Annotated in this window: 108 protein-coding genes, 4 tRNA genes and 1 pseudogene; 87 read left to right on the top strand and 26 right to left on the bottom strand. The window is 63.4% G+C overall.

Going from position 1 to position 112,330, the window contains the following annotated elements; genetic code table 11:
* Positions 1-205: 205 nt before the first annotated feature.
* From A9974_RS02185 to A9974_RS02165, 5 genes are all read left to right on the top strand, one after another.
* Positions 206-883 (top strand): response regulator, encoded by a 678-nt coding sequence (locus A9974_RS02185; protein ID WP_183002512.1) that lies wholly within the window; start codon positions 206-208, stop codon positions 881-883.
* 97 nt (positions 884-980) lie between these two features.
* Positions 981-2,357: a sensor histidine kinase gene (locus A9974_RS02180; protein WP_183002567.1), complete on the top strand. Its 1,377-nt coding sequence runs from the start codon at positions 981-983 to the stop codon at positions 2,355-2,357.
* Between the two features lie 111 nt (positions 2,358-2,468).
* Positions 2,469-3,467, top strand: coding sequence for a tripartite tricarboxylate transporter substrate binding protein (locus A9974_RS02175; RefSeq protein ID WP_183002511.1), 999 nt, complete (start codon positions 2,469-2,471; stop codon positions 3,465-3,467).
* 116 nt (positions 3,468-3,583) lie between these two features.
* Positions 3,584-4,021 (top strand): tripartite tricarboxylate transporter TctB family protein, encoded by a 438-nt coding sequence (locus A9974_RS02170; RefSeq protein ID WP_183002510.1) that lies wholly within the window; start codon positions 3,584-3,586, stop codon positions 4,019-4,021.
* Entirely contained in the window at positions 4,018-5,544 is a 1,527-nt protein-coding gene (locus A9974_RS02165) for a tripartite tricarboxylate transporter permease (RefSeq protein WP_183002509.1), read from the top strand. The genes A9974_RS02170 and A9974_RS02165 overlap by 4 nt, the downstream gene beginning before the upstream one ends.
* A gap of 171 nt (positions 5,545-5,715) precedes the next feature.
* Here the strand turns inward: A9974_RS02165 and A9974_RS02160 are convergent, their stop codons facing one another.
* Positions 5,716-6,882: a pyridoxal phosphate-dependent aminotransferase gene (locus A9974_RS02160; protein ID WP_183002508.1), complete on the bottom strand. Its 1,167-nt coding sequence runs from the start codon at positions 6,880-6,882 to the stop codon at positions 5,716-5,718.
* 114 nt (positions 6,883-6,996) lie between these two features.
* On the opposite strand from A9974_RS02160, the gene A9974_RS02155 reads away from it, so the two are divergent.
* The 8 genes from A9974_RS02155 (at position 6,997) to A9974_RS02120 (ending at position 17,144) form a co-directional block, all read left to right on the top strand.
* Entirely contained in the window at positions 6,997-8,031 is a 1,035-nt protein-coding gene (locus A9974_RS02155; protein WP_183002507.1) for an AbrB family transcriptional regulator, read from the top strand.
* Between the two features lie 234 nt (positions 8,032-8,265).
* On the top strand, positions 8,266-8,472 hold the full coding sequence (locus A9974_RS02150; protein WP_025140381.1) for a cold-shock protein: 207 nt from the start codon (positions 8,266-8,268) through the stop codon (positions 8,470-8,472).
* A 2,477-nt stretch (positions 8,473-10,949) separates the two neighbouring features.
* The gene (mnmG, locus tag A9974_RS02145) at positions 10,950-12,869 is read left to right on the top strand and encodes a tRNA uridine-5-carboxymethylaminomethyl(34) synthesis enzyme MnmG (protein ID WP_183002506.1); all 1,920 of its coding nucleotides are present in this window, start codon (positions 10,950-10,952) and stop codon (positions 12,867-12,869) included.
* Positions 12,866-13,555 carry a 16S rRNA (guanine(527)-N(7))-methyltransferase RsmG gene (rsmG, locus tag A9974_RS02140; protein ID WP_183002505.1) on the top strand — a complete coding sequence of 230 codons (690 nt, stop codon included), beginning with the start codon at positions 12,866-12,868 and terminating at the stop codon, positions 13,553-13,555. The genes mnmG and rsmG overlap by 4 nt, the downstream gene beginning before the upstream one ends.
* Positions 13,552-14,352: a ParA family protein gene (locus A9974_RS02135; RefSeq protein ID WP_183002504.1), complete on the top strand. Its 801-nt coding sequence runs from the start codon at positions 13,552-13,554 to the stop codon at positions 14,350-14,352. The genes rsmG and A9974_RS02135 overlap by 4 nt, the downstream gene beginning before the upstream one ends.
* 9 nt (positions 14,353-14,361) lie before the next feature.
* Positions 14,362-15,186, top strand: a complete 825-nt coding sequence (locus tag A9974_RS02130) for a GNAT family N-acetyltransferase (RefSeq protein WP_183002503.1) — start codon at positions 14,362-14,364, stop codon at positions 15,184-15,186.
* Positions 15,187-15,229: 43 nt separating this feature from the next.
* Positions 15,230-16,147: a ParB/RepB/Spo0J family partition protein gene (locus A9974_RS02125; protein WP_183002502.1), complete on the top strand. Its 918-nt coding sequence runs from the start codon at positions 15,230-15,232 to the stop codon at positions 16,145-16,147.
* Entirely contained in the window at positions 16,140-17,144 is a 1,005-nt protein-coding gene (locus A9974_RS02120; RefSeq protein ID WP_183002501.1) for an asparaginase, read from the top strand. The genes A9974_RS02125 and A9974_RS02120 overlap by 8 nt, the downstream gene beginning before the upstream one ends.
* On the opposite strand, the gene A9974_RS02115 is transcribed toward A9974_RS02120, so the two are convergent.
* A complete protein-coding gene (locus tag A9974_RS02115) occupies positions 17,138-18,031 on the bottom strand; it encodes a LysR substrate-binding domain-containing protein (protein WP_183002500.1) in 894 nt (297 codons plus the stop codon). The genes A9974_RS02120 and A9974_RS02115 overlap by 7 nt on opposite strands.
* A gap of 122 nt (positions 18,032-18,153) precedes the next feature.
* On the opposite strand from A9974_RS02115, the gene A9974_RS02110 reads away from it, so the two are divergent.
* The 4 genes from A9974_RS02110 (at position 18,154) to A9974_RS02095 (ending at position 22,704) form a co-directional block, all read left to right on the top strand.
* A complete protein-coding gene (locus A9974_RS02110) occupies positions 18,154-18,741 on the top strand; it encodes a hypothetical protein (RefSeq protein ID WP_183002499.1) in 588 nt (195 codons plus the stop codon).
* Between the two features lie 2 nt (positions 18,742-18,743).
* The gene (gene metC / locus A9974_RS02105; protein ID WP_183002498.1) at positions 18,744-19,919 is read left to right on the top strand and encodes a cystathionine beta-lyase; all 1,176 of its coding nucleotides are present in this window, start codon (positions 18,744-18,746) and stop codon (positions 19,917-19,919) included.
* Between the two features lie 40 nt (positions 19,920-19,959).
* The gene (locus A9974_RS02100; RefSeq protein ID WP_183002497.1) at positions 19,960-21,552 is read left to right on the top strand and encodes a rhodanese-like domain-containing protein; all 1,593 of its coding nucleotides are present in this window, start codon (positions 19,960-19,962) and stop codon (positions 21,550-21,552) included.
* 150 nt (positions 21,553-21,702) lie between these two features.
* Complete coding sequence (locus A9974_RS02095) at positions 21,703-22,704, top strand: tripartite tricarboxylate transporter substrate binding protein (RefSeq protein WP_183002496.1); 1,002 nt, start codon at positions 21,703-21,705, stop codon at positions 22,702-22,704.
* Positions 22,705-22,711: 7 nt separating this feature from the next.
* Here the strand turns inward: A9974_RS02095 and A9974_RS02090 are convergent, their stop codons facing one another.
* From A9974_RS02090 to A9974_RS02075, 4 genes and pseudogenes are all read right to left on the bottom strand, one after another.
* Positions 22,712-23,473 carry a DeoR/GlpR family DNA-binding transcription regulator gene (locus A9974_RS02090; protein ID WP_183002495.1) on the bottom strand — a complete coding sequence of 254 codons (762 nt, stop codon included), beginning with the start codon at positions 23,471-23,473 and terminating at the stop codon, positions 22,712-22,714.
* A gap of 17 nt (positions 23,474-23,490) precedes the next feature.
* Complete coding sequence (locus A9974_RS02085) at positions 23,491-25,158, bottom strand: ABC transporter permease subunit (RefSeq protein WP_183002494.1); 1,668 nt, start codon at positions 25,156-25,158, stop codon at positions 23,491-23,493.
* A gap of 52 nt (positions 25,159-25,210) precedes the next feature.
* Entirely contained in the window at positions 25,211-26,218 is a 1,008-nt protein-coding gene (locus A9974_RS02080) for an ABC transporter ATP-binding protein (RefSeq protein ID WP_183002493.1), read from the bottom strand.
* Positions 26,219-26,265: 47 nt separating this feature from the next.
* Positions 26,266-27,115, bottom strand: a pseudogene (locus A9974_RS02075) (ABC transporter substrate-binding protein).
* 329 nt (positions 27,116-27,444) lie between these two features.
* On the opposite strand from A9974_RS02075, the gene hisN reads away from it, so the two are divergent.
* From hisN to rpoC, 17 genes are all read left to right on the top strand, one after another.
* Complete coding sequence (gene hisN / locus A9974_RS02070; protein ID WP_183002492.1) at positions 27,445-28,251, top strand: histidinol-phosphatase; 807 nt, start codon at positions 27,445-27,447, stop codon at positions 28,249-28,251.
* A 64-nt stretch (positions 28,252-28,315) separates the two neighbouring features.
* A complete protein-coding gene (locus tag A9974_RS02065; RefSeq protein WP_183002491.1) occupies positions 28,316-29,701 on the top strand; it encodes a glutamine synthetase family protein in 1,386 nt (461 codons plus the stop codon).
* A gap of 45 nt (positions 29,702-29,746) precedes the next feature.
* Positions 29,747-31,138 (top strand): aldehyde dehydrogenase family protein, encoded by a 1,392-nt coding sequence (locus A9974_RS02060; protein ID WP_183002490.1) that lies wholly within the window; start codon positions 29,747-29,749, stop codon positions 31,136-31,138.
* Positions 31,139-31,160: 22 nt separating this feature from the next.
* Entirely contained in the window at positions 31,161-32,324 is a 1,164-nt protein-coding gene (locus A9974_RS02055) for an iron-containing alcohol dehydrogenase (RefSeq protein WP_183002489.1), read from the top strand.
* A 115-nt stretch (positions 32,325-32,439) separates the two neighbouring features.
* A tRNA-Tyr gene (locus A9974_RS02050) sits at positions 32,440-32,526 on the top strand.
* A gap of 154 nt (positions 32,527-32,680) precedes the next feature.
* A tRNA-Gly gene (locus A9974_RS02045) sits at positions 32,681-32,754 on the top strand.
* A gap of 10 nt (positions 32,755-32,764) precedes the next feature.
* Positions 32,765-32,839 (top strand) — tRNA-Thr (locus tag A9974_RS02040).
* A 57-nt stretch (positions 32,840-32,896) separates the two neighbouring features.
* On the top strand, positions 32,897-34,087 hold the full coding sequence (gene tuf, locus A9974_RS02035) for an elongation factor Tu (protein WP_183002480.1): 1,191 nt from the start codon (positions 32,897-32,899) through the stop codon (positions 34,085-34,087).
* Positions 34,088-34,230: 143 nt separating this feature from the next.
* Positions 34,231-34,306: transfer RNA gene (locus A9974_RS02030), tRNA-Trp, on the top strand.
* A gap of 64 nt (positions 34,307-34,370) precedes the next feature.
* Positions 34,371-34,751, top strand: coding sequence for a preprotein translocase subunit SecE (gene secE, locus A9974_RS02025; protein ID WP_175192347.1), 381 nt, complete (start codon positions 34,371-34,373; stop codon positions 34,749-34,751).
* A 9-nt stretch (positions 34,752-34,760) separates the two neighbouring features.
* On the top strand, positions 34,761-35,294 hold the full coding sequence (gene nusG / locus A9974_RS02020) for a transcription termination/antitermination protein NusG (RefSeq protein WP_025141329.1): 534 nt from the start codon (positions 34,761-34,763) through the stop codon (positions 35,292-35,294).
* A gap of 62 nt (positions 35,295-35,356) precedes the next feature.
* Positions 35,357-35,788: a 50S ribosomal protein L11 gene (gene rplK / locus A9974_RS02015; protein WP_006389587.1), complete on the top strand. Its 432-nt coding sequence runs from the start codon at positions 35,357-35,359 to the stop codon at positions 35,786-35,788.
* Positions 35,789-35,790: 2 nt separating this feature from the next.
* A complete protein-coding gene (rplA, locus tag A9974_RS02010; RefSeq protein ID WP_025141328.1) occupies positions 35,791-36,492 on the top strand; it encodes a 50S ribosomal protein L1 in 702 nt (233 codons plus the stop codon).
* A 270-nt stretch (positions 36,493-36,762) separates the two neighbouring features.
* Positions 36,763-37,287, top strand: coding sequence for a 50S ribosomal protein L10 (gene rplJ / locus A9974_RS02005; RefSeq protein WP_006392087.1), 525 nt, complete (start codon positions 36,763-36,765; stop codon positions 37,285-37,287).
* An 81-nt stretch (positions 37,288-37,368) separates the two neighbouring features.
* The gene (gene rplL / locus A9974_RS02000) at positions 37,369-37,749 is read left to right on the top strand and encodes a 50S ribosomal protein L7/L12 (RefSeq protein WP_013397031.1); all 381 of its coding nucleotides are present in this window, start codon (positions 37,369-37,371) and stop codon (positions 37,747-37,749) included.
* A 162-nt stretch (positions 37,750-37,911) separates the two neighbouring features.
* Positions 37,912-42,024: a DNA-directed RNA polymerase subunit beta gene (gene rpoB, locus A9974_RS01995; RefSeq protein ID WP_025141326.1), complete on the top strand. Its 4,113-nt coding sequence runs from the start codon at positions 37,912-37,914 to the stop codon at positions 42,022-42,024.
* Positions 42,024-46,268, top strand: a complete 4,245-nt coding sequence (gene rpoC / locus A9974_RS01990; RefSeq protein WP_183002488.1) for a DNA-directed RNA polymerase subunit beta' — start codon at positions 42,024-42,026, stop codon at positions 46,266-46,268. Before rpoB ends, rpoC begins: the two co-directional genes overlap by 1 nt.
* 111 nt (positions 46,269-46,379) lie before the next feature.
* Here rpoC and A9974_RS01985 read toward each other — a convergent pair whose 3' ends face one another.
* Positions 46,380-46,775, bottom strand: coding sequence for a TssQ family T6SS-associated lipoprotein (locus tag A9974_RS01985; RefSeq protein ID WP_183002487.1), 396 nt, complete (start codon positions 46,773-46,775; stop codon positions 46,380-46,382).
* A 157-nt stretch (positions 46,776-46,932) separates the two neighbouring features.
* Between A9974_RS01985 and A9974_RS01980 the strand changes: the two genes are divergently transcribed.
* The gene (locus tag A9974_RS01980) at positions 46,933-48,294 is read left to right on the top strand and encodes a serine/threonine protein kinase (protein WP_183002486.1); all 1,362 of its coding nucleotides are present in this window, start codon (positions 46,933-46,935) and stop codon (positions 48,292-48,294) included.
* A 24-nt stretch (positions 48,295-48,318) separates the two neighbouring features.
* On the opposite strand, the gene A9974_RS01975 is transcribed toward A9974_RS01980, so the two are convergent.
* Genes A9974_RS01975 through A9974_RS01965 form a run of 3 tightly spaced genes read right to left on the bottom strand, consistent with a single transcriptional unit; the run spans position 48,319 to position 52,516 of the window.
* Positions 48,319-50,646, bottom strand: a complete 2,328-nt coding sequence (locus A9974_RS01975; RefSeq protein WP_183002485.1) for a CHASE2 domain-containing protein — start codon at positions 50,644-50,646, stop codon at positions 48,319-48,321.
* 10 nt (positions 50,647-50,656) lie between these two features.
* Entirely contained in the window at positions 50,657-51,766 is a 1,110-nt protein-coding gene (locus A9974_RS01970) for a FecR domain-containing protein (protein ID WP_183002484.1), read from the bottom strand.
* 33 nt (positions 51,767-51,799) lie between these two features.
* Positions 51,800-52,516 carry a response regulator transcription factor gene (locus tag A9974_RS01965; RefSeq protein ID WP_183002483.1) on the bottom strand — a complete coding sequence of 239 codons (717 nt, stop codon included), beginning with the start codon at positions 52,514-52,516 and terminating at the stop codon, positions 51,800-51,802.
* A gap of 260 nt (positions 52,517-52,776) precedes the next feature.
* On the opposite strand from A9974_RS01965, the gene A9974_RS01960 reads away from it, so the two are divergent.
* The 18 genes from A9974_RS01960 to A9974_RS01875 all read left to right on the top strand — a co-directional run bounded on the left by A9974_RS01960 (position 52,777) and on the right by A9974_RS01875 (position 65,378).
* Positions 52,777-53,478, top strand: a complete 702-nt coding sequence (locus A9974_RS01960; protein ID WP_183002482.1) for a response regulator transcription factor — start codon at positions 52,777-52,779, stop codon at positions 53,476-53,478.
* 627 nt (positions 53,479-54,105) lie between these two features.
* Positions 54,106-54,483 carry a 30S ribosomal protein S12 gene (gene rpsL / locus A9974_RS01955; RefSeq protein ID WP_005017264.1) on the top strand — a complete coding sequence of 126 codons (378 nt, stop codon included), beginning with the start codon at positions 54,106-54,108 and terminating at the stop codon, positions 54,481-54,483.
* 165 nt (positions 54,484-54,648) lie between these two features.
* A complete protein-coding gene (gene rpsG / locus A9974_RS01950) occupies positions 54,649-55,119 on the top strand; it encodes a 30S ribosomal protein S7 (RefSeq protein ID WP_006216561.1) in 471 nt (156 codons plus the stop codon).
* An 18-nt stretch (positions 55,120-55,137) separates the two neighbouring features.
* A complete protein-coding gene (fusA, locus tag A9974_RS01945) occupies positions 55,138-57,240 on the top strand; it encodes an elongation factor G (protein WP_183002481.1) in 2,103 nt (700 codons plus the stop codon).
* A 77-nt stretch (positions 57,241-57,317) separates the two neighbouring features.
* Entirely contained in the window at positions 57,318-58,508 is a 1,191-nt protein-coding gene (gene tuf, locus A9974_RS01940) for an elongation factor Tu (RefSeq protein ID WP_183002480.1), read from the top strand.
* A gap of 72 nt (positions 58,509-58,580) precedes the next feature.
* Positions 58,581-58,892: a 30S ribosomal protein S10 gene (rpsJ, locus tag A9974_RS01935; protein ID WP_003806903.1), complete on the top strand. Its 312-nt coding sequence runs from the start codon at positions 58,581-58,583 to the stop codon at positions 58,890-58,892.
* A gap of 356 nt (positions 58,893-59,248) precedes the next feature.
* The gene (gene rplC, locus A9974_RS01930) at positions 59,249-59,938 is read left to right on the top strand and encodes a 50S ribosomal protein L3 (RefSeq protein ID WP_183002479.1); all 690 of its coding nucleotides are present in this window, start codon (positions 59,249-59,251) and stop codon (positions 59,936-59,938) included.
* A 4-nt stretch (positions 59,939-59,942) separates the two neighbouring features.
* On the top strand, positions 59,943-60,563 hold the full coding sequence (gene rplD / locus A9974_RS01925; protein ID WP_025136345.1) for a 50S ribosomal protein L4: 621 nt from the start codon (positions 59,943-59,945) through the stop codon (positions 60,561-60,563).
* Complete coding sequence (gene rplW / locus A9974_RS01920; RefSeq protein WP_006216557.1) at positions 60,560-60,856, top strand: 50S ribosomal protein L23; 297 nt, start codon at positions 60,560-60,562, stop codon at positions 60,854-60,856. The genes rplD and rplW overlap by 4 nt, the downstream gene beginning before the upstream one ends.
* Positions 60,857-61,684, top strand: a complete 828-nt coding sequence (rplB, locus tag A9974_RS01915; protein ID WP_025136344.1) for a 50S ribosomal protein L2 — start codon at positions 60,857-60,859, stop codon at positions 61,682-61,684.
* A gap of 12 nt (positions 61,685-61,696) precedes the next feature.
* On the top strand, positions 61,697-61,972 hold the full coding sequence (gene rpsS, locus A9974_RS01910; protein ID WP_006216555.1) for a 30S ribosomal protein S19: 276 nt from the start codon (positions 61,697-61,699) through the stop codon (positions 61,970-61,972).
* A gap of 3 nt (positions 61,973-61,975) precedes the next feature.
* Complete coding sequence (gene rplV / locus A9974_RS01905) at positions 61,976-62,305, top strand: 50S ribosomal protein L22 (protein ID WP_006227021.1); 330 nt, start codon at positions 61,976-61,978, stop codon at positions 62,303-62,305.
* Positions 62,306-62,314: 9 nt separating this feature from the next.
* A complete protein-coding gene (gene rpsC / locus A9974_RS01900) occupies positions 62,315-63,106 on the top strand; it encodes a 30S ribosomal protein S3 (RefSeq protein ID WP_129242252.1) in 792 nt (263 codons plus the stop codon).
* A gap of 2 nt (positions 63,107-63,108) precedes the next feature.
* Positions 63,109-63,525: a 50S ribosomal protein L16 gene (gene rplP / locus A9974_RS01895; RefSeq protein WP_006216552.1), complete on the top strand. Its 417-nt coding sequence runs from the start codon at positions 63,109-63,111 to the stop codon at positions 63,523-63,525.
* 11 nt (positions 63,526-63,536) lie between these two features.
* Complete coding sequence (rpmC, locus tag A9974_RS01890; RefSeq protein WP_003806912.1) at positions 63,537-63,728, top strand: 50S ribosomal protein L29; 192 nt, start codon at positions 63,537-63,539, stop codon at positions 63,726-63,728.
* A gap of 2 nt (positions 63,729-63,730) precedes the next feature.
* Positions 63,731-64,012 carry a 30S ribosomal protein S17 gene (gene rpsQ, locus A9974_RS01885; RefSeq protein WP_006216549.1) on the top strand — a complete coding sequence of 94 codons (282 nt, stop codon included), beginning with the start codon at positions 63,731-63,733 and terminating at the stop codon, positions 64,010-64,012.
* A 60-nt stretch (positions 64,013-64,072) separates the two neighbouring features.
* Positions 64,073-64,669 carry a hypothetical protein gene (locus A9974_RS01880; RefSeq protein ID WP_255467970.1) on the top strand — a complete coding sequence of 199 codons (597 nt, stop codon included), beginning with the start codon at positions 64,073-64,075 and terminating at the stop codon, positions 64,667-64,669.
* Between the two features lie 175 nt (positions 64,670-64,844).
* Positions 64,845-65,378: a hypothetical protein gene (locus A9974_RS01875; protein WP_183002478.1), complete on the top strand. Its 534-nt coding sequence runs from the start codon at positions 64,845-64,847 to the stop codon at positions 65,376-65,378.
* A 249-nt stretch (positions 65,379-65,627) separates the two neighbouring features.
* On the opposite strand, the gene A9974_RS01870 is transcribed toward A9974_RS01875, so the two are convergent.
* The 6 genes from A9974_RS01870 to A9974_RS01845 are packed head-to-tail and all read right to left on the bottom strand — an operon-like array spanning position 65,628 to position 71,343.
* Positions 65,628-66,695: a branched-chain amino acid ABC transporter permease gene (locus tag A9974_RS01870; RefSeq protein WP_183002477.1), complete on the bottom strand. Its 1,068-nt coding sequence runs from the start codon at positions 66,693-66,695 to the stop codon at positions 65,628-65,630.
* A gap of 11 nt (positions 66,696-66,706) precedes the next feature.
* Positions 66,707-67,717 carry a branched-chain amino acid ABC transporter permease gene (locus A9974_RS01865; RefSeq protein WP_183002476.1) on the bottom strand — a complete coding sequence of 337 codons (1,011 nt, stop codon included), beginning with the start codon at positions 67,715-67,717 and terminating at the stop codon, positions 66,707-66,709.
* On the bottom strand, positions 67,714-68,466 hold the full coding sequence (locus A9974_RS01860; protein WP_183002475.1) for an ABC transporter ATP-binding protein: 753 nt from the start codon (positions 68,464-68,466) through the stop codon (positions 67,714-67,716). Before A9974_RS01860 ends, A9974_RS01865 begins: the two co-directional genes overlap by 4 nt.
* Positions 68,463-69,245, bottom strand: coding sequence for an ABC transporter ATP-binding protein (locus A9974_RS01855; protein WP_183002474.1), 783 nt, complete (start codon positions 69,243-69,245; stop codon positions 68,463-68,465). The genes A9974_RS01860 and A9974_RS01855 overlap by 4 nt, the downstream gene beginning before the upstream one ends.
* A gap of 12 nt (positions 69,246-69,257) precedes the next feature.
* Complete coding sequence (locus A9974_RS01850; protein ID WP_183002473.1) at positions 69,258-70,430, bottom strand: substrate-binding domain-containing protein; 1,173 nt, start codon at positions 70,428-70,430, stop codon at positions 69,258-69,260.
* Positions 70,431-70,446: 16 nt separating this feature from the next.
* Positions 70,447-71,343 carry an alpha/beta fold hydrolase gene (locus A9974_RS01845; protein ID WP_183002472.1) on the bottom strand — a complete coding sequence of 299 codons (897 nt, stop codon included), beginning with the start codon at positions 71,341-71,343 and terminating at the stop codon, positions 70,447-70,449.
* A 169-nt stretch (positions 71,344-71,512) separates the two neighbouring features.
* On the opposite strand from A9974_RS01845, the gene A9974_RS01840 reads away from it, so the two are divergent.
* The gene (locus A9974_RS01840; protein ID WP_183002471.1) at positions 71,513-72,472 is read left to right on the top strand and encodes a helix-turn-helix domain-containing protein; all 960 of its coding nucleotides are present in this window, start codon (positions 71,513-71,515) and stop codon (positions 72,470-72,472) included.
* 83 nt (positions 72,473-72,555) lie between these two features.
* On the opposite strand, the gene A9974_RS01835 is transcribed toward A9974_RS01840, so the two are convergent.
* Together A9974_RS01835 and A9974_RS01830 are read right to left on the bottom strand one after the other, a co-directional pair.
* Positions 72,556-74,709, bottom strand: a complete 2,154-nt coding sequence (locus A9974_RS01835; protein ID WP_183002470.1) for a metallophosphoesterase — start codon at positions 74,707-74,709, stop codon at positions 72,556-72,558.
* Positions 74,710-74,916: 207 nt separating this feature from the next.
* On the bottom strand, positions 74,917-76,344 hold the full coding sequence (locus A9974_RS01830; RefSeq protein ID WP_183002469.1) for an NAD-dependent succinate-semialdehyde dehydrogenase: 1,428 nt from the start codon (positions 76,342-76,344) through the stop codon (positions 74,917-74,919).
* Positions 76,345-76,530: 186 nt separating this feature from the next.
* On the opposite strand from A9974_RS01830, the gene A9974_RS01825 reads away from it, so the two are divergent.
* The 19 genes from A9974_RS01825 (at position 76,531) to rplQ (ending at position 86,692) form a co-directional block, all read left to right on the top strand.
* On the top strand, positions 76,531-77,295 hold the full coding sequence (locus tag A9974_RS01825; protein WP_183002468.1) for an aspartyl/asparaginyl beta-hydroxylase domain-containing protein: 765 nt from the start codon (positions 76,531-76,533) through the stop codon (positions 77,293-77,295).
* A 351-nt stretch (positions 77,296-77,646) separates the two neighbouring features.
* Entirely contained in the window at positions 77,647-78,015 is a 369-nt protein-coding gene (rplN, locus tag A9974_RS01820) for a 50S ribosomal protein L14 (RefSeq protein ID WP_006216531.1), read from the top strand.
* Positions 78,016-78,026: 11 nt separating this feature from the next.
* Positions 78,027-78,347 (top strand): 50S ribosomal protein L24, encoded by a 321-nt coding sequence (rplX, locus tag A9974_RS01815; RefSeq protein WP_006389623.1) that lies wholly within the window; start codon positions 78,027-78,029, stop codon positions 78,345-78,347.
* A gap of 12 nt (positions 78,348-78,359) precedes the next feature.
* A complete protein-coding gene (gene rplE, locus A9974_RS01810) occupies positions 78,360-78,899 on the top strand; it encodes a 50S ribosomal protein L5 (protein ID WP_183002467.1) in 540 nt (179 codons plus the stop codon).
* A gap of 12 nt (positions 78,900-78,911) precedes the next feature.
* Positions 78,912-79,217, top strand: a complete 306-nt coding sequence (gene rpsN, locus A9974_RS01805; protein WP_006216527.1) for a 30S ribosomal protein S14 — start codon at positions 78,912-78,914, stop codon at positions 79,215-79,217.
* A 10-nt stretch (positions 79,218-79,227) separates the two neighbouring features.
* Entirely contained in the window at positions 79,228-79,623 is a 396-nt protein-coding gene (rpsH, locus tag A9974_RS01800; protein WP_006216525.1) for a 30S ribosomal protein S8, read from the top strand.
* 12 nt (positions 79,624-79,635) lie between these two features.
* Positions 79,636-80,169: a 50S ribosomal protein L6 gene (gene rplF / locus A9974_RS01795; protein WP_183002466.1), complete on the top strand. Its 534-nt coding sequence runs from the start codon at positions 79,636-79,638 to the stop codon at positions 80,167-80,169.
* Between the two features lie 21 nt (positions 80,170-80,190).
* Positions 80,191-80,556, top strand: coding sequence for a 50S ribosomal protein L18 (gene rplR / locus A9974_RS01790; RefSeq protein ID WP_013397004.1), 366 nt, complete (start codon positions 80,191-80,193; stop codon positions 80,554-80,556).
* Positions 80,557-80,571: 15 nt separating this feature from the next.
* Positions 80,572-81,093, top strand: coding sequence for a 30S ribosomal protein S5 (gene rpsE, locus A9974_RS01785; RefSeq protein WP_006389628.1), 522 nt, complete (start codon positions 80,572-80,574; stop codon positions 81,091-81,093).
* Positions 81,094-81,096: 3 nt separating this feature from the next.
* Complete coding sequence (rpmD, locus tag A9974_RS01780) at positions 81,097-81,282, top strand: 50S ribosomal protein L30 (RefSeq protein ID WP_006216520.1); 186 nt, start codon at positions 81,097-81,099, stop codon at positions 81,280-81,282.
* Positions 81,283-81,291: 9 nt separating this feature from the next.
* Complete coding sequence (rplO, locus tag A9974_RS01775; protein ID WP_043541568.1) at positions 81,292-81,732, top strand: 50S ribosomal protein L15; 441 nt, start codon at positions 81,292-81,294, stop codon at positions 81,730-81,732.
* 14 nt (positions 81,733-81,746) lie between these two features.
* Positions 81,747-83,072, top strand: a complete 1,326-nt coding sequence (gene secY / locus A9974_RS01770) for a preprotein translocase subunit SecY (RefSeq protein ID WP_025136326.1) — start codon at positions 81,747-81,749, stop codon at positions 83,070-83,072.
* A gap of 8 nt (positions 83,073-83,080) precedes the next feature.
* Positions 83,081-83,299: a translation initiation factor IF-1 gene (gene infA / locus A9974_RS01765; RefSeq protein ID WP_003806927.1), complete on the top strand. Its 219-nt coding sequence runs from the start codon at positions 83,081-83,083 to the stop codon at positions 83,297-83,299.
* Between the two features lie 34 nt (positions 83,300-83,333).
* The gene (gene rpmJ / locus A9974_RS01760; RefSeq protein ID WP_003806928.1) at positions 83,334-83,447 is read left to right on the top strand and encodes a 50S ribosomal protein L36; all 114 of its coding nucleotides are present in this window, start codon (positions 83,334-83,336) and stop codon (positions 83,445-83,447) included.
* Positions 83,448-83,490: 43 nt separating this feature from the next.
* Entirely contained in the window at positions 83,491-83,856 is a 366-nt protein-coding gene (gene rpsM / locus A9974_RS01755; protein WP_006216517.1) for a 30S ribosomal protein S13, read from the top strand.
* A gap of 15 nt (positions 83,857-83,871) precedes the next feature.
* On the top strand, positions 83,872-84,273 hold the full coding sequence (rpsK, locus tag A9974_RS01750) for a 30S ribosomal protein S11 (RefSeq protein WP_006216516.1): 402 nt from the start codon (positions 83,872-83,874) through the stop codon (positions 84,271-84,273).
* 11 nt (positions 84,274-84,284) lie between these two features.
* A complete protein-coding gene (gene rpsD, locus A9974_RS01745) occupies positions 84,285-84,908 on the top strand; it encodes a 30S ribosomal protein S4 (protein ID WP_006389633.1) in 624 nt (207 codons plus the stop codon).
* Positions 84,909-85,123: 215 nt separating this feature from the next.
* On the top strand, positions 85,124-86,110 hold the full coding sequence (gene rpoA / locus A9974_RS01740) for a DNA-directed RNA polymerase subunit alpha (RefSeq protein WP_006216514.1): 987 nt from the start codon (positions 85,124-85,126) through the stop codon (positions 86,108-86,110).
* Between the two features lie 186 nt (positions 86,111-86,296).
* Positions 86,297-86,692: a 50S ribosomal protein L17 gene (rplQ, locus tag A9974_RS01735; RefSeq protein WP_025136324.1), complete on the top strand. Its 396-nt coding sequence runs from the start codon at positions 86,297-86,299 to the stop codon at positions 86,690-86,692.
* A gap of 98 nt (positions 86,693-86,790) precedes the next feature.
* Here the strand turns inward: rplQ and A9974_RS01730 are convergent, their stop codons facing one another.
* Entirely contained in the window at positions 86,791-87,228 is a 438-nt protein-coding gene (locus tag A9974_RS01730; RefSeq protein WP_183002465.1) for an HIT family protein, read from the bottom strand.
* Between the two features lie 128 nt (positions 87,229-87,356).
* On the opposite strand from A9974_RS01730, the gene cutA reads away from it, so the two are divergent.
* The 3 genes from cutA (at position 87,357) to A9974_RS01715 (ending at position 90,577) form a co-directional block, all read left to right on the top strand.
* Positions 87,357-87,704, top strand: coding sequence for a divalent-cation tolerance protein CutA (gene cutA, locus A9974_RS01725; RefSeq protein ID WP_183002464.1), 348 nt, complete (start codon positions 87,357-87,359; stop codon positions 87,702-87,704).
* Between the two features lie 32 nt (positions 87,705-87,736).
* A complete protein-coding gene (gene dsbD, locus A9974_RS01720; RefSeq protein ID WP_255467975.1) occupies positions 87,737-89,593 on the top strand; it encodes a protein-disulfide reductase DsbD in 1,857 nt (618 codons plus the stop codon).
* A 132-nt stretch (positions 89,594-89,725) separates the two neighbouring features.
* Entirely contained in the window at positions 89,726-90,577 is an 852-nt protein-coding gene (locus tag A9974_RS01715; protein ID WP_183002565.1) for a DMT family transporter, read from the top strand.
* Here A9974_RS01715 and hemB read toward each other — a convergent pair.
* Positions 90,574-91,590, bottom strand: a complete 1,017-nt coding sequence (gene hemB / locus A9974_RS01710; RefSeq protein WP_183002462.1) for a porphobilinogen synthase — start codon at positions 91,588-91,590, stop codon at positions 90,574-90,576. The genes A9974_RS01715 and hemB overlap by 4 nt on opposite strands.
* On the bottom strand, positions 91,587-92,210 hold the full coding sequence (yihA, locus tag A9974_RS01705) for a ribosome biogenesis GTP-binding protein YihA/YsxC (protein ID WP_183002461.1): 624 nt from the start codon (positions 92,208-92,210) through the stop codon (positions 91,587-91,589). The genes hemB and yihA overlap by 4 nt, the downstream gene beginning before the upstream one ends.
* A 232-nt stretch (positions 92,211-92,442) precedes the next feature.
* On the opposite strand from yihA, the gene A9974_RS01700 reads away from it, so the two are divergent.
* The 3 genes from A9974_RS01700 (at position 92,443) to ccsB (ending at position 96,723) form a co-directional block, all read left to right on the top strand.
* Positions 92,443-93,144 (top strand): cytochrome c, encoded by a 702-nt coding sequence (locus tag A9974_RS01700; RefSeq protein ID WP_183002460.1) that lies wholly within the window; start codon positions 92,443-92,445, stop codon positions 93,142-93,144.
* A 118-nt stretch (positions 93,145-93,262) separates the two neighbouring features.
* Positions 93,263-95,341: a cytochrome c biogenesis protein ResB gene (locus A9974_RS01695; RefSeq protein ID WP_183002459.1), complete on the top strand. Its 2,079-nt coding sequence runs from the start codon at positions 93,263-93,265 to the stop codon at positions 95,339-95,341.
* Positions 95,342-95,388: 47 nt separating this feature from the next.
* The gene (ccsB, locus tag A9974_RS01690; RefSeq protein ID WP_183002564.1) at positions 95,389-96,723 is read left to right on the top strand and encodes a c-type cytochrome biogenesis protein CcsB; all 1,335 of its coding nucleotides are present in this window, start codon (positions 95,389-95,391) and stop codon (positions 96,721-96,723) included.
* 74 nt (positions 96,724-96,797) lie between these two features.
* Here the strand turns inward: ccsB and lysA are convergent, their stop codons facing one another.
* Complete coding sequence (lysA, locus tag A9974_RS01685; protein ID WP_183002458.1) at positions 96,798-98,090, bottom strand: diaminopimelate decarboxylase; 1,293 nt, start codon at positions 98,088-98,090, stop codon at positions 96,798-96,800.
* On the bottom strand, positions 98,087-98,254 hold the full coding sequence (locus A9974_RS29365) for a lipoprotein (protein WP_255467974.1): 168 nt from the start codon (positions 98,252-98,254) through the stop codon (positions 98,087-98,089). Before A9974_RS29365 ends, lysA begins: the two co-directional genes overlap by 4 nt.
* A 55-nt stretch (positions 98,255-98,309) precedes the next feature.
* Between A9974_RS29365 and cyaY the strand changes: the two genes are divergently transcribed.
* Positions 98,310-98,639 (top strand): iron donor protein CyaY, encoded by a 330-nt coding sequence (cyaY, locus tag A9974_RS01675; protein ID WP_025136314.1) that lies wholly within the window; start codon positions 98,310-98,312, stop codon positions 98,637-98,639.
* A 47-nt stretch (positions 98,640-98,686) separates the two neighbouring features.
* On the opposite strand, the gene A9974_RS01670 is transcribed toward cyaY, so the two are convergent.
* Positions 98,687-101,134 (bottom strand): penicillin-binding protein 1A, encoded by a 2,448-nt coding sequence (locus A9974_RS01670; RefSeq protein WP_183002455.1) that lies wholly within the window; start codon positions 101,132-101,134, stop codon positions 98,687-98,689.
* A gap of 115 nt (positions 101,135-101,249) precedes the next feature.
* Here A9974_RS01670 and A9974_RS01665 point away from each other — a divergent pair, with 115 nt between their 5' ends.
* The 3 genes from A9974_RS01665 to A9974_RS01655 are packed head-to-tail and all read left to right on the top strand — an operon-like array spanning position 101,250 to position 104,115.
* A complete protein-coding gene (locus A9974_RS01665; protein ID WP_183002563.1) occupies positions 101,250-101,891 on the top strand; it encodes a shikimate kinase in 642 nt (213 codons plus the stop codon).
* Positions 101,888-102,964, top strand: a complete 1,077-nt coding sequence (gene aroB, locus A9974_RS01660) for a 3-dehydroquinate synthase (RefSeq protein ID WP_183002454.1) — start codon at positions 101,888-101,890, stop codon at positions 102,962-102,964. Before A9974_RS01665 ends, aroB begins: the two co-directional genes overlap by 4 nt.
* Before the next feature lie 23 nt (positions 102,965-102,987).
* On the top strand, positions 102,988-104,115 hold the full coding sequence (locus tag A9974_RS01655; RefSeq protein WP_183002562.1) for a deoxyguanosinetriphosphate triphosphohydrolase: 1,128 nt from the start codon (positions 102,988-102,990) through the stop codon (positions 104,113-104,115).
* 41 nt (positions 104,116-104,156) lie between these two features.
* On the opposite strand, the gene A9974_RS01650 is transcribed toward A9974_RS01655, so the two are convergent.
* Both A9974_RS01650 and uvrA read right to left on the bottom strand, forming a co-directional pair.
* Complete coding sequence (locus A9974_RS01650) at positions 104,157-104,819, bottom strand: glutathione S-transferase family protein (protein WP_183002453.1); 663 nt, start codon at positions 104,817-104,819, stop codon at positions 104,157-104,159.
* A 29-nt stretch (positions 104,820-104,848) separates the two neighbouring features.
* A complete protein-coding gene (gene uvrA, locus A9974_RS01645) occupies positions 104,849-107,704 on the bottom strand; it encodes an excinuclease ABC subunit UvrA (RefSeq protein ID WP_370539560.1) in 2,856 nt (951 codons plus the stop codon).
* A 179-nt stretch (positions 107,705-107,883) separates the two neighbouring features.
* Here uvrA and A9974_RS01640 point away from each other — a divergent pair, with 179 nt between their 5' ends.
* From A9974_RS01640 to A9974_RS01625, 4 genes are all read left to right on the top strand, one after another.
* A complete protein-coding gene (locus tag A9974_RS01640; RefSeq protein WP_183002452.1) occupies positions 107,884-109,068 on the top strand; it encodes an MFS transporter in 1,185 nt (394 codons plus the stop codon).
* A 290-nt stretch (positions 109,069-109,358) separates the two neighbouring features.
* On the top strand, positions 109,359-109,883 hold the full coding sequence (gene ssb, locus A9974_RS01635; protein ID WP_183002451.1) for a single-stranded DNA-binding protein: 525 nt from the start codon (positions 109,359-109,361) through the stop codon (positions 109,881-109,883).
* Between the two features lie 782 nt (positions 109,884-110,665).
* Positions 110,666-110,971 carry a DUF4148 domain-containing protein gene (locus A9974_RS01630; protein ID WP_183002450.1) on the top strand — a complete coding sequence of 102 codons (306 nt, stop codon included), beginning with the start codon at positions 110,666-110,668 and terminating at the stop codon, positions 110,969-110,971.
* Between the two features lie 125 nt (positions 110,972-111,096).
* On the top strand, positions 111,097-111,687 hold the full coding sequence (locus tag A9974_RS01625; RefSeq protein WP_183002449.1) for a TetR/AcrR family transcriptional regulator: 591 nt from the start codon (positions 111,097-111,099) through the stop codon (positions 111,685-111,687).
* Positions 111,688-112,330 lie beyond the last annotated feature (643 nt).

The following is a 112,330-nucleotide window of genomic DNA, read 5'->3' as shown; positions in this document are numbered from 1 at the left end:
TCTTGTCCAACTTCGGCTTTTTTCCCACACAGAGTTCTTGCACAGCCAAAAACGCTCGCAAGCTCATGAAAAAGAACAGGTTTCCAAGGTTAAGGTAGTTATCCACAGGCCTTATTAATCATTAGTCTTTATATAAAGAGAAATACAGGGAAAAGACAAACATGCTTTCTCCTAGCTCCCAGCCACGCCCCCCCGGACTCCGTCCATGCGCATCCTCCTGATAGAAGACGAAGCTGAACTTGCTCGCTGGTTGGCCAGAAGCCTGGCCCGACATGCGGGCTTCGTGGTGGAGTGGGCGGATGACGGACTGGTTGCCGAAAGAAGACTGGCCGTCGAAGAATTCGATGCCGTCGTGCTCGACTTGGGACTGCCGGGCATGGATGGCCATACTTTGCTGGCGAAGATTCGCGCGCGGGACGACCGTACGCCGGTGCTGGTCTTGACCGCGCGCGATTCACTGGCCGAAAAAATCGGGACGCTTCACCAAGGGGCGGACGATTTCCTGCCGAAACCCTTTGTTGTGGAAGAGTTGGAAGCGCGTTTGATCGCGCTCGTGCGACGCAGCCGTGGCCGCGAACATCCGCGGCTGACCCTGGGAAACCTGGTTTTCGAAACTTCCGCGCAAAAATTCACGGTCTCCGGACAGCCTTTGCAGTTATCCCCACGTGAACATTCGGTCTTGCGAGTACTGATCCAGAAAAGCGGCGAACCCATCAACAAGCAGCAGATCCTCGATCGCATCGTGACCGACGATGCCGACATCAACCTCGAAGCCATCGAAGTACTTGTGCACAGGTTGCGCAAAAAATTGACGGAAACAGGCGTGCAGATCACGACCATGCGAGGCATGGGCTACTGCCTGGAGAACGCTGTTGACAACTAGTTTTCCAAAAAAAAGGGCGATTTCCGGGAAAAAAAACCGCACCCGCACCCTGAAAACCCAGCTGCTGTGGTGGCTGATTCCGACTTTGGTCCTGGTGATGATGGGCGCGTTGTGGCTGTCGAACCACCAGTTGCGCAACCAGGTCGACATTGCCTATGACCGGTCGCTCGCCGGCGCGCTGCGCGCGATCGACCACAACATATCCACAGCCAGCGGTGGATTAGCCATGGAGCAGCCGTACCTGATGCTGGAATTTTTCGAGCTGACGGCCAATGGCAGCGTGTTCTACCGGGTAGCGACCGAAGACGGGCTGGCCGAAATCGGCCATCCCGGGCTACCCATGCCGACCCAGCCCCTGGTTTCTGGCGAACCGCAGTTTTTCTACGCGACCTACCTGGGTGCCCCGGTAAGGGTCGCCGCCCTGGCGCGGACGATGGACCCGCCGCTGTACGCGAATAAAGGGGGACGGGTTATAGTTCAAGTCGCCGAAGGGCTGGAAAGCCGCCAGGCGTTCCTGCACCAGGTCCTGGTGCGTTCGGTCGAGCGCGACCTGGCCGTGATTCTCATCAGCGTTTTGGTGATCGTCCTGGGCGTTTTCATGGCCCTGCGTCCCCTGGCCCGGTTGCGGCAGGACCTGGAAAGGCGTCCTGCAGACGATTTAAGCCCCGTCAGCGCGTCCGACCTGCCAGGTGAGGTCCTACCCCTGGTCGGCGCCGTAAACCTCCACATGGCCCGCTACGCGGCCCAGGCGAGGGTCCAGAGCCAGTTCCTGGACGATGCCTCGCACCAATTGCGCACGCCGTTGTCGGTCTTGCGGACGCAAACCGCCTATGCCTTGCGCGAAACATGCCCCCAGGAGGTCCGTACAGCCCTTCTGGCGATGCAGGAGGGCCTGGACAGGGCGGTACGCACCACCAACCAGATGCTGGCGCTGGCGCGCGCCAAGGACGCTTCCGTGGCCGAAGGCGGTTTCGTCCCGGAACCGGTCGACCTGGCCGAACTGGCGGACGGGGTGATCCGCAACCTGTTGCCCACCGCCCGGGCCCGTCAGCTGGACATCGGCCTGGAGGCCGAGCAAGGGCCGGTCACGGTCGACGGCGCCGACTGGCTGCTACGCGAGGCGGTCGGCAATCTGGTCGACAACGCCATCCGCTACACCTCGCCCGGCGGCGTGGTCACCGTGTCGGTCACCCGGCAAGGCAACCAGGCCCGCCTGGCCGTGGAAGACAGCGGCCCTGGCATGTCAGCCGAGGACATTGCCCGCGCCGGCGTGCGCTTTCGACGCGGCGCCGCGGGCAAGAACAAGCCGGGCGCCGGCCTGGGGCTGGCTATCGTCGGCACCATCGCCGAGGTCCTGGGGGCCCGCCTGGTGCTGGAGAACCGCGCTCCGTTGCCCGGCTTGCGCGCATCCCTGGTGTTTTCCCTGGAATCGGCCGCCAATGTTGCGGCGCATCAGGAAAATGGCAATTTTTGAAAGGTGTTAGAAAGCTTCGGTTTTGTACGGTTGCATCCGCTGGACCCGCCTTGCTGCATGCCACCGGGGTAGCCAGCCATACCTAGACCTATAAATCTCGGAGACACAAGAATGCAGACCAGCTTGAAGCTGCGCCTGGCCGCCGTCGCGGCGCTGGGCGCGATCACCCTGTCCCTGGGCGCTGCCCACGCCGCCGACGAACCGCGCCGCCCGGAATGCATCGCACCGGCCCAGCCCGGCGGCGGCTTCGACCTGACCTGCCGCCTGGCCACCGAAGGCTTGAAGCAAAGCGGCGCGCTTAAAAGCGCCATGCGCATCGTCTACATGCCTGGCGGCATCGGCGCGGTGGCCTACAACAATATCGTGGCGCAGCACCCCAACGAGCCCGGCACCATCGTGGCCTTCTCGGGCGGTTCGCTGCTGAACCTGGCGCAGGGCAAGTTCGGCAAGTACAACGTCAACGACGTGCGCTGGCTGGCTGCCATCGGCACCGACTACGGCGTGGCGGTGGTGCGCAACGACTCGCCCTACACCGATCTGAAGGGCCTGATGGAAGCCTTCAAGCAGGATCCGACCAAGATCGTGCTGGGCGCTGGCGGCACCGTGGGCAGCCAGGACTGGATGAAGGCCGCGCTGACCGCCAAGGCGGCCGGCGTGGATTTCAAGAAGATGCGGTTCGTGGCCTTTGAAGGTGGCGGCGAGGCTGTCACGGCGCTGCGCGGCGGCCATATCCAGGCCTACATGGGCGACGCCGCCGAAGCCTTCACCATGCTGGAAGGCGGTGCGCCGATTCGCGTGCTGGCGGTGTTCAACGACCAGCGCCTGCCGGGCAAGCTGGGCACCGTGCCCACCGCCAAGGAACAGGGCTACGACATCGTCTGGCCCATCATCCGCGGCTTCTATGTGGGGCCGAAGGTATCCGACGCCGACTACCAGTTCTGGGTCACGGCGTTCAAGCGCGTTACCGACGCGCCCGAGTTCGCCAAGCTGCGCGAACAGCAGGGGCTGTTTCCCTTTAACAAGATGGGCGCCGAGCTGGACGAGTACGTGAAGCTGCAGGTCAAGCAATACGCCGAACTGGCCGACACCTTCGGCCTGGTCAAGAAATAAGCCGATAGGTCTTCCATTCGACCACGCGCGGCATGCGCGCCCCCATTGCCGCCGGCCATGCCCGCGGCCGGGGACGGCCTGCGCCGCGCGGTCCCTCTACCAACGGAAAGCTGATCATGAACGATCGAATCCTGGGCATCGCTGCGCTTGCGCTGGCGGCCTTCATGACCTGGGCAGGGTGGGGCATCGAAGCGCCCTTTGCCTATGAACCGGTGGGCCCGCGCGCCTTCCCGTTGCTGCTGGCCCTGATCATCGGCCTGTGCGGCTTGCGGCTGGCGTACAAGGGCGGCAACCACGTCGAGCCCAATCCCGCCGGCGCCAACGTGCGCATCGTGATGATGGTGCTGTTCGCCGCAGCCTACGCCTTCCTGTTCCAGTGGCTGGGCTTCATCCTTGCCACCGCGTTGATGACGGTGTTTGTCGGCCGCCTGTTCGGCGGCGGCTGGGTCAAGTGCGCGATAGGCGGCGTCGTCATGAGCGCTTTCTTCTACGTGCTGTTCGACAAGGTGCTGGACGTGGTCCTGCCCGGCGGACTGCTGGAGAACCTGATATGAGCGGAATTCTTGATCATCTGGCGATCGGCTTTGGCGTTGCGTTCTCGTGGACCAACATCCTGGTGGCGGCGATCGGCTCGTTTTTCGGCACCATGGTGGGCGTGCTGCCCGGACTGGGGCCGATCAACGGCGTCGCAATGCTGATCCCGATCGCGTTCGCGATGAACCTGCCGCCCGAGACCGCGCTGATCCTGTTGGCGGCGGTGTACGTGGGCGCGGAATATGGCGGCCGCATCACGTCGATCCTGCTCAACGTGCCGGGCGAAGCCAGCGCCATCATGACCACGCTGGACGGCTATCCGCTGGCTCGCCAGGGGCTGGCGAACGTGGCGTTGTCGCTATCGGCGTGGTCGGCGTTCTTCGGCGCGCTGGTGTCGGTGGTCGGCATCATCCTGCTGGCGCCGATGTTGGCGAGATGGGCATTGGCATTCGGTCCCGCCGAATACTTCGTGCTGATGATCTTCGCGTTCTGCTGCTTGACCAGCCTGCTTGGAAAGCAGCCGGTCAAGGGCGTGCTGGCGGCGATGATCGGCCTGTCGATTTCGGTGATCGGCGTGGATGCGAACTCAGGGGTATACCGCTATACCTTCGAGTCCGTGCACCTGGCCGACGGCATCGATTTCGTGGTGGTGGTGATCGCGTTGTTCGCCGTCAGCGAGATGCTGGAAATGCTGGAAAAAGTGATGGCCGGGCATAGCCTTGAGGTCAAGCCCAGCGGTCGCAAGCTCTTCAATCTGAAAGAGCTTGCGTTCACCTGGTGGAGCGTGGTGCGCAGCGCCTTCGTCGGTTTCGGCGTGGGCGTGTTGCCGGGCGCCGGCGCCAGCGTGGCCGCCGCGGTGGCGTACTCGCAGGAAAAGCGCATCATCGAAGCCAAGGACCCGGACGCCAAGTTCGGCCGCGGCGACATGCGCGGCCTGGTCGCGCCGGAAGCGGCCGCCACGGCCTCGGCCATCGGCTCGTTCGTGCCGATGCTGACGTTGGGCGTGCCGGGCTCGGGCACCACCGCGGTGATGATGGGCGCGCTTACGCTCTACAACATCACGCCGGGCCCGGTACTGTTCGAATCGAAGCCGGAACTGGTATGGGGGCTGATCGCATCGCTGTTCGTGGCCAACGTGCTGCTGTTCATCATGAACGTGCCGATGGTGCGCGTGTTCTCGAAGGTGCTGTCGGTGCCTGCCTGGTTGATGGTGCCGGGCATCCTGTGCATCAGCTATATCGGCGTGTACGCCATCAACTCGGGCACATTCGACCTGCTGCTGGTCGTGGGCATCGGCACGCTGGGTTATCTGCTGCGCAAGTTCGGCGTACCGATGGCGCCGTTGGTGCTGGGGGTGGTGCTGGGCAACATGATGGAGCAGAACCTGCGTCGTGCCTTGTCGATCACGGACGGCAACGTGTCGGTGCTGTTCGGCAGCCCCGTTGCGATCACGCTGTGGACCGCCGCCGCTCCCGTGGTGATCGTGCCGCAGGTTCTTCGCCGGATGCGCCGGGCCAAGCAAGTTGCCGCCGAGCCGGTGTGATGTTTTTCGCGGACAGGTTTGCGGGTTGACGCCCGTAAGCCTGCCGCGCAATCCCGCACCGGCTATTGCATGGGAGCGCTACGGCGCTCCTTTTTTTACGGTCAGTCGGGATTGTCTAGGCTGGACGAAAAAAAGCCCCTTGCGGGGCTTTTCCGTGCCGTGCCGGCGCCGTCAGACTTGCGCCAGACGTTCGAGTGCCGCGTCCAGCGTGGCGTCTTTCTTGGCGAAGCAGAAACGCACGATGCGATGGTTCGATTCGGCGGCATCGGGCCGCTGGTAGAACGCGGAAACCGGAATCACCGTCACGCCATGGCGCACCGTCAGGTCACGCGCGAAGTCGGCTTCGCTCTGCTTGGAAATTTCGCTGTAGTCGGCCAGCAGAAAGAACGTGCCGGGGCTGGGCAGCGGCTTGAAGCGCGTCTTGGCCAGGCCTTGCGACAGACGGTCGCGCTTGGCCTGGTAGAACGCGGGCAGGTCCAGGTAAGGCTTGGGATCGCGCATGAATTCGGCCAGCGCGAACTGCATCGGCGAGGGCACCGTGAACACCATGAATTGGTGCACCTTGCGCAGTTCGGCGCTCAGTTGTCGCGGCGCGCAGCAGTAGCCGATCTTCCAGCCAGTGGTGTGATAAGTCTTGCCGAACGAGGAAATGACAAAGGCGTGCTCGGCCAGAAGCGGGCGGCGCGCCACGCTGGCGTGCGGCTTGCCATCGAACACGATGTGTTCGTAGACCTCGTCGGATACCAGCAGCACGCCGGTATCGTGAACGATGGCTTCCAGCGCATCCAGATCGCTGTCGTCCAGCACGGCGCCGGTCGGATTGTGGGGGAAGTTCAGCATCAACAGGCGTGTCTTGGACGTGATGGCGTCGCGCACGCGTTGCCAGTCGATGCGGTAGTAGGGATCATCGGTGGTGGGCGCGCGCAGGGGCACGGGCACGGCCGTGCCGCCGGCCAGGCGGATGGCGGGCAAGTACGAGTCGTAGCAGGGCTCGATGACCACGACTTCATCGCCACTGTTGACGGCGGCCAGCACGGTTGCCATCAGCGCCTCGGTGGCGCCGCTGGTGACGGTGATCTCGGTTTCGGGGTCGTAGGCGCGGCCGTACAGCGCCTGGGTCTTGGCGGCGATGGCCTCGCGCAGCGGGGCCACGCCGGGCATGTAGGGATACTGGTTATGGCCGTCGGCCATGGCCTTGCTGACCAGCGCGCAGAGCGCCGGATCCGGATCGAAATCCGGAAAGCCCTGGCCCAGGTTGATGGCCTTGTGCTCGATGGCCAGGCGGCTCATCACGGTGAAGATGGTGGTGCCGACGTCGGGAAGTTTTGATCGGATCATGGTGGACGCGAAGGTGAACACTAGGTATGCACGAGAGTTTTCGTAAGTATCCCACTAACTCATAATTCCGGTTTCTCATGAGCTTATGGCGTGGACGGTGTCGTGGTGCAGAACATGTTGTTGAGGGTCTTCGGCGGTTTGCTGATCGCGTTGGCGGGAGCATTGCTGGCGGTATGGGCGCATATCCCGCTGCCCTGGATGCTGGGGGCGCTACTGCTGACGGCGGCGGTGCGGATTGGCGGCCTGCGTACGGTATGTCCCAGGCCCGCACGCAACGCGGGGCAATGGGTCATCGGCACGTCGCTGGGCCTGTACTTCACGCCGCAGGTGATCGGGCACATCGGCTCCAACGCCGGGCCGATCATCGTTGGCATGCTTTTCGCGTTGGGGCTGGCGTTCATCGGCACCGCCATCCTGCGGCGTTGCACCGATGCCGATTTCAAGACCGCATGGTTCTCGAGCGCCATGGGTGGCGCCAGCGAGATGGCCAGCCTGGCGGAGCGCCATGGCGCGCGCATCGACCGCGTCGCCACCGCGCACAGCGTGCGCGTGCTGATGGTGGTATTGACGGTACCTTTCATTTTCCAATGGTGGGGCGTGGCGGGTATCGATCCAACCGTGCCGGGGCCTCGCACCGTGCATGGCGCAGGCCTCGCGGCGTTGGTGGGCTTGACCTGTATCGGTGGCTTGTTCTTCATGAAGCTGCGGCTGCCCAATCCGTGGGTGTTGGGGCCGATGCTGGTGGCCATGCTCCTGACCAGCAACAGTATCGAGCTATCGGCGTTGCCGGACTTCGTGCCGAAGATAGGCCAGTTGTTTATAGGGTGGTCGCTGGGCGACCGCTACCGGCCGGATTTCTTCCGTGCGGCGCCGCGATTCATCGCTGCCGTGGCGGTGTTCACGGTGATTGCACTGGCTCTGGCATTCGGCCTGGGCGCGCTGTTGTCGCTATGGTCGGCGGCGCCTATTCCGACGCTGATCCTGGGCACGACGCCGGGCGGCATCGCAGAGATGGCGATCACGGCAAAGGTGCTGCAGCTGGGCGTTCCGGTGGTCACGGCCTTTCATGTGACGCGCATGGTTTTCGTGGTGATCGTGACCGGGCCGATGTACACATTTCTGGCGCGGAGGCAGGCTAATTCCGCATGACGGTATTGAGCTTCCAGTCAGAAAAATACGACATTGGGGTAAACAACTATATGAGTCTGTAATGTCGGATGAGTATGCTGATTCCGCAGTTGATTCAAGCAGCGCGCGGACTCGTTCTGCTGCTTTTGCGGCATGCGAGAACGCAGCAGCAACGCAGGTATCCCTACCGGTCGTTCAGTTCTCACGGCGTCCTTGATTCATTGCATTTCGAGTTAATTACAGGACGCTAGGAAAATGGCTCAGAAGGGCAAAGTTAAGTGGTTCAACGCTGACAAGGGTTACGGTTTCATTACGCCGGACACCGGCGGTACCGATGTTTTCGCACACTTTTCCGCCATCCAGGGCCGCGGCTATCGCAGCCTGAACGAAGGGCAGGAAGTCGAATTCGAAGTCAAGGATGGTCCGAAAGGACCTCAAGCGGCCGAAATTCGCCCGCTCTAAATCGGGAAATCCCAATTTCCCGTCCGCCAGGTTGAACCTGGCTACAACGCCCCAGAACCTCACGGTCTGGGGCGTTGTTTCATTCCGGCCAGGCGACGATTTTCTTCCACCGATTACCCAAAGTTAGTGATTACTAACATATCCTCTAACCTTGGATAAGTTTGTGGATAATTATTTTTGGGCATGTGTATCTGGTTGCTCAGTAATGAAGCAACCTTGGTTTTGAAATCCCGGTTTTGCACATTTTTCGATGCGTTCGGAATCGAATTCACGGCGTTTGGCTTGCCGTCGCTGGCGGCAGGCTGACGACCTGGTGTTTCATGAAAAACATGGCTTTTCCCTAGGGAAACCATGTGGTTACGTCATTTCGGCTGGCCAGTTTTCTTGCCGTCGCTGGAGATTCTTATGCGATTTTCTCCAGACGCTGAGTACTTTTCAGCGCGTCGGGGACGCGGTTGTTCACAAAGATATCCCCATCCCGGTTATGCACAGAATTACGCCTTGAATGTTCGAATGGAGGGTGCTCAACCTGTGGATAGAAATGGGGAAAGCCATCCGGGATGGCTCTGGTTGCGCTTTCAAACGTCTTCCATTCCCGGCCGCTGAGGCCATGATGCGGCCATTGTCGATTTCACGTGAAAGCGAGATTCTCGCAAGATTTGGACTCCGCGACTTTTCCACAACCTTTGTACGCGTCGACTCCGCCAAAAGGATGATGGCGTTGGCTTTGTGGGGCAGGCAAGATGATTGTTGGATCAAACGGTTCGCGGCGACTTGTGCACAAGGGGCGGACGTGATCTCGACCTGGATAACCTTGGGGATAAGTGCCGCGTCCACTTGAGCTGGCAATTAAGCCGCGATTGGACTTTTTGATCACATCGAAGTTCCCAGGGGTGGGCGTTGCATCCGTGATTTCTAGAGATATGCGCCGGAGGCGCGGGCGGATGATTTCAGTGACGGCCGAATCCAGCTTTAAGAAAGCTTATTGAATCGATAGCGGCGACTTATCCACACTTTTTTCCACCGATGTTCGACTGCTGGAGTTCGTTCGGTTGCGGTCGCGACGCCGGGCCGACGGCGCGCATCCCAGGACTGGCATGTCACGCCGTCCGATCCTGATTTCTCTATGTAGACGTTGCCAATTTGGGCATTTTCCTGAATCTGGGTAATTGGCTTCACCCGCTCTTGAACGTGCGGAAGCAAAGGTGTTTTCGCCAGCGTCTGGCTTGCTGTCCTTCAAGTTATCCCCAAAGTTGTTCCACGTGAAACGGACTCTCCACGCGCCCCGGGGTTGCGGCTGAGGTTGTTGATAAATCGATGTGTTCGGATCCGAGGTGTTCGGCGGTGCGGCGCGATGGGATGCAGTTACTGCTGGCAGAATGCCGGGATTTTGGTGCCCGTTGGAATGCTCTCGCGTTAGGGGTAGCCGGCGAATTGCGGGGACGCATTGAAATGGCACTCTCTCCATGCGCGCGTCTCGCCATATTCCTGATGGATGGAGCGGGTCTAGGAGGCTGGGTGTCGCGGGCTATATGTTTCAACCGAATGACCGGAGACATTCAATCCGACGGCTCGCTCGCTGCAAACTTCCGTGAGGATCGTGATTTTTTCGTGAATTGGACGAGATGGTTCGAATTGGCAGCACCGACGTTTCACGTGAAACCAACAAATTTCGTTTTTTTTGGGTAAGGGGTAGGGTAGGGTGCTGAAAAGTTGTTTTTATGTTGGTTGTGGAAGAACCATCCGCCGCTCGCAGCACCGCTATGTCGTGCTTAGATCAAGGCAAGTAGGGAATCAGAATGCCGTTCGGTCTGTCATGTCGGGGTACGCTCGATCGATATGTTCCACGTGAAACATGAGTTCGGCATCGATCGAAGAGGTATTTGAGACCGTGATAGCTGTCTCCACAGAGATGTTCCACGTGAAACATCAGATGCCGTGAGACAAGCCACAAATCCAGAGGGGTGGTGTCGTACCGAAAGCAGGGCGCCTATTGCCAGCATTCGCATAGGCATATGTTTCACGTGGACATTCACATATCCGCAGGTCTCCAGACCGATGTTTCACGTGAAACATTGCAGTCCCCTACACGCCGAGGAGTCCGCCGAGCCTCCAGTAAGTGATGTCGTCACAGATCGGCTATGTCTGCCGGTAGTCTGTGAACGGTATTGGACAGAAACGGGATAAGAGAGGGGTATGGACGTTCTCTCGGATACACCAATCTCACAGTTCGTTTGCATGTTTCACGTGAAACATGCAAATGCCAAGAAGGGATGGTCGCGCATGTTCCACGTGAAACATCCACTCGACAGCGGCAAATGCCGACATATTCATCGGGGTAGGGCCACCGTCCCGTTGCCTTTTGCATACGGACCTGGAGCTTGCGGAACGTCATTGCTGCACCGAACCATGTTTCACGTGAAACATGCCCCCCCTGCCTCTATAATGAGCACCGAACGCTCTCTTACCTCCCCATCATGGATTATCCCCGCGAATTCGATGTCATCGTCGTTGGTGGCGGCCACGCCGGCACCGAGGCGGCGCTGGCTGCAGCACGGGCTGGCGCCCAGACGCTGCTGCTGACCCACAACATCGAAACCCTAGGTCAAATGTCTTGCAATCCCTCCATCGGCGGGATCGGCAAGGGCCATCTCGTCAAGGAAGTGGACGCCCTGGGCGGCGCCATGGCCTTGGCGACGGACGAGGCGGGAATTCAATTCCGCATCTTGAACGGCTCCAAGGGTCCGGCCGTGCGCGCGACTCGCGCCCAGGCAGACCGGGTGTTGTACCGCCAGGCCATCCGTGGCCGCCTGGAAAACCAGCCCAACCTGTGGCTGTTCCAGCAGGCGGTGGAAGATCTGATGGTGGAAGGTGATCGTGTGGTCGGCGCCGTGACCCAGGTCGGGTTGAAGTTCCGTGCCAAGACCGTGGTCCTGACGGCCGGCACGTTCCTCAACGGCCTGATTCACGTGGGACTACAGAACTACTCGGGCGGCCGCGCAGGGGATCCTCCGGCGATTTCCCTGGGCCAGCGCCTGAAGGAACTGCAACTGCCCCAAGGTCGGCTGAAAACCGGCACGCCGCCTCGCATTGACGGCCGCAGCATCAACTACAGCATCCTGGAAGAACAACCGGGTGATCTGGATCCGATCCCGGTCTTCTCGTACATGGGCAATGTGGCCATGCACCCGCGGCAGTTGCCGTGCTGGATCACGCACACCAATGCGCGAACCCACGACATCATCCGCGGCGGGCTGGACCGCTCGCCGATGTATAGCGGTGTGATCGAAGGGGTGGGGCCGCGTTACTGCCCGTCCATTGAAGACAAGATCCACCGCTTTGCCGACAAGACGTCGCACCAGGTTTTTCTTGAACCCGAAGGCCTGGACACGCACGAGGTCTATCCCAACGGCGTATCGACCAGCCTGCCGTTCGACGTGCAGCTGGACCTGATTCATTCCTTGCCCGGCCTGGAAAACGCGCACATCCTGCGCCCCGGCTACGCGATTGAATACGACTACTTCGATCCACGTGGATTGAAGAGCACGCTTGAGACCAAGGCCATTTCCGGCTTGTTCTTCGCGGGGCAGATCAATGGCACGACCGGCTACGAAGAAGCCGCTGCCCAAGGTCTGCTGGCCGGCGTGAACGCCGCGCTGCAATCGCTGGGTCGTGAGCCGTGGACGCCGCGTCGCGACGAAGCCTACCTGGGCGTGTTGGTGGACGACCTGGTAACGCGCGGCGTGACCGAGCCCTATCGCATGTTCACCTCGCGCGCCGAATACCGGCTGAGCCTGCGCGAAGACAACGCGGATCTGCGCTTGACCGAAATCGGCCGCCAGCTGGGCATCGTCGATGACCTGCGTTGGGATGCATTCAATCGCAAGCGCGACGCGGTCGCCACGGAAGTCGAGCGCCTGAAATCGTCGTGGGTGAATCCGCGGTTGCTGCCGCTCGAAGTGGCCGAGCCATTGCTGGGCAAGTCGATTGAACGTGAGTACTCACTAGCAGATCTGCTGAAGCGTCCGAATGTTTCCTATGAAGCCCTGATGGCTGCCCGCAATGTCGACGGCACGCTGCTGGCGGGTCCGGGCGTGGTGGCGGACGAGGTGCTGGCAGAGCAGGTGGAGATCCAGGTGAAATACGCCGGCTACATCGCTCGCCAGCAGGACGAAGTTCAGAAGCAGATCGCGCATGAACAGCAGCCGATTCCGGCGGACGTCGATTACGACGCCGTGACGAGCCTGTCGTTTGAAGTGCGCCAGAAACTCAAGACGCATCGGCCCGAGACCGTTGGCCAGGCCGCCCGTATCTCGGGCGTGACGCCGGCGGCGATCTCGCTGCTGCTCATTCACCTCAAGCGCCTGCATTACGGCTCGCGCAAGCAAGCCGCATGAGCGCCCATTCCAACCCGGCCGGCGTAGACATGGCCGGCCGTCTCTCCCGTGCATTCGAGCAGCTGGGGCTGCAGGCCGACGCCGACGCGGCCGCCAAGCTGCTGGATTACCTGGCGCAGATGCAGCGCTGGAACCGGACCTATAACCTGACCGCCATCCGCGATCCGCAACAGATGCTGGTGCAGCATCTGTTCGACAGCCTGGCCGCCGTGGGCCCTTTCAGCGACGCGCTGGGTCAGCCCGGGGCGCAGGCCAAGGTCTACGACGTCGGATCCGGCGGCGGCCTGCCTGGCGTCGTCCTGGCGGTCATGCGCCCCGAGTGGTCCGTGACCTGCATCGACGCCGTTGAAAAGAAAACCGCATTCGTGCGGCAGATGAGCGGCGCGCTGGCCTTGCCCAACCTGCAGGCCCGCCACGCACGCATCGAAACGCTGGACCCCGCCGACTGCAATATTGTGACGTCGCGCGCCTTCGCATCCTTAGATGATTTTGCGATGCTCGCGGGCAGGCACGTGCGCAACGATGGTACCCTCGTCGCCATGAAGGGCAAGGTCCCCGAGGATGAAATCACAGCGTTGCATGCGCGCGGGGAATGGCAAGTCGACCATATTCAGCAGCTCCGGGTGCCGGAACTGCAAGCAGAACGCTGCCTGATCTGGATGCGCCGCAGTCAAGGAACCCTATGAAGAACTTACCCCCCAGCTCGTCCGCCCGCGTTTTCTGCATCGCCAACCAGAAAGGCGGTGTGGGCAAGACGACCACCGCCATCAATCTGGCGGCCGGCCTTGCGACGCACAAGCAACGCGTGCTGCTGGTGGACCTTGACCCTCAAGGCAACGCTACGATGGGCAGTGGCATCGATAAGAACTCGCTCGAGTCGAACCTGTACCAGGTGCTGATTGGCGAGTCCACGATCGAGCAGGCGCGCGTGCGTTCGGAATCGGGCGGCTACGATGTGCTGCCCGCCAACCGCGAGCTGTCCGGCGCCGAGATCGACCTGGTGCAGATGGACGAGCGCGAGCGTCAGCTCAAGGTCGCCATTGACACCGTCGCGACCCAATACGACTTCGTCCTGATCGACTGCCCGCCGACCTTGTCGCTGCTGACGCTGAACGGCCTGGCCGCGGCGCACGGTGTCATCATCCCGATGCAGTGTGAATACTTCGCGCTGGAAGGGTTGTCGGACCTGGTCAACACGATCAAGCGCGTCCATCGCAATATCAATGACGACCTGCGCGTCATCGGTCTGCTGCGCGTCATGTTCGATCCGCGCATGACCCTGCAGCAGCAGGTGTCCGCGCAGCTCGAGGCGCACTTCGGCGACAAGGTTTTCAAGACCGTCGTGCCGCGCAATGTGCGCCTGGCCGAGGCGCCCAGCTATGGCATGCCTGGCGTGGTCTACGACCGCGCGTCGCGCGGCGCGCAGGCCTATATCGCCTTCGGCGCCGAAATGATCGAGCGCGTTCGCGAGCTCGACAAGTAAAGCCCGGGCATGTCCGCCGTAATGCATCTTTCTTCGACCCACGACGCTTTGCCCCGCACGCCGCCCGCCGACGTGCGCGATGCGCTGCGTGTGCGGTTGGAAGAGGCCGCGCTCAACGCCACGGCGGTGCGTGCGCAGGTGCTTTACGACGGTTGGCTGGTGCGTTTTGCGCAGTCGTCCGCCAAACGGGTACGCAGCATCAATGTGCTGGGGTTATCCACACGTCCCTTGGACGAGCGGCTGGCGTATTGTTCAACGTTGTATGCGCGCCATGGTTTGCCCATGGTGCTGCGCATCACCTCCATCGGTCCCGATTTCGCCCTGGATGCCGATCTGGAGTCCCGTGGTTACATCCTCACCGGCGAGACCCGAGTCATGAGCATGCCGCTCGCCCCCAGGCCTGGCGCCCGGGGCGATCTGCTTTTCAAGACAGTGGACGCTGCCCGATTCGCGGCGGCGGTCGGGCGCATGCGTGATTCGCGGGCAGAGCATGTCGCCGAGCATCAAGCGCGCCTGGAAGGTCTGGCTGTGGATATCTTGCCGGTGCTCGCCACGGACGGCGACGGACATTGCGTGGCCGCCGGCATGGCCGTGCGCGATGGCGACGTCGTTGGGATATTCGATGTGGTGACAGACCCCGGGCAGCGGCGCAAAGGCCACGCAGCCAAACTGGTTGAACATCTGTTGGTCTGCGGCGCCGATGGCGGCGCCACCACGGCCTATTTGCAAGTCGAGCCGGAAAACACCGCGGCGCGCGCTTTGTACGGCCGCTACGGTTTCAAAGACTGTTACGCGTATTGGTACCGCCTGCCCGCCGAGCAGGCGGACGCCTGAGCCTGGCTCGGGATACAAAAACAGAAGGAAAGAGGATTTAACTATGGCCACCAAGAAACCCAAGGGTTTGGGTCGCGGACTTGACGCCTTGCTGGGCGCCGATGCGCCCGCCATCGACAACATCGGCAAGGCTGCGGCCAAGCCCGAGGGTCTGCCGTCCACCTTGCCTGTTTCGAAGATGCGAGCCGGCAAGTATCAGCCGCGCACCCGCATGGACGAGGGCGCGCTGGGCGAGCTGGCCGAATCGATACGCACACAAGGCATCATGCAACCCATTCTTGTGCGCGCGCTGGGCGATGCGCCCGGCCACTACGAGATCATCGCGGGCGAGCGCCGTTTCCGCGCGGCGCAGCTCGCCGGGCTGAAAGAAGTGCCGGTGCTGGTGCGTGAAGTCGCCGATGAAAACGCGGCTGTCATGGCGCTGATCGAAAACATCCAACGCGAAGACCTGAATCCGCTGGAAGAAGCGCACGGCGTGCGCCGCCTGCTGGATGAGTTCGGCCTGACGCACGAGCAGGCCGCCCAGGCCATCGGCCGCTCGCGCTCGGCCACCAGCAACCTGCTGCGTCTGTTGAACCTGGCCGCCGCGGTGCAGACCATGCTGTTGGCCGGCGACGTCGACATGGGCCATGCCCGTGCGTTGCTGGCCGTGGATGCCGCCACGCAGATCCAGCTGGCCAACCAGATCATTGCGCGCCGCCTGTCGGTGCGCGAAGCCGAAAAACTCGTGGCCAAGACCGCGAAGGAAGCCGAGACATCGGCGTCGCCCCGAAAAAAAGCCAATGGTGCATCGCGCGACCTGACCCGTCTGGAAGAGGCGCTGTCAGACCATCTGGGCACGCGCGTGGCGCTCAAAGTCGGGGCCAAGGAAAAGGGCCAGATCGTCATCGATTTCCACGGCTGGGAACACCTGAATTCGCTGCTCGAGCGCCAAGGCCTGTCCGGAGTGGTCGATGCCTGATCAGGCGCTGCCGGTTATCGCGGTGTTGGCCACGGGCGGCACCATTGCCGGTGCCCAAGCGGACGCGACGTCGGCCGGCTACAAGGCCGGCTCGTTCTCGGTAGGCGACTTGCTGGCGGCGGTGCCGCAGCTGGCGGGTTTGGCGGACATCCGCGCCGAGCAGGTTGCCAACGTGGGCAGCCAGAACATGACGCACGACGTCTGGCGCGCGCTGGCGCAACGCGTGGACGCGCTATGCGCGGACGCTTCGGTGGCGGGCATCGTCATCACCCATGGCACGGATACGCTTGAAGAGACAGCGTATTTCCTCAGCCTGGTCATTCGCCACGACAAGCCGGTGGTGCTGGTGGGCGCGATGCGTCCCGCCACCGCGTTGGGCGCCGAAGGCCCCGCCAACCTGTACAACGCCGTGGCGTTGGCCCGACATCCTGATGCGCGCGGCCGTGGTCCGCTGGTCGTGATGAACGAAGACGTGCACTACGCGCGCGAGATCCAGAAGATCGCCAGCGCGGGCATCAACGCCTTTGCATCGCCCAATCGCGGGCGCGCCGGGGTGATGCACGGTGGCGCGCCATACTTCTATTCGCGCAATACCACCACGCATACGGCACAAAGCGAGTTTTCACTCGCATTATTGGAAAAGTCCGGTTGGCCGCGCGTGGATATCGTCTACGCGCATGCCAATCTACAGGCCGACGTGATTGCGTTCATCGCCGATAAGGCCGATGGCATCGTGCTGGCCGGCGTGGGCGATGGCAATGCCACCGACCTGGCCGTTGATGCCTTGGCCCGCGCTGCGGCCGATGGCGTTGCCGTGGTGCGATCGAGCCGCACGGGTAGCGGCTTCGTGGCGCGCGATGTCGAACTGAACGACGCGGCGCTCGGTTTTGCCGCCGCCCGCGACCTGAACCCGCAGAAGGCGCGCATCCTGCTGATGCTGGCGCTGTGCGTGACACGCGAGCCGGCCGCCTTGCAACGCTACTTCGATCTTTACTGAAGGCTTGCCGGATTGGGCGCGGCATCCGCATGCCGCGCCAGTCCCAGGCTGGCCTTGAGCATGTCATAGACCTGCCGCGTCAGCGGATTGATCAGGTCACGCCTTATCCACAGGAAGTACGTGACGTCCGGCAAGGGCGGTAGGCCCTCCTTTTCCCCCAGCACCCGCATTTCCGGCCCCAGCAGCTCGACGCTGCGCGCGGTTACGCCCAGGCCTGCCCGCAGCGCGGCCTTGATGCCCACCAGGTTCGGCGCCACGTAATTGGTATGCCACCGCACCTGTGCCTGTTCCAACGCGGTCAGCGCCAGGCGGCGAAAGATGCTGGGTTCGTCGGCCAGCACCAGCGGCACGGGTGCATTCATGTCGTGCACATAGTCGGCCGATGCCAGCCAGACGGTGGGCGAGGTGCGCAAGGCCACGCCTTCGAAATCGTGGTCGAAGCGGGTGGAGATCGTCAGGTCCAGTTCGCCGGCGCGTAAGGCGTCCATCAGGAATGGGCTGCGGTCGGCGCGGATCTCGAGTTTCACGCGGGGCGCCGAACGCGCGATGTGCGTCAGCAGCGTGGGCAGGATGGTGTCGGCAACGTCCAGCGGCGCACCCAAGCGCAAATCGCCTTCCAGGGGCCCGTCCTGCAGTGCGCGCAGTGCCTCGTCGTTGATGGCCAGCATGTGGCGTGCGTATTCCACCAAGCGGCGGCCGTGGGTGGACAAGACCTTGTTGCGCCCCTGCTTTTCGAACAGTGGCAGGCCGATAGTGGCTTCCAGTCGCTGCATTTGCTGCGTGACCGCCGATTGTGTCTTGTGCAGCCGATTGGCCGCCTCGGAGAACGTGTCGTAGCGCGCGATCGCCGTCAGCGTACGCAGCAGGTCCAGATCCAGATTACGCATGTCGCTTGAAATCTAAAAGTATTAGCAATACTTATGGAATCTTAAGGCAATTTAAATTGTTCCACCCCGTGCGTGGCGATACAGTGACCAAAATAACTCGTGAAACAAGAGGGAAAGTCACTGTGGGCAACGCGCATCCTCACCAGCAGGGCATCGACAGCACCGTTGGAAATATTAAAAATACTTTAGGAAATAAGGGCCTGAACCGCGACAGCCTGAAGGTGGTGCTGGACGAGCTGATCCAGCTGGCCGGCCACACCGACTGGTGGGCCCAGGACCGCTATCCGGCGCCGGAAGAAGGCGAGCGCCAAGCGCGCTACCTGATCAGCGAAGACGCCGACAAGCAGTACGCGCTGTACCTGAACGTGATGCGCCCGGGTAAGCAGATCGTGCCGCACAACCACACCACCTGGGCCTGTATCGCCGCGGTGGAAGGGGTGGAATACAACTACGTGTACGACCGTACCGACGACGGTTCGGTAGCCGGCGTGGGGCGCCTTGAAAAGACCGGCACCGTGGTGGTCGGTCCGGGCGCGGGCATCGCGCTGATGCCCGACGACATCCATGCGGTCGAGATCCAGGGCGACAGCGTCATCCGCCATCTGCACATGTACGGCCGCGCGCTGGAAACGCTGACCGAGCGCCTGGCGTTCGACCTGGCCGCAGGCACGTGCAAAGTCATGCCCATTGGCGTGCAGACGCGCCGCTGATCATGGACAAACCCTATCGGTCCGCGACGCGCCTGTTGCGCGCCGGGCGCCCTCACAGCGGCTGGGTCAATACGCCGGTCACGCGCGCCAGCACTTACGTGTTCGATAGCGTCGCGGCCTGGCGCGATACGCGGGCCCGCCGTGAGCAGGAACGCCTGCCGTCCTACGGCGCGCGAGGCACCGACAGCACCCATGCGCTGGAAGACGCGCTGGTCGAGCTGGAGCAGGGCTTTCGCGCCAAGCTGTTCCCCACCGGGCAGGCCGCCATTGCTACCGTGCTGCTGGCCTATCTGCGCGCCGGAGACCATGTGCTGGTGACCGACGCGGTTTATGAACCCGTGCGTCGCTTCTGCGCCGAGCATCTGTCTCGTCTGGGGATCGAATGCTCGTATTACTCGCCGGACGGCTCCGGCGTTGAGCGGTTGGTGCGTCCGAATACCCGCATGATTTACGCCGAATCACCGGGTTCGCTGACCTACGAAATGCCGGACCTGAGTCGCCTGGCGGCGTTGGCGCGCGCGCATGATTGCTGGTTGGCTGTGGATAACACCTGGGCTTCCGGATTGCTGTGCCAACCCCTGTCGCTGGGCGCCGATATTTCCATCCTCGCGGCCACCAAGTACCTGGGCGGCCATGCCGACGTGATGATGGGCGCGGTCGTGACCAACCCGCGCGCTTGGCGGCCCCTGGATCGGGCCAGCATCGACTTCGGCCAGACCGTCGGCGCCGATGACGCCTTCCTGGTGCTGCGCGGCATGCGTTCGCTGCCATTGCGTATGGCCCAGCATGCCCGTAGCGCGCTGCGCGTGGCCGAGTGGCTGCAGGGCAGGGCGGAGGTTGCACACGTGCTGTGCCCGGTGCTGTCTGACGATCCTTTCCACGCCGTCTGGCTGCGTGAATGCTCGGGTACCAACGGCTTGTTGACCTTGGCGTTCGCGGCGCCTATTACCGACGCCGATATGGAACGCGCCATCGATGCGCTGCGCCTGTTCGGCATCGGCGCGTCCTGGGGCGGTTTTGAAAGCCTGGTGATTCCGATGCAGCTGCGCAATGCGCGTTCGCTACCGGCTTCGCAGGCACACGGCCCGATGTTGCGCCTGCATATCGGGCTGGAAGATCCGGACGACCTGATCGCCGATCTCGACCAAGCCTTCACGCTGCTGCGACCCGAGCGCTGATATTCGCCATTCCCCCTTTCTGATTGCAGAGAATTCACTGATGCATCCCCATTCCGACCTGAACCTGGCCGACGTCGATTCCCACACGCTCAAGGGCTGGCTGCACGACGGCAACGAGATCGCGCTGTTGGACGTGCGCGAGCATGGCCAGTACGGCGAGTCTCACTTGTTCTATGCCGCGCCAGTTCCCTATAGCCGACTGGAAGCCGACATCGTGCGGTTGGCGCCACGTCGTGGCGTACGGGTGGTGGTTTATGACGAAGGCGGCGTGGACGAGACGGCGGCCCGTGCCGCGAGCGCATTGCGTGGACTGGGTTACACGCAGGTGCACCGGCTGGCGGGTGGCATTGAACAATGGCGACGCGACGGTTATGCCGCATTTGCCGGCGTCAATGTGCCCAGCAAGACCTTTGGTGAACTCGCCGAAGAAGTTTTCCACACCCCCCGTATCGGCGCGCGCGAACTGGCCGAGCGTCAGCGCCGCGGCGACGACCTGATCGTGCTGGACGGCAGGCCCTACGCCGAATACCAGAAGATGAGCATTCCGGGCGGCATCTGCTGCCCCAACGGCGAACTGGCGTTGCGCGCACACACCCTGGTTCGCAATCCCAGCACCACTATTGTGGTCAATTGTGCAGGACGCACGCGCAGCATCATCGGCGCGCAGACGCTGATCAACCTGGGCTTGCCCAACCCGGTATTTGCGCTGGAAAACGGCACCCAAGGCTGGTACCTGGAAGACTTCAAACTGGACCATGGCGCGCAGCGCCGCTACGACGATACCGTGGCGCCTGAAGACCTGCCGGCGCTGGTACGGCGTTCGGCCGATCTGGCCGAGCGCCACAACGTGCCGCGCGTCAACGTAAGCCAGGTACAGGCCTGGCTGGACGACGCGGGTCGCAGCACCTTCCTGTGCGATGTACGCAGCGCCGAAGAGTTTGCGCAAGGGTCCTTGCCCGGCGCACAGCACACCCCCGGCGGCCAGCTGATCCAGGCCACCGACCAATACCTGGCCGTGCGTGGCGCACGCATCGTAGTGTTCGATGCCGAAGGGGTGCGCGCGCCGGTCGTGGCCAGTTGGCTGCGCCAGATGGGGTGGGATGCAAGCGTGCTGCAAGAAGGCGTGGCCGCAGCGCTGAAAGCCACCGTGGTGCCGGCCGATGCGCCGTCCGTGACGGTCTTGGACGACGCGGCCCTGGCCGCAGCATCGGCGCGGGGCGCGCAGCTGGTCGACCTCCGCGCCAGCATGCGCTATCGCGCAACACATATCGCGGGGGCGCAATGGTCGATTCGCCCGCGCTTTGCCGATCTGGCGCTGGACGCCGCGCAACCGGTGGTGTTGCTGGCCGACGAACTGGCCGTGGCCGCCTGGGCGGCCGCCGATCTGCGGGCGCGAGGCATCAGCGACGTCAAGGTGAACCTCGGCTCGCCGGCCGGCTGGTCGGCAGTGGGGCTGGCGCTGCAATCCACGCCGGACGAGCCCGCTGACCGCGACTGCATCGACTACCTGTTTTTTGTGCACGACCGCCACGACGGTAACAAGGCCGCGGCGCGTCAGTACCTGGCCTGGGAAACCAATCTGGTCAAGCAGATCGACGAGCGCGAACGCGCCGCGTATCGCTTTCCGGCTTAGTCGCCCATGGGCCGCGTGAGCGGCCGCACGACCTGTTTTATCCGATCAGCACGCCCCGGCGATCCGCCGCCGGGGCGGGGACGGTTCCTGGCGAACCGAAATGCAACGGACGGCCGAGTATCCGGCTGCCGACAACAAGGGGAAATACCGATGACAAAGCAACACGTGCTGCAAGCCTGCAGAACCGCGGCGGCCCTGGCCTGCCTGGCATGGGGAGCCAACGCGCACGCCCAGGCGCTCGCGCCGCTGGCCGACTATCCCAAACAGGCCATCACGGTCGTGTCGCCGTTCCCGCCCGGGGGTGGCAACGACGGCGTGGCTCGTCTGATCGCGCAGGAGCTCGGCGCGATCACGGGCCAAAGCGTGGTGGTGGAAAACCGCTCCGGCGCTGGCGGCAATGTGGGTACCTCGCAGGTCTCGCGCGCCAAACCTGATGGCTATACGCTGGTGATGTCGCAGACCAGCGTGATGGCCGTCAATCCACGCCTGTACAAGAACGTGGGCTTCGACCCGCTCAAGGACTTCGTCCCCATCTCGCAGATCACGTCCGCGCCCCTGGTGCTCGTGTCGCGCAGCGAAAGCGCCTACCGATCGCTGGGCGACTATCTCGACGCCGCTCGCAAGCAGCCCGGCGTCATCACCTATGCCACGCCGGGCAATGGCACCATGAGCCACCTGATGGGCGCACTGCTGTCGCAAAAGGCCGGCGTGAAACTTGTTCACGTCCCCTACCGCGGCGCCGCGCCTGCGATCACTGACCTGATGGGCGGCACGGTGGACATGTTGATCACCTCGCCCGCATCGGCCGAACCGATGGTCGCCGCCGGCAAGCTGCGCATCCTGGCGCTCAGCCACGACAACGGCATCGGCATCTTCAAGGCCGCGCCCACGCTCCAGCAATCCGGCATGGACGGTATCACCGCCGACGATTGGTACGGCCTGTTCGCGCCAGCCGGCACGCCGCCCGACCGCATCGCCTATCTGGCCCAGGCCGTGGCCCAGGCGATGAAATCGCCCAACGTGATCGCCAAGATCCAGGCCGGCGGCAGCCAACCGGTCGGTAGCGCGCCCGCTGCTTTCGAGAAGCGGCTGCAGCAAGACACCATCTATTGGGCAGATATGGTGAAGGTGGCGGGCGTGTCGGTGGACTGACGCGCGGCTACACCGTCAACGTCTTGCCCACGGCGGCCTTCAGCGGTGCGAAGGCCGGCATCTTTTCGGCATTGGCGTTGGTGACCAGGTGATCGATGCGGCCGACCTCGCAGTACGACACGCGGCTGCACAGGCCGATCTTGCTGAAGTCGGCCAGCAGCACGCGTTGCTTGGCGTTGGCGGCCATGGCGCGCGCCACTTCGGCTTCGCGCAAGTCGTAGCTGGTGGCGCCGCATTCGGCATCCACGCCCACCGGCGATAGCAGCGCCAGGTCGGCGCGGTAACGATGAATCTCGGCGATGGTGATGTCGCCCGCGGTGGCGCAGACCGGGCCGCCCACCGATCCGCCCAGCATGATCAGTTCGTTGGCGCCGTTGCCGGCGGCGCCGACCTTGAGCGCCACGTCGAATGAATTGGTGATGATGGTCAGTCCGCTGAGCTTGGCCAGTTCATCGGCCAATACGCTGGTGGTGCTGCCCGCATCCAGGAATAGCGTCTGGCCGCTGCTCACCAGGCCGGCGGCGGCGCGTGCGATGGCGCGCTTGTACTTGACGCGCGTATGCACGCGCTCGGTGATGGGCGGTTCGCTGTGCACCGGCACGGCGCCGCCGTGCACGCGGCGCAGTTCGCCCATGGATTCCAGTTCCAGCAGGTCGCGCCTGACTGTCTCCCGCGATACCCCCAGCTCGCCGACGATACGGTCGGTCGATACCTGCTGCAGTGAAGACAGCAGGGCGCGGATTCTTTGATACCGCTCTTCTTGCCACATATTGGATGCTTCCTAATCTATTTGCGGCGCCGCGCGGCCAGCGCGATCAATGCGCGCATCGCCAGCAGGGAGCCTCCCACGACCAGCATGATAAGCGTCGAATAGGCTGCCGCCTGCGAGACGAAACCTGCCTCGTCCAGCCGCAAGACAGATACCGGCGCCACGCTGACCGACGGCGTCACCAGGAAAATCACGGCGGACAACGTGACCATGGACCGCATGAACAGGAAAAAGAACACGCCCAGCACCGTGGGGGCGATCTGCGGCAACACCGCATCGCGCAGCACTTGCCAGGTGCCCCCGCCCAGGCAGCTCACCGCTTCTTCGAGCGCTTGCGGCACGGCGCGCATGCCGGTCATCATCGTCAGGAAACCCTGCGTGTGATAGTGGTAGAAATTGCACAGCGCGATCAGCGCGGCGCTGCCGTACAGCGCATACAGTGGCGTCGAAGGCGAATTGAACGCGAAGATGTACGACAGGCCCAGCACCAGCCCCGGCACGCCCACCGGTAGTACGGATACCAGGTAGACCAGCTTGGCCCAGGCCCGGGGGATGCGGCAGACGCCGAACGTCAGGAAGAAAAGCAGCAGCACGCCGCCGGATGCCGCCGCCAGTGACAGGTACAGCGACGTCCACAACGGCGCGTAGCCGCCGCTGACCGTGATGTCGTAGTGCTTGAGCGTCCATTCCATGCGGTACGGCCACAGCCGCATGAAGCTGGCGAACACGACGGTGGCGACCGTGGCCACGATGGTGCTGGTACACAGCAACACGCCCACCGTGAAGGCGCGGTCGCGGCCGCGGGCTGGCTGGGGCGTCACCCGCAGGCCGCTGGGCGACGCGGCGCCGAACTGGCGTTGCGAAGCCACCCGTTCGATCTGCACCGAGATCAGCGACGGCAGCAGCAGCAGGATGCCCACCACCGAGCCCATGCCGAAATTCATCTGGCCGGACACCTGGCTGTAGATTTCCGTGGCCAGCACCTTGTAGTTGCCGCCGATGACGGCGGCGTTGCCGAAATCGGTGATCGTGATCACGAAGACCACGAACGCCGCGCTCAGCAGGCCGAACTTGCAATTGGGCAACGTGATGTCGAAGAACTGCCGCGCGCTGGACGCGCCCATGACTTCGGCGGCGTCGTAGTAGCGGGCGTCGGTATTGCGCAGCGCGGCCTGCAGGATCAGCACGGCCTGGGGCAGGGCGTAGAAAACGTTCGAGATCAGCAGGCCCCAGAAGCCATAGATGTCGAACTCCCAGCCTGTCCAGCGGTGCACCAGGCCGTTGCGTCCCAGGATGAATATCAGCCCCAGTCCTTGCACCAATGACGGGGCGAGCAGCGGCAGCACCAGCGCCAGTTTGACGAAGGCCTTGCCGCGCATGCGGCTGCGGTCCAGCCCGTAGGCGATAGCAAAGCCGAGCAGCAGGCTGATCGCGGTGGTGGCCGCGCTCATGGTCAGGCTGTTGGCGGTGGCGGTCAGGATGCCGCGCGTGGCGAAGACCTCGGCGTAGTTGCCCAGGCCGATCCCGCCGTCTTTTTCCACCAGGCTGCGCCAGGCAACCGTCGCCAGCGGATACAGGAAGAACAGCGCCAGCCCGATCATCGGGATGCCGACGCAGGTCCACAGCAGCACCCGGTCCAGCGACCAGGGTGCGCGAGTGGCGGTGGCGGATGCGGTGGCGTTCATGCGGGCCGTATTCACGCCGTGGCTCCCGGCGGGTGTTTCAGCGCGGTCGATGTCATACGCGAACCCAGGCGCATTGCCCCGGTTCCATGTCCAGGCGCACCGGCGCGCCTTGCGACAGCCCGGCTGCGCCGTGCTGCTCCACCAGCAGTTCGCGGCCTTGCCAGTCGATCCGCAGGCGCGTCAGATTGCCCATGAAGGTCATTTCGCGCACGCGTCCCGGGCCCTGCGCGTCGGCGGCGATGCGCAGGCTCTCGGGCCGCAAGCAGGCTTCGAACCGGTCGCTGGCGCCATCCGGCCGCGTGGCCAGCAGCGCCGGCATGGCCTGGCGCACCCAATCGGTCGGCAGCAGATTGCTCAGGCCCACGAAGTTGGCGACAAAGCGCGTCTGCGGACGCAGGTACAGGTCGGACGGCGAGCCCACCTGTTCGACGCGGCCGTCGTTCATGCAGACGATCTTGTCCGCCAGTGTCAGCGCTTCTTCCTGATCGTGGGTCACCATGATCGTGGGAATCCGCAGCCGGCGCTGCACCTCGTGGATCTCGGCGCGCATGTCCGTGCGTACCCGCGCATCCAACGCGGACAGGGGCTCGTCCAGCAGGATCAGCGCGGGGTCCACCGCTAGCGCCCGTGCTAACGCCACGCGTTGTTGCTGGCCGCCCGACAGTTGGTGCGGATAGCGCTGCGCGTAGTCGGGCAGCTTGATCAGCGCCAGCAACTCCGTGACCCGCGCGGCGATGCGGTCGCGGCTTTCGCCGCGTATGCGCAGGCCATAGCCGACGTTTTCGGCCACGGTCATGTTGGGAAAGAGCGAATACGACTGGAACACGATGCCGAAACCCCGCTTGCGGGCCGGCAGCGCGGACAAGTCGCGGCCGCCGAGCGTGATGCTGCCGCCGTCGAATGGCAGCAGCCCCGCGACGATGCGCAGCAGCGTGGTCTTGCCGCAGCCGCTGGGGCCCAGCAGGCAGACAAACTCATGTTCGCCCACGGACAGGTCGATGCCTTCCAGCGCGACCGCGCCGTCGAAGGTCTTGCGTATCCCGCGCAATTCCAGGTACATGGCTGCTCCAGCAGGGCGCGGCGGCCGGCGGCGCCGGCCGCGGGCCTTCAGCGTTTGATGGTGTCCTGCCAGGTCTTGATGGTGGCGTCGCGTTCGGCCGCCGATTTCTGGAAGTCCACCGGGTACAGCACGGCCGTCAGATCCTTGGGCAGACCGGCTGCCTCGGCCGCCTTATTGGGGGCGGATCCGGGAATCGTGACCAGCTCCTTGTACTTGCTGTACAGGCCGCCAGCTTCGGGCGATAGCGTCCAGTCCAGGAAGCGCTTGGCGTCGGTCGGATTCTTCGCCGTCTTCATCAGGCCGGACGCCTCCAGCTCGTAACCCACCCACTTGGACGGGATCACCATCTTGACGGGAAAGCCCTCTTCGATCGATTGCATGGCAGGAAACGCGAACGACACGCCGATCGCGTATTCGCCAGCGCGGGCCATCTTGCAAGGGCGCGAACCGGACGGCGTGTACTGGGCCACGTTCTTGTCCAGGTCCTTGAGCAGCGCCCAGCCCTTGCAGCAGCGCCACGATCTGCAGGTAGCCGGTGCCGGATGCCGCCGGACTGGGAATCACGATTTCGCCCTTGTAGACCGGCTTGGTCAGGTCTTCCCACGAGGTGGGCATGGGCAGGTTCTTGGACTTGAGCCGGTCGGTGTTCACACAGAACGCGGCGACATAGCCGGTGGCCGCGAACCACTTGTTGTCGGCCCCCTTGTATTGGGCGGGCAGGGCGTCGATGCCTTTCGCGGCATAGGGTTCCAGCAGCTTCTGCAGCCGCGGGTCCAGCATGTTGCTGACGGCGAAGCCCCAGATCACGTCCTGCTGTGGATTGGCCGCCTCGGCGATCAGGCGCGCGCCCAGGTCGCCGGTGGACAGCCGCAACACGTTCACCTTCACATCCGGCATGGCGGCGTTGGCGGCCTTCAGGTAGGCAGCGATCTCGTCTTCTTCCAGGGCGGAATAGACGGTGATGGCGCCCGCGTGGGCGGCCTGTGCACAACCTAGGGAAATTACTGCAACCACAAGGCTAAGCTTCTTCTTACATTGCATGATGGAACTCCGGAAAGGAATACACGGCAACGGCGGTGAGCTGCGGTTTGCGGACGACGACCTGCTGGAAGACGGTGAGGTTGCGTTTTTAGGTATATTTGCAAATTTGTGGCAACGTGTCTAGACTGGAAAAACCTTAATCGCATGGGTTTTTTTGGCGCCGCGCCACGCCTGGGAGCTCGTCAATGCAAACATCGCCGCCGCCTACCGCGCAGCAATTGGCCGCCTTTTCCTCGTTCGCCCAAACGTTGGCGGACCGAGTCCGGCCGTTGTCGCGCCAGTGGTTCCGCCACCCGCTGTCGGTGGATACCAAAGCGGATGAAAGTCCCGTCACGCAAGCCGACCGCGAGGTCGAAGCCGCGTTGCGGGAAGCGATCGCCAGCCAGTATCCCGATCACGGCATCTTCGGCGAGGAATTCGGCGCCAGCCATGCCGAGGCCGAATGGGTGTGGTCGCTCGATCCCATCGACGGCACCCGCGCGTTCATTTCAGGCAATCCGCTATGGGGCACCCTGTTGGCGTTGCTGCACCGCGGCCGTCCGGTGCTGGGCCTGATCGACATCCCGATGCTGGCCGAACGCTGGCTGGGCGTGGCCGGTTCGCCCGCTCGTCTGAACGGCGAGCCCTGCCGCGTCAGCGCCTGCACCGACTTGCAGCACGCGACGCTCTACGCCACCTCGCCCGACATCTTCGAAGGCGCCGACCTGGCCGCGTTCGAGTCGCTGACGCGCTCGGTGCGCATGCGCCGCTATGGCGGCGATTGCTACAGCTACGGCCTGCTGGCCAGCGGCCATGTCGACCTGGTGGTCGAGGCCGGCCTGCAGCCTTATGACTATCTGGCGCTGATGCCCGTGATTGAAGGCGCGGGCGGCGTCATTACCGATTGGTCGGGGCAGCCGTTAGGCCTCGAGTCGCAGGGCCGCGTGATCGCGGCCGCCACACCGCAGCTGCATCGCGAGGCGATGCGGGTGCTGGGGGCGGCCACGACCTGAAACGCCACGCCCCGCGACCCCGCAAGTCAACGCAACGCTTCAGCCACGGACAAGGTGAACAAGCATGCATGCACTAGGGGTAGCAACGGTGGAGGACGCAGAGCGGCTGGTGCAAGCCAGTCCGCTCTCGCATATCAAGGTCGGCTTGTCCGACGTTGACGGCGTCATGCTGGGCAAGTACATCCGGCGCGACAAATTCCTGTCCGCGCTGCGCGGCGGCCTGGCCTTTTGCGATGTGGTGTTCGGCTGGGATCTGGACGATCAGCTTTACGACAACACCAAGTACACGGGCTGGCACACGGCCTATCCTGACGCCAAGCTGCGCATCGTGCCGTCCACGGGACGGCGGCTGCCGCTGGAACAAGGGCCCGGCGGCGAAGACATGCTGCTATTCCTGGCCGAGTTCGAAGGCCCCGCGGCCGAGATCTGCCCGCGCCGCCTGTTGCATCGCACGCTGGACCGGGCCGCGGGCATGGGCTTCGAGGTCTACGCTGCGCTGGAATACGAGTTCTTCATGTTCCGCGAGACGCCGCACTCCGTGCGCGCCAAGCATTACCGCGACATGGAAAACTGGACCCCCGGCAACTTCGGTTATTCCATGTTGCGCAGCACGGTGCAGGGCGACTTCTATCGCAAGCTGCTCGACATGTGCGAGCGCATGGACATGCCGATCGAAGGTCTGCATACCGAAACCGGGCCAGGCGTGCTGGAAGCGGCCATCGCGGTGGACCAGGCCGCGGCCGCGGGCGACAAGGCCTTTCTCTTCAAGACTTTCACGAAGGCGCTGGCACAGCAGAACGGATTGATGGCCACCTTCATGGCCAAGTGGTCGCACGATCATCCCGGGCAGAGCGGCCACATCCATCTATCGCTGCGTGATCGCAAGAGCGGACGCTCGGCCTTCTACGACGAATCGCAGCCGCATGGCATGAGCGCAACGCAGTCCGCGTTCATGGCCGGCGTGCAGCGCTACCTGCCCGAATTCATGGCGCTGTACGCGCAGACCATCAACAGCTATTCGCGGCTGGTGCCGGGGTACTGGGCACCGCTGGATGCCACCTGGGGCATGGAGAACCGCACCACCGCGTTGCGGCTCATTCCCGGCAGCGACAAGTCGCAGCGGGTGGAAGTGCGCATTGGTTCGGCCGATGCCAATCCCTACCTGGCCCTGTCCGCGGCCCTGGCCTCGGGCTTGTACGGCATCGAGCAAGGCCTGAAGCCCGAGCCCATGGTGCAAGGCAACGCCTATACGCAGCAGTTCCCCCCGCAGCTGCGCCTGCCCACCACTTTGTGGGAAGCGGCTCAGCGGCTGCGCGAATCCGAAGCGGCGCGGCACTTGTTCGGCGATGCCTTTGTCGAACATTACGCCGCCACGCGCGAATGGGAAGAGCGCCAGTTCAGGCGCCACGTCACCGATTGGGAATTGGCACGCTATTTCGAGATCATCTGACCGCCGTTTACTTCCGCCTATCCACCATGCACGCATAGGGCCGCCATGACGCAGGAACTCATCACCATCAGTCCCATCGACGGCCGCGAAGTCGTGCGCCGTCCGTACGCCAGCGAAGCGCAGATCGCGCAGGCGCTGGCCGATGCCCAGGCCGCGCTAGGGGCCTGGCACGCGCTGGGTGTCCAGGAGCGGGGGCGCATCCTGTCGGACGCCGTCTCGCGCTTTGTCGCCGCGAAGGCCGAGGCGGCGCGTGCGATCACCATCCAGATGGGGCGGCCGCTGCGCTACACGCCGGGCGAGGTGGATGGCTTCCAAGCGCGGGCGCGCCACATGATCAGCATTGCGGCCGCCGCGCTGGCGCCGATACGCGTGCCCGAACTGGCCGGCTTCACGCGCTTCATCAGCCGCGAACCGATCGGCGTGGCGCTGACCATCGCGCCATGGAACTACCCGCTGCTTACCGCCGTCAACAGCATCGTGCCGGCCTTGATGGCGGGCAACACCGTCATCCTCAAGCACTCCGATCAGACGCCGTTGTGCGCCGAACTGATCGGACGCGCGTTCAGCGAAGCGGGCGTGCCGCCAGGCGTGTTCCAGTATCTGCACGCCAGCCACGATATCGCGCAGCGGCTGATCCGAGCGCCCGAGATCGGCTACGTGTCGTTCACAGGATCGGTGCGTGGCGGGCGCAGCGTGGAAGAAGCCGCGGCAGGACGCTTCATCGGCGTGGGCCTGGAGCTGGGCGGCAACGACCCGGCATATGTGCGCGCGGACGCCAAGCTGGACCATGCGGTCGAAACCCTGGTGGACGGCGCCTTCTTCAATTCGGGCCAGTCTTGCTGCGGCATCCAGCGCATCTACGTGGCGCGGCCGCGCTACCAGGAGTTCATCGACCGAGCCGTCGCCCTGACCAACGAATACGTGCTGGGCGACCCGCTGCGCGCGGAAACCACATTGGGGCCGGTGGTGCGCACGCGCGCGGCCGACGAGGTGCGCGAAGTGATCGCCGAGGCCGTGTCGCGCGGCGCCCGCAATCTGGTCGACCCCGCGCGCTTCGAAGCGGCGCGCGCCGGCACGCCCTACGTGGCGCCGGCTTTGCTCACGCAGGTCGACCATCACATGCGCGTCATGAGCGACGAATGCTTCGGACCGGTGGTTGGCGTCATGCCAGTGGACAGCGATGAAGAGGCCGTCGCGTTGATGAACGACAGCCCCTATGGCCTGACCGCCGCGGTGTTCACGCAGGACGAAGACGCCGCGCTGCATCTGGGCCGCCAGGTGCGCACCGGCACCTTTTTCATGAACCGCTGCGACTACCTCGATCCCGCGCTGGCCTGGACCGGTGTCAAGCACACCGGCCGCGGCGTTTCCTTGTCGCAGGTCGGCTACGAACAACTCACGCAAGCCAAATCCTTTCATCTGCGCAGCGTGGCCTGAAGCCGCGCGACCAGGAGCCGACATGAACGTCCCCAGCGTCAACTGGAACTATCCCACTGCCATCAAGGCGGGCCCGGGCCGCATTAAGGAACTGCCGCAATGGTGCCGCGAACTCGGCATGACGCGGCCGCTGCTGGTCACCGATCCGGGCCTGGCTGCGTTGCCCATGATCGGTGAGGCCGTGCGTGCTTGCCGCCAGGCTGGCCTGGAATGTGGCCTGTTCCATGAAGTGAAGGGCAACCCGACGGGCCGCAACGTCGTCGACGGCGTCGCACGCTATCGCGAAGGGCGGCACGATGGCGTAATTGCCTTTGGCGGCGGCTCGGCGCTGGACGCGGCCAAGGCGATTGCGCTGATGGCGGGCCAGAATCGTCCGCTGTGGGATTTCGAAGACGTGGGCGACAACTACCTGCGCGTCAACGTGGCCGGCATGGCGCCGGTGGTGGCAGTGCCGACCACCGCGGGCACCGGCTCTGAAGTCGGACGCGCATCCGTCATCACCGACGAAGCCGCGCACGTCAAGCGCATCATCTTTCACGCGCGCATGCTGCCGGCCATTGTCATCCTGGACCCTGAACTGACGGTCGGCTTGCCGCCCAGGATCACCGCGGCCACCGGCATGGATGCGCTGTCGCACAACCTGGAAGCCTACTGTTCGCCGTTTTTCCATCCCATGGCTTCCGGCATCGCGCTCGAAGGCATGCGCATGATCAAGGAATACCTGCCGCAGGCCGTGGCGGACGGCACCGACCTGCAGGCGCGCCAGCAGATGCTGGTGGCGTCCAGCATGGGCGCCACGGCATTCCAGCGCGGACTCGGCGCGATGCACGCGCTGGCGCATCCGCTGGGCGCGCTGTACGACGCGCACCACGGCATGCTCAATGCGATTCTCATGCCCTATGTGCTCAAGGCCAACGAACACGCGGTGGCGCCCCGGTTGCAGGCGCTGGCGCGCTATCTGTCGCTGCCCGGTGACAGCCCCGGCGCGGTGCTGGACTGGGTGCTGGCCCTGCGCGAAACCGTAGGCATTCCGCATACCCTGGCCGACATCGGCATCAATGATGCACAAGCCGAGCGGGTGGGGCGCATGGCCAGCGAGGATCCGTCGGGCGGAACCAACCCCGTCGCGTACACGCCAGACCAGTACGCCGAACTTTTCCGTGCAGCCGTTCGCGGAATCTTGTAAGCTTCGCCCCCTCTGCGCGGAAACGCGGCGGAGGTAGGACAAAAGATTTGAATATTTTTCGCCCCTGGCGTTTGACAGCGGATTTGAAAGTGTTCATAATCTCAAGTTCTCCGCTGGAGGGGTGCCCGAGTGGTTAAAGGGGGCAGACTGTAAATCTGTTGACCTTGCGTCTACGTTGGTTCGAATCCAACCTCCTCCACCAGAGACCCATACCTGAATCCAGGCGATGTTTGCCTGGATTTTAAAATGTAGGCCTAGGGAACTGGGCGGCCTTCGCAACGAAGGTTGTAAGGTTCCCCGGGCCTTGATTTTGAAAGTCTGGGAAAGCAGTACAAGACGTGGTGAATGGATAGCCCGCGGGTGTAGCTCAATGGTAGAGCAGAAGCCTTCCAAGCTTACGACGAGGGTTCGATTCCCTTCACCCGCTCCAAGATTTACATGCCCATGTGGCTCAGTGGTAGAGCACTCCCTTGGTAAGGGAGAGGTCGCGCGTTCGATCCGCGCCATGGGCACCACTAATTTCCAAAGTTCTTTTCTTCAGTCAGAAGCGCAATCCAGGTCAGGAGTCAGCCATGGCAAAAGGCAAGTTTGAACGTACCAAGCCGCACGTGAACGTGGGTACGATTGGTCACGTTGACCACGGCAAAACGACGTTGACGGCGGCGATCACGACCGTTCTGTCGAGCAAGTTTGGCGGCGAAGCCAAGGGCTACGACCAGATCGATGCAGCTCCTGAAGAAAAGGCACGCGGTATCACGATCAACACGGCTCACGTCGAGTACGAAACGGAATCGCGTCACTACGCGCACGTTGACTGCCCGGGCCACGCCGACTACGTCAAGAACATGATCACGGGCGCGGCCCAGATGGACGGCGCGATCCTGGTCGTGTCGGCCGCTGACGGTCCGATGCCGCAAACGCGTGAACACATCCTGCTGAGCCGCCAGGTTGGCGTGCCGTACATCATCGTCTTCCTGAACAAGGCTGACATGGTTGACGACGCCGAGCTGCTCGAGCTGGTGGAAATGGAAGTTCGCGAGCTGCTGTCCAAGTACGACTTCCCGGGTGATGACACCCCGATCGTCAAGGGTTCGGCCAAGCTGGCGCTGGAAGGCGACAAGGGCGAACTGGGCGAGCAAGCGATTCTGTCGCTGGCGCAAGCGCTGGACACCTACATCCCGACGCCTGAGCGTGCCGTTGACGGCGCGTTCCTGATGCCGGTTGAAGACGTGTTCTCGATCTCGGGTCGCGGCACCGTGGTGACCGGCCGTATCGAACGTGGCGTGGTCAAGGTCGGCGAAGAAATCGAAATCGTCGGTATCGTTCCGACGGTCAAGACGACTTGCACCGGCGTGGAAATGTTCCGCAAGCTGCTGGACCAAGGTCAAGCCGGCGACAACGTGGGCATCCTGCTGCGCGGCACCAAGCGTGAAGACGTCCAGCGCGGCCAAGTGCTGGCCAAGCCGGGCTCGATCACCCCGCACACGGACTTCACGTCCGAGGTGTACATCCTGTCCAAGGAAGAAGGCGGCCGTCACACTCCGTTCTTCAACGGCTATCGTCCCCAGTTCTACTTCCGCACGACGGACGTGACGGGCACGATCGACCTGCCGGCCGACAAGGAAATGGTTCTGCCGGGCGACAACGTGACGATGACCGTCAAGCTGCTGGCCCCGATCGCCATGGAAGAAGGTCTGCGTTTCGCCATCCGTGAAGGCGGTCGTACCGTCGGCGCCGGCGTCGTCGCCAAGATCCTGAAGTAAGCAATACCCAGATGGGTAGAGTGGGCTCTCAAGCCCCTCTATCCATCTTTGCTGTAAAAGTAGTACTATGTATGGTTCCGCAAGCTGCCACGCAGGTGACAGGTGCGGAAAGTGGTTGAAATGTAGTGCACGTGTAGTGTTTTAGGGGCATAGCTCAATTGGCAGAGCGTCGGTCTCCAAAACCGAAGGTTGTAGGTTCGATTCCTACTGCCCCTGCCACCGCCAGGATAAACCCGCGGGAGATCATCGCGAGTTACGCATTCACGGCGGCTCGCGTCGCAATATGTCTAATACCAGCGTAGAAACCGTAACCAGTACCGCCGACCGGGTGAAGCTCGGGCTGGCGGTTCTCGTCGTTATTGCTGGCATCGTCGGGTTTTCCGTGCTTAGCGCGCAGCCGATGCCTGCACGTGTCGGCGTGTTCGTCGGCGGCCTCGTGATCGCAGCTGTGATCGCCTGGTTCAGCGAACCCGGCCGCCGCACCTTGAGCTTCGCCAGCGAGTCCTACAACGAAGTCAAGCGTGTCTCGTGGCCCACCCGCAAGGAAACGACCCAGATGACGGGTATCGTTTTCGCGTTCGTGGCGATCATGGGCATTTTCATGTGGGTGCTCGACAAGGGCATCGAATGGATTCTCTACGGCCTGCTGTTGGGCTGGAAATAAGGACGGCAAATGAGTAAGCGTTGGTATGTCGTCCATGTGTACTCCGGCATGGAGAAAAGCGTACATAAGGCCCTGATCGAGCGCATTGAGCGCGCGGGCCTGCAAACGTCTTTTGGCCAGATCCTTGTGCCCTCCGAAGAAGTCGTCGAGGTCAAGGGTGGTCAGAAGTCGATCACCGAACGCCGCATTTTCCCCGGTTACGTCCTGGTTGAAATGGACCTGACCGACGAAACGTGGCATTTGGTCAAGAACACCAACCGCGTCACCGGTTTTTTGGGTGGCTCGGGCAATCGTCCGACCCCGATTTCCGAAAAGGAAGTCGCGAAGATCCTCTCCCAGATGGAAGAGGGTGTCGAGAAACCCCGCCCCAAGATCCTGTTCGAAGTGGGCGAGATGGTTCGGGTCAAGGAAGGTCCGTTTGCGGACTTCAACGGCAACGTCGAAGAAGTCAACTACGAAAAGAGCAAGGTTCGCGTGTCGGTCACGATTTTTGGTCGTGCCACGCCCGTCGAACTCGATTTCAGCCAGGTCGAAAAGACCTGATTTCAACCCCCGGGGAGCCCTGGCCTTTGTGCTAGGGCGATATAACCCGCAAGGAGCAAAGCATGGCGAAGAAGATCGTCGGCTTTATCAAGCTGCAAGTGCCGGCTGGTAAGGCTAACCCCTCCCCCCCGATTGGCCCGGCCCTGGGTCAGCGTGGCCTGAACATCATGGAATTCTGCAAGGCGTTCAACGCCAAGACCCAAGGCATGGAGCCTGGTCTGCCGATTCCGGTGGTGATCACCGCCTTCGCCGACAAGAGCTTCACCTTCATCATGAAGACCCCGCCCGCGACGGTCCTCATCAAGAAGGCCGCCGGTGTGCAAAAGGGTTCGTCCAAGCCGCATACCGACAAGGTCGGCACGCTGACCCGCGCCCAGGCTGAAGAAATCGCCAAGGCCAAGGGCCCCGATCTGACCGCCGCTGATCTGGACGCCGCTGTGCGTACGATCGCTGGCAGCGCCCGCAGCATGGGCATCACGGTTGAGGGGATCTAATCATGGCAAAACTGTCCAAGCGCGCCGCCGCCATTGCGCAAAAGATCGACCGCACCAAGCTGTACCCGGTCGCCGAAGCCCTGACCCTGGTCAAGGAAACCGCTGTCGCCAAGTTCAATGAATCCATTGACGTGGCCGTGCAACTCGGCATCGACCCGAAGAAGTCGGACCAACTGGTCCGTGGTTCGGTCGTGCTGCCCGCCGGCACCGGCAAGTCGGTCCGCGTGGCCGTGTTCGCCCAAGGCGACAAGGCTGAAGCCGCCAAGGCCGCCGGCGCCGACATCGTCGGTCTGGACGACCTGGCTGACGCGATCAAGGCCGGTCAAATGGACTTCGACGTCGTCATCGCCTCGCCCGACACGATGCGTGTCGTGGGTGCCCTGGGCCAGATCCTGGGTCCCCGTGGCCTGATGCCGAACCCGAAGGTCGGCACCGTGACGCCCGACGTCGCCACCGCTGTCAAGAACGCCAAGGCTGGTCAGGTTCAGTACCGTACCGACAAGGCCGGCATCATCCACGCAACGATCGGCCGTGCGTCGTTCGGCGTGGAACAGCTGCAAACCAACCTGGCCGCACTGGTCGACGCCCTGCAAAAGGCTCGTCCCGCCGCGTCCAAGGGCATCTACCTGCGCAAGCTGGCTGTCTCGTCCACGATGGGCGGCGGTGCGCGCGTGGAAATTGCCTCGCTGTCGGCTTCCAACTAAGCCAGCAGCAGTAAACGTACTTTGGGCTGCATCCGGATCCCTCCGGATGTTGCTGTCAAAGACCGCTGGAGCAGGGCAGTGCGAAGGTTCTCCTTCCACTGGAAGCAGTCCCCCCGCTGCCCCGCTTAATCCCGAAGCTCGCATAGTTCGGATCCAGCGTAGACGGCGTCCCCAGGAAGAATTCTTTATCTGAAGAACTCGACCAGGCGCCGCATTCGGTTGACGCGCAAGGCTTAGGCCCCAAGCGTCTTTTGATGGAGTGTTCAAACCGTGAGTCTCAATCGTCAAGAGAAAGCGGTGGTAATCGAGGAAGTCTCGGCCGAAGTGGCCAAGGCGCAATCGATTGTTATCGCCGAGTACCGTGGTCTGGACGTCGCCTCTGTCACCGTACTGCGCAAAACTGCGCGTGAATCGGGCGTGTATCTGCGTGTTCTGAAGAACTCGCTGGCCCGTCGTGCTGTTGCCGGCACGGCTTTCGAGCCGTTGGCTGAGCAACTGACCGGTCCGCTGATCTATGGCATCAGCACTGATCCGGTTTCGGCGGCCAAGGTCCTCGCAGGTTTCGCGAAAAGCAACGACAAGCTGGTCATCAAGGCGGGCGCATTGCCCAACAGCCTGCTGAACCAAGATGGTGTGAAGGCCCTGGCCACCATGCCCTCGCGCGAAGAGTTGCTGTCGAAACTGCTGGGCACCATGCAAGCCCCCATCGCGCAATTCGTGCGTACGCTCAACGAAGTTCCGACCAAGTTCGCCCGTGGCCTCGCCGCCGTGCGCGACCAGAAGGCAGCGGCTTAATCGCCCTCCTTCACGGAATTCGCTGAACGACCGAGCGACACCCAAACCCTGGCATTACCAAAATTTTTGGAGTTCTGAAAAATGGCACTTAACAAAGCTGAAATCCTTGACGCCATCGCTGGCATGACCGTGCTCGAGCTGTCCGAGCTGATCAAGGAAATGGAAGAGAAGTTCGGCGTGTCGGCTGCTGCCGCCGCTGTCGCTGTCGCTGCTCCCGCCGCTGGTGGCGCTGCCGCCGCTGCTGAAGAGCAAACCGAGTTCACCGTCGTTCTGACCGAAGCTGGCGCCAACAAGGTTAGCGTCATCAAGGCCGTGCGCGAGCTGACCGGTCTGGGTCTGAAGGAAGCCAAGGACCTGGTTGACGGCGCTCCGAAGCCCGTCAAGGAAGCTGTGGCCAAGGCTGACGCCGAAGCCGCCAAGAAGAAGCTGGAAGAAGCTGGCGCCAAGGTCGAAGTCAAGTAAGACCTGCGTCAATTTGCCCGGGGACAGCACAGTTTGCAGTCCCCGGGCTTTTGCGTTTCCAGGAAACCCCTACTGGGGTCATGACCTTTCAGAGGGGTTTCCTGGAGTCGTATCACCTGGGGCCGTGGTTGACGGCCCATGCAACCTCGAGTCGGAGTGCTCATGCCTTACTCGTACACCGAAAAAAAGCGCATCCGCAAAAGCTTCGCCAAGCGTGAAGACGTTCAAAACGTTCCTTTCCTTTTGGCGACACAGCTTCAATCCTACCTAACTTTCCTGCAGGCGGATACCGCCCCGTCCGATCGCGTAGCCGACGGTTTGCAGGCGGCGTTTTCGTCGATTTTCCCGATCGTTAGTCACAACGGTATGGCGCGCTTGGAGTTCGTGAGCTATGTGCTCGGCGAACCGGTGTTCGATGTCAAGGAATGTCAGCAACGTGGCCTGACCTATGCCTCGCCCCTGCGAGCCAAGGTCCGCCTGGTGCTGCTTGACCGCGAAGTCAGCAAGCCCACCGTCAAGGAAGTGAAGGAACAGGAAGTCTACATGGGCGAAATTCCGCTCATGACGGGCACTGGTTCGTTCGTTATCAATGGCACCGAGCGTGTCATCGTGTCCCAGCTGCACCGTTCGCCGGGCGTGTTCTTCGAGCACGACCGCGGCAAGACGCACAGCTCCGGCAAGCTCCTGTTCTCGGCCCGCGTGATTCCTTACCGCGGCTCGTGGCTGGACTTCGAATTCGACCCGAAGGACGTCCTGTTCTTCCGCGTCGACCGTCGTCGCAAGATGCCTGTCACGATCCTGTGCAAGGCCATCGGCATGACGCCGGAATCCATCCTGGCCAACTTCTTCGATTTCGATAACTTCGAATTGAAGAGCGAAGGCGCCATGATGGAATTCGTGGCCGAGCGTTGGAAGGGCGAAATGGCCCGTTTCGACATCGCGGACCGCTCGGGCAAGGTGATTGTCGAAAAAGACAAGCGCATCAACGCCAAGCATCTGCGCGATCTGGCTGCCGGCGGCATCCAGCGCATCTCCGTGCCGGAAGACTTCCTGTACGGCCGCGTGCTGGCCAAGAACATCGTTGACGCGGACACCGGCGAAGTCATCGCCAACGCCAACGACGAGATCACGGAAAGCGTGTTGGCCGCCCTGCGCGCCGCCAACGTGCACGACATCCAGACGCTCTACACGAACGACCTGGACCGCGGCCCGTACATCTCGCAAACGCTGCGTACCGATGAAACCGCCGACCAGATGGCCGCGCGCGTTGCCATCTACCGCATGATGCGTCCTGGCGAACCGCCCACCGAAGAAGCCGTGGAAGCGCTGTTCCAGCGCCTGTTCTACAGCGAAGAAACGTACGACCTGTCGCGCGTTGGCCGCATGAAGGTCAACAGCCGTCTGGGCCGTGGTGAAGACATCACCGGCCCGATGACGCTGACCAACGAAGACATCCTTGAAACCATCAAGGTGCTGGTTGAGCTGCGTAACGGTCGTGGCCAGATCGATGACATTGATCACTTGGGCAACCGTCGCGTGCGTTGCGTTGGCGAACTGGCCGAAAACCAGTTCCGCGCCGGCCTCGTGCGTGTCGAACGCGCCGTCAAGGAACGTCTGGGCCAGGCCGAGACCGAAAACCTGATGCCGCACGACCTGATCAACTCCAAGCCGATCTCGGCTGCCATCAAGGAGTTCTTCGGTTCGAGCCAGCTGTCGCAGTTCATGGACCAGACCAACCCGCTGTCGGAAATCACGCACAAGCGTCGTGTTTCCGCACTGGGCCCGGGCGGCCTGACGCGCGAACGCGCCGGCTTCGAAGTCCGCGACGTGCACCCGACCCACTACGGCCGCGTCTGCCCGATCGAAACGCCGGAAGGCCCGAACATCGGCCTGATCAACTCCATGGCGCTGTACGCTCGCTTGAACGAGTACGGCTTCCTGGAAACGCCTTACCGCAAGATTATCGATGGCCGCGTCAGCGAGCAGATCGATTACCTGTCGGCCATCGAAGAAAGCCACTACGTCATCGCCCAGGCTAACGCCGCGCTCGACGAAGACGGCAAGTTCGTGGACGACCTGGTGGCTTGCCGTGAAGCTGGCGAAACCATGTTGACCGCGCCGGCCAACGTGCACTACATGGACGTTGCCCCGTCGCAGATCGTGTCGGTTGCTGCCTCGCTGATTCCGTTCCTGGAGCACGACGACGCGAACCGCGCACTGATGGGCGCCAACATGCAACGCCAGGCCGTGCCTTGCCTGCGTCCGGAAAAGCCGGTCGTGGGTACGGGTATCGAGCGCACCGTGGCCGTTGACTCGGGCACCACCGTGCAAGCGCTGCGTGGCGGCCTGGTCGACCACGTCGACGCCGAACGCGTGGTTATCCGCGTGAACGACGAAGAAAACGTCGCCGGCGAAGTCGGTGTCGATATCTACAACCTGATCAAGTACACGCGTTCCAACCAGAACACGAACATCAACCAGCGTCCCATCGTCAAGCGTGGCGACAAGGTCGCCAAGGGCGACGTGCTGGCCGACGGCGCATCGACCGACCTGGGCGAACTCGCCCTGGGTCAGAACATGCTGATCGCGTTCATGCCCTGGAACGGCTACAACTTCGAAGACTCGATCCTGATCTCCGAAAAGGTTGTGGCTGACGATCGCTACACCTCGGTGCACATCGAGGAACTGACGGTCGTGGCTCGCGACACGAAGCTCGGTCCGGAAGAAATCACGCGCGACATCAGCAACCTGGCTGAGACGCAACTGAACCGCCTGGACGATTCGGGCATCACGTACATCGGCGCCGAAGTCAGCGCCGACGACGTGCTGGTCGGCAAGGTCACGCCCAAGGGCGAAACTCAGCTGACGCCGGAAGAAAAGCTGCTGCGCGCCATCTTCGGTGAAAAGGCGTCCGACGTTAAGGACACCTCGCTGCGCGTGCCCTCGGGCATGACCGGCACCGTGATCGACGTGCAAGTGTTCACGCGTGAAGGCATCGTGCGCGACAAGCGCGCCCAGTCCATCATCGACGATGAGCTGCGCCGCTATCGTCAAGACCTGAACGACCAGCTGCGCATCGTTGAAAACGACCAGTTCGACCGTATCGAAAAGATGCTGGTCAACAAGACCGTCAACGGCGGCCCGCGCAAGCTGGCCAAGGGCGCCACGATCACCAAGGCTTACCTGGCAGATCTGGACCGCTGGCAGTGGTTCGACATCCGTCTGGCCGATGAGCCGCACGCTGTCGTGCTGGAACAGGCCAAGGAATCGCTCGAGCAGAAGCGTCACCAGTTCGATCTGGCGTTCGAAGAAAAGCGCAAGAAGCTGACGCAAGGCGACGAGCTGCCCCCGGGCGTGCTGAAGATGATCAAGGTCTACCTGGCCGTGAAGCGTCGTCTGCAGCCTGGCGACAAGATGGCCGGCCGTCACGGCAACAAGGGTGTGGTCTCGCGCATCACGCCGGTGGAAGACATGCCTCACATGGCTGACGGTACGCCGGCCGACATCGTTCTGAACCCGCTGGGCGTGCCCTCGCGGATGAACGTCGGTCAGGTGCTGGAAGTGCACTTGGGCTGGGCTGCCAAGGGCGTGGGTCATCGCATCGCCGATCTGCTGCGCGACGAGCGCACTGCGCAGGTCAAGAACGTCCGCGCCTACCTGGACAAGGTCTACAACACGACCGGTACCGGTGCGCGCATTGACGAGCTGACCGACGAAGAAGTCATGGAAATGGCCCAGAACCTCAAGAACGGCGTGCCGTTCGCGACGCCCGTCTTCGACGGCGCGACCGAAGAGGAAATCACCACGATGCTGGAACTGGCCTATCCGGACGACGTCGCCAAGCGCATGGCGCTGACGCCTTCGCGTACCCAGGCGTGGCTGTACGACGGCCGCACGGGCGAGAAGTTCGAGCGCCCCGTGACCGTCGGCTACATGCACTACCTGAAGCTGCACCACTTGGTCGACGACAAGATGCACGCGCGTTCCACTGGTCCGTACTCGCTCGTTACCCAGCAACCGCTGGGCGGCAAGGCGCAGTTCGGCGGCCAGCGTTTCGGGGAAATGGAAGTGTGGGCGCTGGAAGCATACGGCGCCGCCTACACCCTGCAAGAAATGCTGACGGTGAAGTCGGACGACATCAACGGCCGTACCAAGGTTTACGAAAACATCGTCAAGGGCGACCACGTCATCGACGCCGGCATGCCGGAATCGTTCAACGTGCTGGTCAAGGAAATCCGCTCGTTGGCCCTGGACATGGATTTGGAGCGTAACTAATGAAAGCGCTACTCGACCTCTTTAAGCAAGTCTCGCAAGACGAGCAGTTCGATGCCATCAAGATCGGCATCGCCTCGCCCGAGAAGATCCGTTCGTGGTCTTACGGCGAAGTTCGCAAGCCCGAGACCATCAACTACCGCACGTTCAAGCCCGAGCGCGACGGCCTGTTCTGCTCCAAGATCTTTGGCCCGATCAAAGACTACGAGTGCTTGTGCGGCAAGTACAAGCGCCTGAAGCATCGTGGCGTGATCTGCGAAAAGTGCGGCGTTGAAGTTACCGTTGCCAAGGTTCGCCGTGAACGCATGGGCCACATCGAGCTGGCCAGCCCCGTCGCGCACATCTGGTTCCTGAAGAGCCTGCCGTCGCGTCTGGGCATGGTGCTCGACATGACCCTGCGCGACATCGAACGCGTGCTGTACTTCGAAGCCTGGTGCGTGATCGAACCTGGCATGACGCCGCTCAAGCGCGGCCAGATCATGTCGGATGACGATTTCCTCGCCAAGACCGAAGAATACGGCGACGACTTCCGTGCCCTGATGGGCGCTGAAGCCGTGCGCGAACTGCTGCGTACCATCGACATCGACCGCGAAGTGGAAACGCTGCGCGGCGAACTGAAGGCCACCAGCTCGGAAGCCAAGATCAAGAAGATCTCCAAGCGCCTGAAGGTGCTGGAAGGCTTCCAGAAGTCGGGCATCAAGGCCGAGTGGATGGTCATGGAAGTGCTGCCCGTGCTGCCGCCGGACCTGCGTCCGCTGGTGCCGCTGGACGGCGGCCGCTTCGCGACCTCCGACCTGAACGACCTGTACCGCCGCGTCATCAACCGCAACAACCGCTTGAAGCGCCTTCTGGAGCTCAAGGCGCCGGAAATCATCCTGCGCAACGAAAAGCGGATGCTGCAGGAAGCCGTCGACTCGCTGCTGGACAACGGCCGCCGTGGCAAAGCCATGACGGGCGCCAACAAGCGCCAGCTCAAGTCGCTGGCCGACATGATCAAGGGCAAGAGCGGTCGTTTCCGTCAGAACCTGCTGGGCAAGCGCGTCGACTACTCGGGCCGTTCGGTCATCGTGGTGGGTCCGCAGCTCAAGCTGCATCAGTGCGGCCTGCCCAAGCTGATGGCCCTGGAACTGTTCAAGCCGTTCATCTTCAATCGTCTGGAGATGATGGGCCTGGCCACGACCATCAAGGCTGCCAAGAAGCTGGTGGAAAGCCAGGAACCGGTGGTCTGGGACATCCTGGAAGAAGTCATCCGCGAACACCCGGTCATGCTGAACCGTGCGCCCACGCTGCACCGTTTGGGCATCCAGGCGTTCGAGCCGGTCCTGATCGAAGGCAAGGCCATCCAGCTGCACCCGCTGGTTTGCGCGGCGTTCAACGCCGACTTCGACGGTGACCAGATGGCCGTCCACGTGCCGCTGTCGCTGGAAGCCCAGCTCGAAGCGCGCACGCTGATGCTGGCGTCGAACAACGTGCTGTTCCCGGCTAACGGCGAACCGTCGATCGTGCCGTCCCAGGATATCGTGCTGGGTCTGTACTACACGACGCGCGAGCGCATCAACGGCAAGGGCGAAGGCATCTTCTTCACCGACGTCGCTGAAGTGCAGCGTGCCTACGACAACGGCGAAGTCGAACTGCAAACCCGCATTACCGTGCGTCTGAAAGAGCACGAGCGCGACGAAGCAGGCGAATGGCAGCCGGTGATCCGCCGTCACGAAACGACGGTCGGCCGCGCGCTGCTGTCCGAAATCCTGCCCAAGGGCCTGCCCTTCACCGTCTTGAACAAGGCGCTGAAGAAGAAGGAAATCTCGCGCCTGATCAACCAGTCGTTCCGCCGTTGCGGCCTGCGCGACACGGTGATCTTTGCCGACAAGCTGATGCAGTCCGGCTTCAAGCTGGCCACGCGCGGCGGTATCTCGATCGCCATGGGCGACATGCTGATCCCGACCGCCAAGGAAGGCATCCTGGCCGAAGCCAGCCGCGAAGTGAAGGAAATCGACAAGCAGTACTCGTCGGGTCTGGTCACGTCCCAAGAACGCTACAACAACGTGGTGGACATCTGGGGCAAGGCCGGCGACAAGGTCGGCAAGGCGATGATGGAACAACTGGCCACCGAGCCCGTGATCAACCGTCACGGCGAAGAAGTGCGCCAGGAATCGTTCAACTCCATCTACATGATGGCTGACTCGGGCGCCCGCGGTTCGGCCGCCCAGATCCGCCAGCTGGCCGGTATGCGCGGCCTGATGGCCAAGCCGGACGGTTCCATTATCGAAACGCCCATTACCGCGAACTTCCGTGAAGGCCTGAACGTACTCCAGTACTTCATCTCGACTCACGGCGCGCGTAAGGGTCTGGCCGATACGGCACTGAAGACCGCGAACTCGGGCTACCTGACCCGTCGTCTGGTCGACGTGACGCAAGACTTGGTGATCACCGAGGACGATTGCGGCACGTCGCAGGGCTACAACATGAAGGCCCTGGTGGAAGGCGGTGAAGTCATCGAACCGCTGCGCGACCGCATCCTGGGCCGCGTGGCTGCCATCGACATCATCAACCCGGACACGCAGGAAACGGCCATCACCGCCGGCTCCTTGCTGGACGAAGACATGGTCGACATGATCGACCGTATCGGTGTGGACGAAGTCAAGGTCCGCACGCCGCTGACGTGCGAAACGCGTCACGGTCTGTGCGCGCACTGCTACGGCCGTGACCTCGGCCGCGGCTCGCCGGTCAACCAGGGCGAAGCGGTTGGCGTTATCGCCGCCCAGTCCATCGGTGAACCGGGCACGCAGCTGACGATGCGTACGTTCCACATCGGTGGCGCGGCGTCGCGTTCGGCCCTGGCCAGCGCGGTGGAAACCAAGTCTAGCGGCGCGGTTGGCTTTGCCAGCACGATGCGGTATGTCACCAACGCCAAGGGCGAACGCATCGCGATTTCGCGTTCGGGCGAACTGGCGATCTTCGACGACAACGGCCGCGAACGCGAACGCCACAAGATCCCGTACGGCGCGACCGTGCTGGTGGGCGATGGCGAAGCCGTGAAGGCTGGCGCGCGTCTGGCGACGTGGGACCCGCTGACCCGTCCGATCGTGTCGGAATACGGCGGCGCCGTCCGCTTCGAGAACATCGAAGAAGGCGTGACCGTTGCCAAGCAGGTGGACGAAGTCACCGGCCTGTCGACGCTCGTCGTCATCACGCCCAAGACCCGTGGCGGCAAGATCGTCATGCGTCCGCAGATCAAGCTGGCCAACGAGAACGGCGACGACGTCAAGATCGCCGGCACCGATCACTCGGTGAACATCACGTTCCCGGTGGGCGCGCTGATTACCGTGCGTGACGGCCAGCAGGTTGCCGTGGGTGAAGTTCTGGCGCGTATTCCGCAAGAATCGCAAAAGACCCGCGACATTACCGGCGGTCTGCCGCGTGTGGCCGAACTGTTCGAAGCCCGTTCGCCGAAGGATGCCGGCATGCTCGCCGACGTCACCGGTACGGTTTCGTTCGGTAAGGACACCAAGGGCAAGCAGCGTCTGGTCATCACCGACCTGGAAGGCGTGAGCCACGAGTTCCTGATTCCGAAGGAAAAGCAGGTTCTGGTGCACGACGGTCAAGTGGTGAACAAGGGCGAAATGATCGTGGACGGCCCGGCCGATCCCCACGACATCCTGCGCCTGCAAGGCATCGAGAAGCTGGCGACCTACATCGTCGACGAAGTGCAGGACGTGTACCGTCTGCAGGGCGTGAAGATCAACGACAAGCACATTGAAGTGATTGTTCGTCAGATGCTGCGCCGCGTGAACATCGTTGATGCTGGCGATACCGAGTTCATCCCGGGCGAGCAGGTCGAGCGTTCCGAGCTGTTGAACGCGAACGACCGTTGCATCGCGGAAGACCGCATCCCCGCGACGTACGACAACGTGCTGCTGGGTATCACGAAGGCCTCGCTGTCGACCGACTCGTTCATCTCGGCTGCCTCGTTCCAGGAAACCACGCGTGTCCTGACCGAAGCCGCCATCATGGGCAAGCGCGACGACCTGCGTGGCCTGAAGGAAAACGTCATCGTCGGCCGCCTGATTCCGGCGGGTACCGGCCTGGCGTACCACCACGCCCGCCGCGACAAGGAAGAGCTGGAGGCCGCGGAACGCGAAGCCGCCCGCCAGCTGGCCAACCCGTTCGAAGACTCGCCGGTCACGGTGGGCTCGGACGCCGATGCCCCGTCGGCCGACGTGGGTACCGAGGACGCCGCCGAATAAGCGGATTGTCCGGCGAATCCCCCGCGCGGTACCGGCGGGGGAGGCCAGAAGCAAAAAGGCCGCTGATGCGAATCAGCGGCCTTTTTTTATCTGGGCGCAGGTGTTTTCGTCTTATTTTGAGGCTTGGCCTTTGGCGCGCTGGAACACCGGGCCCCAGACGGGATGGCCGGCCTCATTGGTAGCCAGCTCGAAAGCCGGGTCCAGCTGCAGGATACGGGCGAAGCTGTCCTCGCAAAGTTGGGCGTAACGGCTGACGCAGTAGCTGAACGCCTGCAGCTTGTAGGCCTCGATGCGTACGGCCTTGCTAGACGATGCCAGTTCATCGGACTTGGCGACCTGGCGGATGACTTCGCCGTACCGGCCGGCGCTGTACTGGTCGCGCACCTGCTGCAGCTGGGCCAGCGCCTCGGGCGTGGGTGGTTTTTCCGGCGGGGAGGAGGGCAGGCCGACGCAGCCGGCCAGCAAGGCCGATAATCCAAGCAAACTGCCAACTAAGCGAATTTTCATAGGCGTTCAACGAATTGAGGGATTTTGGCGATACGCTATCGTGCCACAGCCTGATGCGCTCGGACATTTTCGGCAATGTCCTTGCGTAACGGATTGGATAATATTCCGCTTATCAGCCGTCAACCAAAATTTTTGCGTTCATCGCGCAGTATTGAATATGTCCTCATCCGCCGGCCTGCATACGCCGCGCAGCCCATTTTCAGGGGCTGCGCCGCTAGCCTTGCGCCCCTTGAGCGCCATCGCCGCCAGCGCGGCGGGCGGCGTGCCGGAAGCACGCATCAAGCGGCTGCTGTCGGATTTGCTGCCATCGCTGATGGGCCTGCACGCGCAGGGCGAAATATGTGGCGACATTTCCCTGGATACGGTCGGCATGGACGAAGGCGCGCGTGCGCATTTGCTGCCCGAATTGTCGGTGCCGCGGTCGCGCCGGGCGGGCGTGACGCCCGCGCCGGGATTTGCCCCGTTCGAGCTGTACACCGACTCGGCGGATTGGCCGCGAGGCCCCTGGACGGACGTCTACGCGCTATGCGCGGTCATGCACGCCCTGGTCATCGGCCACCGCCCGCCGCCCGCGCCCGAACGCCGGGCCACCGACAGCTATGAACCCCTGGCCTCGCTGGGCCTGGCAAAATACACACCGGCATTTCTCAGCGTGATCGACCGGGGCCTGGCGATGTTGCCCGTCGACCGTCCCCAGACCCTGGCGGAACTGGCCACGATGCTGAGCATATCCGCGTACGCCGAGGCCGCGCCGGTCGCTAATGATCCGGCCGTCGCCGAAGTCGCCGCCGCACCAGTGGCGCCCGTGGAGGCCGTGGGCAAGCCCCGCGGGGCAGGACGGCCGCTGCTGGCGCTGTTGCTGGTAGTGGCTCTGGTTGGCGTAGGCGTCTACGCCTGGCTCCACGTCGGGCCTGGCGCGAGCAACGCCTTGATTACCCGGTCCGAGGTGGTGCAGCCCAATCCACCCGCTGTCCAGCCGGCGCCGCCGGCCACCGCGCTGGCGCAGCCGCCTCAGCCGGCGGCGGTCCTGCCGCAGGCCGCCGAGTCTGGCTCAGGCTCGGCGGGATCGGCTTCTGCAACGGCTCCGGCGCCGACTGGGGTGCCTGCGCCTGGAACGGCTGCACCATCGCCTGGAGCGGCTTCGCCAGCGCCCGGCATTCCGGCCTCACCGGACGGTGGTGCCGCAACGCCCGCGCCCGATGCCAATCCATCAGTGCTGGTGGATCCGAGCCAGGGGGGAGAGCCATCCGCGCACGACCTGCAACCGCCCGCCGCGGCTGCCCAGGAAGACGCGCCCAAGCCGAAACCCGTGCCTGTCCTGGTGCGCCTGGATATCCGCCCGTGGGGCGAGGTCTGGATCAACGGCATCGCGCGCGGCATCAGTCCGCCGGTGAAGGAGTTGCGGCTCATCCCCGGCAAGTACAAGGTGGTGCTGCGCAACGCCGATCTGCCGCCTTATCGCGCAACGCTCGAAATCAAGCCGGGCAAGCCTGCCGTCATTTCGCACGTCTTCCAATAACGCACAGCGGGCCTGCGCCGGGCATCAAGTGGCCGGCATATCGTCGGGTGCGGCCGGCAGCTGCAGCGTAAAGACCGAGCCCACGCCTACTTCGCTGCTGACCTCGACCTCGCCGCCATGGCGCTGCGCGACGGTGCGCACGAACGCCAGCCCCAGACCCGCCCCGCCCACATCGGTTTTGGTATCGACGCCGACGCGGGAAAACGGCTCGAACAGCCGCGCCAGGTCTTGCTGGGCGATGCCTTGCCCCTGGTCGCGGATGGTGGCGCGCCAATAGCCTGGCCTCGCATCGATGCTGCATTCGATGCGGGTTTGCACGGGGCTGTACTTGATGGCGTTGTCGATCAGATTGCATAGCGCCCGCATCAGCAGCGTCTGGTCGCCGCGCACATAGGCCGCCGGCAGCGGCGCGCGCACTTCCAGCTGGATGCCGCGCTTGTGCGCGGAGGCCCAGAACTCGTCCACGCTATCTTGAAGCAGGCCGCCCAGGTCCAGGTCGACCGCATGAAGGGTCATCGATTCCGCCCGCGTAAGGTGGACGAAATCGTCGACCAGATGCAGCGTGCGGTTGGCCAGCGCGGCGATGCGCGTGAGCGTGTCATCCTTGCCCGACGGCGCGCCACCGCCTTCCTGCGTCATCTCGACCAGCGCCAGGATCGAGCTTTGCGGCGCCCGCATGTCGTGCGAAATGAAGCGCAGGGTTTCTTCGCGCTGACGTTCCGCCTGGCGGATGCCGGAGATGTCGGTCAATGTGGCCACCGTACCGGCGAAGTTGCCTTCGGCCGTGTGGATCGGCGCGCACTTCAGGATCAGATCGCGGCCGGCGCGGTCGCGCACTTCCAGGTCGGCCGTCCAGGGCGATTGGTCGGACACCGGCCCCTGGCCGCTCAGCACCTGGGCCACGCGTTGCCGCGTCGATTCATCGCTGATGGTCTTCTCGAGCAGATGCGTGGCGGGATGCCCGACACGGGGCGGGCGCATGCCCAGGCGCTGGAAGTACATCACGGCGGCCTGGTTGCGAAATTGCATGCGGCCTTCCTGGTCGAACACCAGCGTCGCGTCGGGCATGCCGTCCAGGCCGTCGGCCAGGAATCGTCGCAGGTTCCGTACGCGGGCCAGGGCGCGCCGCAATTCACCGACCCGGCTTTCGAGTGACGCGCTGGGCCCGCTGGATTGCGCCCGGGCCTCGTTCAGCACCGGTGGATATTCGCGCTGCAGCCGTCGGAGCTCGTTGTCCATGTAGCGTAGCGCGGCCTCCTGGCTGCGCCAGCTCCAGAGAGGGTAGCAAAGCGCCACGCCCATCAGCGCGGCGGTCGGCGCGAACCAGAGATAACTGTGGCCCAGCAGCAGCAGGCTGGCCGTCAACACCACGATCAGCAAGCCGATATTGACCAGCAGCGCCTGGTTCGGGGACAGGCGCCACAATGCCAGGCAGGCCAGCAGCACGGGCAAGGCGGAGAACAGTGCATTGAGCCAGGGGGCGGGCGGCTGGAAGGCGATGTCATCTTTGGCCGCCTGCAGCAGATTGGCGATGATCTCCACGCCGGGCATGCCGCTGACCTCATGGGAAACCGGCGTCGTGTACGCATCGCCCAGGCCGGTCGCCCAGGCGCCCACCAGCACGTATTTGCCGCGGATCTGCTCAGGCGGCACGTCGCCGCGCAGGACCGACAGATAGGACACGGCGCGAGTATGCGCGGCGGGGCCGGCATAGGGGATCAGGATGCTGCCGTCCGGGGAGGCGCGCCCCAGCAGCCTTTCGCCCAACGCGGCCTGTCCGCCCACGTCCAGCATGCTCAGCGCGAAGTGCTGCCAGCGTTCGCCGGCGAACCGGGCGGTCAGCGCCGCAGAGCGCAATACGCCGTCGGCGTCGATGCTGGCGTTGATGAAGCCGCTGCCGGCCGCGGCCTGCGCCAAGAGCGGGATGGGTGCGCTGATGGAAGACGGATAGGTGAGGCGGTCCAGCACGACAGGCAGGATAGTGCGGCCATTGCGCCGCAGGCTGTCGGCCAGGATCGTGTCGTCGTTGGGGTGGACGGTATCGGGCTCGGCGAAGATCAGGTCCAGTCCGACCGCGCGGGCGCCTTGCAGGCGGTCCAGCAAGGCCGCATGCACGGCGCGGCGCCAAGGCCAGCGGCCCAGCGCGTCGATGCTGGTGTCGTCGATCGCGACGATGAGAATGTCGGGCGACATGTCGCGTCCGGTCAGCGCGACGGCGCGGTCATAGAGGATCTGGTCGATTCGCCCCAAGCCGTTGAAAGAGCCCAGCAGCGCGGCTAGCAGCGCCAGCGTCACCGTCAACCACAGGCCTGATCGCGAGGTCCGGTCGATGGAATCGGTGGCGTCTGCCATGGCCGTCTGTTCAATACTCGGTCAAGGTCACGAATCCGCCGGAGCCGGTCGCCACGCCCAGGCCGCTGCTGGTCATGAGTTGGTTCACGCCAGTGAACGTGGCTATGGCGTCTTGGCCGCCCAAGCCCAGCTCGTCAATTGCCCGCACCGACACGTAGAACGTGCCGGGGCCCGGCGCGCTGAAGCGAATGTCCGCGCTGGCGAAAGAGGTCGAGGACACCGGCTGCGTGCCATCGGCGTCGCGCGAGACGCGCACCAGGTAGCTGTGCGCGCCGGGCACGGGGGCGAAGGCGCTGGTCCACGCGCCGCCGCCCGCGCGTTCGGGTTGACCGAGCTGCGGGGCCGCCAGCAGCGGCCGCAAGCCCGACACCTGTCCATCCGCGCCGATAGCCGCGCCGTAGCCTTTCGCCACGGCAACCGGCTGCGCGGGCGTCGCGCCCGGCGCATGGGGCTGCAATCGCACGCTGCCTTCCAGCACTTCGCTATGCACGCCCTGGCTGCCGCTTTGCACGCGGAAGCGCGTCCCGCGTACGCCGGTGACCGCCACGGGCGTGCGGATTTCGAAGCGGCCCACGCCTTGTCCGGCCGGCGCGACGGTGGATTCCACGCTGCCGCGCTCGACATGGATGACGGAATCCGTCAGGTCGGTGCCCTCGAATTGCCGCAGGCGGGTCAGCTCGACGGCGCCGTCGGCCGGCAGCGTCAGCTTGGAACCGTCGGCCAGTTCCAGCGTGACGAAACCGTTGGGCGCAGTAACGACCTTGCTGCCTTCGGCGACGTTGGCCCCCGGCTTGAGTGCCTGTCCATTCAGGTTTGCCTGGCCGCTGACGTGGACCACGCGCGCGTCGGCGGAGCGTTCGGGAATCATCGACAGCGGGATGCGCAATTCCAGGCCGATGGGCAGCCGTTCCGGCGTGGTGACGCTGTTGAGCGTCTGCAGCGGGCTCCAGTTGGCCTGGTTGCGCGTGTACGTTGCGGCGATGTTGATCAACGTGTCGCCTTGGCGCACGCGATAGATGAAGTTCTCTCCCAGGGCACCGGCGGGTTGGCTATGAGAGGAAGTAGCGAGCAGCAGGCCGGAAAGCAAGGCAAGCAAAGAAAGCGCGCGGCAGCGGCTCATGACTTTCAAATCTCCAGGTAATGCCGCCAGGCGCTAGGGCCCGGGGGGCGGACTGTCGTCGGCCGGGCTGATCAGCTCCAGCCGGTAGCCAAGCGCATAGGACGAACTCAGGCGCACGCCGTGTTCCGGGCGCAGCTGAAGCTTTTGCCGGATGTTGGACAGATGAGTGTCCAGCGTGCGAGAGGTGGCGGGAATCTCGCGATTCCAGACACATTCGGCCAGTACGTCACGCGACATGAGCCGACCCAGGTTGCGGAAAAAGAGCAGCGCGAGCTCGAATTCCTTGGGTGCCAGTGCGACCGGGGCGCCGTTGAGCGAGATCGTGCGCGGCGCGGGATCGATGCGGTAATTGGCGACATCGAATGCTTCATTGGCCGGCTCCGCGATCTGGCTGCGCCGCAGCAGGGCCGCGACGCGCGCCAACAATTCGAGCGGCCGCAAGGGTTTGACGATGTAGTCGTCGGCGCCGGCGCGCAGGCCTTCGACCAGGTCGTCTTCGCTGGAGCGGTTGGTCAGAAAGATGACTGGAACGCGCGGGCCGATGTTGGCGCGCAGCCAGCGCACGACATCATCGCCATCGATATCGGGCAGGTGCCAGTCCAGCAGCACCAGATCGAATGTCTCGGTGCGCAACGCGGCAAGCAGGTCGCGGCTCTGTTGATAGCTGGTGCAGGTATACCCTGCGGCAGTCAGGACTTGCTGGATGCGTTTGGCCTGGTCCAGGTCGTCTTCCAGCGACGCGATTTTCATCAGACGTGGTCTCGCGAAGGTTGGCTGCGCAAGTGCGCCCTATGGCGCCCTACTGCAAGAAGGGAAAGGATTTGTGTAATGGAATGATAACTCGGGCGGCGTCACTGTTGGCTACGTTGTGCCAAGAACTGTCAAACATTGCAAAGTTAACGAATCTTGACTGGGGTTGTTGCACAACAACAGGCCAAACTGTCCCGAACCGTCCAGTCAACCGGCGCAGTCTGCCGGAAGCTGGAGGGGCGAAGGGATGGAAAGAACATATGAATCAATTGCGCGTACTGATGATGTCGCCGGACGAGGCTGCACGTAACACCGCTGTGTCCGCACTGCTTCAAGCTGGGATTTCGGCCCGTGGCTGCTCGACGTCCCTGGAATTGTTTGGCCTGCTCAGCAACGGCAGCTACGACGCCGTGGTGCTGAATGTGGGCACCCTGGGCGAGGTAGGCTATGCCCTGGTGGCCCGCTTGCATGGATCGTCGTCGTTGGGGATCGTGGTGATGGGCAGCAATCTGTCCCTGGATACCCGCCTACGTTGCCTGCAGAGCGGCGCCGACGCCTGCCTGCCGCCGCCGCAGGATCCCCGCGAACTCGCCTGCATCCTGCTGGCGTTGGCCCGGCGCCTGCCGGCCGGCCAGGACAACGCGACGATGGAAGAGCCCGCCCAGGGGCAATGGGAATTGCGCGACCAGGGCTGGACGCTGGCCGCGCCGTCCGGCGCCACTATTTCGCTGTCGGCCAACGAGCGGCTGATCGTGCGGTCGCTGCTGGAAGTGGCGGGCAGGGCGGTCGGGCGCAGTGAACTGGGCGACGAGCTGCGGGTGGAAGGGGGCGGCGCACGCTCCAGCGGCTCGCGCAGCATCGATGTGATCGTCAGCCGTCTGCGCCGCAAGGCCGAGATGGCGGGCGTGATGTTGCCGATCCGCACGGTTTACGGCAGCGGTTACCTGTTCGCCGATCAATAGTCGCCCGTGCCGCCTGGCGCGGGAGTAAACTGCCCTCCGGACCGCCGGTTCCCCAGGATCCGGCCCAACTTCCACGCGCCCCTCGCGGCTTTTTCAGCCGCCCGGCACCTGCGGACGGTATCGCCGCTCCGATATCGCGGGAATTTGGCCCCATTTTTGCCGACCTAGGTCCGAGCTGCGCCTAACTCGCCGTCTTTTGCCGGCAACGCGCTCGCGCGTGGCGCTTACAAAACTTTTTGACAGTGCGCCCAGTTCTAAGCTATGCTAAAGGGCTTACTGCTTTATTCGCGCGCAAAGTTTGATACCACCAGCTGGCGTATCAAGGCGCCAGGAAGACAGGTTCGGCCACACCCAAGCAACGCTTTGCCCTGCATGCATCTACTGCACGGCTAGTGAAACTTGGCGGCCCAAGACCAAAGGGGTGCGTCACGAGCCCCCGTCAACCGACGCTGCCATTTGACGGTATCAGGTTTGTGCGTTTGTCATGGTTTGTTGGCAAGCCCGCTCTTTTACGTATACGAACGTTTGAGGCGGTTTTGCGCGAACTGCCTTCTCTGAAAGCTCACTGCTTGAGGAGACGAGTACGTAAGTACTTACCAGTGGTACGTAAAAGGGATTTCAAAGGTCATGCCTACCATTAGCCAACTCGTGCGCAAGCCGCGCGAAGTCAGCATTATCAAAAGCAAGAGCCCCGCGCTCGAAAACTGCCCGCAACGCCGCGGCGTGTGCACTCGCGTGTACACCACCACCCCCAAGAAGCCGAACTCCGCTCTGCGTAAGGTTGCCAAAGTGCGTCTGACCAACGGTTACGAAGTCATTTCGTACATCGGCGGTGAAGGCCACAACCTGCAAGAGCACTCGGTGGTTCTGGTGCGTGGCGGTCGTGTCAAGGACTTGCCCGGTGTGCGTTATCACATCGTGCGCGGTTCCCTCGACCTGCAAGGCGTCAAGGATCGTAAGCAAGCCCGCTCGAAGTACGGCGCCAAGCGCCCGAAGAAGGCCTGATAACGAGTCAGCAGTACCCCGCGTGGCGGTCATCCGCCATCAGGGAAGTGCAACCGCGCCGTCCGGAATATGGGAAGGTGCGCGGCACGTAAGGGGTCGTCCTATTGGGCGGCCATGGCCGTGTAATGAAACACGGTTCAACTGAACAGACACAAGGAAGCAACAATGCCCCGTCGTCGCGAAGTACCCAAGCGCGAGATCCTGCCCGATCCCAAGTTCGGCAGCGTCGAGCTCGCCAAGTTCATGAACGTCGTCATGCTGGACGGCAAGAAGGCCGTCGCCGAGCGCATCGTTTACGGTGCCCTCGAGCAAGTGCAAACCAAGACCGGCAAAGAGCCGATCGAAGTTTTCAGCCTGGCGATCAACAACATCAAGCCGATCGTCGAAGTGAAGAGCCGCCGCGTTGGCGGTGCCAACTACCAAGTGCCGGTTGAAGTGCGCCCCGTGCGCCGCCTGGCCCTGGCTATGCGTTGGCTCCGTGAAGCCGCCAAGAAGCGTGGCGAGAAGTCGATGGATCTGCGTCTTGCTGGCGAACTGATCGACGCCTCCGAAGGTCGTGGCGCCGCAATGAAGAAGCGCGAAGACACGCACAAGATGGCAGAGGCCAACAAGGCCTTCAGCCATTTCCGCTGGTAATTTAAGGACTAATCCACCATGGCCCGCAAAACCCCGATCGAGCGCTATCGCAACATTGGCATCTCTGCGCACATCGATGCAGGGAAAACCACCACGACCGAACGTATCCTGTTCTACACCGGCGTCAATCACAAGATTGGCGAAGTGCATGATGGCGCAGCCACCATGGACTGGATGGAGCAAGAGCAAGAGCGTGGCATCACCATTACGTCGGCAGCTACGACGGCGTTTTGGCGTGGCATGGCCGGCAACTACCCCGAACACCGCATCAACATCATCGACACCCCGGGGCACGTGGACTTCACCATCGAGGTGGAACGTTCCATGCGCGTCCTGGACGGTGCTTGCATGGTCTACTGCGCGGTGGGCGGTGTTCAGCCTCAGTCCGAAACCGTGTGGCGTCAAGCCAACAAGTACGGCGTGCCGCGTCTGGCGTTCGTCAACAAGATGGACCGCACCGGCGCCAATTTCTTCAAGGTCTATGACCAACTGAAGACGCGTCTGCGCGCGAACCCCGTGCCCATCGTGATCCCCATCGGCGCCGAAGACACGTTCCAAGGCGTGGTCGATCTGGTCAAGATGAAAGCCATCATCTGGGACGAAGCCAGCCAAGGTACCAAGTTCGACTACAAGGACATTCCGGCCGAGCTGGAAGGTGCTGCGAACGAATGGCGCGAAAAGCTGGTTGAAGCCGCCGCCGAATCGTCGGAAGAGCTGATGAACAAGTACCTGGAAACGGGTACGCTGGACGAAGCCGAAATCAACCTGGCTATCCGTCAACGCACCATCGCTGGCGAAATCCAGCCGATGCTGTGCGGCACCGCCTTCAAGAACAAGGGCGTGCAGCGCATGCTGGACGCGGTCATCGACTACCTGCCTTCGCCCGTGGATATTCCCCCGGTCGACGGCATGGACGACGATGGCAACCCGGTTCAGCGTACGGCTGACGACGGCGAGAAGTTCTCGGCCCTGGCGTTCAAGCTGATGAGCGATCCGTTCGTCGGCCAGCTGACCTTCGTGCGCGTTTACTCGGGCGTCCTGAAGTCGGGCGATACGGTCTACAACCCCATCAAGGGCAAGAAGGAACGTATCGGCCGCATTCTGCAGATGCACGCGAACAACCGCGAAGAAATCAAGGAAGTGTTGGCAGGCGACATCGCCGCCGTGGTGGGTCTGAAAGACGTGACCACCGGCGAAACGCTGTGCGACATCGACTCCCACATCCTGCTCGAACGCATGGTGTTCCCGGAGCCCGTGATTTCGCAGGCTGTTGAACCCAAGTCGAAGGCTGACCAGGAAAAGATGGGTCTGGCGCTGTCGCGTCTGGCCCAGGAAGATCCGTCGTTCCGCGTGCGTAGCGACGAAGAATCCGGCCAAACCATCATTTCCGGCATGGGCGAGCTGCACCTGGAAATTCTGGTCGACCGCATGAAGCGCGAATTCGGCGTGGAAGCAAACGTCGGCAAGCCCCAGGTTGCCTACCGCGAAACCATCCGCAAGACCTGCGAAGAAGTCGAAGGCAAGTTCGTCAAGCAGTCGGGCGGCCGTGGTCAGTACGGTCACGTGGTCCTGAAGGTCGAACCGCTTGCTCCTGGCGGCGGTTACGAATTCGTGGACGCCATCAAGGGCGGTGTGGTTCCTCGCGAATACATCCCCGCGGTGGACAAGGGCATCCAGGAAACGCTGCCTTCGGGCGTGCTGGCTGGCTACCCGATCGTCGACGTCAAGGTCACGCTGTTCTTCGGTTCGTACCACGATGTGGACTCGAACGAAAACGCGTTCAAGATGGCCGGCTCCATGGCATTCAAGGAAGGTCTGCGCAAGGCCAGCCCCGTGCTGCTGGAACCGATGATGGCCGTTGAAGTCGAAACGCCCGAAGACTACGCTGGTACCGTGATGGGCGATCTGTCCTCGCGTCGCGGCATGGTCCAAGGCATGGACGACATGGTTGGCGGCGGCAAGACCATCAAGGCTGAAGTTCCCCTGGCCGAGATGTTCGGTTACGCCACGAACCTGCGTTCGCTGACGCAAGGTCGTGCCACGTACACGATGGAATTCAAGCATTACTCCGAGGCCCCCAAGAACGTCGCTGACGAAGTCATCGCCGCTCGGGCCAAGTAAATAACCCTTGTCGGGCCGCCCATCCGGGCGGTCCCGGCAGAAATCCAAGTTTCCTTGAAAGTTAAAGGATAGAGATCATGGCAAAAGGCAAGTTTGAACGTACCAAGCCGCACGTGAACGTGGGTACGATTGGTCACGTTGACCACGGCAAAACGACGTTGACGGCGGCGATCACGACCGTTCTGTCGAGCAAGTTTGGCGGCGAAGCCAAGGGCTACGACCAGATCGATGCAGCTCCTGAAGAAAAGGCACGCGGTATCACGATCAACACGGCTCACGTCGAGTACGAAACGGAATCGCGTCACTACGCGCACGTTGACTGCCCGGGCCACGCCGACTACGTCAAGAACATGATCACGGGCGCGGCCCAGATGGACGGCGCGATCCTGGTCGTGTCGGCCGCTGACGGTCCGATGCCGCAAACGCGTGAACACATCCTGCTGAGCCGCCAGGTTGGCGTGCCGTACATCATCGTCTTCCTGAACAAGGCTGACATGGTTGACGACGCCGAGCTGCTCGAGCTGGTGGAAATGGAAGTTCGCGAGCTGCTGTCCAAGTACGACTTCCCGGGTGATGACACCCCGATCGTCAAGGGTTCGGCCAAGCTGGCGCTGGAAGGCGACAAGGGCGAACTGGGCGAGCAAGCGATTCTGTCGCTGGCGCAAGCGCTGGACACCTACATCCCGACGCCTGAGCGTGCCGTTGACGGCGCGTTCCTGATGCCGGTTGAAGACGTGTTCTCGATCTCGGGTCGCGGCACCGTGGTGACCGGCCGTATCGAACGTGGCGTGGTCAAGGTCGGCGAAGAAATCGAAATCGTCGGTATCGTTCCGACGGTCAAGACGACTTGCACCGGCGTGGAAATGTTCCGCAAGCTGCTGGACCAAGGTCAAGCCGGCGACAACGTGGGCATCCTGCTGCGCGGCACCAAGCGTGAAGACGTCCAGCGCGGCCAAGTGCTGGCCAAGCCGGGCTCGATCACCCCGCACACGGACTTCACGTCCGAGGTGTACATCCTGTCCAAGGAAGAAGGCGGCCGTCACACTCCGTTCTTCAACGGCTATCGTCCCCAGTTCTACTTCCGCACGACGGACGTGACGGGCACGATCGACCTGCCGGCCGACAAGGAAATGGTTCTGCCGGGCGACAACGTGACGATGACCGTCAAGCTGCTGGCCCCGATCGCCATGGAAGAAGGTCTGCGTTTCGCCATCCGTGAAGGCGGTCGTACCGTCGGCGCCGGCGTCGTCGCCAAGATCCTGAAGTAAGCCGGATCACTAAGCAGCACACAACCAGCGAGGGCGATCAAAGCCCTCGCCTCTCGTTCTTTAGGAAACGCCATGAAAAACCAAAAGATCCGTATCCGCTTGAAAGCCTTCGATTACAAGCTGATCGATCAATCGGCCGCTGAAATCGTCGACACCGCCAAGCGCACGGGCGCCGTTGTCCGCGGCCCGGTGCCGCTGCCCACGCGTATCCGCCGTTACGACGTGCTGCGTTCGCCGCACGTCAACAAGACGTCGCGTGACCAGTTCGAAATCCGTACCCATCAGCGCCTGATGGACATCGTTGATCCTACCGACAAGACCGTTGACGCTCTGATGCGTCTGGACCTGCCGGCCGGCGTCGACGTCGAAATCGCGCTGCAGTAAGGCGTATCGGGTCCGCTACCTTCGCCAGTGGACTCGCAAGAATGGCCGCAATCCTCCGGGACTGCGGCCATTTGTTTTTGCGCCACAGCGTGATGCCGAGATGGCGGGGCAGGGCGTGTTTTACGCTAAGTACTTGTGCTGCCTGAAAAAATCATGCTAATATGCGAAGCTTGCCATTTTGTGGCGAGTCTAACTATGGCAAAAGCCTAAGTTACCCCAGCGTATCGGGAAACCAATCGGGAAACCAATACGCCAGGAAACGAGGGCTACGCCAGGTTGAACATAGTCGTAGGGCAAAGGCCGTTACCTTTTGCCTGATTAGCCCCGACCAATCGCAGTCGGGAATGGAGAATACGATGTCGAATTCGACACCCACGCCCGCCGCTCACCGGCTGGGGCTGGTGGGTCGCAAGGTCGGCATGACCCGCATTTTTACCGAGGAAGGTGAATCCATCCCGGTAACCGTGCTGGACGTGTCGAACAACCGCGTGACCCAAGTTAAGTCGCTGGAAACCGACGGCTATGCCGCGATCCAAGTGGCTTATGGCACCCGTCGTGCCTCGCGTGTGGCTCAGCCGCAAACGGGCCACTACGCCAAAGCCGGCGTTGAAGCCGGTAGCATCCTCAAAGAATTCCGCCTGGATCCCGCTCGCGCCGCTGAATTTGCGGCCGGTTCGGTGATCGCCGTGGAATCGGTGTTCGAGGCCGGCCAACAGGTCGACGTCACGGGCACCACCATTGGTAAAGGCTTCGCCGGTACCATCAAGCGTCACCACTTCGGTTCGCAACGCGCGTCGCACGGTAACTCCCGTTCGCACCGCGTGCCGGGCTCGATTGGTCAAGCACAAGATCCGGGCCGTATTTTCCCGGGTAAGCGCATGGCCGGTCACCTGGGTGACGTCACCCGCACCGTTCAAAACCTCGACGTCGTTCGCGTTGACGTGGAACGCGGCCTGCTGCTGGTCAAGGGCGCTGTCCCCGGCCACGCTGGCGCCGACATCGTCGTGCGCCCGGCCATCAAGGCCCCGGCCAAGAAGGGAGCGTAAGTAAATGGATCTCAAGCTCCTGAACGACCAAGGTCAGGCCGCTGCAACGTTCAGCGCGCCCGACACGATCTTCGGCCGTGACTTCAACGAAGCGCTGATTCACCAGATCGTGGTGGCTTTCCAAGCCAATGCCCGTGCCGGCAACCGCGCTCAGAAGGATCGCTCGGAAGTCAAGCACTCGACCAAGAAGCCCTGGCGCCAGAAGGGTACCGGCCGCGCTCGCGCCGGTATGACTTCGTCGCCGCTGTGGCGTGGCGGTGGCCGGATTTTCCCGAACTCGCCGGAAGAGAACTTCAGCCAGAAGGTCAACAAGAAGATGTACCGCGCCGGGATTCGCTCGATCCTGTCGCAACTGGCTCGCGAAGACCGCATCGCCGTCGTCGAATCGTTTGATCTGGAATCGCCCAAGACCAAGGCTGCCGCTGCAAAGCTGAAGAGCCTGGGCCTGGACTCGGTCCTGATCATCACCGACAGCGTTGATGAGAATGTTTACCTCGCCACCCGCAACCTGCCGCACGTTGCCGTTGTCGAGCCCCGTTATGCCGATCCGTTGTCGCTGGTCCACTACAAGAAAGTGCTGATCACCAAGCCGGCCATCGCTCAACTCGAGGAGATGCTGGGATGAACGCTGAACGCTTGATGCAAGTCATTCTGGCTCCGATCGTGACCGAAAAGGCCACGTTCGTCGCTGAGAAGAATCAGCAAGTCGCTTTCCGTGTCGTGGCTGACGCTACCAAGCCGGAAATCAAGGCTGCCGTCGAACTGCTCTTCAAGGTGCAGGTCGAGTCCGTGCAGGTCCTCAACCGTAAGGGCAAAGTCAAGCGCTTTGGCCGATTCGTTGGCCGTCGCCGTAATGAGCGCAAGGCTTACGTTTCGCTCAAGGACGGCCAGGAAATCGACTTTGCGGAGGTGAAGTAAATGGCCCTCGTAAAAGTTAAGCCGACTTCGGCCGGCCGCCGTGGCATGGTGAAGGTTGTCAGTCCCAACCTGCACAAGGGTGAGCCCTACGCGCCGCTGCTGGAAAAGAAGACCCGTGGTTCTGGCCGTAACAACAACGGTCACATCACGATCCGCCACCGTGGCGGCGGTCACAAGCAACACTACCGTGTCGTCGACTTCCGTCGTGACAAGGACGGCATCCCCGCAAAGGTTGAGCGTCTGGAATACGACCCCAACCGTACGGCGCACATCGCTCTGCTGTGCTACGCCGACGGCGAACGTCGCTACATCATCGCTCCGCGCGGTCTGGAAGTGGGTGCCACGCTGCTGTCGGGTGTCGAAGCCCCGATCCGCGCCGGTAACACGCTGCCGATCCGCAACATCCCGGTGGGTACGACGATTCACTGCGTGGAAATGCTGCCCGGCAAGGGTGCCCAGATGGTCCGTTCGGCCGGCGCTTCCGCCGTCCTGCTGGCTCGCGAAGGCATCTACGCTCAGGTGCGTCTGCGCTCGGGTGAAGTCCGCCGTGTGCACATCGAATGCCGCGCCACCATTGGTGAAGTCGGTAACGAAGAACACAGCCTGCGCCAAATCGGCAAGGCCGGTGCAATGCGTTGGCGCGGTGTCCGCCCGACGGTTCGTGGCGTGGCCATGAACCCGGTCGATCACCCGCACGGTGGCGGCGAAGGCCGTACCGGTGAAGCACGCGAACCGGTCAGCCCGTGGGGCACTCCGGCGAAGGGTTTCAAGACCCGTCGCAACAAGCGGACGAACAATATGATCGTCCAACGGCGCAAGCGCAAGTAAGAGGCGAACACTATGTCACGTTCGATCAAGAAAGGCCCGTTTGTCGATGCTCACCTGATCAAAAAGGTGGACACGGCCGTCGCGGGCAAAGACAAGAAGCCGATCAAGACCTGGTCGCGTCGCTCGACGATCCTGCCCGAGTTCATCGGTCTGACGATCGCTGTGCACAACGGCAAGCAGCATGTTCCCGTGTACATCAACGAGAACATGGTCGGTCACAAGCTGGGCGAGTTCGCGCTGACCCGTACGTTCAAGGGTCACGCCGCGGACAAGAAGGCGAAGAGGTAAGCGATGGAAACTACTGCCATTATCCGTGGGGTTCACATCTCCGCTCAAAAGACGCGTCTGGTTGCGGATCTGATCCGTGGTCAGAAGGTCGGCCGTGCGCTCGAGATCCTCACCTTCTCGCCGAAGAAGGCTGCCGTCATCCTGAAGAAGGCTGTCGAGTCCGCCATCGCCAACGCCGAGCACAACGACGGCGCCGATATCGACGAACTGAAAGTCACCACGATCTTCGTGGACAAGGCTCAGTCGATGAAGCGCTTCTCCGCTCGCGCCAAGGGCCGCGGCAACCGTATCGAGAAGCAGACCTGCCATATCACGGTTAAGGTCGGAGCTTAAGGAGTCACGATGGGTCAGAAAATTCACCCCACTGGGTTCCGTCTCGCGGTCACCCGTAATTGGTCCTCGCGTTGGTTCGCCGACGACAAGGCCTTCGGCACGATGTTGGCCGAAGACATTCGCGTTCGCGAGTACCTGAAGAAGAAGCTCAAGAGCGCCTCCGTTGGTCGCGTGATCATCGAGCGTCCCGCCAAGAATGCCCGCATCACCGTCTACTCGGCTCGTCCGGGCGTGGTGATCGGCAAGCGCGGCGAAGACATCGAAAGCCTGAAGGCTGATCTGCAGCGTCTGATGGGCGTGCCTGTGCACGTCAACATCGAAGAAATCCGCAAGCCGGAAACCGATGCTCAACTGATCGCCGACTCGATCTCGCAACAGCTCGAGAAGCGCATCATGTTCCGCCGCGCCATGAAGCGCGCGATGCAGAACGCCATGCGTCTGGGTGCCCAAGGCATCAAGATCATGAGCTCGGGCCGTCTGAACGGTATCGAAATTGCCCGCACCGAGTGGTATCGCGAAGGCCGTGTGCCGCTGCACACCCTCAAGGCCAACATCGACTACGGCACCTCCGAAGCCCACACCACGTACGGCGTGATCGGCATCAAGGTCTGGGTCTACAAGGGCGACATGCTGGCCAACGGCGAATTGCCGCCGGAAACCGCAGCCCCGCGTGAAGAAGAACGTCGTCCGCGCCGCGCTCCGCGTGGTGATCGTCCGGACGGTGCTCGCACCGGTCGTCCGGGTGGTCGTGGCCGTGGTCCCCGCAAGGCGGACGCTGCTCCGGCGCCTGAAGGAGAATAACCATGCTGCAACCCTCTCGCAGAAAGTATCGCAAAGAGCAGAAGGGCCGCAACACCGGTCTGGCGACCCGTGGTACCCACGTGTCGTTCGGCGAATTCGGTCTGAAGGCCACCGGCCGTGGCCGTCTGACCGCTCGCCAGATCGAAGCCGCTCGTCGTGCTATCAATCGTCACATCAAGCGTGGCGGCCGTATCTGGATTCGCATTTTCCCGGATAAGCCCATCTCGCAGAAGCCTGCCGAAGTCCGTATGGGTAACGGTAAGGGCAACCCGGAGTACTGGGTTGCTGAAATTCAGCCCGGCAAGGTGCTCTACGAAATGGAAGGGGTCAGCGAAGAGATCGCGCGTGAAGCTTTCCGCCTGGCCGCTGCCAAGCTGCCGATTTCGACCACGTTCGTCGCGCGTCATATCGGTGCTTAAGGAGTACTAACATGAAAGCTAGCGAACTCCGTTCGAAAGACGCCGCCGAGCTCGGCAAAGAGCTCGAAAGCCTGCTGAAGGCGCAATTCGGTCTGCGTATGCAGAAGGCCACGCAGCAGCTTGCCAACACCAGCCAGCTGCGTAACGTGCGCCGCGACATCGCGCGCGTGCGTACCTTGCTGACCGAGAAGGCAGGGAAATAAAGATGAGCGAAACTCAAAACACCCAAGTGGCCAAGCGCCAGCGTACGCTGGTTGGCAAGGTCGTCAGCAACAAGATGGACAAGACTGTCGTCGTTCTGGTCGAACGCCGCGTCAAGCACCCCATCTTCGGCAAGATCATCATGCGTTCGGCGAAGTACAAGGCGCACGATGAATCGAACCAGTACAACGAAGGCGATACGGTTGAAATCGCTGAAGGCCGTCCCATCTCGCGCTCGAAGTCGTGGCGTGTGGTGCGTCTGGTCGAAGCCGCACGTATCATCTAAGTAAAGCAGTATTTCGGAACGGTTCGCCGTTCTGATATAAAACGGCAAGGGCTCACTCCCTTGCCGTTTTTTTTTGCGCTTCGCTTCCGGACATTCAAGGACATCATGCGCGGTTTCATCAAGGTGGCGCCGTACGGCCTGCTGATCGCGGGCGGGCTTGCGCTGGCGTCAGGCTTGGCCGCCGCGCAAGCACAAACTCAAGCACAGGCGCGAGCGCCGGCACAAGCTCAGCCCCTGACGCCCGGGGCTATCGTGCCCGCGGCGGATCCGGCAGCCATTGGCCGGAACGTCTTGAATGCCGGGCCTGACCCTCGCGTTCAACTGGACGGACTGTCGCGGGATCACGCGGCCATCTTCGGCACGCAGGACGAAGACGAGCAGGCCGTGTTGGACCAGGAGCGCGCGTTGCGGGCGCAGCAGGATCAGATGCGGATGCTGGAGCGGCTGTTGACGCAGAAGCCTGCTGCCGCGAATTCACCGGCAGCCGCAACCATTCCCCTGAACTCGGGAACGTCCATGAATATGGCGCCGTTGGCGCCTGCGACCTCGGGCTCGCAATTGGGCGGCGGCGATGCACAACGAAGCGTGGAGCAAATGCAAAGGCGCGTTGACGAGCTACGACGGGGTGGGGACACGCTGCGGCAAGGTGTGCGATAAAGGCTCTCCGCTATCGCGCGATCGGTATGGCGCCAGCCCACTGGGCGGAACCGATTGAAACCGGCACGCTGCAATGGCTCGGCGCAAATCGGTCTTAAGCTGATTTACCCCTGATATAAATATCCCGCCAGGAAGGCGACTCGCCGTCCGGTAGATATCCTTCAGGAGCTCAGCAATGCGCGTGGTAACAGGCAAGCACCGGTTGGTGCAGGTGGCTTTGTTGGCGGGCGTGGGTCTGGCGGCGTTTGCTGCGTCCGCCCAGACGGTGGTGTTGAAGAATCAATCTTTTGAACGGCCATCCTACGACAGCCTGATGGTTGTCGGTGGAGATACTCAAGTGCGGCCCGGCATGCCGGTCCGTGACCTGGAGCAATTGGTTCAACGTGTCGCGGATCAAGGCAAAACGCTCGAAGAACTGCGTGGCAAGAACGAAGCATTGAACCGCAAGGTCGACGAACAGGCGCAGAAGATAGCGAGCCTGGAACGCAAGCTGGGCGATGGCGGCCGCAGCAGCGAGAGCCAGAAGGGCGATCTCGACAAGCTGTCCCGAGCGGTGGACAACCAGAAAAATGAACTGGACAAGTTGTCGCGCAGCGTTTCCCAACTGAGCAGCGCGGGCAGCTCAGGGGATCGCAAGATCGACGACCTGCAACGCCGCATCGACGACGTCAAACGCAGTGTGGACGACCTGCGCAGTCGCGTGAAGTAGCGAACAGGTGCCCAGGCGGTGCGTTCTGACGTCTTGGCGTGCCGCGCCGGCTATCCCCAACAGAGCACGAGGCGGCTCCGCGGGACCGCCACCTCCCGGTCAAGGCATGGCCAGGGGAACACCGCAGAACCCATGGCCAGGTTCGATGAAGTATCTGCCAAGGTGGACGCATGTGTCGGGGGTAAATCCACCTGACGTCGTACGGCGCGTTCTCGCGAGTCGAGGTGCGTCGGCCAAGGTAGGTAACGGCTACCGGCGCCGCGCCCGCTCCCGTAACCGGCCTGCCACACCCGTCGGAAAGTAGTACACCGACAGCACGAACAGGATGCCTAGCCACAACAGCCAACGGTCGGGCTCGAACAATAGCGCCAGCGGCGCCACGCCAGCGACGGCGTCGTGGATCACGTGCAGGCCGTCCTGCAGGTAGCTTTGCGCAAACACGAACAGGCTGGCACCGATGATCGCCCCGTACATGGTGCCCATGCCGCCGATCACCACCATCAGCAGGATGTTCAGCATGATTTCGAACGACAGCGAGGTGTCCGGCCCGTTGTAGCGCAGCCAAAGCGCATACAGGGCTCCCGCCAGCGTGGCGAAGGCGGCGGCCAGCAGGTTCGACAGGCTGCGGTACAGCACCGTGCGATAGCCGATGGCCTCGGCGCGGAAGGGGTTCTCTCGGATCGCCTGCAGCACGCGGCCGAAGGGCGAGTTGACGATGCGCAGCAACATCAGGAACAGCACCACGCACACTGCGGCAATCAGGTAGTAGGTGATGATGCGGCCATCGATCGTCACGCCGAACAGCGGTTCGGAAAACGGCCGGTACGCCGGTCGCAGCATCTGCGGCACCTTGAAGTTCAGGCCGTCCTCGCCGCCGGTCAGGTCGGACAATTGCGAGACCAGGGTCTGGAACGCCGCGGCGACGGCCAGGGTGATCATGGCGTAGAAGATCGCACGCACCCGCAAGCTGGCCAGCCCTATGACCAGCGCGAAGACCAGGGACACGGCCAGGCCGGCGCCCACACCCGCCAGCACCGACAGCCAGCTGGCGTCCAAGCGCATGCTGGCGATCGCAACGCCGTAGGCGCCGATGCCAAAGAACATCGTGTGCGCGAAACTGACGATACCGGTGTAGCCCAGCAGCAAGTCGTAGCTGGCGACCAGGATTACGAACACCAGGATCTTGGCCGCCACGGCGAGCGCCTTGGGGCCGGGGAACAGGAAGGGCGCGGCAGCCAGGGCGGCGACAATGGCGATCAGCATGATCGCCAGCAGCGTGCTGCGAGGCGGATCGCCGGAGAGCAGGCGGAAAGACATGGCGACGGTTCCTAGCGGTTCGTGACCGGATACACGCCCTGCGGGCGCCACAACAGAATGGCAACCATCAGCGCGATGTTCGAGAACAGCGCGGCCTTGGGCATCAGGAAGCCGGTGTAGTTGGCCATTAGCCCGACCAGCAGCGCGCCGATCAGGCAGCCCACGGTCGAACCCAGCCCGCCGATCATGATGACGATGAAGATCAGCACGTTCACCTGCGCGCCCAATTGCGGCACGATGGATTGCTGGTACAGGCCCCACAGCACGCCGCCCAGGCCGGCCAGCATGGAACCGGCCACGAAGACGCCGACGAACAAGTGGCGGATGCGGTAGCCCAGGCTCTCGACCATTTCGCGGTCTTCGACGCCCGCGCGGATCAAGAGGCCCAGCTTGGTGCGGTTGAGCAGCCAGAGCATGCCGCCCAGCACGCCCAGGCCGACCAACAGCGCGACGATGCGGAACTTCTCGATCGCGGCATCACCGAGCAGCAAGGCGCCGCGCAACGCTTCAGGCAAAGGCAGCGACAGCGTCTGCGGGCCCCACAGCATCTTGATGATTTCCTCGCCGATGATCATGCCGCCCATGGTGATCAGGATTTGCTTGAGATGCTGGCCGTAGACCGGGCGCACGATCACGCGTTCGAACGCCACGCCCACCGCGCCAGCCACCAGCATGCCTACGATCATGGCGGGGAGCACCGCGGCCAGGTTCATCCACAGGCTGCCGGACTGGGTCCAGTCAGCCATCGAACCCAGCACGGTGGCGGCCATGTAGGCGCCGATCGCAATGAACAGACCGTGGCCGAAGTTCAGAACGTCCATCAGGCCGAAGACCAGCGTCATGCCCGAGGCCACGATGAAGATGATCATGCCCATCGCCAGGCCGGCGAAGGTCAGCGTGACCCAGGTCGAGAAGGAGCCGACCAGGGGTAGAGCGATCGCGGCCAGCGCCAGCACCAGAAGCGCCGGGCGCAGGTCGGCGCGCGTGCGCGGCAGGGGGGCGTCGATGTCGGCGGCGGTCATTGATGGGCTCCGAGGGACAGGCCCAGCAGGCGGGTCTGCAGCGCGTCGTCTTGTGCCAGTTGCGCCATGCTGCCCGCGTGCACCACGCGGCCATTGTCCATGACCGCGACGTGGTCCCCGACCTGGCGCGCGAAATTGAAGTTCTGCTCCACCAGCAAAATGGTGGTGGAGGCCTGTTTGAGTTCGATGAAAGCGTCGATCATGTTCTGGATGATGGCGGGTGCGAGGCCCTTGCTGGGTTCGTCCACCAGCAACAGACGGCGCGGCTCGATGATGGCGCGCGCGACCGCCAGCATCTGTTTCTGGCCGCCCGAGAGCTTGCCGGCCGGGTACAGCCAGAATTTCTTGAGCGCGGGGAAGAAACCGAAGATCCATTCCAGCCGGGCCGTATCGAGCTGGCTGGCGCTGCGCGCCTGACGGGCCGCCAGCAGGATGTTCTCCTTGACCGACAGGTCCGCGAAAATGCCCATGTTCTCCGGCACGTAGGCGATGCCCCGGCGCGCCATGTCGGGGGGCGAGGTGCGCACGCCGGCGCCGCCGGCCGCCATGCCGTCGAAGCCGATCCGGCCCTGCGTGGCTTTCCACAGGCCCATGATGGTGCGCAGCGTGGTGGTCTTGCCGGCGCCGTTGCGTCCCAGCAGCATGGTGACGGCGGCGGGTGGCACGGACAGGTCCACGCCATGCAGGATGTGATACGCGCCGATGTGCGTATGCACGTCTTTCAGTTCCAGCAGCGGGATCGCACTCACGGGGCCGTCCTCATGGTTGTCTCCGGCAGGTTGACCCCCAGGTAAGCTTGCTGCACGATCGGCGATGCGATCACTTCGGCGGGCTCGCCGTCCGCCATCAGCTGGCCGTTGTGCAGTACCACGATGCGGTCCGCCAGCTCGCGCACCACATCCATCTTGTGCTCCACCAGCAGAATCGTCTTGGACGGGTCCTGCTTGATCTCGCGGATCAGGTCCAGCACCACGGGCACGTCGTCCACGCTCATGCCTGCGGTAGGTTCGTCGAACATGAACACCTGAGGCTCCAGCGCGATGAGCATGGCGATCTCGAGCTTGCGCTGGTCGCCATGGGGCAGGTCCGCGGCGATCTGATCACGGCGGGCGGCCAGCCGGGTCCGTTCCAGCAGCGCGTCGGCGCGCGCCAGCAGGCCACGATCGTCGTCCCAGGTGCGCCAGAAGCGGATCTGCCGCCAGCTCAAGCCTTGCTGGCGCGACTGCAGCGCCAACCGCACGTTCTCGCGCACCGACAGGCGCGGGAACAGCTGCGTCAACTGGAAGGCGCGTCCCAGGCCGGCATGCATGCGGGCCGGCGCCGACAGGCCGGTCAGGTCTCGGCCGTTCAGGCGCACCGAGCCCGCGCTGGCGCGCAACTGGCCGGAGATCAGGTTGAAGTAGGTGGTCTTGCCCGCGCCGTTGGGGCCGACGATGGCCGTCAGGCTGCCGGGGGCGAAGCGGCAGCTGACTTCGTTGACGGCCACGTGACCGCCGAAGCGGATCGTGAGCGATTGGGTCTCAAGCATGAAGGCCAGGGCTCAGCGTTTGTTCTGGATGGGCACCGCCATCTGGTCGGGCGTGATTTCCTTGACCAGGTCCTGCACGGCCCACGGCACCGACGGATCGTTCTTGATGCGGAAGTGGTACATCGACTGCATAGCCTGATGGTCTTCCGGGCGGAAGGTCATCTTGCCCTTGGGCGTATCGAAGCTCATGCCTTCCATCGCCTTGATAAGCGTATCCGTCTCGGACTTGCCGGCGGTCTTGTTCAATGCGGTGACCAGTGCGATGCCGGCCGACATGCCGCCCGCGGTGAAGAAGTCCGGCGGCTGGCCATAGCGCTTCTGGTGTTCGGCCACGAGCCAGTCGTTGATCGGGTTCTTGGGAATGCCGTAGTAGTAATACGTCGCGCCTTCCATGCCGGCCAGCGGCTTGAGCGGCGTCATGGCGGCCAGGGTGTTGCCGCCCGTGGCGATTTCGATGCCGAAGCGCTTGGGGTCCAGGTCGGCAATCTTGAACGGATTGCCCGCGCCGGCCCAGAGGATGAAGATGATCTTGCGGCCAGGCTTGTCCTTGAGCGCGTCGAACAGGCGTTGGGCGCCGGCCGTGAAATCTGTGGCGTTGGCCGGCAGGTATTCCTCGTGCACGATCTTGGCTTGCTTGAGGGCGCCCTTGAACGCCTTGACGCCATCGCGGCCGAACGCATAGTCCTGCGCCAGCATGGCGATGGAGGTGCCCGGCTGATCGAACGCGACCGCGTTGGCGATGGCGTCTTGCGACGAGTTGCGACCGGTGCGGAAGATGTACTTGTTCCACTTGTCGCCGGTGATTGAATCCGCGACCGCGGGCTCCACCAGCAGGATCTTTTCATATTCCTCGGCGATCGGCAGCATGGCCAACGCCACGCCCGACGACGTGGGGCCCACGGCGATGTCGGCGTTGTCGTCGGCGTAGGCGGAGGCGAGCTGGGCGCGCGCGACGTCCGGCTTGCCCTGCGTGTCCTTCTCGATGACGCGGATCTTGCGGCCGGACACCGTCATGCTGCCTTGGGTCGCATATTCCAGGCCGAGCATCAGGCCGTTGTGGGTCTGTTTGGCATAGGCCTCCAGTGGACCCGTCTTGTCGTAGACATGCGCCACGACGAAATCCTTGGCCGCCGCGGCGGAACTCAGGCACAGGCCGGCCAGCGTGGCGAGCAAGAGGCGTTTCATGGGTGTCTCCTAGTTCCTAGAGGTTGCCGGCCGCTGCGTTGGCGGCCGGCGTGGCGAGAAAGCGGCGGATGGCGTCGATCTGCGGCGCGATGTTCAAGGCCGGGGCGTGGCCGCAATCGGGGAAGTCGATACGTTGGGCGCGCGGACCGCGCCGGGTCATGGCGTCGGCGACGTCGGGCAGCAGCAGGTCGGAATCGGCGCCGCGCAGCAGCAGCAGCGGAAGACGCAGGCTGTCGTACTCCGTCCAGCGTTCGTAGTCCGTAGGATGGTGGCTGAACTGGCCCACGATGGCTGGGTCGTAATGTGCGGTGACGCGGCCGTCGGGCAGGCGGCGCACCGACGTTTCAGCCATGCGGCGCCATTGCTCGTCGCTTTGCCAGCCGTAGGGTTTGTAGGCGGCGCGCAGCCAGGTTTCCAGTTCGGTGACGGTATCGAAGGCGGGCGGATTGCCGGCGTAAGCCAGAATGCGCTCGATGGCGGCTTGCGGCAGCGACGGGCCGATGTCGTTGACCACCAGGTGCGAAATGCGGTCCTTCAGCGTGGTGGCCGCCGCGAGCATGCCGGTGGCGCCGCCCATCGACGTACCCACCCAGCGCACTTGCGCGAGCGACAGGCCGTCGACCAGGGCGCGCGCCAGCTGGGCGTAGAAATCCAGCCGGTATTCGGCGACGGGCTCCGGGCTCCATTGCGACAGGCCGCGCCCGATTGTGTCGGGGCAGATGATGCGGTAGTCGCCGGCGAGCGCTTGCGCCAGCTCGTCGAAATCACGGCCGGTCCTGGCCAGGCCGTGCCACATGATGAGGGCGGGGGCGCCGGGGCTGCCCCACTCGGTATAGTGCAGTTCGCGGCCTTCGCAGCGCAGATAGCGCGAAGCCGGTGTGTGGCGGGCGGCCTGGGCGGGTGCGTGGGCCATGAGTCTCCTCCCGGGTTGTCCAGGTTGTATGCTTATCCGGCTGAATATAGACTTGCGCCGGGCGTGGCCACAATGCGCCAGACCGCCCGCGGCAGGGTGAGTCAAGAATATGTAGACGCTCGATCACAAGCGCACCCCGCCCGACCCCCGCGAACCAGGAGACCGCGCCATGTCCGACACGGAATTCGCCATTTCCGGCACCGCCGGCGCCGAGCGCTGCGAGCAATGGCGCGCGGCCCTGTCGGATGCCTTCGGCCCGTTCGAGGTGCACCAGGGCCACGCTGGCCGTTTCGCCGGCCATGTGCGCTATGCGCGGCGGGCCAGCCTGCAGTTCAACGACCTGCACTATCAGGGACAGAAGCTGGAGCGCACGGCCGGCAATGTGTCGCACCTGGACCAGGAGTTCTACACGTTCGGACTGCCTCTGGCGGGCCCGCTGGCGGTGCAGCGCCAGGGCCGCGAGTTCCAGGTCGAGCCGGGCTGCGTCTATCTGATGAACCAGAGCCTGCCCTATCAGGCCACCGCCTTGGGCGCTGAAGGTTATCGCAGCCTGAGCGTGTCGTTTCCGCGCAGCGCGCTGTCGCAGCGTGATTCGCGTATCGAGCCGTTCTACAAGCTGCGCGTCGACGACGGCACGCCACGGGGCGCGATGCTGGCCAGCTACATGGACCACCTGTTCAAGGGGTTGGATGGCTGGACGGCGGCCGAAGCCGCCGAGCTGGGTGAACGGTTGATCGACTTGATCGTGCTGTTCCTAGTGCAACCGGGGCAAAGCCATGCCTCGGCGTCCGATAGCAGCGTCACGGTGGCGCATCGGCAGCGGGCCATGGCCTACATCCGCCAGCACCTGGCCGATCCGGCGCTGTCGCCCCAGCGGGTCGCGCAGGGTTGCGGCCTGTCGGTTGCCTACCTGCACCGCATTTTCCAGGCGGGCGGCGTGTCGGTGGAAAGCTTCGTGTTCGACCAGCGCCTGGAGCGTTGCCGCGATTTGCTGCTCAATCCGGCGCAACGCCATCGAGGTATCGCCGAGCTGGCGTACCAGGCGGGTTTTGCGCACCCCTCGCATTTCAGCCGGCTGTTCAAGCAACGCTTCGGCATGTCGCCGCGGGAATGGCGGGCGCGCGGCTAGCGTCCTGCTGATGCGTCAGCCGAAAAAAGGCCCGCTTGCGCGGGCCTTGTCTTATCCGCCGGCGTGAATGCCGGCGTGGCCGATTAGAAGGGCGAGGGCTGCGTCGACAGATTGACGACGCTGTTGCTCTTGAGGTCCAGGCGGATGTGCTCGGACGGCAGGCCGTCGGCCAGCTTCAGCATGATCGCCATTAGCGGCTTGAAGCGCGCCTTGAACATGTCGGCCAGGGTATTCGCATCGCTGACCCGGTCGCCATTGAGCTGCAGGCCGGCATTGGTCTGGCTCAGCGCCTGGGCCAGCAGTTTGTACTGGCTGGCGCGCTGGGCCGGGATATCGGCATAGGCCAGGTCGCCGGCGTTGGCCAGGCGCACGAAATCGCCGGCCAGATCCAGCGCCTGCCATTTGGCGAAGTCCGTCAGCCGCATGCCATGGGCCTGCGCCAGCGCTTGCGCGCGGGTTTCGGCATCGGCAAGATCCGCGGCATAGGCGGGGTTGCTGGCGTTCGGGCCGCCCGCGGCATACAGGCAGTTGAAGAACTCGGGTGTCAGCTTGTTCTGATTGCCGGTGTTCTTCAGTTCCGCCAGGGTCACGGTGGTGCGCAGTTGCGACAGGACAAGCATGTCGGCACCGGTCAGGGGGCTCTTGACCAGCTCGCGCATTTCGCAGCGCCAGTCGTCGTTCAGCAGGCGCAGGCGCACCAGTTCGCTCATGTAGCGGTAGTTGAAGTCACCGTAGTCCTTGGCGTCCAGGATGGACACGTTCCAGCGCGGCGGCACGTCGTACGCGTTTTCGGCACGGTACAGGTCAAACAGCTCGTCAAAACGCGGCACCTTGTCCAGGCGGATCGTCTGCACTTCGATCTCGCTGGCGCTTTGCATCGTCATGAGCTTGTAGGCCGGCACATAGGCCGCCATGGACGGCGCCTGGATGTTGAACAGCGCCTTGTCGCCGCCGTAGGTGCGCACCGCCATGTCATTGAAGTGCATATGGCCGCCCACGTGCACCTTCAGTCCGGTCTCGGCCAGCGCACGCGTGGTGTTCTCCGCCGGACGGCGCACCATCTGCATTTTGTTGGCGCCCAGCAGCGCCTCGATGTCATCGGACGCGCCGTTGAAGAATTCCGTCATCGGGAAATGGCTGAACGCGATCACCTGCTTGCCCTGTGCCTTGCCGCGCGCCACTACATCCGCCAGCCACTTGATCACGTGGGACTTGTGGGTGAGCATCTTGTTGTAGCCCTGATCTCCCGAGCCGGTGAAATCGTTCGGGCCGTTGCCCGTCGGCACGTAGACGTTTGCGTCCAGGCCGACCAGCCATACACCCTTGACCGGTTCGACCACGTAGGACGTGTCCGGCACCATCTTGCAGAACGTGTAGTTCGCCGGCTTGTTGGGGCCGCCGGTGCCCTGCGCGCAGATTTCGTACTGGCGATTGATCCAGCCGGCTTGCGCGACCGCGGTGTTGTAGTTGTAGTCTTCGTACTTGTACGTGCTGTACGGGGTTTCGTAATACACATACTGGGGCTTGGGCATGAAGCCATGCTGGGCCAGGGCATCGGTGATGCCCGCGTAGCCCATGTGCAGCACTTCCTCGGTGCAGTAGGTATCGCCCACACGAGCCCAGTCGCCGGCGTACGGCGTGCTGCAGGCCGCGTTGCCGCCGCGGCTGTAGATGGGCTGCGAGAAGCCGATGGCGCCGCTCACCGGGTCCAGGCCCAGATAATCGCTCTTGCCGTTGGCCTGGTTGAAGGGGCGCACCGGGTCATGATTGCCGGGGGCGGCGAAGAACTGGATGCCGTACTTGGTAGCGTACTCGTCCATCACCTTGACCAAGCCGCGCATGTGCACCGGTTGACCGTCGTCCGAGAAGTCGCCGGGCAGGGCGATGAACTTCACGCCGCGCGTTGCCGCGTCGTCCAGCGCCGCCAGGAAGGCAAAGTAGTTTTCATTGAACAGCCGCGTCGAGGTCAGCTGCGCATACATCGTGCGGATGGTGGCGTTGTCGCCGCGCTTCGGATTGGGGATGCCGGGGAACGAACCATCCTTGAAATCCGCATAGATGTCATGGAAGTGGATGTCCGGCATGAAGGCGATCTGGACAGCGGCAGGCTGCGCGATCGGCGTTTCCGCGACGGGCTTTTTGTCATCGTCGTCATCCTTGTCGCCGCCGCAGGCGGCCAGGAACGCGGAAAGCGCGATGGCACCCGCGGAGCGGGCGCATCGTTGATATCGATTCATGGGGCTTCTCTTTTCGGAACAAGTTTTTCTACAGGCGGCCGTCTCCCCGTTCCTGGGATGTCGCGCCCGCGAGCGAGGCGCAATCCTCGCTGTCCAGGATGACAGGGTGATGAAAGAATGGCGCCAAAATACTTGCTCCGCGATGCATTGCCCCAGGCGAAAAAAAAGCCCCTTGCGGGGCTTTTTTTGGACTGACGGACGCGCCGATCAGATGTGCGTGATGAACTTCGTGACCAGGTACCCATCGAACGTTTCGAGGCCGCCTTCGCTGCCGATGCCGCTGTCCTTGATGCCGCCGAACGGGGTCTCGGCCAGCGCGCTGCCGAAATGGTTGATGTTGACCATGCCGGCTTCCAGGCCGTTGGAGACCTTGGTGGCGGTCTGCAGCGAGTTGGTGAACACGTAGGACGACAGGCCGAACGGCAGGCTGTTGGCGCGCGCCAGCACTTCATCGGTGTCGGTGAAGCGGACCACCGGCGCCACCGGACCGAAGGGTTCTTCGGTCATCAGCATGGAGTTGTCGGGCAGGTCGGTGACGACCGTGGGGGCGAAGAAGAAGCCCTTGCGATCCAGCGGGCCGCCGCCCACCACCACCTTGCCGCCGTGCTTCTTGGCGTCGTCGATGAAGGCGCTCATGGCGGGAACGCGGCGTTCGTGCGCCAACGGGCCCATGTCGGTGCCCGCTTCCAGGCCGTCGCCGACCTTGATGTTCTTGAGCACTTCGGTGAAGCGCGCCAGGAACTGCTCGTAGGCGCCGTTCTGCACGTAGAAGCGGGTCGGCGAAACGCAGACCTGGCCGGCGTTGCGGACCTTGAACTTGGCCAGCATGGTGGCGGCGCGATCGATGTCCGCGTCGTCGAACACCAGCACGGGCGAATGGCCGCCCAGTTCCATGGTGACGCGCTTCATGTGCGCGCCGGCCAGCGCGGCCAGCTGCTTGCCCACCGGCACGGAGCCGGTGAACGAGACCTTGCGTACGATGGGTGAACGGATCAGGTAGTCGGAAATCTTGGCGGGCTCGCCCCAGACGATGTTCAGGCAACCCTTGGGCAGGCCGGCGTCGTGGAACATGCGGGCGATGGCCATGACGGCGCTGGGCGAGTCTTCAGGACCCTTCAGCACCACCGTGCAGCCGGCGCCGAGCGCGGCGGCGATCTTGCGGATGGCCTGGTTGTACGGGAAGTTCCAGGGCGTGAAGGCGGCGCAGACGCCGATGGGTTCACGCACAACGATCTGGCGCACATCGGGATTGCGCGGGGGAATCACGCGGCCGTAGATGCGGCGGCATTCCTCGGCATGCCAATCGGCGTGCTCGGCGCAGGAAGTGACTTCGCCCACCGCCTCGGCCAGCGGCTTGCCCTGGTCCAGCGTCATGTTGCGGCCGATTTCCTTGGCGCGCTCGCGCGACAGGGTGGCGACCTTGCGCAGGATGGCGGAGCGATCCATGGGAGAAGACTTCTTCCATGATTCGAACGCGCGCTGGGCGGCGGCTAGCGCGCGGTCCAGATCCGCTTCAGTGGCGTGAGGCAGCTGGCCGAGCACTTCCAGCGTGGCCGGGTTGATGACGTCCTGGGTGCGCCTGCCCTCGCCGGCGACGAATTCGCCGTCGATATACAGCGCCAACTGTTCATACATGCCTGTCTTTCCTTGCGAAATAGGAGTGGGTAGCGATCGCGGTCGCCCACGCCAGTCTAAACCAGCTTGCCGGCCGCGGGGAGGTCCAATTCCGGCGGGTGCCTAGGAGCCAATGGATGGTACTTGCATGTGGCAGGCGCCATGGACAAAATGGTGCATCTTTGGCTGTCTATATAGATACCTACTGTGCAATCCGCCGATACGCGTCCGCCAAGCCAGCCCAGTGTCTATTCCCGCGTTTTCTTCCGTTTCATAGATTGGCTGCGCCACCGCATCGCGCTGGCGTCCCTGGTGGGTGACCGCCCGATCTTCAAGAACAGCCAGTTTCCCTGGCTGGCCGCCCTGGAGGCGCAGGCGCCCGCCATCCGCGCCGAACTGGTTGCCCTGTTGGCCGAGCGCCAGCAGCTGCCGTCCTTCCATGAACTGTCCCCCGATGTCGGCATGATCACGTCCGACGACCAGTGGAAGACCTTCGTCTTCATGGGCTACGGCCTGCGCTCCGCGCGCAACCTGGCGCGTTGTCCGGCCACCGCCCGGGCGCTGCAGGGCATCCCGGGCCTGCGCACCGCCTTCTATTCCATCCTGGAGCCGGGCAAGCGGATCCCCCTGCACACCGGGCCGTACAACGGGGTCCTGCGTCTGCACCTGGGCCTGGTGGTGCCCGAACCGGCCGAACGTTGCTGGATCGAAGTAGGCGGCGAGCGTTATTGCTGGAAGGAGGGCGAGGCCGTGGTGTTCGACGACCTCTATCCCCACCAGGTGCACAATGACACCGACGGCACGCGCGCCGTGCTGTTCGTGGACTTCGAACGCCCCTGCCGGGCCCCGATCCGTTGGCTCAATCGCCTGGTGCTGATGGCCGCGCCCTTCACGGACGAAATCCGCCGCGGCAAGGCAAATCACGACGCCTGGGAGCGCAACTACTACCGGGATAAAACGGGGGCGGATTAACTCCTTCCTCGAAAGCCCTCTCGAGGCGAGTTTTCCACAGGCGCTGTCGCGTATTTGCTCACTAACTCAACAAAGGGCTTGCGCTCAAAATCTAACCACGCTAGAATGGTCAGCTTTCCCAGATTGTCGATTGGCCAGGACTAGCCCGGGCCAACGTGTTGGGGGAATACCCGCAGGATTTCAACCCAGGGTCGTTGCGTTGCCACCAGTTGATGGTTTTGAAGCGAGAGCTCGAAGCCAGCCAACAATAAAGCAGGGCGGCTGACCTGACGGGACCAAAACTGGCAGGAATTGCAGTGTTCCCTTTTTGGGGAAAACCGTATTTCCAGTTAAGTTGGAACAGGAAAAATCATGATCCAAATGCAGACCACGCTGGACGTGGCCGATAACACTGGTGCGCGTCATGTCATGTGCATTAAAGTGCTCGGTGGCTCCAAGCGCCGTTATGCCGGTATCGGCGACATCATCAAGGTGAGCGTCAAAGATGCGGCTCCGCGCGGACGCGTCAAGAAAGGCGAAATTTACAATGCCGTGGTGGTTCGTACCGCCAAGGGCGTGCGCCGTAAAGACGGTTCGCTGATTCGTTTCGGTGGCAATGCCGCCGTGTTGCTCAACGCCAAGCTGGAGCCCATCGGCACCCGCATCTTCGGACCCGTTACGCGCGAACTGCGTACCGAGAAGTTCATGAAGATCGTGTCGCTGGCCCCGGAAGTGCTGTAAGGAGCCCTACGATGAACAACATTCGTAAAGGCGACGAAGTCATCGTCCTGACCGGCCGCGACAAGAAGCGTCGCGGTACCGTGCTGGCTCGCGTTGATGCCGACCACGTCCTGGTCGAAGGCGTCAACGTCGTCAAGAAGCACGTGAAAGCCAACCCGATGGCTAACAACCCGGGTGGCATCGTCGAAAAGACCATGCCGATCCACATCTCGAATGTGGCGCTCTTCAACCCCGCCACCGGTCGTGGCGACCGCGTCGGCGTGCAAGAAGTCGAAGGCCGCAAGGTTCGCGTGTTCCGTTCCAATGGTGCCGTTGTCGGCGCCAAGGCGTAAGGGGCGAAAGACATGTCTCGTTTGCAAGATTTCTATAAGAACAAGGTCGCTGGCGACCTGCAGGCCAAGTTCGGCTACAAGAGCGTCATGGAAGTGCCGCGCATCACCAAGATCACCCTGAACATGGGTGTCTCGGAAGCTGTGTCGGACAAGAAGGTCATCGAGCACGCTGTGGGTGACCTGACCAAGATCGCTGGCCAAAAGCCTGTCGTGACGAAGACCAAGAAGGCTATCGCCGGTTTCAAGATCCGCGAAAACTACCCGATTGGTTGCATGGTCACGCTGCGTGGCCAACGCATGTACGAATTCCTGGATCGCCTGGTGGCGGTTGCGCTGCCTCGCGTGCGCGACTTCCGCGGTATCTCGGGTCGTGCGTTCGACGGCCGTGGCAACTACAACATCGGGGTGAAAGAGCAGATCATTTTCCCCGAAATCGAGTACGACAAGATCGACGCGCTGCGTGGGCTGAACATCAGCATCACCACCTCCGCGAAGACCGACGAAGAAGCCAAGGCGCTGTTGACGGCCTTCAGCTTCCCGTTCCGTAACTAAGGGGCTGATGACGTGGCTAAACTTTCCCTCATCAATCGCGACATCAAGCGCGCCAAGCTGGCTGACAAGTTCGCTGCCAAGCGCGCTGAGTTGAAGGCGATCATCGACGATCAGTCGAAGACCGACGAAGAACGTTACCAAGCTCGGCTCAAGCTGCAACAGCTGCCGCGCAATGCCAACCCGACGCGTCAACGTAACCGTTGCGTGGTCACCGGTCGTCCGCGCGGTGTGTTCCGCAAGTTCGGCCTGACGCGCCACAAACTGCGTGAAATGGCGATGAAGGGCGAAATCCCCGGCATCACCAAGGCCAGCTGGTAGGAGAAACAATATGAGCATGAGCGATCCCATCGCCGATATGCTGACCCGCATTCGCAATGCGCAGCAAGTGGACAAAGTTACGGTGAGCATGCCCTCCTCGAAGCTGAAGGCGGCTATTGCCGCTGTGCTGAAAGACGAAGGCTACATCGACAGCTTTGAAATCAAGGGCACCCAGGCCAAGCCTGAGCTCGAGATCACCCTGAAGTACTACGCTGGCCGTCCGGTCATCGAGCGCATCGAACGCGTTTCGCGTCCCGGTCTGCGCATCTACAAGGGCCGTACCAGCATTCCTCAGGTCATGAATGGCCTGGGCGTGGCTATCGTATCGACCTCGCGCGGCGTCATGACCGACCGTAAGGCTCGCGCCAACGGCGTCGGTGGCGAAGTGCTGTGCTACGTGGCCTAAGGAGAAATTCGAATGTCACGTATCGCTAAGTATCCGGTCGACCTGCCCAAGGGTGTCGAAGCTGACATCAAGCAGGATCAGATCACCGTCAAGGGCCCGCTGGGTTCCTTGACCCAAGCCCTGACTGGCGACGTCACGGTTGCGTTGGACAACGGCAAGCTCACGTTTGCCGCCGCCAACGAAACTCGTCACGCCAATGCCATGTCGGGTACCGTGCGCGCGCTGGTGGCCAACATGGTCAACGGTGTGAGCAAGGGATTCGAGCGCAAGCTGAATCTGGTTGGCGTGGGTTACCGCGCCTCGATTCAAGGCGACGCCGTTAAGCTGCAGCTCGGTTTCTCGCACGACGTTTTGCACCAGTTGCCGGCCGGTATCAAGGCCGAATGCCCCACCCAGACGGAAATCGTCATCAAGGGCTCCAACAAGCAAGTCGTCGGTCAGGTGGCCGCTGAAATCCGCGCGTACCGCGAACCCGAACCCTACAAGGGCAAGGGTGTGCGTTACTCGGACGAACGCGTCGTCATCAAAGAAACCAAGAAGAAATAACGGCGCACGCAAGGACGAATCATGGACAAAAAAGTTTCCCGTTTGCGTCGTGCGGTTCCGACCCGCCGGAAGATCAACGAGCTGCGCGTTCACCGCCTCTCGATCTTCCGCTCGAACCAGCACATCTACGCCAATATCATTTCGCCGGAAGGCGATCGCGTTCTGGTCAGCGCCTCGACGGTGGAAGCCGAAGTGCGTGCGCAACTGGCCGGCCAAACCGGCCAGGGCGGCAACAAAGCCGCTGCTTCGCTGGTTGGCAAGCGCGTGGCCGAAAAGGCCAAGGCTGCCGGTATCGAACTGGTCGCTTTCGATCGCTCGGGCTTTCGTTACCATGGCCGCGTGAAAGCGCTGGCCGATGCCGCGCGTGAAGCCGGCCTGAAGTTCTAAGCGAGGATCTGTCAAATGGCTAAAGTACAAGGCAAGAACGCCGCGGAAAAAGAGAACGATGACGGCCTCCGCGAAAAGATGATCGCGGTCAACCGCGTGAGCAAAGTGGTCAAGGGTGGTCGCACCATGAGCTTTGCCGCGCTGACCGTGGTTGGCGATGGCGATGGCCGCGTCGGCATGGGCAAGGGCAAGGCGCGTGAAGTGCCGGTGTCCGTTCAGAAGGCTATGGAACAGGCCCGTCGCGGCATGTTCAAGGTGGCCCTGAAGAACGGCACGCTGCACCACACCGTGGTCGGCAAGCATGGCGCCGCTACCGTGCTGATTTCGCCCGCTGCTGAAGGTACTGGCGTTATCGCCGGCGGCCCGATGCGCGCTATTTTCGAAGTGATGGGTGTGCGTAACGTGGTTGCCAAGAGCCTGGGCTCGAGCAACCCCTACAACATGGTTCGCGCCACGTTGAATGGCCTGCGCGCTTCCCTGACCCCGGCGGATGTTGCTGCCAAGCGCGGCAAGACCGTCGAAGAAATCCTGGGGTAAATCATGGCTCAGAAGCAGATCAAAGTGACCCTCGTGCGCTCCGTGATCGGTACCAAGCAATCGCACCGTGACACGGTTCGCGGTTTGGGCTTGGGCCGCATCAACAGCAGCCGCGTGCTGGTCGATACGCCCGAGGTGCGTGGGATGATCCGTAAGGTGGATTATCTCGTTTCCGTCTCGGAAGCCTAAGGAATCACCATGTCGGATATGCAACTTAATTCGCTGAAGCCCGCTGAGGGCAGCAAGCACGCCAAGCGCCGCGTCGGCCGTGGTATCGGTTCGGGTCTGGGTAAAACCGCCGGCCGTGGCCACAAGGGTCAGAAGTCGCGCTCGGGCGGTTTCCATAAGGTTGGCTTCGAAGGCGGTCAAATGCCGCTGCAGCGTCGCCTGCCCAAGCGTGGTTTCACCCCGCTCGGTCAGCACCTGTACGCCGAAGTCCGTCTGTCGGACCTGCAAGCCCTGCCCATCGACGAAGTCGACGTGCAAGTGCTGAAGGCGGCTGGCGTGATTGGCCAGGCGGTTCGTTACGCCAAGGTCATCAAGTCGGGTGAACTCTCGCGCAAGGTCGTGCTCAAGGGCATTACCGCGACGGCTGGCGCTCGCGCCGCCATCGAAGCCGCGGGCGGCTCGCTTGCTTGATCACGAGGTGACGAGTGGCTAACGCGCAGGCATTGGGCAAAACCGGAGCACGGTACGGCGACCTAAAGCGCCGCCTCGTGTTCCTGGTGCTCGCCCTGGTGGTTTACCGTTTGGGTACACACATCCCCGTACCGGGTATCAACCCGGATGCGCTGGCGGACTTGTTCCGTCAGAACCAGGGCGGGATCCTGGGCCTGTTCAACATGTTCTCGGGCGGGGCGCTCTCGCGCTTCTCGATTTTTGCCCTGGGGATCATGCCGTACATTTCGGCATCCATCATCATGCAGTTGATGTCGGTGGTGGTGCCGTCGCTGGAAGCGCTCAAGAAAGAGGGCGAAGCCGGCCGTCGGAAGATTACCCAATACACCCGCTACGGCACGGTCGTGCTGGCGCTGGTGCAGGCTGTGGGCATTTCGGTAGCGTTGGAGTCCCAGCAGGGACTGGTGATCGATCCGGGCATGCTGTTCCGCTTTACGACCGTCGTGACCTTGGTCACTGGCACCATGTTCGTCATGTGGCTGGGTGAGCAAATCACGGAACGTGGTCTTGGCAACGGGATTTCCATCCTGATCTTCGCAGGTATCGTTGCGGGTCTGCCCGCCGCGCTGGCTGCACTGTTGGACCTGGTCCGCACCAACGCGATGTCCGTGCTTTCCGCACTGTTCATCGTGGCTCTGGTGGTGCTGGTTACCGCTTTTGTGGTGTTCGTGGAACGCGGGCAGCGCAAGATCACGGTGAACTACGCCAAGCGTCAGGTCGGCAACAAGGTCTACGGTGGTCAAAGCTCGCATTTGCCGCTGAAGCTGAACATGGCCGGGGTGATTCCGCCGATCTTCGCATCGTCGATCATCCTGTTCCCGGCAACGATCACGAGCTGGTTCTCCAGCAGTGAGAACATGCGCTGGCTTAGCGACCTGGCTGCGGCCCTGTCGCCTCGTCAACCGCTCTACATCACGCTGTATTCGGTCGCGATTATTTTCTTCTGCTTTTTCTACACGGCTCTGGTGTTCAACAGCCGCGAAACGGCGGACAACCTGAAGAAGAGTGGTGCGTTTGTTCCGGGCATTCGTCCGGGTGAACAGACAGCGCGCTACATCGACAAGATCCTGATGCGTCTGACGCTCGCAGGTGCCATCTACATCACGTTGGTGTGCCTGTTGCCGGAATTCTTGGTGATGCGCTGGAACGTTCCCTTCTACTTCGGTGGTACGTCTCTGTTGATTATTGTGGTGGTGACGATGGATTTCATGGCGCAGGTTCAGGCCTACATGATGTCTCACCAGTACGACTCGTTGCTCAAGAAGGCTAACTTCAAGGGCGCGGGTTTGCCGATGCGGTAAGCAAAAGAATGTCCAAGGACGACGTCATTCAGATGCAAGGCGAGGTTCTTGAGAACCTCCCGAACGCGACATTTCGCGTCAAGCTCGAAAACGGCCACGTGGTGTTGGGCCATATTTCCGGCAAGATGCGTATGCATTACATCCGGATCCTGCCGGGTGACAAGGTCACAGTGGAGCTCACGCCCTATGATCTGACGCGAGCCAGGATAGTTTTCCGCTCCAAATGAGCGGAACCGGATTACGGAAAATTAGGAGTCAACCATGAAAGTAATGGCATCGGTTAAGCGGATCTGCCGCAACTGCAAAGTTATCAAACGTCACGGCGTCGTGCGTGTTATCTGCACCGACCCGCGTCACAAGCAGCGTCAAGGCTAACTCGGGTTAGCGACTACGCAACAGATTTATTCAAGGAATAGTCATGGCCCGTATTGCTGGCATTAACATCCCGCCGCAACAGCACGCCGAGATCGGCCTGACCGCCATTTTTGGCATCGGTCGTACGCGCGCTCGCAAAATCTGCGAAGCGGCAAACGTACCCTTTGACAAAAAGGTCAAGGATCTGAACGACGCTGAATTGGAACGCGTCCGCGAACATGTTGGTCTGTTCACGGTTGAAGGCGACCTGCGTCGTGAAGTACAGCTCTCGATCAAGCGTTTGATCGACCTGGGAACCTACCGCGGTATGCGTCACAAGCGCGGTTTGCCCGTGCGCGGCCAGCGCACTCGCACCAACGCCCGGACCCGTAAGGGCCCGCGTCGTGCTGCTGCGTCCCTGAAGAAATAATCGAGGAACTGGATTATGGCGAAAGCTTCCACCAGCGGCGCTTCGCGCGTGCGCAAAAAGGTTAAGAAGAACGTCTCGGACGGCATCGCGCACGTTCACGCTTCGTTCAACAACACCATCATCACCATCACTGACCGTCAGGGCAACGCTTTGTCGTGGGCCACGTCGGGCGGTGCTGGCTTCAAGGGTTCGCGTAAGTCGACCCCGTTCGCCGCGCAGGTTGCTGCTGAAACGGCTGGCCGCGTTGCGCTGGAATACGGCATCAAGACGCTGGAAGTGCGTATCAAGGGCCCCGGTCCTGGCCGCGAGTCGTCTGTCCGCGCTCTGAACGCGCTGGGCATCAAGATTTCGAGCATCGCCGACATCACGCCCGTTCCGCACAACGGCTGCCGTCCGCCGAAGCGTCGTCGTATCTAAAGGGAATCCACATGGCACGTTATATTGGACCCAAATGCAAGCTCTCGCGCCGCGAGGGTACTGACCTGTTCCTGAAGAGCGCCCGTCGCTCGCTGGATTCCAAGTGCAAGCTGGATTCCAAGCCTGGCCAACACGGCCGCACTTCGGGTGCCCGCACTTCCGACTACGGCCTGCAGCTGCGCGAAAAGCAAAAGCTGAAGCGCATGTACGGCGTGCTGGAAAAGCAATTCCGCAAGTACTTCGCTGAAGCCGAGCGTCGCCGTGGCAACACCGGCGAAACGCTGATCCAGCTGCTGGAATCGCGCCTGGACAACGTCGTCTACCGCATGGGCTTCGGCTCGACGCGCGCCGAAGCTCGCCAGCTGGTGAGCCACCGCGCCATCGAACTGAACGGCCACACCGCCGACATCGCTTCGATGCTGGTCAAGGCTGGTGACGTTATCTCGATCCGCGAAAAGGCCAAGAAGCAAGGCCGTATCAAGGAATCGCTCGACCTGGCCACCAGCATCGGCATCCCCCAGTGGGTGGAAGTCGACACGACCAAGTTGACCGGTACGTTCAAGTCGGCCCCCGATCGCGCTGACGTCGCTCGCGACATCAACGAATCGATGGTCGTGGAACTGTACTCGCGTTAATCAAGCCTGCTGGCGCCTCCTTCGCGGAAGCGCTGGCAAGCTGGTCTCGCGACCTGTTTGCACGTCCCGCAGCAGCCCGCTTTCCGCCTTTTGGCGGGGCGGGCTTTGCGGTAAGTATCGGCCGGTGTTTTTGCACCGTCCGAGTTTCATGTTTCACCCTGTCCATCAGCCTTATCGGTGTAACGAGCCGAGGGTATTGAAAAGGAACACAGTACATGTCCACTCAAGGTTTCCTGAAGCCGCGCTCCATTGAAGTCGAACCGGTCGGCACGCACCATGCCAAGATCGTGATGGAGCCGTTCGAGCGTGGCTACGGTCATACGCTGGGCAACGCCCTGCGCCGCATCCTGCTGTCTTCGATGACCGGCTACGCGCCGACCGAAGTCCAGATGACGGGCGTGGTGCACGAATACTCGACCATCCCGGGCGTTCGCGAAGATGTCGTCGACATCCTGCTGAACCTGAAGGGCGTGGTCTTCAAGCTGCACAACCGTGACGAAGTCACCCTGGTTCTGCGCAAGACCGGCGCCGGCACCGTGCTGGCCAGCGACATCGAGCTGCCGCACGATGTCGAGATCATCAACCCCGGCCACGCCATCTGCAACCTGACGGACGCAGGCAAGCTGGAAATGCAGATCAAGGTTGAAAAGGGCCGCGGCTACGTGCCGGGCAACGTGCGCGCGCTGTCGGAAGACCGCACCCACACCATCGGCCGCATCGTTCTGGACGCTTCGTTCAGCCCGGTTCGCCGCGTGAGCTACGCGGTTGAAAGCGCCCGTGTGGAACAGCGCACCGATCTGGACAAGCTGGTCCTGGACATCGAAACCAACGGCGTGATCTCGCCCGAGGAAGCGGTGCGCCAGTCGGCTCGCATCCTGATGGACCAGATCTCGGTTTTCGCCGCCCTGGAAGGCGCTGGCGATTCGTACGAAGCGCCGGTCCGCGGCACGCCGCAGATCGATCCGGTCCTGCTGCGTCCGGTCGACGACCTGGAACTGACCGTGCGTTCGGCCAACTGCCTGAAGGCCGAAAACATCTACTACATCGGCGACCTGATCCAGCGTACCGAAAACGAGCTGCTCAAGACCCCGAACCTGGGTCGCAAGTCGCTCAACGAGATCAAGGAAGTCCTGGCTGCACGTGGCTTGACGCTCGGCATGAAGCTCGAGAACTGGCCGCCCCTGGGCCTGGAACGTCCCTAAGTCTTAACGGGTGGCGCCCCCGGTTGGGGGCGTCCCCTGCAGCGCCCGGCATCAAAACCGGGCGGTTTGCGAAACCGTCGTAAAATGCTCCGTTTTCTACCGGACCGCGGCCTGATTGCAGGTTGATAGAAGAGCCGGATAACCCGATGGCGGAAACGCCTTCTCTAGATTCAAAGGATACTTATCATGCGTCACGGTAATGGCTTGCGTAAGCTCAACCGCACCAGCAGTCACCGTCTTGCCATGTTCCGCAACATGGCCGTTTCGTTGATCACCCACGAAGCCATCAAGACCACGCTGCCGAAGGCGAAAGAATTGCGCCGCGTCATCGAACCCCTGATCACGCTGGGTAAAGAACCCACCCTCGCGAACAAGCGTCTGGCTTTTGCCCGTCTGCGCGATCGCGACGCCGTGGTGAAGCTGTTCGCCGAAATCGGCCCGCGCTACGCGGCCCGTAACGGCGGCTACACCCGCGTGCTGAAGATGGGTTTCCGTCAAGGCGACAACGCTCCCATGGCATTCATGGAGCTGGTCGACCGTCCGGAAGTCGATGAAGCCGCTGAGGACAGCGCCGCCGAATAAGCTTCGGTTGCGCGATGAGTAGCAAGGGCGGGTTTTCGGACCCGCCCTTGTTTTTTGTGGCGCGGGAAAGCACTTAGAGGCCCGTCAGGGCCTTTTGGCTAGGAGGCGTGCAGTTCGCCTCGCAATTGGGCGGCGGTGGCCGCCAGCGCCTCTTGGGGGGCTTGGGGCGGCATCCGGAAGGTCAGGTCCTGCTGCTCGATGTACTGGGTCGAAGTCACGTCTTGCGGATGATGCATGGGAATCACGTGCGCGTGGGTGTGCGCGACGTGGATGCCGGTGAACGCGAATGCCACGCGCTCGACGTTGTACAGGCGCTTCATGTGGCGCCCCAGCTTCTGGCCCAGGTTGACGATGTGGCCGGCCAGGTCGGCCGGCATGTCTTCGTAGTAAGGGTAGTGCTGCTTGGGAATGATGAGCGTATGTCCGGCACGCACGGGCTGGATGTCCAGGAACGCCATCAGGCGCTCGTCTTCGTGAACGATGTGGGCCGGGATCTCGTGGCGGGCGATACGGCAGAACAGGCAATTATCGGACATGCTTGCCTCGGTGGGGACGGAGAGCGCGTGATGGCGCGGCGACGCCGCGGGGCCGGCCGTAGCAGGTGGCGGCAATACCGATAAAATACCCCGAGTTACATCCCACACGGGTATCCCAAGGAGGTTCCATGTTGCGCGATGACGACGTCGTGCTGGTCATCAGCAACGCGCCGGACCTGCTGCTGGCCAAGCGCATCGCCCATGTCCTGGTCGAAGATGGTTTGGCGGCCTGCGTGAACCTTGGCGCCGCCGGCCTGTCCATCTACCAGTGGCAAGGAGAGGTCGAAGGGGCGGAAGAAATCCCCATCCACGTCAAGACCACCTACGCGCGCCACCAGGCCGTGGTTCAGGCCCTGGCGCAAATGCATCCCTACGATGTGCCCGAAATCATCGTGCTGCCGGTCATCGGCGGTGCGGCGCCCTATCTGGACTGGGTGCGCGAGCAGACGGCCATCCCGCAGAACAAGAGAGACTGATGTTGCACCCCGCGGTCCTAGTCGGCGCACCGATGCGTGCCTTTTTCCCCAGATTGCTGGTCCTATTGGCGATGGCGTTGCTGCTGTTGGGCTGGAATGCGCCCGCGCGCGCCGACGCCGAGTTCCTGGAGCCGGAAAAGGCCTTCGTCTTCAGCGCGGCGATGGCGGCGCCGGACACCGTCGAGCTGCGTTTCCGCGTGGCGCCCGGCTACTACATGTACCGCGAGCGCTTCGGTATCACCATCAGCCCCTTGGGTGCGGCAACGCTGGGCGAGGCGGTCTATCCCAAGGGCGACGTCAAATACGACCCCACCTTTGAAAAGGACATGGAGGTCTATCACAAGGACGTCGTGATCCGCGTGCCGGTCACGCCCGGTGGCCAGCCGTTCACTTTGACGCTGACCGGCCAGGGCTGTGCCGACGCCGGCCTGTGCTACCCGCCCATGGACAGCAGCGTGAAGCTGACGCCGGTGGCCGGCGGTTATGCCTTGGCAGGCGCGGGCGCGGGAGGCGCCGGCGCATCCGCCGCGGCCGCGCCCGCATCGACGGGCGGCCTGAGCGCGCTGGTCAACGCGGGCGACACCGGCCTGGCCGACGCCTTGGGCGGGCTGGGTTGGATCAAGACGGCCGGGGTGTTCCTGGTGCTGGGACTGCTGCTGGCGTTCACGCCCTGCGTACTGCCGATGATTCCCATTCTGTCGTCGATCGTGCTGGGCGGGGCCAGCCAGGCCCGCCCGACTCGCGGCCGCGGCCTGGCGCTGGCCGCAACCTACGTACTGGGGATGTCGGTGGTCTATACCGCGCTGGGCGTGGCCGCCGGCCTGAGCGGCGCGGGCTTGGCCGCCTGGCTGCAGACGCCCTGGATCCTGGCGCTGTTCGCGATCCTGCTGGCCGTGCTGGCGCTGGCGATGTTCGACGCCTTTACTTTCCAGATGCCGTCGGGCATCCAGGCCAAGCTGGCCGAGCGTTCGTCGCGCGTGCCCGGCGGCCGCTACACCGGCGCGCTGGTAATGGGCGCGTTGTCGGCTCTGATCGTCGGGCCCTGCGTGGCGGCGCCCCTGGCCGGCGCCTTGCTGTATATCTCGCAGACCGGCGATGTGGTGCTGGGCGGCTCGGCCCTGTTCGCCATGGCGTGGGGCATGGGCGTGCCGCTCCTGATCGTCGGCGCTTCGTCGGGCGCGTTGCTGCCCAAGGCCGGGCCCTGGATGGACGGGGTCAAGCGCTTGTTCGGCATGCTGCTGCTGGCCACGGCGTGGTGGATGCTGATCCCCGTGGTGCCGACCTGGGTGCAGATGACCGGCTGGGCCTTCCTGGCGATTGTCGGCGCGGTGATGCTGCGCGCCTTTGATGCGCTGCCGGCCGGCGCCGGCGCGGCGCGCATGTTCGGCAAGGGCCTGGGGCTGCTGCTGGCCTTGGCCGCCGCGGCATGGCTGGTGGGCGCGGCCAGCGGCGGCCGCGATGTATTGCAGCCGCTGTCGCACTTTGCGTCGGGCGGTCCGGCCACGGCGGGCGTCGCGTCCAATGCGGGCGAGGTGCACTTCAAGCGCGTGCGCAACAACGCCGAGCTCGATGCATTGCTGGCGCAGAGCCAACAGCCGGTGATGCTGGATTTCTACGCGGACTGGTGCGTGTCGTGCCGCGAAATGGAGCGCTTCACCTTCACGGATCCGGGCGTGGCGCAGCGCATGGCGGGCATGCTGCTGGTGCAGGCCGACGTGACCGCCAACAATGCCGACGACCGGGCGTTGCTCAAGCGCTTCCGCCTGTTCGGCCCGCCGGGCATCATGTTCTTCGCCCCGGGCGGTAAGGAATTGCTGGACGCACGCGTGGTGGGCTTCCAGGACGCCAAGCGTTTCACCGAGTCGCTGGACCGCGTGCTATTGCGCTGAGCGGCGCCCGGCCGCTACCATGAGGGCTCGCGTCGCATGGGCGGCGCACCCACCCCCTCCAGGCCGGCGCCCGTGACGTCATCGACAGTTGCTGCAAGCCAGGACCGCACCGGTCTGATCTATCTTCAATTGATGTTCGTCATGGCCACGTGGGGCCTGAACATCGTCTCCATCAAGTACCTGACGCAACACATGGACATCCGGGCCCTGGCGGCCGTACGGATCGCCGTGGCCTTCGTTGCCGTCACGCTCATCGTCAAGGCCCGTCGCGGCCGCATTCCCAAGTTGGGCCGCGTGGAACTGGGCTGGGTCGCGTTGGCCGGTTTCCTGGTGGTGTACGCGCACCAGACCGCGCTGGTCTACGGGCTGCAGTTTTCAACGGCCGCCAACGGCACGCTCCTGATGGCGACAAGTCCGTTGCTGTCGGCGTTGCTGGCAGCGCTGTTCTACCGCGAAAAGCTCACGTGGCTGCGCATCTCGGGCGCCTTGCTGGGGTTGGCCGGCGTCGCGATGGTGGTGATCGGCAGCGGCGCGCAATTGGGTCTGACGGGCTGGGGCGACGCGGTCGTATTTCTGGCGGTGGCGGTGTTCGTGTTCGGCGGGCTGGTGATCCAGCGCATTTCGCGCACGCTGGATCCGCTGGCGATGCTTTGGTACATGTATCTGGCCGGCGGCCTGATGCTGGTGGTGCATGCCGCCTTGACGCCCGGATCCTACGAGATGGCGGGCTGGCGCATGACGTGGTGGCCTTGGATGGTGTTGCTGTTCTCGGCGGTGATTGCCTCGGGCGTCAGCAACATCCTCTGGAATGCGGGCATCGCGCGGCTGGGGATCAGCCGCGCGGCGCTATTCGTGAACTGGCTGCCGATCTTCGGGCTGCTGTTCGCCGCGCTGTTCCTGGATGAACACGTGACGCCGGTGCACGTCGCGGGCCTGGCCTGTATCTTGAGCGGTACCTGGCTGGGCCTGCGTCGCAGCAACTAGTCGCGGTTCTTGAGCAGCTTGGCCGCCTCGATGGCGAAGTACGTCAGGATGCCGTCGGCGCCGGCGCGCTTGAACGCCAGCAGGGCTTCCATCATGACCTTGTCGTGGTCCAGCCAGCCATTGGCGGAAGCGGCCTTGATCATCGCGTATTCACCGCTGACTTGATAGGCGAAGGTCGGCACCCGGAAGGTGTCCTTCACGCGGCGCAGCACGTCCAGGTAAGGCATGCCGGGCTTGACCATGACCATATCGGCGCCTTCCTGCAGGTCGGCGGCGACTTCGCGCAACGCTTCGTCCAGGTTGCCCGGATCCATCTGGTAAGCCATTTTGTTTGACTTGCCCAGGTTGGTGGCGGACCCGACGGCGTCGCGGAACGGGCCGTAGAAGGCGCTGGCGTATTTGGCCGAGTACGCCATGATCTGGGTGTGGATATAGCCGTTGGCTTCGAGCGCGCGGCGCACGGCGCCGATGCGGCCGTCCATCATGTCGCTGGGGGCGACCATGTCGACGCCGGCGGCGGCCTGCGTGAGCGCCTGCTTGACGAGGATTTCGACGGTGGGCTCGTTGACGACATAGCCGTTTTCATCGATAACGCCGTCCTGGCCGTGGCTGGTGTACGGGTCCAGCGCCACGTCGCACAGCACGCCCAGCTCCGGGAAACGCTTTTTCAGTTCACGCACGACGCGCGGGATCAGGCCGTCGGGATTGGTGGCTTCGATGCCGTCGGGCGTCTTGAGCGCGGGATCGATGGCGGGAAACAGCGACAGTACCGGGATGCCCAGCGAGACGCATTCCTCGGCGACCGGCAGCAGCGTGTCCAGCGAATAGCGGACCACGCCCGGCAGCGAGGCCACGGGCTGCTTCAGGCCCGTGCCTTCGGCCACGAAGACCGGGTAGATCAGGTCATTGACCGTCAGGGTGTTTTCGCGCACCAGGCGGCGGGTGAAGTCGTCGCGGCGCAGGCGGCGGGGGCGGGAAACCGGGAAGTCAGGGGTAATGATCTGCGGGTTCATGGTACGACCTTGGGAGAAATCCAGTTTTCTATATGCGCGCCAGCTTCTTCCAGGCCGATGCGCTCAGGCGCCGAGAAGGGGATGGTGTGCAGGGCGCCGATGTCCGCCAGGTCTTTGCGCACGGAGAACACGGTGCGCATGCGCTGGCCATAGGGCAGTTTGTCGGCTTTGGTGAGCAGCGCCAGCACCGGGCGTCCGGTGGGGGCGATGAAGTTGGCCAGACGGCGATCCAGTTCGGTGACGCCGCGGCGGATGTCGATGAGCAGCACGATGCCGACCAGCGATTCGCGGTCGCGCAAGTATCCGCCCAGGATGTCGGCCCATTTTTCCTTTTCGTTGCGGGCAACGGACGCATAGCCGTAGCCGGGCAGGTCGACGAGGTAGCCGATGTGGCCTTCCGGGTCCAGCGGGTCGGGCAAGCCGAACATGTTGATCAGGCGCGTGCGGCCCGGCGTCTTGCTGGAGAACGCTAGACGGCGCTGGTTGCACAACACGTTGATGGACGTGGATTTGCCCGCGTTGGAGCGGCCGACAAAGCAGACCTCGGGTGCGCCGGCGGGCGGCAACTGGTCGAGGCGAGCTGCCGACGTGAGAAAAGAGGCGCGATGTAGGAGGGACACGGATGGCTTTGGATACGGTTGGTTTCGAGCCCTATTGTATAATCCGGCGTTTGCAACAGTGGTCCCCGTGCGCGGAGCCGTCTCTTTTGCTTACTGTTGAGGGCATTTCGGTACCAACCGGCTTTCTCTGGGCAGGCAGAACGGCAAATCAGGTTCGATACGGTTTTCCAGATGTGCGGGTAGGCGTGGGCGCCTTTTTGCGCCTTGAGCGATGCGATTCGTCGAGGTCTTCATGAAGCGTGTGCTGTCCCGGATGTTGGTTGCGAGCGGGCTGTTGCTCGGCGCCTCCGCCTTATCTACTACGAGTTTCGCCGCCGACGGGGCTGCGGGCCCGGCCAAACCAGATGCCGCCAAGGGCGGACAGCTGTTTGACCAGGGCGACGCCTCCCGAGGCATCATTGCCTGTGCCTCCTGTCATGGCGCGGCGGGCAACAGCACCATTCCGGTGAATCCCAACCTGGCCGCGCAACCCCACGAATACCTGGTCAAGCAACTGACCGATTTCCAGGTCAAGTCGGGTGCCAAGCTGCCCGTACGCAACGGCGCGGGCGGCAATCCCACCCCCATGACCGCCATGGCGCAGAATCTGACGCCTGCCGACATGCAGAACATCGCGCTGTACCTGGCGCAGCAGCCTTTGAAGGAGCCCGCCACGGCAGGCTACGAGAAGCTGGTTGATCTGGGTCAAAAGATCTGGCGCGGCGGTTTGCCTGAACGCAACGTCCCGGCCTGCGCGGCATGCCATTCTGCCAACGGCGCGGGCATTCCGGGCCAGTACCCCCGCTTGTCGGGCCAGTTCCCCTTGTACATTGAAGAACAGCTCAAGCTGTTCCGCAGCGGCGACCGCGCCAACGACGTGATGCACGCCGTGGCCGATCGGATGTCGGATGCCGACATCAAGGCCGTGGCGGATTACGCGGCTGGCCTGCGGTAGCCGCCAAGCGGCAACGCGCGCGGCTGGTCCGCGTTTACGCAACCTGAGCGTACGGAACCTGGTTCCGTTACGCGCTGTCTACGAGGGGGGTAGCCGATAGCGCGGCCCCCCTTTTTTCATGAATTCGACTCAGACACATACCCGTCCTTCCCTGCGCAGCCTGCCCCGCGACCTGTTCGAACTGCTGGGCTCGATGCGTTTCGCCGTCAGCCTGCTGATGTTCATCTGCGTGGCGAGCCTGGTGGGGACGGTGCTGCAGCAAAATCGGTCGTCCAGCAATTACATCGACCAGTTCGGCCCGTTCTGGTTCGAAGTGTTCGACAAGTTCTCCATCTGGCACGTCTACAACAGCTGGTGGTTTCTGCTGATCATGGCGTTCCTGGTCATTTCGACCTCGGTCTGCCTGATCCGCAACGCGCCCAAGATGCTGCGCGAGGCCAGCTCGTTCCGTGAACACGTGCGCGGCAGCAGCCTGCGGGCCTTTCCGCATCGGGTCGAAGCCGAAGTGCCCACCGATGTGCCCCAGACCGCGGCCGGCCTGACGGCGCTGCTCAAGCGGATGGGCTACGCGGTGCGCGAGCGCCAGGACAACACGGGCGTGCTGCTGGCGGCCAAGAAGGGCAGCGCCAACCGGCTGGGTTATGTATTTGCCCACGCCGCGATGGTCATTATCTGTATCGGCGGCTTGCTCGATAGCGAGCTGCCGGTGCGCCTGCAGGTCATGTTCGGCGGCAAGAAACCTATCGTCGAGAACATGCTGATTTCCGAAGTGCCGGAAAGCGGCCGCCTGTCGGTGGATAACCCCAGCTTTCGCGCCAGCGTGCTGGTGCCGGAAAACGGCCAGGCCAGCACGGCGGTCGTGATGGTGGGCGACGGGGCGCTGGTGCAGCCCATGCCCTTCACCCTGAAGTTGAAGAAATTCGTGGTCGATTACTACTCGACCGGCATGCCCAGCCGCTTTGCCAGCGAAGTGGAAGTGACCGACCCCGACACCGGCAAGTCGTTCGAGTCCACCATCGAGGTGAACGAGCCGCTGCGCTTCAAGGGCATGACGGTCTATCAATCCAGCTTCGATGACGGCGGCAGCACGGTTGTGCTCAAGGGCTATCCGCTGGTCGGCGCCGACAGCGCTACCTTCAATGTCGACGGCACCGTGGGCAAGACAGCCGAAGTAACCGCTCACACAGGCAAGGGCCCGCGCACCATGGGCGTCGAGATCACGGCGCTGCGTCCCATCAACGTCGAAGACCTGACCCGCGGCGACCCCAAGGGGGCGAACCAGAGCTTCGCCGAGCACGTGGCGTCGGTGTCGGGTAGCGCGGCGGGCAAGAAGAACGAAAACCTGCGCAACGTGGGCCCCAGCGTCGAATACAAGCTGATCGACGATGCCGGCCAGGCGCACGAATTCCAGAACTACATGCTGCCGGTGCAGCTCGATGGCGCCAGCGTGTTCCTGGCCGGCGTGCGCAACAACGCGTCCGAGCCGTTCCGCTATCTGCGCATTCCCGCGGACGATGACAGCTCGGTGGCCGAGTTCATGCGGCTGCGCGCCACCCTGGCGGACCCCGTGGCACGCCAGGAAGCGGCGCGCCGGTTCGCCGAACGCAACAGCCCGACCGGCGCGGACCGCCAACCGTTGCAGACAGCGGCCGAGCGCGCCCTGGAAACCTTCGCGTCCGGCGGCCTGCAGGCCGTGGCGGCGTTCTTGCAGGCCAACACCCCGCCTGCCGACATGGAGCGCGCGGCCGACGTGGTGATCCGGCTGATCGGCGCCAGCATGAACGAAGTGCGCGCCATCGAGCGTGAACGGGCCGGACTGCCGCCGGCGGCCACCGAGGGCGCCGATGGCGAGCGCGCCGCGGTGTGGTCGCGCCTGGCGGTGGCGGCCCTGTCGGACCTGACCGTCTATCCGGCGCCGATGTTCTTCTCGCTGGCGGATTTCAACCACATCCAGGCCAGCGTGTTCCAGGTGAGCCGCACCCCCGGCAAGAACACGGTCTACCTGGGCAGCCTGCTGCTGGTCCTGGGCGTGTTCTCGATGTTCTATATTCGGGATCGCCGGGTCTGGATCTGGGTCCGGCCGGTAGAGAACGGCAGCGGCATCCTGGCGGCAATGACTTCCCAGAAGCGTACACTCGACTTCAATCAGGAGTTTGATCGCTTCAAGCAGGCGCTGCTGCGCCAGAAAGGGTCTTAAGGTTTCTTATGTCCACGACGACCACCACGCATTCCCCCACGCCTGACATGCCCGTGCATGCGTCAGCGCCCGACGCGCTTTGGCAGGACGGCATGTCCGAGACGGGCGACAACCGCGCGCAACGCGGCAAGCCGGATTGGACGGACGTCGTCTTCTTCCTGCTGCTGGCAGTGGGGGCCGGCTTTGCGCTGACCCGCTATGCCGGCGCCATGGACTACTACGAGAAGATCATCCTGTGCGGCACGGTGCCTGCGCTGGCCTGGCTGGGATGGCTGTGGCGCCCCTTGCGCCGCCTGATGGTCGCCTGTGCGATCGCGGCCGGCCTGGCGCTGATGCTCTACGGCAATGACCTGGCGCGGGCCGAGCAGGTGTTCTTCCTGAAGTACTTGTTTTCGTCGCAGTCAGCCATTCTCTGGATGAGCGCGCTGTTCGCGCTGGCCATGGTCTGCTACTGGATCGGCGTGTTCAGTCCGACGGCCGCCTGGCTGGGCACGGCCCTGACCTGGGGCGCGGTATTCGCGGGCGTGACGGGCCTGTTGGTGCGCTGGCGCGAAGGCCACCTGATGGGGCCCGACCTGGGCCACATTCCGGTCAGCAACCTGTACGAAGTGTTCGTGCTGTTCTCGCTCATCACGGCGCTGTTCTATCTGTACTACGAGCGCAAGTACAACACGCGCGCGCTGGGCGGCTTCGTGCTGCTGGTCGTGACGTCGGCGGTGGTGTTCCTGCTGTGGTATTCGTTCACGCGCGACGCGGGGCAGATCCAGCCGTTGGTGCCGGCGCTCAAGAGCTGGTGGATGAAGTTGCACGTGCCCGCGAATTTCATCGGCTATGGCACGTTCTCGCTGGCCGCCATGGTCGGCTTCGCCTACTTGGTCAAGCAGCACGGGCAGACGACATCCTGGCTGAAGCTGGCGCCGCTATTCGTACTGGGCGTGCTGCTTTGCGCCGAACCGATGGTGTTCCGCACTGACGGCCTGTCGGCGACCTGGATGCTGTATTTCGGCATTGGCGCGGTGATCGTCGGCGCGATCCTGCTGGGCCGGCGCCGTATCGCCGCCGCGTTGCCGCCGCTGGAAGTGCTGGACGACATCATGTATCGCGCCATCGCGATCGGTTTTGCCTTCTTCACGGTGGCAACCATCCTGGGCGCGCTGTGGGCGGCGGATGCCTGGGGCGCCTATTGGCAATGGGATCCCAAGGAAACCTGGGCGCTGATCGTCTGGCTGAACTATGCGGCGTGGCTGCACATGCGCCTGATCAAGGGCCTGCGCGGCACCATGGCGGCCTACTGGGCGCTGACGGGGCTGCTGATCACGGGCTTCGCCTTCCTGGGCGTGAACATGTTCCTGTCGGGCCTGCATTCCTACGGCCAGCTTTGACACGGTAGACGCTCCAACGAAAAGGCCCCGTCAACGGGGCCTTTTTCATGGCTGGGCGGGGCCGTGCGGCGGCTTCATGGCAAGGTGGATTCGCCCCGCAGCAGATCGTCCAGCGTTTCGCGTTGGCGCACCACGTGGTAATTGGCGCCGTCGACCATGACTTCGGCGGCCCGTGGGCGCGTGTTGTAGTTGCCTGCCATCGTCATGCCATACGCGCCGGCCGATTCCAGCGCCAGCGCATCGCCTTGTTCCAACGCCAGCACGCGCTGGCGCGCCAGCCAATCGGCGCTTTCGCAGACCGGGCCGACGATGTCGTACTCGCTGGCATCATCGGCGCGTGGCCGCAGGGGGTGCACGCCATGCCAGGCGCCGTACAGCGCCGGTCGCAGCAGGTCGTTCATGGCGGCATCGACGATGGCAAAGTTGCGCGCTTCGGCGTGCTTCAGGTACTGGACGGTGGTCAGCAGCACGCCGGCGTTGCCGATCAATGAGCGGCCGGGCTCAAGCACCACCTGCAGATGATCCTGGCCGCGGGCCTGCAGGCGCTGGAAGACCTGGTCGAGCAGCGCCTTGGGTGAAGGCGGTGTTTCATCGGTGTAGCGGATGCCCAGTCCGCCGCCCAGGTCCAGGTGCGACAGGCGGATGCCGATGCCGTCCAGTTGTTCGACCAGGTCGAGCAGTTTTTCCAGGGCGTCCAGATAGGGGCTGATGTCCGTCAGCTGCGAACCGATATGGCAGTCCAGGCCGGTGATCTCCAGGCCGGGCAGCAGGCGGGCGCTGCGGTACGCATCCAGCGCCACGCCGATGGCAATGCCGAATTTGTTTTCTTTCAGGCCGGTGGAGATATAGGGATGGGTTTGCGCGTCGACATCCGGGTTGACGCGCAGCGCTACCCGAGCGCGTTGCCCCATTTCCTGGGCAATATCGGACAGGCGTTGCAGCTCGGCCTCGGATTCGACGTTGAAGCAATGGACGCCGGCCGCGAGGGCCGCGCGCATTTCCCAGGCCTGTTTGCCCACGCCCGAGAAGACGATCCTGGCCGGGTCGGCGCCGACGGTCAGGGCGCGCTTGAGCTCGCCGCCGGACACGATGTCGAAGCCGGCGCCCAGTCGGGCGAATTCCTTCAGGACGGCCAGGTTGGAATTGGCCTTCATGCCGTAGCAGACCAGCACGGGCCGCTGGCCGACGGCGCTGCGGTAGGTGTCCCACGCTGCCCTGAGGGCGGCGCGGGAATAGACGTAGAGCGGTGTCCCCAGTTTTCCGGCCAGATGGTCCAGCGGCACGTCTTCGGCGTACAGCACGTTGTTGCGGTACTGGAAGTACGGATGCCCGGCCAGTTCGGGCGGAACTGGGAACGCGGCGGTCATGGCAAGGTGGGGGCAGTCGGTATTTGCGGTACCTGGGGCCCAGTCTGGCGTTGCGAGGGCGGGGGCGGCTTGCCGTCAGGGGTCGGCATGTACAAAGGACCCTTGTATCCGCAGGCCGCAACCATGCCGGTCGCCATAAGCGTGGCTACAATGCGAAGAGACATGCGGCTGAATGCCAATTGGAACACTGGGAACTCCGTAATTCTTGCAGGCTCGATTATGACCGAAACCGAATTTCTTGCGTTGATCGACCAGGTGCTGGAAAGCATCGAAAGCCAGGCCGATGACTGGGCGGCTTCGCTCGACGTCGACGTCGAAACCAGCCGCAGCGGCAATGTGCTGACCATGGTGTTCGAAGACAATACCCACGTGGTGGTGAACAGCCAGGCCGCCATGCAGGAACTGTGGGTGGCCGCGCGCAGCGGGGGGTTCCACTACCGCTATGACGGCCAGAACTGGAACGATACCCGAGGCGGCCCGAAATTGCCCGACGCGCTGTCCCAGATCTGTTCCGCGGCGGCGGGCGTGCCCGTCACGATCCGACTGTAGCGTTCAGCAAAAAGGCCGGCGCAATGCCGGCCTTTTCTTATTTCCGTTCAGAACGGAATCTTTTGCGACCAGGGCTGGGCGTTCTGCGTGCCCACGCCTGGTGCGACCTTGATGCGGTTGTCTTCGCCGCTGTCGCTGTTCAGGCCATTCAGGAATTCGCCCAGGGTGTCGGCTTGGGGCAGGCCCAGGCGCGCGACGGCTTGTCCGGGCGGGAATTCCGAAAAATAGAATTCGCCGTTTTCCACGATGATGCCGTCGGGGCGGGGGCGCGGCTTTTCTTCCGGCACGCCCTTGAGCACGTCCTGCATGTAGTCGACCCAGATCGGCATGGCCACGCCGCCGCCGGTTTCGCGCGAGCCCAGCGACTTGGGCTGGTCAAAGCCCAGCCAGGCGGTGGCGACCAGGGACGGCGTGTAGCCCGAGAACCAGGCGTCCACGGATTCATTGGTGGTGCCCGTCTTGCCGGCGATGTCGTTGCGCTTGAGCAGCGCGCGGGCGCGGGCGGCAGTGCCGTAGGTGGCCACGCCGCGCAGCACGTCGTCCATGATCCAGGCGGTGCGCGGATCGATGGCGCGAGCAGCAGCGTCGCCCGCCACGACCGGCTTGGACTGCATCACGATCTTGCCATTGCTGTCGGTGACGCGGTCGATCAGGTAGGGCGTGATGCGATAGCCGCCGTTGGCGAACACCGAGAACGCGCCCGCCAGTTGCAGCGGGGTCACGGAGCCCGCGCCCAGCGCCAGCGGCAGCACGGCCGGCTGGCGCGCCTTGTCAAAGCCAAAGCGGGTCAGGTAGTCCTGCGCGTACTGCGGGCCGATGGCCTGCAGGATGCGGATCGAGACCATGTTCTTGGACTTGTACAGGCCCTGGCGCAGCGTCAGCATGGGCTCGTACTGGTTGCCGTAGTTCTTCGGGTTCCAGGCCTTGGAGCCGGTCTGCGCCGCGGTCAGCTCGAAAGGCTGGTCGGAGATCTGCGTGGCCGGCGTCAGACCACGCTCGAGCGAGGCGGCGTAAATGAACGGCTTGATGTTCGAGCCGGGCTGGCGCCAGGCCTGCGTCACGCGGTTGAAGTTGCCGCGGTAGAAATCGAAGCCGCCGACCATGGCGCGGATGGCGCCGTCCTGCGGCGACAGGGCGACAAAGGCCGCCTGCACCGAAGGCAGGTTGATGATTTCCCAGTTGTCGCCCAGCTTGCGGATGTAGACGACCGAGCCGCGCTTGATGCGCTGTTCAGGCTTGGCCTTGTCGTTGAGCGCGCGCGCCACCACGCCCAGCACCTTCTTGTCGGTGACGGTGATGACTTCGCGCGAACTGCGGGCCAACTTGACCTCGGTGGGGCTGGCCGACAGCACCAGCGCGGTCAGCAGGTCGCCGCTGTCGCTGAACTTGTCGAACACGCCGTCCAGGAATTCGTCCAGGGCCTGTGGGTTGTTCTCGGTGCCGGGCGGCAGGTCGAGCTGCTCTTCCGGGCCGGGGTAGGGCGCGCGGCGGGTGTATTCCAGCACGCCTTCGCGCACGGCGCGGTAGGCGGCTTCCTGGTCCTTGGACTGGACCGTGGTGTAGATGTTGATGCCGCGCGAATAGACGTTGTCCTGGTAGACATTGAACAGCAGCTGGCGCGCCAGTTCGGCGACGTATTCGCCGTGGATGGCATAGCCGCCCGCCGGCGTGCCTTCCGCCGACTTCATGACGATCTGCTGCGCCATCGCCTGCTTGTACTCAGGTTCGGTCAGGTAGCCCAGCGACTGCATGCGGCCCAGCACGTAGCGCTGGCGCAGTTCGGCGCGGGGGCGGTTCGAGATCGGGTTGAAGCGCGAGGGGGCCTTGGGGATGCCAGCCAGCATCGCGGCCTCGGCCGGCGTCACTTCCGACAGCGGCTTGCCGAAATAGGTGCGCGACGCGGCGGCAAAGCCGTAGGCGCGGTGGCCCAGGTAGATCTGGTTCATGTAGAGCTCGAGGATCTGGTCCTTGGTGAGCTCGGATTCGATCTTGAACGTCAGCAGCAGTTCGTAGAACTTGCGCGAGTAGGTCTTTTCGGACGACAGGTAGAAGTTGCGCGCCACCTGCATGGTGATCGTGCTGGCGCCCTGCGTCTTGGACATGTTGATCAGGTTAGTCAGGCCCGCCCGCACCACGCCCGTCCAGTCGATGCCGCCGTGCTGGTAGAAGCGGTCGTCTTCGGCCGCCAGCACCGCGGACTTCATGACGTCCGGGATTTCATTGAAACGCAGCACGTTGCGGCGTTCTTCGCCGAACTCGCCGATGAGCACCTTGTCGGCCGTATAGACGCGCAGCGGCACCCGTGGGCGGTAGTCCGTCATGGCGTTCAGGTCGGGCAGGTTGGGCCAGGCCAGGGCCAGCGCCATGCCCGCCAGCAGGACGCCGCACAGGAACAGGCCGACACAGAAGATGCCGGTCTTGACGAAAAATCGCAATATCGGGGAACCGTTATTGGCGGGCTTGTCTTTTTTGGAGGAATTCTGGGGCTTGCTCATCGCGGCGATTTTACGGGTATCTCCGGTCCCGCCTCAGTGTGGCGGATCGGTTTCTGTAACAAGATAGTTCAGTGTGGTGCGCGGGCAACTTGGCGGCAGATGTGATAATGCCGTCATGAACTTTTCCGCTCACTCATGTCCGGAGGCTGACCCGGACCTGGCGCCCTCCGGCGAGGCGCCCGAAAACTTGCCTTGCGCCTCGGAATGCGCAGGCAAGACCGTGTCGTTGCCGCATGACCTGCCCGTCTTCCTGGTCGGGATGATGGGGGCGGGCAAGACGACCATCGGCCGTGGCCTGGCGCGTGCCCTGGGGCGCGAGTTTATCGATCTGGACCATGAGCTCGAGGCGCGTTGCGGCGTACGGGTGCCGGTAATCTTCGAAATCGAGGGCGAGGCCGGTTTCCGTCGCCGGGAGTCCGCCGCTTTGGAAGAGTGTACCCAACGGCGCAACATAATTCTTGCCACCGGCGGCGGCGCCATCCTGGCCGCCGAAAACCGCCTGCGCTTGCACGAACGCGGCATCGTGGTCTATTTGAGGGCCAGCGTGGACGAATTGTTCCGCCGCACCTGCCGCGACCGCAATCGTCCCCTGCTGGCCACCGCGGATCCCCGCGGCACACTGCGCGATCTGATGACGCTGCGCGAACCTCTTTATAAAGAAGTCGCCGACCTGGTGGTGGAAACCGGCTCCATGCCCATCCACACCCTGGTCAAGGCGCTGTTGCCGCAATTACAAGCCTTCGAGAAGCAGATATGAACGTTGTTGAGGTCGATACCCCGGGCGGCCAGTACCCGATCCGCATCGCCCCGGGCCGCCTGGACGCCCTGGACCAGAGCATTCCCGCCGACGCCACCGCCATCGCGGTCGTGACCAACCCGACCGTGGCGGCCCTGTACGGTGAGCGCGCCGAGGCGGCGCTGGCCCGCACCGGCAAGCGGGTGCTGCGCATCGAGCTGCCCGACGGGGAATCCTATAAAGACTGGCAATCGCTGAACCTGGTGTTCGACGCCCTGCTGACCCATCGCCTGGACCGCCGTTGCGTGCTGGTGGCGCTGGGCGGAGGCGTGATCGGCGACATGACCGGTTTCGCGGCGGCGGTGTACATGCGCGGCGTGCGCTTCGTGCAGGTGCCCACGACCCTGCTGGCGCAGGTCGATTCGTCGGTCGGCGGCAAGACGGCCGTCAACCATCCGCTGGGCAAGAACATGATCGGCGCGTTCTACCAGCCGCTGGCCGTCGAAATCGACACCGACGTGCTGAGCACGCTGCCGGCGCGCGAAATTTCGGCGGGCCTGGCCGAGGTCATCAAATACGGCCTGATCCTGGATCCGGCCTTCTGGACCTGGTGCGAGGAAAATGCGCAAAAACTGCGCAATCTGGACCCCCAGGCCATCGCCTACGCGATCCGCCGTTCGTGCGAACTGAAGGCGCAGGTGGTGGGCAAGGACGAACGCGAGTCCGGCCTGCGCGCGATCCTGAACCTGGGCCATACCTTCGGCCATGCCATCGAGGCCGGCCTGGGCTACGGCGCCTGGCTGCACGGCGAGGCCGTTGGCTGCGGCATGGTGCAGGCGGCGGAGCTGTCGGCCGACGTGGCGGGCTTTCCGCGCGCCGATGTCGGCCGCGTGCGCGACCTGGTCACGGCCATCGGCTGCCCCGCGATAGCCCCGGACCTGGGCGCCGACCGCTGGCTGGACCTGATGCAGGTCGACAAAAAGACCGAAGGCGGGGAAATCCGCTATGTGCTCATGGCCCGCATCGGCGAAGCGATGATGCGGGCAGCGCCAGAAGACGCCGTGCGCGCCGTCCTGGCCCGAACCACCCAGTAAACGCAGGAGTGACGGTGTCGCAGATGAAAGAACTGGCTTCCTATGCATCCGACCCGTCCCGATCGCGCGGCCGGACCTACGCCGAGCCGCCGCCGGAAAACCGCAGCGAATTCCAGCGTGACCGCGACCGCATCGTGCATTCGGGCGCGTTCCGGCGGCTGGAGTACAAGACCCAGGTTTTCGTGAACCACGAGGGTGATCTGTTCCGCACCCGGCTGACGCACAGCCTGGAAGTGGCGCAGATCGCGCGCACGCTGGCACGCAGCCTGGGGCTGTCCGAAGACCTGACCGAAGCCATTTCGCTGGCCCATGACCTGGGCCACACGCCTTTTGGCCATGCGGGGCAGGACGAACTCAATGCCTGCATGCGCGAGCTGGCGCCCGAGGCGGGCGGCTTCGAACACAATCTGCAGAGCCTGCGCGTGGTGGACGAGCTTGAGGAACGCTACGCGGACTTCAACGGCCTGAATCTGTGCTTCGAAACGCGCGAGGGCATCCTGAAGCATTGCTCGGCGGCCCATGCGCGGCAGTTGGGCGACGTGGGCGAACGCTTCCTGTCTCGGACCCAGCCCTCGCTGGAGGCGCAGCTGGCCAATCTGGCCGACGAAGTGGCCTACAACAATCACGACATCGACGATGGCTTGCGGTCGGGCCTGATCACGCTGGAGCAGTTGCAGGACGTCTCCATTTTCCAGCGCCATCACGCCCAGGTGCTGGAGCGCTATCCGGGCCTGGCCTCGCGCCGGGCGGTGGCCGAGACCATCCGCCGCATGATCAATACCCTGATCACCGACCTGACGCAGACATCGCTTGCGCGTATCCGCGAGGTTGCGCCGGCCAGTGTGGACGACGTGCGGCGCGCGCCGCCGTTGGCGGGGTTCTCGGAAGGGATCCGGCGCGAAGCCGACGAGCTGAAGAAATTCCTGTTCGACAACCTGTACCGGCATTACCGCGTGCTGCGCATGACCACCAAGGCGCGGCGCATCGTGCGCGAGCTGTTCGCCGCTTTCCTGGATGATCCGCGCCTGTTGCCGCCGGACTACCGCCGCGCGGCTTTCAATGAGCAGGCCCGCGCCATTGCCGACTACATCGCCGGCATGACGGACCGCTACGCCATCCGCGAACACAAGCGCCTGTTCGACATGGCCTAGCGCCCGCCCTGGCGGTAAGCCAGGCGGGCGGCTCGCCGCTGTCAGCGATGCTTGCGGTAGGGCTCGTCCGCTTCGACGAAGGTGGCTTCGGCGCGCGCGTCGCGCATCCATTGCTGCATGGCCGGCAGCGCCAGCACCGCGTCCATGTAGTCGCGCACCGGACCCGCGGCGGCGATGCCGTAGGTGGTGAAACGCGACACGACTGGCGCGAAGAACGCGTCGGCGATCGAGAACGCGCCAAACAGGAACGGGCCGCCCTGGCCGAATTCGGCGCGCGTGTCCTGCCAGATGGCGTGCATGCGCGAGATGTCCTGCCGGGCAGCGTCGGGGATGTCGATGCCGGGCAGATGCGCCTCGATGTTCATGGGCAGCGCCTGGCGCAACGCGCCAAAGCCGCTGTGCATCTGGGCGGCCAGCGAGCGGGCCCTGGCGCGGGCCCGCGCCGCCTGCGGCCACAGGCGCGACTCGGGGCGCTGCTCGGCCACGTATTCGCAGATGGCCAGCGAATCCCAGACCGCGAATTCACCATCCAGCAGCACGGGCACCAAACCGGCGGGGGTGAGCGGCCCCAGGCTGCGCGCGAATTCGTCCGTAAACAGGCCAAGTTTTTGCTCGGTGAATTCGACGCCGGTGGCGCGCAGGGCGAGCCAGGGACGCAGGGACCACGACGAATAGTTCTTGTTGCCGATGATCAAGGTGTACATGCCGATTCCCCTTATGGATGGTGCGCTGTCTACCCGCCGGGCGTGCGGCGCAACAGCTTGCCCAGATAGTGGCCGGTGTGGCTGTCCGGCGCCGCCGCCACGTCTTCCGGCGTGCCTTGCGCCACCACGCGGCCCCCGCCGTCGCCGCCTTCGGGGCCCATGTCGACCAGCCAATCGGCGGTTTTGATGACGTCCAGATTGTGTTCGATGATCAGCACGGTATTGCCGCTGTCCACCAGTTGGTTCAGTACTTGTAGCAGCAGTTCGATGTCGCGGAAGTGCAGGCCGGTGGTGGGTTCGTCCAGGATATACAGCGTGCGGCCGGTGCTGCGACGCGACAGTTCCTGAGACAGCTTCACGCGCTGCGCTTCGCCGCCCGACAGGGTAGTGGCGCTTTGGCCCAGCCGGATATAGGACAGGCCGACGTCGATCAGCGTGTGCAGCTTGCGCGAGATGGCAGGCACCGATTCGAAATACTCCAGCGCCTGCTCGACCGTCAGGTCCAGCACTTCGCTGATGTTGCGGCCGCGATAGCGGATTTCGAGGGTTTCGCGGTTGTAGCGCTTGCCGTGGCAGACGTCGCAGGGCACGTACATGTCGGGCAGGAAGTGCATTTCCACCTTGACCACGCCGTCGCCCTGGCAGGCTTCGCAGCGGCCGCCCTTGACGTTGAAGCTGAAGCGGCCAGGATCGTAACCGCGGGTGCGCGCCTCGGGCACGCCGGCGAACAGTTCACGGATCGGCGTGAACAGGCCGGTGTAGGTCGCCGGGTTGCTGCGCGGCGTGCGGCCGATGGGGCTTTGGTCCACGCTGATGATCTTGTCGAAGTTCTCCAGCCCCTGCATCGACACGTAGGGCGCGGGTTCACTTTGCGCGTGATGCAGCTGGCGCGACACCGCCACGGCCAGCGTGTCGTTGATCAAGGTGGACTTGCCCGAGCCCGACACGCCCGTGACGCAGATCAGCCGGCCGGCGGGCAGGCTCAGGTCGACGTTCTTCAGGTTGTTGCCGCTGGCCCCGGTGAGGGTCAGCCAGGGCAGTTCGTCGTTGACCGGGCGCCGCGGCGGAATGGCGATGGCGCGCTTGCCGCTGAGGTACTGGCCCGTGAGCGAATTGGGATCGCGCTGCACGGTGTCGGGGTCGCCTTGCGCCACGACTTCGCCGCCGTGTTCGCCGGCGCCGGGGCCCATGTCCACGACCCAGTCGGCCATGCGGATCATGTCTTCGTCGTGCTCGACCACGATGACGCTGTTGCCCAGGTCACGCAGGTGTTGCAGGGTGCCGATGAGGCGGTCGTTGTCGCGCTGGTGCAGGCCGATGGAGGGCTCGTCCAGCACATACATGACGCCGGTCAGGCCCGAACCGATCTGGCTGGCCAGGCGGATGCGCTGCGCTTCGCCGCCCGAGATGGTGTCGGCGCTGCGGTCCAGCGACAGGTAGTTCAGGCCGACGTTGTTCAGGAAGCTCAGGCGCGCTTCGATTTCGCGCACGATGCGCTGGGCGATTTCCTGTTTGGCGCCGGTCAGGGTCAGGTCGCGAAACCACGCCAGGCAGGTCGACAGCGGCATGGCCTCGACTTCGTAGATGGCCTGGCCATGGCGTTCGCCGCCGCGCGGGTCGTGGCCGATCAGCACGTTGCGGGCTTCGGGCCGCAGGCGCGAACCGCCGCAGTCGGGGCAGGTCTTGATGTTGCGGTACTTGCCGAGTTCTTCGCGCACCGTGGCCGAATCGGTTTCACGCCAGCGGCGCTCCAGGTTCGGGATCACGCCTTCGAAGGTATGGCGCTTGACCGTGCTGCGGCCCTTTTCGTTCAGGTAGAGGAACGAGATTTCCTCTTCGCCCGAGCCGTACAGCACCTTGTCGCGGAGCGCCTCGGGCAGCTCTTCGAAGGGGGCGTCGATATCGAATTCGTAATGCGCGGCCAGGCTGGTCAAGAGCGAGTGGGTGAAGGCGTTGCGGCGGTCCCAGCCGCGGATGGCACCGGCCGCCAGGCTGAGTTCGGGGAACGCGACCACGCGCTTGGGATCGAAAAACCCGACCTGGCCGATGCCGTCGCAGCTAGGGCAGGCGCCCATCGGATTGTTGAAGCTGAACAGGCGCGGCTCCAGTTCCGGCAGGCTGTGGCTGCAGACGGGGCAGGCATAGCGGCTGGAAAAGACCTGTTCGCGGCCGTTGTCCATGTCCAGCGCCAGCGCGCGGCCGTCGGCCAGCTGCAGGGCGGTTTCGAAGCTTTCGGCCAGGCGCTGCTTGCTTTCCGGCTTGATGCGCAGGCGGTCGATCACGACATCGATGTCGTGCTTTTCGGTTTTCTTCAGCGGCGCCATGCCGTCGATTTCGGTCATCTGCCCGTCGACGCGCAGCCGCACGTAGCCTTGCGCTTGCAGGCTGGCGCATTCGTCCTCGAAGCTGCCTTTCTTGCCGCGGGCGATGGGGGCCAGCACCGCCAGCCGGGCTTCGGCCGGCCAGGACAGCACCGCGTCCACCATCTGGCTGACGCTTTGCGCCTGCAATGGCAGGCCGTGGTCCGGGCAGTAGGGCGTGCCCACCCGCGCATACAGCAGCCGCAGGTAGTCGTGGATCTCGGTGATGGTGCCGACCGTGGAGCGCGGATTGTGCCCCGCGGCCTTTTGCTCGATGGAGATCGCCGGCGACAGGCCTTCGATCAGGTCCACGTCGGGCTTGTCCATCAGTTGCAGGAACTGGCGCGCATAGGCCGAAAGGCTTTCGACGTAGCGCCGCTGCCCTTCCGCGTAGAGCGTGTCGAACGCCAGCGAGGATTTGCCCGAGCCGGACAGGCCCGTTACCACCACCAGCTTGTGGCGCGGCAGATCCAGCGAGACGTTCTTGAGATTGTGGGTGCGGGCACCCCGAATGCGTATGGTCACGTCTATCAGGCTCTTTTAAGCGGTTGCAAAGGCCAACTTGGTACTATAGCGCGCCGAGTCCTCCCCCGTACGGGGGCGTTCGTCAAGATCGCCTGATGCGGACCCGGCGCCCAGGATCAGACCGCAAGCGCATGACACCCCTCTGCGCGCACGGCCCTCGTCATCGTTGAAATTTCCGCATGCCGGCAGATACCAAACTGAAATTGACCCCGTCCGAGCGGCGCGCCAGCGTGGCGCTGGCTGGCTTGTTTGCCGCGCGGATGCTGGGGTTGTTCCTGTTGTTGCCCGTTTTTGCTGTCGCCGCCAGCGGCCTGCCTGGGGGCAATGACCCTGCGCGCGTGGGCCTGGCGCTGGGCATGTACGGCCTGACCCAGGCTTTCATGCAGATTCCGTTCGGCCTGGCTTCCGATCGCTGGGGCCGCCGGCCCGTGGTGATTTTCGGCCTGCTGCTGTTCGTGGCGGGCAGCATCGTCTGCGCCCAGGCCACGGATGTGTTCTGGATCACCATTGGCCGGGCCATCCAGGGCGCCGGCGCCATTTCGGCCGCCGTGACGGCTTGGCTGGCCGATGCTACCCGCGACGAGGTGCGTACCCGCGCCATGGCCATGGTGGGCGGGTCGATCGGGCTGTCCTTCGCCGTATCGCTGGTGCTGTCGCCGGTGCTGGTGGGCTGGTGGGGCCTGTCGGGCCTGTTCTGGACCATCGCCTGTCTGGGCGTGATCTGCCTGGGCGTGGCGCGCTGGGTCGTGCCGGTGGTGCCGCGCACCCAGGCCCGCAGCATGCAGGCCGCCAGTCCGCGCCAGGTGCTGACGCATCGCGACCTGCTGCGGCTGAACTTCGGCGTGTTCGTGCTGCACCTGATCCAAGTGTCGCTGTTCGTCGTGGTGCCCGCGCTGCTGGCCAAGGTCGGCGGCCTGGACGCCCGCGAGCTCTGGAAGGTCTACCTGCCCGTCATCCTGGTGTCGTTCGTGCTGATGGTGCCGGTGGTGTTCGTGGCCGAGAAGCGCCGCGCGCACCGCGGCGCCCTGCGGGGCGCGGTGGCCGGACTGGTGTTGGTGTGCGCGCTGCTGCCGGCGGCCAGCCATGGCTTTTTCACCCTGGCGGCAGCCTTGACCGGCTTTTTCGTGGCCTTCAATGTGCTGGAAGCGTTGCAGCCGTCGCTGGTGTCGCGGGTGGCGCCGCAAGCCTACAAGGGGCTGGCGCTGGGGTTTTACAACACCGCGCAGGCCGCTGGCCTGTTCACGGGCGGGGCGCTGGGTGGCTGGGTCGCCTCGCATTCCGGCGCGGGCGCGGTCTTCATCGGCGCCGCCGTGCTGGCCGCCGTCTGGCTGGCCGTTACCTGGGCGCTTAAACCGCTGGCGTAATCCCAGGGGGCCTGCAGGACGCGGAAAGTCGCGGATCGCGCCGCCAACGGTGCCCAACAGCGCTGAAATCGTTTCCCAAGGTGGATGGGTTTGTCACCATTGCCGTTTGGCGTGGCGGACGCTTTTCGTCGATAATAGAACCCAATTTAGGGCTTCACCGGCATCGCCGGTCATCGCTATGATGACCGGCGAGTTTCATGAAGCCGGTCTTCAACATCGCTATTTATGTTGTTGCCGGCGTGTCCGCGGCAACGTGCGGCGCAGGCTGTCAACAACAGAGGGACAACGGCATGGCATCGGTTAACAAAGTCATTCTCGTGGGCAATCTGGGTCGCGACCCGGAAGTCCGCTACAGCCCCGAAGGGGCCGCAATCTGCAATATGTCCATCGCCACCACCTCGTCCTGGAAGGACAAGGCCAGCGGCGAGAAGCGCGAAGAAACCGAATGGCACCGGGTCGTCATGTATAACCGCCTGGCCGAAATCGCCGGCGAATACCTGAAGAAGGGCCGCTCGGTCTACATCGAAGGCCGCCTGAAGACTCGCAAGTGGCAAGACAAGGACACCGGCGCCGACCGTTACAGCACCGAAGTCGTCGCTGACCAGATGCAGATGCTGGGCGGCCGCGAAGACGGCGGTGGTGGTGGCGGCAGCTACGGTGGTGGTGGCGGCTACGACGACGCGCCCGCGCGCCAGCCGCAGCAACGCGCCCCGGCCCAGCGCCCGGCGCCCCAGCAACGCCCGGCCGCCCCGCAAGCGGCGCCCGCCGGCGGCGGCGCCAACCTGGCCGACATGGACGACGATATTCCCTTCTGATCGGATTGCATCCCGCGCGCTCGCCGCGCGCCATCGAAAAGCCCGGCAAACCTTGTGCTTGCCGGGCTTTTTTGTTTCCTGCCGTAGATGTGACGTGGGTTTGTGGATGCCGGGGCACCGCGCTTGAGGGCAGGGGTGGCCCAGGTAAAGGCCCGAAGTCGCCTTTACAGGTTCTGTCCACAGGCTACGCACAGCCTGTCCACAGCTTACCCACTGATATTCCGGGTTTTTCCACCGGTTATGCACAGGGGGCTTGGGATCAGGCTTGCAAGTCCTTGTGCCGCCGGCCAGGAAATTCACCTGATCGAATTTCGATTTTGGGATCAGTGGCTGGAGGTCAGCCGCAGCTGGTCTAGCTTTGCGGGCATTGGGGCAATGACCTATCCACAGGCTGCACACAGCATCTCCACAGCTTGCCCACCGATATTCGAGGCTTTTCCACAGCTTGTTAACAGGGGTAGCCCAGAGTCCCTGCCGATGAGAACATCACATGGCCCAGCACATCTACGACACGCTGCCCGCGCAGCCGACGGAAGAGCAGGACCGACCCATGATGTTACCGGTAGCGGCGGATCGTTGAAATATCTGGTTTCACAAAAGCCTCTTGCCTTGTCTACCTAGTAGTAGGTAAGATTCATCCATCGACGCAGCAAACCCAGCAATACCGCGGCGTCGCCCCAAACCAGAAATACAGTAGTCCCCCTTTTTATTTGTCTTGTTATCTACCTATAAGTAGATAGTTTAACTGAACCGAACCAAGCATCGTTATCTGGAGATCCATCATGAAGACCCTCGTATCCGCCCTGATCCTGTCCGCCTCGTTCATCGGCGCCGCCCAAGCCGGCGAACTGGACTACCCGCCCGCCGCGAACACCCAAAGCACGGTGACCCGTGCCCAGGTGCAGCAAGAACTGGCTGCCGCCCGTGCCAACGGTGAATTGGCTTCCGGCGAAGAAGGCTATGCCGCCACCGCCTTTGCCAGCGCCGGCGACAAGAGCCGCGCCCAAGTGAAGCAGGAACTGGCTACTGCCCGCGCCCAAGGCCTGACCGAAAGCGGCGAACTGGACTACCCGCCCGTTCAAGGCTGAGGTTGATGGCGAGCTATGCGGACTCCGGGGGGCGGGATCTTTCCCGGCCGGAGTCCGCACGGTTGTTCCGGCTCGGGGCAAACCCGCCGATGACGAACCGATCTATTAGTAGGTAATATTCAGCCATGGACACTCCGACTCCCAACACCACTCGCGACCAGCTGCTGGCGCATGCCGAGAAGCTGATTCGCACGCGCGGCTGCAACGGCTTCAGCTATCGTGATCTGGCTGAACACGTGGGCGTAAAGACGTCCAGCATCCACTACTATTTTCCCGGCAAGGACGACCTGCTTTACGAGGCCGTCGAAGCCTATAGCGCCCGCGCTTTGGCGTCGGTGCGCAATATCGATACCACCCAACCGGCCCACGCCCAGCTCGAAGCCTATCTGTCGATGATGGAATCGAAGGCCTGTGGCCACGGTGAACTGTGCCTGGGCGGCATGCTGGCCGCCGAAGTGATGACCCTGCCCGACCGCGTGCGCGGCGCATTGCAGGGGTTCTTCCGGGCGCATGAGGTGTGGCTGGCCCGGGTGCTGGCCCAAGGCGCCGAAGAAGGCACGTTGAAATTCTCGGGCAGCGCCGACGCGGCCGGCCGGGCGGTGTTTGCCACGGTACAGGGTTGCATGCTGGTGTCGCGGCTGTTCCAGGCGCCGCCGGCCCTGTGCGAGGCGATCAGCGCCTTGTACGTCGAGTGCCAGGATAAGCCGGCAGCCTGATCGATCCGCGTGTTTTTTTGCCACGGCCGCAATGCGCAAGCTTGCGGCCGTTGTCATTGCGCCGCGGAAATGTGGAGGTTCAACGGCGTGTGCATCTTGGACGGATCGCCAGTATCGCGTCGCAACCTCGGTTCAACGTTGTCGCCCCAGCGTCTGGGCCTCTTATTACGCAGGCTCTGATCGGGAATCATTTTTCCTTGCTGGGGCCCGCCGATCTGCGGTATCAATAAACCAGACGCTGCGAGTGCTCGGCGAATCAGAATAGCCATACCGAGCTCGTTGCCGTTGCGTTTCGCGCATGGCCCGATGCCAGGAGCCAGATTTCCTCTCGGTTCCAGGAAGAGTGGCCCTGCGTCTGCGGACCGTACAAGACAAACAACATACATGGGAAGGAATGCGATGCGGGGAGCAACCATTCAATGTCTCGAGGGATCTCGGGACAATCGGCATTTTCGACAAGAACCGTCACGGACTCGCCTCTATGCGCTATGTCCACTTTCGCTCGCGCTGGTGGCCGCTTGTTGGATCGCGCCTGCTGCGGCGCAAACGGCGGCCTCCGCCGGCGCCCGCCGTTTGCGCCGCAGCAGGCGCGATCCAACAAGCGGCCACCAGCGCGAGCGAAAGTGGACATAGCGCATAGAGG

The organism is Achromobacter sp. UMC71, assembly GCF_014170305.1.
In the GTDB taxonomy this organism is placed as follows: domain Bacteria; phylum Pseudomonadota; class Gammaproteobacteria; order Burkholderiales; family Burkholderiaceae_B; genus Achromobacter.
This window is presented reverse-complemented; position numbering and strand designations above follow the sequence as displayed.

What these genes read in the sequence shown, in the direction of transcription:
- A9974_RS02185 (WP_183002512.1), top strand. Translation starts at nt 206, where the DNA reads ATGCGCATCCTCCTGATAGAAGACGAAGCTGAACTTGCTCGCTGGTTG.
- A9974_RS02180 (WP_183002567.1), top strand. Translation starts at nt 981, where the DNA reads ATGATGGGCGCGTTGTGGCTGTCGAACCACCAGTTGCGCAACCAGGTC.
- A9974_RS02175 (WP_183002511.1), top strand. Translation starts at nt 2,469, where the DNA reads ATGCAGACCAGCTTGAAGCTGCGCCTGGCCGCCGTCGCGGCGCTGGGC.
- A9974_RS02170 (WP_183002510.1), top strand. Translation starts at nt 3,584, where the DNA reads ATGAACGATCGAATCCTGGGCATCGCTGCGCTTGCGCTGGCGGCCTTC.
- A9974_RS02165 (WP_183002509.1), top strand. Translation starts at nt 4,018, where the DNA reads ATGAGCGGAATTCTTGATCATCTGGCGATCGGCTTTGGCGTTGCGTTC.
- A9974_RS02160 (WP_183002508.1), bottom strand. Translation starts at nt 6,882, where the DNA reads ATGATCCGATCAAAACTTCCCGACGTCGGCACCACCATCTTCACCGTG.
- A9974_RS02155 (WP_183002507.1), top strand. Translation starts at nt 6,997, where the DNA reads ATGTTGTTGAGGGTCTTCGGCGGTTTGCTGATCGCGTTGGCGGGAGCA.
- A9974_RS02150 (WP_025140381.1), top strand. Translation starts at nt 8,266, where the DNA reads ATGGCTCAGAAGGGCAAAGTTAAGTGGTTCAACGCTGACAAGGGTTAC.
- mnmG (WP_183002506.1), top strand. Translation starts at nt 10,950, where the DNA reads ATGGATTATCCCCGCGAATTCGATGTCATCGTCGTTGGTGGCGGCCAC.
- rsmG (WP_183002505.1), top strand. Translation starts at nt 12,866, where the DNA reads ATGAGCGCCCATTCCAACCCGGCCGGCGTAGACATGGCCGGCCGTCTC.
- A9974_RS02135 (WP_183002504.1), top strand. Translation starts at nt 13,552, where the DNA reads ATGAAGAACTTACCCCCCAGCTCGTCCGCCCGCGTTTTCTGCATCGCC.
- A9974_RS02130 (WP_183002503.1), top strand. Translation starts at nt 14,362, where the DNA reads ATGTCCGCCGTAATGCATCTTTCTTCGACCCACGACGCTTTGCCCCGC.
- A9974_RS02125 (WP_183002502.1), top strand. Translation starts at nt 15,230, where the DNA reads ATGGCCACCAAGAAACCCAAGGGTTTGGGTCGCGGACTTGACGCCTTG.
- A9974_RS02120 (WP_183002501.1), top strand. Translation starts at nt 16,140, where the DNA reads ATGCCTGATCAGGCGCTGCCGGTTATCGCGGTGTTGGCCACGGGCGGC.
- A9974_RS02115 (WP_183002500.1), bottom strand. Translation starts at nt 18,031, where the DNA reads ATGCGTAATCTGGATCTGGACCTGCTGCGTACGCTGACGGCGATCGCG.
- metC (WP_183002498.1), top strand. Translation starts at nt 18,744, where the DNA reads ATGGACAAACCCTATCGGTCCGCGACGCGCCTGTTGCGCGCCGGGCGC.
- A9974_RS02100 (WP_183002497.1), top strand. Translation starts at nt 19,960, where the DNA reads ATGCATCCCCATTCCGACCTGAACCTGGCCGACGTCGATTCCCACACG.
- A9974_RS02095 (WP_183002496.1), top strand. Translation starts at nt 21,703, where the DNA reads ATGACAAAGCAACACGTGCTGCAAGCCTGCAGAACCGCGGCGGCCCTG.
- A9974_RS02090 (WP_183002495.1), bottom strand. Translation starts at nt 23,473, where the DNA reads ATGTGGCAAGAAGAGCGGTATCAAAGAATCCGCGCCCTGCTGTCTTCA.
- A9974_RS02085 (WP_183002494.1), bottom strand. Translation starts at nt 25,158, where the DNA reads ATGAACGCCACCGCATCCGCCACCGCCACTCGCGCACCCTGGTCGCTG.
- A9974_RS02080 (WP_183002493.1), bottom strand. Translation starts at nt 26,218, where the DNA reads ATGTACCTGGAATTGCGCGGGATACGCAAGACCTTCGACGGCGCGGTC.
- hisN (WP_183002492.1), top strand. Translation starts at nt 27,445, where the DNA reads ATGCAAACATCGCCGCCGCCTACCGCGCAGCAATTGGCCGCCTTTTCC.
- A9974_RS02065 (WP_183002491.1), top strand. Translation starts at nt 28,316, where the DNA reads ATGCATGCACTAGGGGTAGCAACGGTGGAGGACGCAGAGCGGCTGGTG.
- A9974_RS02060 (WP_183002490.1), top strand. Translation starts at nt 29,747, where the DNA reads ATGACGCAGGAACTCATCACCATCAGTCCCATCGACGGCCGCGAAGTC.
- A9974_RS02055 (WP_183002489.1), top strand. Translation starts at nt 31,161, where the DNA reads ATGAACGTCCCCAGCGTCAACTGGAACTATCCCACTGCCATCAAGGCG.
- tuf (WP_183002480.1), top strand. Translation starts at nt 32,897, where the DNA reads ATGGCAAAAGGCAAGTTTGAACGTACCAAGCCGCACGTGAACGTGGGT.
- secE (WP_175192347.1), top strand. Translation starts at nt 34,371, where the DNA reads ATGTCTAATACCAGCGTAGAAACCGTAACCAGTACCGCCGACCGGGTG.
- nusG (WP_025141329.1), top strand. Translation starts at nt 34,761, where the DNA reads ATGAGTAAGCGTTGGTATGTCGTCCATGTGTACTCCGGCATGGAGAAA.
- rplK (WP_006389587.1), top strand. Translation starts at nt 35,357, where the DNA reads ATGGCGAAGAAGATCGTCGGCTTTATCAAGCTGCAAGTGCCGGCTGGT.
- rplA (WP_025141328.1), top strand. Translation starts at nt 35,791, where the DNA reads ATGGCAAAACTGTCCAAGCGCGCCGCCGCCATTGCGCAAAAGATCGAC.
- rplL (WP_013397031.1), top strand. Translation starts at nt 37,369, where the DNA reads ATGGCACTTAACAAAGCTGAAATCCTTGACGCCATCGCTGGCATGACC.
- rpoB (WP_025141326.1), top strand. Translation starts at nt 37,912, where the DNA reads ATGCCTTACTCGTACACCGAAAAAAAGCGCATCCGCAAAAGCTTCGCC.
- rpoC (WP_183002488.1), top strand. Translation starts at nt 42,024, where the DNA reads ATGAAAGCGCTACTCGACCTCTTTAAGCAAGTCTCGCAAGACGAGCAG.
- A9974_RS01985 (WP_183002487.1), bottom strand. Translation starts at nt 46,775, where the DNA reads ATGAAAATTCGCTTAGTTGGCAGTTTGCTTGGATTATCGGCCTTGCTG.
- A9974_RS01980 (WP_183002486.1), top strand. Translation starts at nt 46,933, where the DNA reads ATGTCCTCATCCGCCGGCCTGCATACGCCGCGCAGCCCATTTTCAGGG.
- A9974_RS01975 (WP_183002485.1), bottom strand. Translation starts at nt 50,646, where the DNA reads ATGGCAGACGCCACCGATTCCATCGACCGGACCTCGCGATCAGGCCTG.
- A9974_RS01970 (WP_183002484.1), bottom strand. Translation starts at nt 51,766, where the DNA reads ATGAGCCGCTGCCGCGCGCTTTCTTTGCTTGCCTTGCTTTCCGGCCTG.
- A9974_RS01965 (WP_183002483.1), bottom strand. Translation starts at nt 52,516, where the DNA reads ATGAAAATCGCGTCGCTGGAAGACGACCTGGACCAGGCCAAACGCATC.
- A9974_RS01960 (WP_183002482.1), top strand. Translation starts at nt 52,777, where the DNA reads ATGAATCAATTGCGCGTACTGATGATGTCGCCGGACGAGGCTGCACGT.
- rpsL (WP_005017264.1), top strand. Translation starts at nt 54,106, where the DNA reads ATGCCTACCATTAGCCAACTCGTGCGCAAGCCGCGCGAAGTCAGCATT.
- rpsG (WP_006216561.1), top strand. Translation starts at nt 54,649, where the DNA reads ATGCCCCGTCGTCGCGAAGTACCCAAGCGCGAGATCCTGCCCGATCCC.
- fusA (WP_183002481.1), top strand. Translation starts at nt 55,138, where the DNA reads ATGGCCCGCAAAACCCCGATCGAGCGCTATCGCAACATTGGCATCTCT.
- tuf (WP_183002480.1), top strand. Translation starts at nt 57,318, where the DNA reads ATGGCAAAAGGCAAGTTTGAACGTACCAAGCCGCACGTGAACGTGGGT.
- rpsJ (WP_003806903.1), top strand. Translation starts at nt 58,581, where the DNA reads ATGAAAAACCAAAAGATCCGTATCCGCTTGAAAGCCTTCGATTACAAG.
- rplC (WP_183002479.1), top strand. Translation starts at nt 59,249, where the DNA reads ATGTCGAATTCGACACCCACGCCCGCCGCTCACCGGCTGGGGCTGGTG.
- rplD (WP_025136345.1), top strand. Translation starts at nt 59,943, where the DNA reads ATGGATCTCAAGCTCCTGAACGACCAAGGTCAGGCCGCTGCAACGTTC.
- rplW (WP_006216557.1), top strand. Translation starts at nt 60,560, where the DNA reads ATGAACGCTGAACGCTTGATGCAAGTCATTCTGGCTCCGATCGTGACC.
- rplB (WP_025136344.1), top strand. Translation starts at nt 60,857, where the DNA reads ATGGCCCTCGTAAAAGTTAAGCCGACTTCGGCCGGCCGCCGTGGCATG.
- rpsS (WP_006216555.1), top strand. Translation starts at nt 61,697, where the DNA reads ATGTCACGTTCGATCAAGAAAGGCCCGTTTGTCGATGCTCACCTGATC.
- rplV (WP_006227021.1), top strand. Translation starts at nt 61,976, where the DNA reads ATGGAAACTACTGCCATTATCCGTGGGGTTCACATCTCCGCTCAAAAG.
- rpsC (WP_129242252.1), top strand. Translation starts at nt 62,315, where the DNA reads ATGGGTCAGAAAATTCACCCCACTGGGTTCCGTCTCGCGGTCACCCGT.
- rplP (WP_006216552.1), top strand. Translation starts at nt 63,109, where the DNA reads ATGCTGCAACCCTCTCGCAGAAAGTATCGCAAAGAGCAGAAGGGCCGC.
- rpmC (WP_003806912.1), top strand. Translation starts at nt 63,537, where the DNA reads ATGAAAGCTAGCGAACTCCGTTCGAAAGACGCCGCCGAGCTCGGCAAA.
- rpsQ (WP_006216549.1), top strand. Translation starts at nt 63,731, where the DNA reads ATGAGCGAAACTCAAAACACCCAAGTGGCCAAGCGCCAGCGTACGCTG.
- A9974_RS01875 (WP_183002478.1), top strand. Translation starts at nt 64,845, where the DNA reads ATGCGCGTGGTAACAGGCAAGCACCGGTTGGTGCAGGTGGCTTTGTTG.
- A9974_RS01870 (WP_183002477.1), bottom strand. Translation starts at nt 66,695, where the DNA reads ATGTCTTTCCGCCTGCTCTCCGGCGATCCGCCTCGCAGCACGCTGCTG.
- A9974_RS01865 (WP_183002476.1), bottom strand. Translation starts at nt 67,717, where the DNA reads ATGACCGCCGCCGACATCGACGCCCCCCTGCCGCGCACGCGCGCCGAC.
- A9974_RS01855 (WP_183002474.1), bottom strand. Translation starts at nt 69,245, where the DNA reads ATGCTTGAGACCCAATCGCTCACGATCCGCTTCGGCGGTCACGTGGCC.
- A9974_RS01850 (WP_183002473.1), bottom strand. Translation starts at nt 70,430, where the DNA reads ATGAAACGCCTCTTGCTCGCCACGCTGGCCGGCCTGTGCCTGAGTTCC.
- A9974_RS01845 (WP_183002472.1), bottom strand. Translation starts at nt 71,343, where the DNA reads ATGGCCCACGCACCCGCCCAGGCCGCCCGCCACACACCGGCTTCGCGC.
- A9974_RS01840 (WP_183002471.1), top strand. Translation starts at nt 71,513, where the DNA reads ATGTCCGACACGGAATTCGCCATTTCCGGCACCGCCGGCGCCGAGCGC.
- A9974_RS01835 (WP_183002470.1), bottom strand. Translation starts at nt 74,709, where the DNA reads ATGAATCGATATCAACGATGCGCCCGCTCCGCGGGTGCCATCGCGCTT.
- A9974_RS01830 (WP_183002469.1), bottom strand. Translation starts at nt 76,344, where the DNA reads ATGTATGAACAGTTGGCGCTGTATATCGACGGCGAATTCGTCGCCGGC.
- rplN (WP_006216531.1), top strand. Translation starts at nt 77,647, where the DNA reads ATGATCCAAATGCAGACCACGCTGGACGTGGCCGATAACACTGGTGCG.
- rplX (WP_006389623.1), top strand. Translation starts at nt 78,027, where the DNA reads ATGAACAACATTCGTAAAGGCGACGAAGTCATCGTCCTGACCGGCCGC.
- rplE (WP_183002467.1), top strand. Translation starts at nt 78,360, where the DNA reads ATGTCTCGTTTGCAAGATTTCTATAAGAACAAGGTCGCTGGCGACCTG.
- rpsH (WP_006216525.1), top strand. Translation starts at nt 79,228, where the DNA reads ATGAGCATGAGCGATCCCATCGCCGATATGCTGACCCGCATTCGCAAT.
- rplF (WP_183002466.1), top strand. Translation starts at nt 79,636, where the DNA reads ATGTCACGTATCGCTAAGTATCCGGTCGACCTGCCCAAGGGTGTCGAA.
- rplR (WP_013397004.1), top strand. Translation starts at nt 80,191, where the DNA reads ATGGACAAAAAAGTTTCCCGTTTGCGTCGTGCGGTTCCGACCCGCCGG.
- rpsE (WP_006389628.1), top strand. Translation starts at nt 80,572, where the DNA reads ATGGCTAAAGTACAAGGCAAGAACGCCGCGGAAAAAGAGAACGATGAC.
- rpmD (WP_006216520.1), top strand. Translation starts at nt 81,097, where the DNA reads ATGGCTCAGAAGCAGATCAAAGTGACCCTCGTGCGCTCCGTGATCGGT.
- rplO (WP_043541568.1), top strand. Translation starts at nt 81,292, where the DNA reads ATGTCGGATATGCAACTTAATTCGCTGAAGCCCGCTGAGGGCAGCAAG.
- infA (WP_003806927.1), top strand. Translation starts at nt 83,081, where the DNA reads ATGTCCAAGGACGACGTCATTCAGATGCAAGGCGAGGTTCTTGAGAAC.
- rpmJ (WP_003806928.1), top strand. Translation starts at nt 83,334, where the DNA reads ATGAAAGTAATGGCATCGGTTAAGCGGATCTGCCGCAACTGCAAAGTT.
- rpsM (WP_006216517.1), top strand. Translation starts at nt 83,491, where the DNA reads ATGGCCCGTATTGCTGGCATTAACATCCCGCCGCAACAGCACGCCGAG.
- rpsK (WP_006216516.1), top strand. Translation starts at nt 83,872, where the DNA reads ATGGCGAAAGCTTCCACCAGCGGCGCTTCGCGCGTGCGCAAAAAGGTT.
- rpsD (WP_006389633.1), top strand. Translation starts at nt 84,285, where the DNA reads ATGGCACGTTATATTGGACCCAAATGCAAGCTCTCGCGCCGCGAGGGT.
- rpoA (WP_006216514.1), top strand. Translation starts at nt 85,124, where the DNA reads ATGTCCACTCAAGGTTTCCTGAAGCCGCGCTCCATTGAAGTCGAACCG.
- rplQ (WP_025136324.1), top strand. Translation starts at nt 86,297, where the DNA reads ATGCGTCACGGTAATGGCTTGCGTAAGCTCAACCGCACCAGCAGTCAC.
- A9974_RS01730 (WP_183002465.1), bottom strand. Translation starts at nt 87,228, where the DNA reads ATGTCCGATAATTGCCTGTTCTGCCGTATCGCCCGCCACGAGATCCCG.
- cutA (WP_183002464.1), top strand. Translation starts at nt 87,357, where the DNA reads ATGTTGCGCGATGACGACGTCGTGCTGGTCATCAGCAACGCGCCGGAC.
- dsbD (WP_255467975.1), top strand. Translation starts at nt 87,737, where the DNA reads ATGCGTGCCTTTTTCCCCAGATTGCTGGTCCTATTGGCGATGGCGTTG.
- A9974_RS01715 (WP_183002565.1), top strand. Translation starts at nt 89,726, where the DNA reads ATGTTCGTCATGGCCACGTGGGGCCTGAACATCGTCTCCATCAAGTAC.
- hemB (WP_183002462.1), bottom strand. Translation starts at nt 91,590, where the DNA reads ATGAACCCGCAGATCATTACCCCTGACTTCCCGGTTTCCCGCCCCCGC.
- A9974_RS01700 (WP_183002460.1), top strand. Translation starts at nt 92,443, where the DNA reads ATGAAGCGTGTGCTGTCCCGGATGTTGGTTGCGAGCGGGCTGTTGCTC.
- A9974_RS01695 (WP_183002459.1), top strand. Translation starts at nt 93,263, where the DNA reads ATGAATTCGACTCAGACACATACCCGTCCTTCCCTGCGCAGCCTGCCC.
- ccsB (WP_183002564.1), top strand. Translation starts at nt 95,389, where the DNA reads ATGCCCGTGCATGCGTCAGCGCCCGACGCGCTTTGGCAGGACGGCATG.
- lysA (WP_183002458.1), bottom strand. Translation starts at nt 98,090, where the DNA reads ATGACCGCCGCGTTCCCAGTTCCGCCCGAACTGGCCGGGCATCCGTAC.
- A9974_RS29365 (WP_255467974.1), bottom strand. Translation starts at nt 98,254, where the DNA reads ATGTCTCTTCGCATTGTAGCCACGCTTATGGCGACCGGCATGGTTGCG.
- cyaY (WP_025136314.1), top strand. Translation starts at nt 98,310, where the DNA reads ATGACCGAAACCGAATTTCTTGCGTTGATCGACCAGGTGCTGGAAAGC.
- A9974_RS01670 (WP_183002455.1), bottom strand. Translation starts at nt 101,134, where the DNA reads ATGAGCAAGCCCCAGAATTCCTCCAAAAAAGACAAGCCCGCCAATAAC.
- A9974_RS01665 (WP_183002563.1), top strand. Translation starts at nt 101,250, where the DNA reads ATGAACTTTTCCGCTCACTCATGTCCGGAGGCTGACCCGGACCTGGCG.
- aroB (WP_183002454.1), top strand. Translation starts at nt 101,888, where the DNA reads ATGAACGTTGTTGAGGTCGATACCCCGGGCGGCCAGTACCCGATCCGC.
- A9974_RS01655 (WP_183002562.1), top strand. Translation starts at nt 102,988, where the DNA reads ATGAAAGAACTGGCTTCCTATGCATCCGACCCGTCCCGATCGCGCGGC.
- A9974_RS01650 (WP_183002453.1), bottom strand. Translation starts at nt 104,819, where the DNA reads ATGTACACCTTGATCATCGGCAACAAGAACTATTCGTCGTGGTCCCTG.
- A9974_RS01640 (WP_183002452.1), top strand. Translation starts at nt 107,884, where the DNA reads ATGCCGGCAGATACCAAACTGAAATTGACCCCGTCCGAGCGGCGCGCC.
- ssb (WP_183002451.1), top strand. Translation starts at nt 109,359, where the DNA reads ATGGCATCGGTTAACAAAGTCATTCTCGTGGGCAATCTGGGTCGCGAC.
- A9974_RS01630 (WP_183002450.1), top strand. Translation starts at nt 110,666, where the DNA reads ATGAAGACCCTCGTATCCGCCCTGATCCTGTCCGCCTCGTTCATCGGC.
- A9974_RS01625 (WP_183002449.1), top strand. Translation starts at nt 111,097, where the DNA reads ATGGACACTCCGACTCCCAACACCACTCGCGACCAGCTGCTGGCGCAT.